The organism is Flavobacterium potami, assembly GCF_020026915.1.
Classification (GTDB): domain Bacteria; phylum Bacteroidota; class Bacteroidia; order Flavobacteriales; family Flavobacteriaceae; genus Flavobacterium; species Flavobacterium potami.
In genome coordinates, this window is the sequence record NZ_JAINUY010000004.1 from 461,371 (window position 1) to 576,713 (window position 115,343).

Genomic DNA, 115,343 nt, shown 5'->3' on the forward strand with positions numbered 1-115,343 from the left:
CCAATTGTGGTTTTGCGTTGATTGTAGCTTTGTCGCTCAATAAAATGTTGTTGCTTTTTTGGAAAGCATTTGTTTTCTGAGCTTCTTTTTCTACCAAAACTTTTCCGTTGAAAACTCCTGTCGAACGATCAGAGAAAATTCCTTTATAATCCTGGAAACTTTCGCAGTTTGGCTGTGCGTGATTTACCAAAGTATAATGGTCAACGTGTTGTTTGTCATTCAAGATAGAAATACCGTTAAGCGTACTAGTCAATCTTTCTCCGAAATGGTAAAAGTTTAAGTTGTTACGAGTTAAATTTCCTCCAAATGAGAAAGTATGAACAGAAGCGTGGCTTTCTTGCTGCTGAGAAACGTAAGTGTTGTCAATTAAGTTTGCCTCGCTGTTGTCGTTTTGAATTTTGTAATAGTCAACAATGGCGCGTTTTTGAGCGAAAATCTCAGTAACAGAATTTGTTAAAACCGGATTTTCATTCAAACTTTGGTGACGCTCGATAATTTGAACATGTGAATTTTCACCCACAATTACCAAATTTCTTGGCTGAACCATTAATGCAGCTTCATTTCCAGTTGAGAAATACATAATTTCAATAGGTTTGTCAGCTACTTTTTTCTTTGGAATATTGATAAAAGCACCTTCAATCGCAAATGCAGTATTCAATGAAGTCAAGCTGTCATCTTTACTAGCAATTTGATTAAAGTAAGTATCAATAACCATTTTATATTTTGGTTTGGTCAATGCAGAAGACATCAAACAAACATCGATTCCGTCGTGAGTTGTAGAAGACAAATGCGAACTGAAAACACCATCAATAAAAACTAATTTATAAGTGTCAATTTCGTGCAAAAAGTATTTTTTTACCTGATTGAATTCGATTGCATTTTCCTGCTTTGGAAAAACCGTAAAGTCATTTTTTAAGATGGCATTTAGGGATGTGTATTTCCAAGCTTCTTCCTTTTTGGTTGGGAAACCTTTATTTTCGAAGTTTTTTATAGCATTTGTACGGATGTCATGCAAATCTGAATGCACATCAACACGCTCTTCAAAAGCCATAAAAGACGATACTAATTTTTCTTTTAAATCCATTTCTGTTGTTTGTTTCCTTCGGAGTTTCAGGTTTCAAGTTTCACGTTTGCTCGTTGGAACTTGATTTCCTTTGGATCCTTTTGTTTCAGGTTGAATGTTTCATGTTTTTTGAAACTTATTTCCTTTGAAATCTTTTTTATTTAGATAAGTGATAAAGTTTTTTATTTTACCGCTTAAATTTTCATAATCTTTTTTTAAAGCTTCGAATTTTTCTTCTGAAATATATTCAAAATCAAAGACTCGATATAATTGAGATCTTGTCTCTCCAGCCGAACCTTTTGCAATTGATAAAAATTGTCGAAATTCTAAATTTCCATCTCTTTCAAAACCTTCCGCAATGTTATCCATTACTGAACCCGAAGAACTTTTTATTTGATTTTTAAATCTGAGATCGGATCTTAACTCTGTTTTAACTGAAATTAAATGTATTTCTTTTGCTAATCGTCTTGCCTCTTTCCAGATTTCTAAATCTTCAAACCTCGTAATTGTTGCCATTTCTTATTTTATAATTTTAAGTTTAAACTTACAAAATGTAATTCAACTTGAAACTAAAAAAACATGAAACATGAAACAAATTAATTCTCTGCTTTAATCCAGTCGTATCCTTTTTCTTCTAATTCGTAAGCCAACTCTTTTCCGCCAGATTTTACGATTCTACCGTTGTAAAGAACGTGAACGAAATCTGGAACGATATAATCTAACAAACGTTGGTAGTGTGTAATAACGATAATTGCGTTTTTGTCGCTTTTTAATTTGTTTACACCATTAGCCACAATTCTTAAAGCATCAATGTCAAGACCAGAATCGGTTTCGTCAAGAATAGCTAATTTTGGCTCTAACATTGCCATTTGGAAAATCTCGTTTCTTTTTTTCTCTCCTCCAGAAAAACCTTCATTTAAAGAACGAGATAAAAATTTACGGTCGATTTCTAACAATTCAGATTTCTCACGAATCACTTTCAGCATTTCGTTTGCAGGCATTTCTTCCTGTCCGTTTGCTTTACGAGTTTCGTTGATCGCAGTTTTCATAAAGTTAGTTACACTAACTCCAGGAATTTCTACCGGATATTGAAAAGAAAGGAAAACACCTTTGTGCGCTCTTTCTTCAGGAGCTAAATCAGCAAGATCTTCTCCGTCAAGAATTACCTCTCCGTCTGTAACTTCATAATTTTCATTTCCTGCAATAACAGCAGAAAGTGTACTTTTTCCAGAACCGTTTGGTCCCATTATCGCGTGAACTTCTCCAGCTTTAACTTCTATATTAATTCCCTTAAGGATTTCTTTATCACCAATCGCGGCGTGAAGGTTTTTTATTGATAACATTGTTCTTTATTTTATATAAATGTCAATTCTATTTTTGTTTGTTGGTTTAAGATGTTCGCATTGTAATGCGCGTGTCCTAAATATTCCATGCCTAAATAATCGGCTGATTTTTGAAACGGAATGTAAAAACTCTCTTCGATTTCATTATCGTGTGAATTTGTAATTACTCCGATTTTCTTTCCTCTTAGTTTTCTTCCGGTTTCTTTTTCAATTCGGATCAAATCTGAAATCCTATCAAAAAAGACCTTCATAATTCCGCTCATATTATACCAATAAACGGGCGTTGCAAAAATTAAAGTGTCGTACTTTTCGATAATTCCTCTTATCAGAGGCAAAAAATCATCGCCTATATTTTTGCTTTCGTAATCATAATAGGAAATAGTATAATCACTTAAATTAATTACATCTATGTTGTGTTCTTTCGAAATTTCATCCACAATTTTTGTTGTGTTTCCGTTTTTTCTGGAAGAACCTAAAATGATGACTTTTTTATTTTCCATCTTTAAATTATCCTACAGAACCTTCTAAAGAAATCTCCAATAATTTTTGAGCTTCAACAGCAAATTCCATTGGAAGTTTGTTCAATACATCTTTACTGAAACCGTTTACAATTAATGCAATCGCTTTTTCAGTAGGAATACCTCTTTGGTTACAGTAGAAAACCTGATCTTCTCCAATTTTACTTGTAGTTGCTTCATGCTCGATTTTTGCTGATGGATTTTTACTTTCGATGTATGGGAAAGTATGCGCACCACAATTGTTACCCATTAATAAAGAGTCGCATTGAGAAAAGTTTCTTGCATTCTCCGCTCTTGGCGAAATCTGCACTAAACCACGGTAGCTATTTTGTGATTTTCCAGCCGAAATACCTTTAGAAATAATAGTCGATTTAGTGTTTTTACCTAAATGGATCATTTTTGTTCCAGTATCAGCTTGTTGGAAATTATTTGTAACAGCAATAGAATAAAATTCTCCTACTGAATTATCTCCTTTTAATACACAAGAAGGATATTTCCAAGTTACAGCAGAACCTGTTTCAACTTGTGTCCAAGAAATTTTAGCGTTTGTTTCGCATAAACCTCTTTTGGTTACGAAGTTGTAAACTCCACCTTTTCCTTCTTTGTTTCCTGGGAACCAGTTTTGAACTGTAGAATATTTAATTTCAGCATCATCCAAAGCGATTAATTCAACTACAGCAGCGTGTAATTGATTTTCGTCACGGCTTGGAGCTGTACATCCTTCAAGGTAAGAAACGTAACTTCCTTCATCAGCAATAACTAAAGTTCTTTCGAATTGTCCAGTTCCTGCCTGGTTGATTCTGAAATAAGTCGAAAGTTCCATCGGGCATTTTACGCCTTTTGGAATATAACAGAAACTTCCATCAGAGAAAACAGCTGAGTTTAGCGCCGCATAGAAGTTATCTTTCTGAGGAACAACAGTACCTAAATATTTTTTTACTAATTCTGGATGTTCTTTAATAGCTTCAGAAATCGGACAGAAAATAATTCCTTTTTCTGCCAAAGTTTTCTTGAAAGTTGTAGCAACAGAAACAGAATCGACAACGATATCCATAGCGATATTGTTCATTTTTTTCTGTTCGTCTACAGAGATTCCTAACTTTTTGTACATCTCTAATAATTCAGGATCTACATCGTCTAAAGTTTTATTAGGATCTACTGCTTTTGGAGCTGAATAGTAAGAAATAGCTTGAAAATCTGGCTTTTCGTAATTTACGTTTGCCCATTCTGGCTCGATCATTTCTTTCCAAGCACGAAAAGCCTCGATGCGCCATTCGGTCATCCATTCAGGTTCTTCCTTTTTAAGAGAAATAGCTCTTACAATCTCCTCGTTTAAGCCAATAGGAAAAGTCTCAGATTCTATATTGGTATAAAATCCGTACTCATATTCTTTAGTTTCCAGTTCGATTTTTAAATCGTCTTCGGTGTATTTGCTCATTATATTTTTTAATGTGTCTTAAAGTTTTAAAGTCTAAAGTCTGAAAGTCAATCTGCAGTCTTTAAGACTTTATGACTTTCGGCTTTTGACTAAAGCGAAAATGATTCTCCACATCCGCAAGTTCTGCTTGCGTTTGGATTATTGAAAACAAATCCTTTTCCGTTTAATCCGCCTGAAAATTCTAAAATTGTTCCAGCTAAATAAAGGAATGATTTTTTTTCAACTGCAATTTGTATGTCGTTATCTACGAATATTTTATCGTCATCTCCTTTGGTTTTGTCAAATTTTAAATCATAAGACAAACCAGAGCATCCGCCACTTTTTACGCCTACTCTAACGTAGTCGTGTGCGGCATCAAAACCATCATCAGTCATCAAATCGATGATTTTCTTTTTGGCAGTATCAGAAACTTTTATCATTGTTTTTATGGTATTTATCTTTTTCAACATTCCTTTAATATTCCTTAAAAAGTAATTAAATTATTACATTTTAAAGTGCTGTCTGTCAATGTTGAAATGAAATTGTCTGCAAAGATACGACTTAAAAACCTTTTTCCATAACGGTTCACATTATTATAACAAATGTTAAAATAGATATTACTTATTTTGATAAATTTGATCTTAAAAAAGACTTCATAAATGTTAAATATGTTTATTTAATATGCTTTTTTTGAAATTATCTATTTTAAATGTTAAAAAACCAGTATTTATACTGACTTTAATCTGTAATTAATTGGTATTTTTGCGAAAAATTGTGAGTAATTATGAAAAAACAAAATAAAATCAAGTGGTTTAAACCTTTATCTGCATTAATTTTTGTTTTAGGAGTAGGCGCTACAGTATTGGTTTTTAGCAGTGAACCTGAGAATGTTGAAAAGGAGATAAAAGAAGAAGTTGTTGCTAAAAAAATGCCAGCTGTCAAGCGAGAATTAAGCGAGCAAATGAACATTTTAGATTCTTTAAATACTTTAAAGGAAGCTTATGATGTTGCTATTCTTGAAAAAAATACCTTGTCGAGAGAATTGGAATTAGAAAGAAAGAATGTCGAAAATTTGATGCAACTTATTAAAGTTTCTCAAAACCCGACGGCGGCTCAAATTAAAATTTATAGAAATCAGCTTTTAGATTTGAAAAATTCTCTGGAAACGAGAATGCAGGAAATTAAAAAACTGAAATTTCAAAATAAAAACTTATTAACCGAAATCGAAAGTCAAAATGTTGTCATGTATCAGCAGAGAGCTGAAAATGATACTTTAGTTTCAAAACAAAAAAAGTTAGAGTCAAGTTTAAAAGATGCTTCAAAACTTTCTTTGAGTAACTTTAAAGTAATTGCGCTTCGTGAAAAAAATTCAGGAAAAGAACTGGAAACTACAAAATCCAAAAGTACAGATAAACTTAAAATTAGTTTTACAATTAATGGAAATGCAGTTGCAAAAACTGGAAAGAGAGTATATTACGTTCAGGTTTTAGATCAAAAAAATACTGTTTTGGGAGACGATAAACTGATTGAATTTGGAAATAATAAGGCTTTGGTTTACAGTTTTATTGTTACAGCAGATTTTCAGGGTAAATCTCTGAATGCTTACGGAATCTTAAATGCTGATGAAAACAATTTTAAGAAAGGAACCTATTTTGTGAATTATTTTGACAAACAGGAAATAGTTGGCAGTACTTCGATTACTTTAGAATAATACTAGTTTTTTAAAGGTAATTTTTAGTAAAAAGGAATCGGATTTTCTAGCTTTATTCTTTTACAAAATTACTCTCATCAAACTTTACCCTAAGACCATTTGGAATAAAACCAATCCCGCTGATGCCAATAATTTGATTGATATTGCTGCACGCTGTTTATAACCGGACAGACTTTGCCGTTTATAGTTATAGTATTTTCAGAACTCACAGCACTGAAACCGGTAATTAGTAAAATTTGGAGTTGATTCTTTATTAACTTCATCTTTAGAACAAGAAATTAAAAAAGAAAATTAAAAAGTGCCATGATTTTTTTCATGATAAATATTTGTGTTACTTCTTAATTATTTTCTGTACGATTGTTTTATTATTTTCAAGTCCTTTTAGAATATAAATTCCATTGGGTAATGCACTTATATCTGCCGAATCAGATGTATGAGGAATGTTTTTTTTCTTTCCCATCATATCGTAAACAGCAATTTCTGTAAGTTCCTGAGAAAAATTAATTTTGCTGCTTGCCGGATTTGGATAAATGACAAAACTACTTTTATAAGATTCTGGGACATCGAGCGTTGTTGTTCCTGATAGTATTCTGGCCACGCGACCGACTGTAATGCCATTGTATAAAGTAAAAACACCAGAAATTAAAATTTTCCCGTCTGGCAGCATGATAATATTGTCAACGCTGCTGCTGATTCCCTGATTATTGGCTATTCCCGTTCCTGCAACAAATGTAGTATCGTGTGTTCCGTCTGTATTGAGGCGAGCAATATTTAAAATTGGCGTACCTCCATAAGATGTAATAGTTCCTCCTATTATAATTTTCCCATCGGATTGTATCGCCATAGAAGAAGGGTTCGTGTAAGGATTTGTTCCAGGATTGACAAATAAGAGTTGTTGAGCTACAAAACTAGGGTCTAATGATCCATCTGCATTAAGGCGTGCCAGTCCTGGTGGAGGACTATTTGCACCTGTGAAACCAATAAATGTTCCTGATATCAACAATTTTCCATCCGGCTGTATTTTAACTACATCAACATTCCATTCGATTTCAATTCCTAAATTAAATGATGTGTCAATTGTTCCGTCACTATTAAGTCGGGTAATACATTGTTTAGGTGTTCCTTTGTAGTTTTTAAAAGTCCCTGCAATTATGATTTTTCCATCAGTCTGTGTTACTATTGAATAAATAACACTATCTGGTCCGGCTTCGGGATCAAAAGAGGTATCCAATGTACCATCAGCATTAAGTCGGGCAAATCTGTTTCTTGTAGTACCGTTAAAAGAGGTAAATAATCCTGAAATCAAAATCTTACCATCGGTTTGTACTGCTATTGAATAAATACTGTTGTTTACTCCTGTTCCTATGTTGAAAGTAGTATCAACTGTTCCATCTGAATTTAAGCGTGCTATACCATTTCTTGAAACACCATTGTAATTGCCAAATCTTCCTCCGATTAAAATTTTCCCATCGGGTTGTGTTGTAATTGCATAAACAGAACTACTAGGTCCTGTTCCTGTATTAAAAGCGGTATCAAGCGTTCCATCAGCATTTAGGCGAGCTAGTCTTTTTGTTGCAATACCATTGTAAGAACTTAAAAATTCTCCTGTAATTAAAATTTTCCCATCTTGCTGTAATGCCATACGGCTAATTGACTGATTTGATCCGCTTCCAAATCCTCCCGGGTTTAAGAAAGTAGTATCAATAGTTCCGTCAGTATTCAGTTGGGTAAGTCTGCCTATTAAAGTAGTATTAAAAGAAGTGAAGTTTCCACCGGTTAAAATTTTACCATCAGTTTTTATAGTCATGGCATGAATACTTTCATTTGCACCTGTGCCAGAATCAAGAGTGGTGTCTAGTGTTCCGTCTGAATTTAGTCTTGCTAAACTGTTTTTCGCTGTACCATTATAAGATGTGAATGATCCTGCTATTATCATTTTGCCATTTGATTGCGATATAATTTTTCTAACCGAACCATCGAATCCAGTTCCAAGGTTAAAAGTAGAATCAAGTGTTCCATCGCTATTAAGTCTGGCAAAACAGCTACTTGAAGTAAAATTATAAGTTGAAAAATACCCTCCTATTAAGATTTTTCCATCTGTCTGTAGTGCGATCGTTTCGATTCCGTTAGCCCCATTTCCAGAATTAAAAGTAATATCCAGTGTTCCGTCAGCATTGAGTCGGGCTATGTTTTTTCTGGAAGTTCCATCAAAAGTCAAAAAATCACCTATAATTAAAATTTTACCATCGGGTTGTAGTACTATTTCTTTAACGGTACTGTCAAGGCCAACTGCAGAGCCAAACGATGTGTCAAGTGTTCCGTCTGAGTTTAATCTTGCGATATGCTTTCTTGCCACACCATTATAGGATGTAAAATACCCTCCAATCAAAATTTTTCCGTCTGTCTGAACTGCAATTGAATTATAAGAATTGAAACCCGATCCTGGTTCAAAAGTGGTATCTAGAGTTCCGTCAGCATTAATCCTTGCAATACGATTTTTAGCAATACCATTATAAGAAGTAAATCCTCCGATAATAACAATTTTACCATCCGCCTGCAATGCTGCGGTATTAATTGTGGCATTGGCTCCGGTTCCTACATTAAAAGAGTTGTCTGTAGTTCCGTCAGCATTCAGTCTTGCGATACGGTTTTTTGACTTATAATCATAGCTTATAAATTCGCCTGCAATTATGATTTTTCCATCTGTTTGTTCTATAATACATTTTACGGTTGCATCAGCTCCTGCACCAATAACAGGATTAAAAGTCTTATCGATCTCTCCGGATTGGGCATATATCATTCTGGTAACTAAGAATAAAAATATTTTTATGAGTAGTGTTCCTTTCATGAGTATTGTTTTTGTTAATTATTTTTAAATCAAAGGGTTATGTTGTTGATGTAAAATTGAATCAAAATGAAATGTCTTACAATACGTAATTAGGAGTATGGATAGTGTTGTATTTTATCAAAAAAGGAGGATAAAAGTTAAATAACTTAAATTTTTTAAGAGATGTGCTTGTTCGGAATAAAAAAAAATACGCTAAATGGCGTACTAATTTTTTTATTCTTTTGATGAATATTAAAAATAAATTTCGATACTGATTTTTAATCCATTATCCGATTGTATTTTTACATTGCCTTTTAAGTGGGTAATTCTTTTTTTAATATTTATTAATCCGTTTCCAAATTTATTTTCTTCCTGAATTCCTTTGCCATTATCTTTAATTGTAATGAGAACCCCTTTCTTATCAATTGAAGAAATTGTAAAAATTACTTTAGTGGCATCTGCATGTTTGACGGTATTATTTAAAGCTTCTTTAATAGAAAAAAACAAATTTTTTCTTGAATTTCCGTTTAGGATTCTGTTCGAAATGGCATCAATATCATCCGAAAAAAGCAACTTAATTTCCGTTCCGTCAAAGAATTTATAGGCATACTGTTTTACATATTCGGTAAAATTCTGAACATTGTTATTATCAGCATTCAAAGACCAGATAAAAGCATTGAGACGCTGCGAGATCTCAGAACTGGTATTACTTATTTTATCGATCAGGATTTTCTGCTTTTCATTAGGATCGTAATTTTTTAATAAATTAGCGTTGATTAAAATACTGCTTAATTCACTTCCAATATCGTCGTGAAGGTCTTTACTAATTTCATTTTTCTGGTCTAAGATTTTCTTCTGTAATCTGTTTTTTCTTCTGATTATAACAATGATGAGCATTAAAATTAATCCGAAAAAAATCGTAGCCAGGAGTTGCAGGATTTTTATGTTTTTTTCTTTGTCTAATTGATTAATTTTAGATAAGAGTAGTTTTTTTTCACTATTGATGTATTGGTCTGTAATGTTCTGAGTATGAAAATTTCCGTTTTTATTTATATTTTTTTCAATTCTCAATAACTTATCCTGAATGGAAAGCAATAAAATTGGATTATTAACAGATTGAAATTTATTGAATGACTGTTCGTAAAAAAGTTTTTGAAAAGAAGCATTTACATTGTGGCGGTTTATTATTTCTTGGCCTTTTTCGAAATAATAATGATCTGTTTTTGGGTTTCCAGAGCCAGATTCTATTAAATTTCCATAACCTAGCAAAGCAGTGTCATAAATAGCTCCGTTTAATGAAGTTATAATGCTTTTTTTGAAATAAAATTCAGCAGAGTCTTGTTGGTTTTTCTTCAAAAATAATTCTCCAAAAGTCCGTTCTACATTGGCAATGCATCTTATATCTTTCAGCTTTTTAGCAAAATTATAGGCTTGTTTGTTGTAAAAATGAGCAGAATCTAACTGTTGGATTTTAATTTTTAACTGGGCAATATTATTATAGATATACTCTTTATTAATCTGATATCTTTTATAATTTATATGATAGGTGACAGGGAAATATTTTTTTGCTTTGTGAAAAGATTTTTCAGCTTTTGGTATTTTGCCCATTTCAAACCAGTTAATCCCCTCTAAAAGAAAAGCGTTAGAAAGATGTAAACTGTCTCTGGTGAATGTTGCTAATTTAATTGCTTTTTGAGACTCATGTAAACCAAATTGAAACAATCCTGAGTAATAAAAAAGTTCTGACTGCAGACTGTTTATTAAATATTGCTGTTTATCATTGGGACATTTCAGGAGCATTTTTTTAGAATAATCCAGCCATTTTTGAGCATCTTCAATTCTGTCAAGTTCCAAATGTTTTTCAGCAATAGCTATTGAACGGGCTACTTTACAACTACCTATTTTACATTTACCAAATGCTTCTTCTTTGTCCGGAATTGTTTTCTGGGAAAAAACAAAAACAGCCGAAAACAAAAAATATAAGGAGTAATATAATTTCATTTCCCTTTTTTAGATTATCGTTTCAAATACATATTAACGGCTTCAACTCGGGTATTTACCTGCAGTTTTTCGTAAATGTGCTGAATATGTTTCCGAACTGTGCCTCCGCTGATCTGAAGATTGTCTGCGACTTCCTTATTCATTTTCCCCGTAGCTAATAATTCTAAGATTTCATTTTCGCGGGGCGTTAACAGCAATATACTTTCATTAGCAGTTTCATATTTGGAGAAACTGGTTACAACTTTTCTGGCAATACTGCTGCTCATCGGACTTCCGCCATCAAATAAATCATTCAGTGCCTCAATAATTTTTGTTGGTCCTTCGGTTTTTAAAATGTATCCGCTGGCTCCTGCTTTTAAACTTTTAAAAATGATTTCATCATCTTCATAAGAAGTGCACATTATAAACAACAGATTAGGTTTCTTAGCTTTTAAAATTGAAACACATTCATACCCGCTATATCCGGGCAGGTTCACATCCATAAGTAAAGCATCTATTGCCAGCGAAGGAACCACTTCTATCGCAGTTTCAGCATTTTCAAAAGTTCCTGCAAGTTCAAATTGTTCCGTAAACTGAATCATCATCGCTAATGCTTCCCGTAAATCGCGGTTGTCTTCTACAATGCCAATTCTTTTTTTCATTTTGATTATTCTTATCAGACAATATTAAAAATAATTAAACTCTCCTAAAATACGCAAATAAGCGTAGTAAATAAAACCTAAACCATTAAATTGCATTAGATTTTGAAATTAATATAGTATACATGAAACTTTATCCAATAGAATCAGGAAATTTTAAATTAGACGGAGGTGCCATGTTTGGCGTTGTGCCCAAAACAATCTGGAATAAGACCAATCCTGCTGATGCTAATAATTTAATTGATATTGCGGCTCGCTGCTTACTTATCGAAGATAATAATCGACTGATTTTGATAGATACCGGAATGGGAGATAAGCAATCAGAGAAATTTTTTGGTTATTATTCGCTTTGGGGCTCGCATTCTATAGATAAATCATTGGCAAAATATGGTTTTCACCGTGATGATATTACAGATGTTTTTATGACACATCTTCATTTTGATCATTGTGGAGGAAGCGTGCAATGGAATGCGAACAAAACCGGATATGAGCCTGCTTTTAAAAATGCAAAATTCTGGACGAATGAAAATCACTGGGAATGGGCAACTAAACCGAATCCGAGAGAGAAAGCTTCTTTCTTGTCTGAAAATATTCTGCCAATGCAGGAAAGTGGACAATTGAATTTTATTGAAAGACCTGAAACCGATTTTGGTTTTTCGACGGAATTAAATTTTGATATTTATTATGTTGACGGACATACTGAAAAACAGATGATTCCGTATATTAAATATCAAGATAAAACCATTGTTTTTTGTGCCGATTTATTGGCTACAGCCGGACATATTCCGTTGCCTTATGTTATGGGTTACGATACAAGACCATTGTTGACAATGCCGGAGAAATCAAAATTCTTAAATGCGGCGGCAGATTACAACCATTATTTGTTTTTAGAGCACGATGCACATAATCAAATTATAACGGTTGAACATACCGAAAAAGGAGTTCGATTAAAAGATGTTTTTACTTGCGAAGATATTTTTTAAATCAAAAAACAAAATATAAAAAAATCCCATTTTCTAATTTGAAAATGGGATTTTTTAGTTGAACTAAATTGTATTTTTCGTTTATTCCACGATTATTTTCTTCGCAGAAGCAGCGTCTCCATTAACTAGGTAAACATAATAGATACCTCTTGGTAAACCAGATAAATTGATAGTATTATTCGTTTCGCCATTATTAAAAACAAATGTTTTTACTAGTTGGCCTAAAGAGTTGTAAACAGTTGCTTTTTCTAAAGTAATATTATTGATGTTTACTTCACCTTTTGTAGGATTCGGATACACTACCGCTTTATCAAAAACAGAATCTTCAATACCTAAACTCGTACAATTTGAAGAATAAACTGCTTTGGCATCTTTTTTATCCAACCAATTTGTATTTGAATAATTTTCGTCATCTACGTTTATACAAGTAAGTAGGGCATTGTTTGTAAAATTAGAATTAGTCAGATCAAAATTTTTGTTATTCCCATTTTTTAAATTCAAATTCGTCATCTTATTATTATAACAGTTAAATGTATTGATGGCAGTATTTTTAGAAATATCTAAACCTTCTAATAAATTGTCGTTGCAATAAAAGGTGGTTAAAGAAAGATTTTTTGCTACATCCAAATTTGTCAATTTATTATTTGTACAATTGAAAGTTTGCAAAGCTGTATTTTTGGTAACATCAAAAGTAGTAAAAGAGTTTTTACTCAAATTTAAATATGTCAAAGCTCTATTTGTAGAGAGATCGAGGCGGGTTAATTCATTTGTGTTGCAATCTAAAAAAGTTAAAAATTCATTCTTAGACAGATTTAAAGTTTTTGCAGAATTTTTGGAGTAATATAAAGTGGTTAAAAGGATATTTTCTGAAAAATCGGGTGAGTTAATTTTATTTGAACCACAATCTAAGTAAGTTAGAGATGTAAAATCTTCAATTCCTTTTAAATTTGAAATATTACTAGAAGCAACATCTAAGGTTTCGACATAAACAATGTTAGAAGTAAGTACTTTTCCATTCTTACCATCGGTATCAATTCCTAATGCTATTAATTTTTCTTCAAAAGAAGGATCAGGGATAAGAGTATAAGGAATATTTTCAGAACAAACTCCATTATAGTAAGAAGCTTTTGCATCTTTAGAAGTCTCCCAAAGAGAGTTATTGACAGTTTCCTTGTCGACGCTGATGCATTTTAAATTAGGATTGTTACCAAGGTTGTGGATCTTCATTATTACGTTGTTTCCACTTCTCAAATTCAGGTTAAATAGATTGTTTTTGCTACATCTAAGAGTAGTTAATAAGTAATTTTCTGAAAGATCAAGACCAATTATTTTATTATATGAACAATCAAGATAATTGAGTTTAAAATTTTTAGAAACATCCAGATTTGATAATCGATTAAAAGAACAATCGAGATAAGTAAAACCAGGATTATTAGGAATTTCTAGAGAGGTCAAATAATTGTTGTTGCATTTGAGTTCAATCAGTTTCAAATTATTCTTTAGGTTTAAAGTTTTTAGGTTTAAATTATCACAATATAAATAGTTTAAATTAACATTGTTAGAAACATTCAGAAAACTTAATTGAGGATTATCTGAGCAACGTAATTCTGTTAAAGCAATATTTTTTGAAATATCTAACGAAGACAACTTATTACTATTACAAGATAAGGAAGTTAATGCAGTAAAATCCTCAATTCCTGTCAGATCCGAGATATTTCTTGCAAATACAGATAAAGTCTTCAGGGTAGAAATGTTTGCTGTTAGTACTTTTCCATCGAGCTTGCCTGAATCTAGTCCTAGATCTATAATATGTTGTTCAAAATTTGGATCAGGGATAGCGGTGTACTGCCCATCACAAGCTAAAGCAAATGTAGACTCATATTCTCTGTTTCCAGCCCAATTTTTACTTGAATAGACAGGATCATCTACAGTGATACATTTCAAATCTTTATTCCCATAAAAGCTTAAATGATGAATAAAATTCCAGTAAAAAGCCTTATTGTTTCCATTTTTTATGTTTACACTGGTTAGAGAGTTGTCTTGACAATATAAAGATGTCAAAGCTGTGTTTTTTGAAGCATCCAGATTTGTTAGTAAGTTCTTTGAACAATCTAAAGTGATTAATGCAGTATGTTTTGTAACATCAATACTTGTTAGTAAGTTTTTTTCACACTTTAAAGTGATTAAGGCTGTATTTTTTGAAATATCAAGACTTGTTAATTTATTATATCCACATTGTAAATTGGTCAAGCCTAATTTTTCAGAAATATCAAGATTGGTTAGGTTATTATTATTACAAATAATAGTAGTTAAAGCTGGATTTTTAGAAATATCCAAACTTGTCAGTAAGTTGTTCTGGCAATTTAAAATAACTAAAGCGGTATTTGTAGTTAGATTTAAAGTCGTCAATCGTTGATATTGACAAATTAGTAATGTTAACGCCTTGAAATCTTCAATTCCAGTTAAGTCTTTAATGAGATCATTACCATTTCCAGATATATTCAAAGAAGTTAGTGTAGAAATACTAGATGTCAAAACTTTTCCGTCTGTTGTACCTGAGTCGATACCAAGAGCTATCAAGTTTTTTTCAAAATTCAAATCAGGAATAAGGGTATATTGCTCTGTTCCTTTAGCATAAACCTGCACATGATCGATATTTGCATTAAATCCGATGTTGTCAACAGTATTTAAAGAAATACTTAAATCATAAGATAAATTTTGATCTGGCGTAAAAGTAGTTTCAACTGTTGTCCAGTTATTGTCTTTAGCAAAAATACTATTAGAAAGTGTTGTAGAACTTCCGTTTTTACTAATGTTTAAGACAATGGGATGAGAACTGTTATAATTGCTGCTTAAATATTTGTATTTGAATTTAACAACATAAGTAATTCCAGCTTTTAAAGGAACTTGTGTTGTAATTTTTGGAATCGAAGCACTGCTTGTAAAAGATAATTTTGCGCTATTAAATCCTTCCCAATACTCTGTAGTGTTTTGTGTAACATTGTTTTGAGTTGTCCAATCAGACAATACTGTGGAGCTTGTCCACTTTTCAAATTCCCCATTTGGAACTAAATTGGTTTGTGCATAAATCGAGAAATTTGCTAGTAATAGCAAGAAGAGTAGTTTTGTTTTCATTGGCTAATTTTTATCATTTGGTGAGTAGAATATTAATTTTAGGTTTTATGTAAAAAATTATAAAAAAACTTAATAATGTTTAACTGAAAAAATCCCATTTCCAATGTTTTGAAAATGGGATTTAAATAATTTTAAATATTATTCTACAATTATTTTTTTTGCAGAAGCGTCGTCGCCATTAATTAAATAAACATAATAAACACCTCTTGGCAAACCGGCTAAATCAATAATATTATTGGTTTCACCATTATCAAAAACAAATGTTTTTACTAGTTGACCTAATGAGTTATAAACAGTTGCTTTTTCTAAAGCGATATTGTTGATGCTCACTTCACCTTTTGTAGGGTTCGGATACAAAACAGCTTTGTTGAAAATAGAATCTTCAATTCCTAATGTACAGTTTGCCGAGTAGGAAGCTGTAGCATCTTTAAAAAATACACCACTCGAAGTTGCAAATGCAGGATTGTCTACAGAAATACACGTTAAAGCAGTATTTTTATTTAATAAAGCACCAGTAAAATTGATATTATTGCCATTTTTAAGGTTCAATGTTTTCAATGCATTTTCTGTTACATTTATATAAACCAGTTTGCTGTTTTTAGATAAATCTAAAGCAGTTATCTTGTTTTTATTGGCATATAAAGTGGTCAGAGCAGTATTTGTAGACAAGTCTAATGTTGTCAAATCATTTCCGTGAGTGTACAATTCAATCAATTTTGTGTTTTTCGATACATTCAAAGAAGTCAAAAGATTAAACTGACAGTTTAAATATTCAAGTGCAGCAAAATCCTCAATTCCGGTTAAATCTTTAATATCGCTTAATTGAACATTTAAGTCTTTCACAGTAGCAATTGTCGAAGTTAAAACTTTTCCATTTTTACCATCAATATCAATTTTTAATGCAATCAATTGATCTTCAAAATTCGAATCTGGAATCAAAGTATAACTACCGCAATTTTCTGTAAAGAATGAAGTTTTGTCTAATTTTCCATTCCACTCATCATTAGAATATTTCGCATTATCAACTTGAATACAACCTAAAGAAGCATTTTTAGTAAAATTCACACTAAACCAATCCATATTCACATTGAAACCATTTTTTACGTTCAAAGAACTTAAGTTGTTGTTTGAAACATTTAAGGCTGTCAATTTTTGATTTTTACTGACATCAAAAGTTGTCAATGTATTGTTAGAAACATTCAAATTAACCAATGCAGTATTTTTATCTACTTGCAGAGTTGTCAAAGTGTTGTAAGAACAATCTAATACTGTCAACGCTAAATTTTTATTAATATCAAGAGCCGTTAATTTGTTATTAGACACATTTAATTCTGTTAATAACGGATTGCTTGCAGGATTTAAAGATGTCAATTGATTTGTACTACAGTTTAATACTTTCAAAGAAGTAAAGTCTTGAATTCCGGTAAGATCTTTAATCAAACTAGAAGAAACATCTAATGAAGTAACAGATGCAATGCTTGCTGTAGCAACTTTTCCGTTTTTACCATCTTTGTCAATTTTTAAAGCAATTAATTTATCTTCAAAATTAGAATCTGGAATTAAGGTGTAAGGAGTACAATCTACATTGTAAGTAGCAGCAGCATCTTTATAAGTGCTCCATTTGCTGTTTGAATAAGCAATATCATCAACTTGAATGCATGTTAAAGCAGAATTTCCTTTAAAATTAAGATTTGTGCCAAATAAATTATTTTTGCCATTTTTTAAATTTAAACTTTTTAAGGCATTATTTTGACAAGTCAGACTAGTTAAAAACGGATTATTTGATACGTCTAACGTTGTAAGTCTTCCGTTACTGAAATCGATAGTGATGAGTTTTGTATTTGTCGAAACATCTATGGTTTCGATTCCTGTCATATATGCAGTTAGAGTTTCTAGATTTGTGTTTTTACTGAGATTAATGTTTTTGAAATTGAAATTATAACTAATATTTAATGAAGTTAATTTTGTATTGTTTTGAATGTCTAGACTTGTTAAAGATGTGCCGTTAAGATTCAGGGTTTCAAGAGCTGTATTTGAACTCAAATTAATTGTGCCCAAATTGTTGCCGCTACAGTTTAGATTAACTAAATTTTTATTATTTGCTAAATCAATACTAGTCAAATTTATGCCGTTGCAGTTTAGTGTTTTTAGTGCGGTATTTTTGGTTACATTTAGTTTCGTGATACTACTTGGTGTGTTTAGTACTTCTAAAGCAGTAAAATCTTCAATACCCGTCAAATCAGTAATTTTGCTGTAGTTAGAATAACGATAATCTATGGTTTTTTCGACAGCTATTCTTGCTGTTAAAACCTTTCCGTCTTCAATATTGTCTATGCCATTAGCAATTAATGCTTTTTCAAATTCTAAATCGGGAATCAAAGTGTATTTTTGTTCAGAACACGTTTTAGTGTACGATGCCCAGCTGTCTTTTTGTGCGGTCCAATTTGCATTTGAGTAAGTTACATCGTCAACTAAAATACATGCTAGCGTTGCATTATTAGTTAAATTTAAGTTAGAACTGCTAATTAAATTATTGTTCTGATTCTGTAAGTTTAATTCTCCTAAATATTTATTGTTCGTAAGTTCTAATTTGGTTAACGCCTTATTTTTAGAAAGATCTAAAGAAGTTATTTTAGAGTTATTAAGAGTTAGAATTTTTAAAGCAGTGTTTTGATTTAGGTTTAAAGTTTTTAAATTTTCACTGTTAACAGGAGTCAGTAGTGTTTCTATAGAAGTGAAAGCTTCAATACCAGTTAAGTCAGAAATTTTACTGTATTGTTGCAGGTCTAGATATTTGATTTCAGCCGCAAGCGCAGTTGATATTTTTCCATCCAAAATCAAATCTAAATTTCTTTCAATCAATGCTTTTTCAAATTCTTGATCAGGAATTAAGGTATAATCAGTTGCACAAACCAAACCATATTTAGTCCAGTTGTTCTTGTTTATCCAATTAGTGTTAGAATAATCAACATCATCCACAATAATACAATCTAAGTGTGTATTATTTTTTGTATTTATTGCTGTTAATAAAGTATTGTTTCCATTTTGTAAATTAACTTCTGTTAGAATGTTATTATTTGATATATACAAATCAGTTAATTTCTTGTTTAGAGATAAATCCAGAGTTGAAATTTTTGTTTCCTCTATTTTTAGTTTATCTAATAATGTGTTTTTTTTAAGATCTAATGAGGTAATGTTGCTGTTATAAGCAACAACATATGTTAATGCGGTATGAGATGATAAATCGATATTTGTAAAACTACCTCCGAAAACTAAAGTCTCTAATTTCAAATTGTTAGAAAGATCAATATTAGACAAGCTATTTCTATCCATAACCAGTTTAGTAAGGTCTTTGTTGTTGGCTAGGTTTATTTCGGTTATATTATTAGAAGAAAAATTAAGTTCTTGAAGTTGAGTATTGTTAGATAGGTCTAAGGACGCTATTTTGTTGCTCGTACAATCTACAGTTATTAGATTTTTATTGTTACTAAGATCCAAATTAGTTAAATTTTCAGCAGAACAATTCAAATATTTTAAGGCTGTATTTTTGCTGACATCTAATTTTGTCATTTTAACTCCTGGCGTTTCAAGAGTTTCTAACGAAGAAAAATCTTCGATACCGGTTAAATCTCTAATTTTTTGATAATTTGTATATCTATAATTTAAAGCTTTAACTCCTGAAATTGCGGCAGTTAAAACTTTTCCGTCAAGACGTGCGTCCAAACCTTGTAAGATTAAAACTTTTTCAAATTCAACATCAGGAATTAGGGTATATTTTGGAGTTTCACATATTGTTGAAAACTTTGTCCAATAATCTTTACTGCCTGTCCAATTTGTTTCTGCAAAAGCAACATCATCAACCAAAACACAAGAAAGGTTTGGCGATGCTTTTATATTTAGATTAGCTGATGTAATTAAAGAGTTTTTGCCATTTCTTAAATCTATTTGCTGCAAATCAAAAGCACTTCTACTGTAAAAATATGTTAATGCTGTATTTTTAGTAAGATTAATGCTTTCTAAAACACTGTATCCAATATCTAGTGTTGTTAAGTTTGTGTTTTTTGCAAGATCTATAGTTTTTAAAAACAACGCATTGTTAATGCTTAGTTTTTTTAAAGCTAAGTTTTGAGATAAATCTAAACTTTTAATGCTAGTCCCACCACAATCCAAATTTTCAAGTAATAAATTTGAACTCAAATTTAGACTCGCAATTTTATGATTTGAGCAGTTTAATATTTTTAATTTTGGATTTTTCGAAAGGTCTAAAATAGTTATTGAACCAGAACCTTCCTGTCCAGGAGTTGATCCTCCTGTAGCGAAGTTTAGATCTACAAGGTTAATATTTGAAGTTACATCTAAACTAGTTAGAGGACAACGAATGAAACTTGCCTTTTCTAAAGCAATATTTTTTGAAAGGTTAACAGATGTTATGAGTCGATTCTCACTACAATCTAGGTCTTTTAAAGCTGTAAAACCTTCAATCCCTGTTAAATTAGAGATATTACTTGATGAAATATTTAAAGTAGTTATTGTGCTAATTTTTGATGTAAGTATTTGTCCGTCAGGTGTTCCGGTGTCGATTCCTAATGAAATTAATTTTTTCTCAAAATTTAGATCGGGAATTGCAGTAGTTTGCGCATAAAGCGAAAAATTTGCCAATAATAGCAACAAGAGTAGTTTTGTTTTCATAGAATAGGTTTAGAATTAGGTCGCGCAATTCTACGCAACTTAAATGGATAATCCTTACGGGATTACGTAAAGGGCTTAAAAATTTATTGTTTTTTAATGAAAGAAAAAACGGAATTAATTCATTCTTTATTTTTTGTCAGATTATATCTAAAAAATTGATTAATAAAGGATTGTGTAAGCTTTGCAATGAGATAATTTTAGTCAAAATTTCATAACACATTGTTAACGGTTAGTTTTTTGTAACAAAAAAGCATAATTTAGACCCATCTTTTAACTTTACAATTATAATATAGATACATGAGTCATATAAAACCTCTTAAATTATCTGCCTTTGCATTGCTTGTTTTAGCAGGTTGCAATGCTAGTATGCAAGCGCAGGCTTCAGCTTCTAAAGACTTTATCAAAGCGCCTTTGGCAGTTGTAAAAAAAGCACCAGTTAGTGAAAATGAATTAAAAAGATGGAGTCACCTTGATTTGATAAAAGATTCTATCCCAGGAATGAGTGTTGACAGAGCTTACGCTGAATTACTACAAGGTAAAAAAGGTCAAAAGGTTATTGTAGGGATTGTAGATTCTGGTGTTGATATCGAACACGAAGATCTAAAAGGAATGATCTGGACCAACAAAAAAGAAATTCCAGGAAACGGAATCGACGACGATAAAAACGGATTTATCGATGACGTTAACGGATGGAATTTTCTTGGCGATGCTGTTCATGAAAACCTTGAAATGACACGTGTTGTTAAAAAAGGAGATGACGGTTCTGCAGAATACAAAGAAGCTTTAGCACAATATACTGCTAAATATCAAGATGCACAAAGAGGCAAAGAGCAAGCAGATCGTTTAATGGCTTTTCACAATACTATTAAAAAAGCGCTTAATAAAACAGATTATAAATTAGAAGATTTAGGTACAATTACTTCTGCAGATCCAAAAGTTTTGGAAAGTAAAAGGGCCATGACCCAGATTTTTACAAATGCAGGACCAACTTTTGATCCTGAAAAAGAATTAACAGAATATAGTGATTACGTAGAAGAACAGCTAAAGTACAATCTTAACAAAGATTTCGACGGAAGAAAAATCGTTGGTGATAATCCAAACGATATCAAAGACAATCACTACGGAAATAATGTAGTTTTTGGACCAGATAAAGAAAAAGCACTTCACGGAACTCACGTTGCCGGAATTATTGCTCAAATCAGAGGAAATAATTTAGGCGGAGACGGAGTAGCAACTAACGTAGAAATTTTGACAGTGAGAGCTGTGCCAGATGGAGATGAGTACGATAAAGATATTGCTTTGGCAATTCGTTACGCAGTAGACAACGGAGCAAAAGTAATCAACGGAAGTTTCGGAAAAAGCTTCTCTCCACAAAAGCAATGGGTTTACGATGCAATTAGTTACGCAGCAAAAAAAGACGTTTTAATTGTTCACGCAGCAGGTAATGACGGATATAATATTGATGAAACTAAAAACATCAATTATCCAAACGATTCTAAAGACAACATCAAAGAATTTGCTGATAACGTAATAACAATTGGAGCAATCAATAAAGAATACGGCGAAAATGTTGTAGCACCATTTTCAAACTTCGGAAAAATAAACGTAGACGTTTTTGCTCCAGGTGAAGAAATTTACGCAACAGTTCCAAACAACAAATACAAGTATTTACAAGGAACTTCAATGGCATCTCCAAATGCGGCAGGTGTAGCAGCATTGATTCGTTCCTACTATCCAAAATTAAAAGCAGCTCAGGTTAAAAAGATCTTAATGGATTCTGGAGTAGCACTTCCTGAAAAGGTTGTTTTAGGCGAAAGTGAAATTCCGGGTCAAAAACCAGCGGCAGTTTCTTCGGCAGAATCATCAAAAACTGCTAAAATGGTAAATGCTTATAATGCTTTATTAATGGCTGAAAAAATGTCAAAAAAATAAACATTCATACACTATTAATCTAATGGAAGGGCTAACGCTCTTCCATTTTCTATTACATATCTACAATGCGAAAAATTATTTTATTTTCTTTCCTAAGCCTGGGTCTCAACTCAGTTTTTGCACAAAGCGCCCCATATTGGCAACAACATGCCGACTATAAAATGGAGGTATCTATGGATGTAAAAAACTATCAGTACAAAGGGAAACAAGAATTGGTTTACACCAATAATTCTCCTGATACTTTAAAAAAAGTATTCTATCATTTATTTCCAAATGCTTTTCAGCCAGGAAGTGAAATGGATGCACGTCTTCATTTTATAAAAGATCCAGACGGAAGAATGGTAAATAAAGTAAAAAATGCTGATGGAAAAGAAGTAAAACAGAGCCGTATTGAAACTTTAAAACCAAATGAAATTGGTTTCCTGAAAATTACAAACTTCAAACAAGATGGAGTTGTGGCTCAAACCAGAGTTTCTGGAACCATTTTAGAAGTAACTTTGGCTAAACCAATTTTACCAAATTCTAAAACTACTTTCACTTTAGATTTTGACGGACAAGTTCCAGTTCAAATTCGTCGTTCAGGAAGAAATAATTCTGAAGGAATAGAACTTTCAATGTCACAATGGTATCCAAAATTAGCCGAATTTGATTTCGAAGGATGGCACGCAGATCCGTATATCGCGAGAGAATTTCACGGAGTTTGGGGTAATTTTGATGTAAAAATCACAATCGATAAAGACTACACAATTGGAGGTTCAGGATATCTTCAGGACAAAAACTCAATTGGTCACGGTTACGAAGATGAAGGTGTAACGGTTACTTATCCGAAAAAAGCGAAAACATTGACATGGCATTTTATTGCGCCAAATGTACACGATTTTACTTGGGCTGCAGATAAAGAATATGCACACGATATTGTAAAAGGACCAAACGATGTCGATTTGCATTTCTTCTACAAAAACACTCCAAAAGTGGCAGAAAACTGGAAACAATTAGAGCCTTTAATGGTTAAAGTAATGAATTATTACAACCAAAGAGTGGGCGCTTATCCGTACAAACAATATTCATTTATTCAAGGTGGAGACGGCGGAATGGAATATGCAATGTGTACTTTAATGCTAGGAAACGGAACTTTAGAAGGAATTCTTGGAACTGCAACACACGAATTAGGACACTCTTGGTTCCAACATATTTTAGCTTCAAACGAATCTAAACACCCTTGGATGGACGAAGGTTTTACAACGTACATCGAAGACAGTGCTTTGAACGAATTAAAAGGAGATAAAAAAGAAGTAAATCCGTTTAAAGGAAATTATGCTGCTTATTATAATTTAGTAAATTCGGGTAAAGAACAGCCACAAAGCACGCACGGAGATCGTTACGACGAAAACCGTCCATACAGCATTTCTTCTTACGTTAAAGGAAGTATTTTCCTTTCTCAATTAGAATATGTAATCGGAAAAGAGAATGTTGATGCAACATTGCACAGATATTTCAACGATTTCAAATTCAAACATCCAACTCCAAACGATATCAAAAGAACAGCGGAAAGAGTTTCTGGAGCTGAGTTAGATTGGTATTTAACAGATTGGACACAAACCTTAAACACAATCGATTACGGAATTAATGACGTTGCTGACAATTCAGGAAAAACAACCGTTACTTTAGAAAGAATTGGAAGAATGCCAATGCCAATCGATTTAAAAGTAGATTACACAGACGGAACTTCAGAAACATTCTACATTCCGTTAAGAATGATGAATTACATCAAACCGAACCCGAATGCAAATGTGAAAAGAACAGTTTTGGAAGACTGGGCTTGGGCACAGCAAAACTATAGTTTTACAATTGACAAAAACAAAACGTCAATCAAAAAAATCACTATTGATCCAAGCGGATTAATGGCGGATGTAAAACAAACAAACAACGTTTTTGAAGTGAAATAATCTTCAAATTAGAATACAAAAAATCCAGTTTAGAATTTCTAGACGGGATTTTTTAGTTTTAGGAGCATCACAAAAGGCATTTTAATAAAAAGGGTTTCCCGCTTTCGGCTATATCTCGCTGTGCCCGACGTCGGGCCAGCAAGGATACCGCCTCAATCGGGGCTAGATACAAACAATAGGCTTCTTTTAAAGATTTGGATTTGAGTCTTTTTCCAAGTATACTCGCCATTTTGTCATTTCGACTGAAAGGAGAAATCACATTAGAAAGGGCTTTAGCCAAACTTCGAGAGTTTGGCTAAAGCCCTTCATATTTAAAACAAAAAAACCTCCAGCTAAAGCTGGAGGCAATTCAATTTTTTCATTTTATAATGATACTAGATCGTAGGTATAAATTCAGTTGCCTCCAGCTTTAGCTGGAGGAATAAAATGACAGTAAAAAAGGCTTTAGCCAAACTTCAAAAGTTTGGCTAAAGCCTTTTTCCTATTTATAATAAAAAAAACCTCCAGCTAAAGCTAGAGGCAATTCAATTTTTTCATTTTATATTGATGTTAAATCGTGCGTAAAAGAAATTAACTCAAATGCTCGATCATATCTTTTGTCATAGATTCCAAATCAAATTTATGATTCCAGTTCCAGTCTGCTCTTGCAGCACTGTCATCAATACTTGCTGGCCAGCTGTCCGCAATTTTCTGACGGAAATCAGGATTATATGTAATCTCGAAATCCGGAATATGTTTTTTGATTTCGGCAGCAATTTCAGTTGGCGTAAAACTCATTGCAGCCAAATTGTATGAAGAATGAATTTTGATTTCCTCCACCGGTGCTTTCATGATATTGATTGTAGCATCAATTGCATCATCCATGTACATCATTGGCATTTTGGTTTCAGAAGAAAGGAAACATTCGTATTTTTTATCAGCAATAGCTTTGTAGAAAATATCAACAGCATAATCTGTAGTTCCGCCACCTGGAGGAGTAGACCAGCTAATTAAACCCGGATAACGAATACTTCGAACATCAACACCATAAATATTATGATAGTATTCGCACCATCTTTCTCCTGCTTGTTTACTAATTCCGTAAACCGTTGAAGGCTCCATTACCGTATATTGAGGTGTATTTTCTTTTGGAGTTGTTGGTCCGAAAACAGCAATACTGGACGGCCAGAAAATCTTTTTAATCTTTTTAGCTTTCGCTAAATTCAAAACATGAAAAAGAGAATTCATATTTAAATCCCAAGCAAATGCAGGATTTTTTTCGGCAGTTGCAGACAAAAGAGCCGCCATTAAATAGACATCTGTAATTTGATGCACTTCTACCAAATGTTCGATTTGGTTAAAATCTAAAGCATTGACCACTTCAAAAGGTCCTGAGTTTACAACATCAGTATTTAATTTTCGGATATCAGAGGCAATTACATTTTCTGTACCGTATATTTTGCGCAGCTTTTGGGTCAACTCTGTTCCAATCTGTCCGCAAGCACCAATGATCAATATTTTTGGATTCATTTTTTTAATGATTTTAGAGACACAAATATAACGTTTTCGCAATTACGCAAGCTTTTTAGAATCATAAATTATCAATTCATTAATAAAAAAGTTTCTTTGTTGGATTATTCTCTTTTGAGGTAATGTGTAAAGGTGTCTTTTTATTTCTACATTAAGATACAATTTAATGGGGATAAAGTGAAAAAAATAACCTTGATTTATAGAATCTTTAGCAAAAAACAGCATTCATAATTGTAAATTTACTTCGTAACTTTGCGGCCTAACATTTTAATAAATGAAATACAAAATATCTCTTTTTCTGCTTTTGACAGCCGTATTGTTTTCTTGCCAAAATCAGGATGAAAAACGCCGTGCAGAAAATGCTAAAGAAGCTAAAAAGAAAGAAGCTATTTTTAATAATATAAATAAAGGCTGGACGTTTATTGATGAACCGATCAACGAAATTTCAGAATCTCAATTAAATTCATGGACAGAATGGCGAGAATTTATGAAGGAACTGGGAGATAAGCCGAGAAAAACAATCGGAGCTTTTCAGAAAAAATCGGCAGCGATTTCCAAAAAAGCGATGGCTTTGAACAATAATATTCCGGCACAATTTAATGAACCGGCCATAAAAAGTCGTATTTCTATTTTAATTACAAAAATCAGGATGTTGGATTTGTTTATTCATTTAAATAAAATTCCTGATGATAAAGTAGTTTTTTTGGTTCAGGAAATCAACAAAGAAATGATTTCGTTGGAAAGACAAATGGATAAAATTGTAGAAAGAGCCAAAGTTCCGAAAGAAGAAGGAGAGGAAGATTTCCTTAGAATGTTAGATACTGCACGCGCAATTCCGAATGCTGTTGCGCCACGCAATCAATTAGATCAAAACGCAGCAAAAGTTGAGTAAAAACGCCTTATATACAACCTACGACAATCTGCCAAAAGCGCAGCAGATTGCAACAAGTTTACTGGAAGGGAATCAGATAAAAATGAATATTAGCGGATTGTTAGGATCTGCTGTTTCATTTATAATCCGTTCCGTTTTTAAGAAAACTGAACTTCCTTTTTTGATTGTTTTGGATAACAACGAAGAAGCCGCTTATTATCTAAACGATTTAGAGCAAATGATCGGTGAGCAGGATGTTTTGTTTTATCCTGCTTCATTTCGTCGTCCGTATCAAATTGATGAAACCGACAATGCGAACGTTTTGCTTCGCGCTGAGGTTTTAAATAGAATTAACTCTAGAAAGAAACCTGCCGTAATTGTTACGTATCCGGAAGCACTTTTTGAAAAAGTAGTTACCAGAAGAGAATTAGATAAAAACACTTTAAAAGTAGCTTTAAACGATAAAATTTCGATCGATTTTATCAACGAAGTTTTGTTTGAATACGAATTCAAAAGAGTAGATTTCATCACAGAACCTGGCGAATTTTCGGTTCGTGGAGGAATTGTTGATGTCTTTTCTTTCTCAAATGATCATCCTTATAGAATTGAATTTTTCGGAAACGAAGTAGACAGCATCAGAACTTTTGATGTTGAAACGCAATTGTCTGTAGAAACACATAAAAAAATCACGATTATCCCGAATGTAGAGAACAAATTGTTTCAGGAAAACCGTGAGAGTTTCTTAGATTATATTGCAGAGAAAACAGTTCTTTTCATTCAAAATACCGAAGGACTTTTTAGTCAGTTGGACAAACAATTTGCAAGAGCAGAAGAAGCTTTTGAGAAATTGTCGAAAGAAATAAAACACGCCACGCCAGAACAATTGTTTTTAAATCAGGCGTCATTTATAAAAAGATCTTTGGATTTTTCAGTTGTAGAATTGGCTTCAAGACCCGTTTATAAAACAACCAAAAAATTTGAGTTTCATATTCAGCCTCAGCCCTCTTTCAATAAACAATTTGATTTATTGCTAAATAATTTGAGCGATAATCATTTTAACGGATATGTGAATTATCTGTTTTGTTCGAATGATACTCAGGCAAAACGTTTTCATGATATTTTTGAAAGTTTAGATGAAGCGAATTCAGAAAACATCAGAAAACAATATCATACCATTGTATTGCCTTTATTCCAAGGTTTTATTGATGAAGAAAATCAAATAACGGCTTATACAGATCATCAGATTTTTGAGCGTTATCATAAATTCAACATTAAAAATGGATATTCGAAAAAGCAGAATATCACTTTAAAAGAATTGACTGCACTTTCCGTAGGCGATTATGTAACGCATATCGATCACGGAATCGGGAAGTTTGGCGGATTGCAGAAAATTCAGGTTGAAGGAAAAACGCAAGAAGCCATAAAATTGGTTTATGCCGATAATGATATTGTGTATGTAAGCATTCACTCGCTTCATAAAATCTCAAAATACAACGGAAAAGACGGAACGCCTCCGAAAATCTATAAACTTGGTTCGAACGCTTGGAAAGTTTTAAAACAAAAAACCAAAGCGCGCGTCAAACATATTGCGTTCAATTTGATTCAGCTGTATGCGAAACGTCGTTTAGAAAAAGGTTTTCAGTTTGCGCCAGACAGTTATCTACAAAACGAATTGGAAAGTTCGTTTATTTACGAAGATACACCAGACCAAACCAAATCGACGGCAGAAGTAAAAGCCGATATGGAAAGCGATCGCCCGATGGACCGTTTGGTTTGTGGTGATGTTGGTTTCGGAAAAACTGAGGTTGCGATTCGTGCTGCTTTTAAAGCGGTTGACAACAGCAAACAAGTTGCGGTTTTAGTTCCGACAACTATTTTGGCGTATCAGCATTATAGAACTTTCTCTGAACGTTTAAAAGATATGCCGGTTTCAATTGGTTACTTAAACCGATTCAGAACGGCAAAACAAAAAACACAAACGCTAAAAGATTTAGCCGAAGGAAAACTGGATATTGTTATTGGAACGCATCAATTGGTAAACAAAAATGTGGTTTTTAAAGACCTTGGTTTATTAATTGTTGATGAGGAACAAAAATTCGGTGTAAACGTAAAAGATAAATTAAAAACCATTGCGGCGAATGTCGATACGTTGACATTAACCGCAACGCCAATTCCGAGAACGTTGCAGTTTTCATTAATGGCGGCGCGAGATTTATCGGTAATTACAACGCCTCCGCCAAATCGTTATCCGATTGAAACGAATGTGGTTGGTTTTAATGAAGAAATTATCCGCGATGCGATTTCGTATGAAATTCAAAGAAACGGACAGGTTTTCTTTATCAATAACCGAATTGAAAATATAAAAGAAGTGGCTGGAATGATTCAGCGTTTGGTTCCAAATGCTAGAGTCGGAATTGGTCACGGACAAATGGACGGCGCAAAACTCGAAGAATTGATGTTAGGTTTTATGAACGGAGATTTTGATGTTTTGGTTGCAACCACAATCATCGAAAGCGGATTAGACGTTCCAAATGCGAACACGATTTTCATCAATAACGCCAATAATTTCGGATTATCAGATTTGCATCAAATGCGCGGTCGTGTTGGGCGAAGCAATAAAAAAGCATTCTGTTATTTCATCTGTCCGCCGTATTCATCCATGACCGAAGATGCCAGAAAACGTATTCAGGCTTTGGAGCAATTTAGCGAACTGGGAAGCGGTTTCAATATTGCCATGAAAGATTTGGAGATTCGTGGAGCAGGAGATTTATTAGGGGGAGAACAAAGCGGTTTCATTAACGAAATTGGTTTTGATACTTACCAAAAAATCATGAACGAAGCGATTGAGGAATTGAAAGAAAACGAATTCAAAGATTTATATCCTGAAGAAAACGACATCGATACAAAAGAATACGTAAAAGACATTCAAATCGATGCTGATTTCGAATTATTATTCCCAGATGAATATATCAACAACGTTTCAGAACGTTTGGTTTTATACAACGAATTGGGCGCGATAAAAGACGAAGCTGGTTTACAGGAATTTGAGAAAAAACTAATCGACCGTTTCGGGCCATTGCCAAAACCTGCTGTTGCTTTGTTAAACAGCATCAGAATTAAATGGATTGCCACTAAAGTCGGAATTGAGAAATTAGTTTTGAAACAAGGCAAAATGATTGGTTATTTTGTCTCAGATCAACAATCCGATTATTACCAATCGGTGAAATTCAGAAATGTTTTAAACTTTGTTCAAAAGCATAGCAATCTCTGCAAAATGAAAGAAAAACAAACCGTAAACGGATTACGCTTATTATTGACTTTTGAAAATGTGAAGTCGATAAAACGAGCTTTGGAGTTGATGGAATTGTTTGAGGAATAAAATAAGTTTGTCGCTAATTTCGCTAATTAACACGAATTAAAGATTTCAATATTGTGAATAAAATTTGTGCCAATTGGTGAAATTCGTAGCGAAAAATACTTTAAAAATTTAAGTTTTATTTACCGTTTATTTAAGAAAAATCTTAGTGCAAAAAAGCGTTCTTTGAGCCAAAATTTTCAAAGCCACATTTTTATGCAGAATCAATTTCTTGTCGTTCTATTATTTATCGGATTAACTTCTATATTCGCCCAAGAAAAACCTGTTATTGTAAAAGATTCTTTAAAATCTGAAACTATAGATCCGCTTCGTCCATCAAAGGCAGCTTTTTATTCTGCGGTATTGCCAGGTTTAGGTCAGATTTATAATAAAAAATACTGGAAACTTCCTTTGATTTATGGTGCAATTGGCACGAGTACTTATCTGTATATCGACAATCAGAAAAAATACAATATTTACAGAGACGAGTACAAAAGCAGATTAGAAGGTATTAAAAGTGATTCAGAATTTCTCGCAGGATTGAGTGAAAGCCAATTGATTGCTGCTCAAAAGCAATTTCAAAGAAATAGAGATTTATCTGCCCTGTTTATGGTTGGGTTTTATGTTTTAAATATCATAGATGCCAATATCGACGCGGCTTTATCTCAGTTTAATGTAAATGAAAGATTAGCTTTTAAACCTTCATTAAATAAAAATGAAATTACCTCAGAGAATAATTTTGGATTTGCTCTGAATTATACTTTTTAAAGTTTTTAACCACTAATTACGCTAATTTCCACAAATTTTTACACTGAGTCAAAAAAATAATTTGTGCAAATTGGTGCCATTCGTGCCAACAAAAAAGCGCATGATATTTCATGCGCTTTTCTACTTAAACTAAAAACCGAATTTATTTAACAATCAGTTTTTTAGTTACATTAAAATCTTTAGAAACAATATTTACAATATAAATTCCTGAAGATAAATGATGATTAACTTGTCCTGAAGAAGAAAGTCTTTGGTTCAAAAGTGTTCTTCCGTTCCAGTCGGATACAAAAATTTCGGCAGTATCTCCATTTGCTAGTTCTGGCATTAAAATATGAAATTCATTATTTGTCGCTGGATTTGGATAAATTCCAATTACAGGTTCTGCTGTAAGAGGTTCTTCTGCATTTAATGCCATTTTTGATGTTCCAACTGTTGTTGGCTCCAATTGCCATTGCGCGCTGTACCATCCGTCTTGAGAATTACCGTATTGAGCAGATCCTGTTTGGTTTTCGATATGAATGATATTTCCAGTTTGCCATCTGTTTCTTAAACGAGTCCACGTTCCGTCAATATAATCGCTTGACCATTGTGCGCTCCAGAAAGTGGTATCGGTAATATTGCATTGTATATTTCCAGTTTGACTTTCGATATTCATTAATTCGCCTGTTGCCACATTTTTAAGGACAAAATAAGTAGCGTCAATTGCTATTTTTTGCCATTTGTAATTGTTGCCTGAAATTGTTGTTCCGTAACCGACATTGGTTCCTGAATCAGATAAATAAGCTCCTGTCCATCTGTTTTTGATAGTGTAATAATTTCCTCCGCTTGGTACTGTTGTAACCGATACCAAACATGTACTTGTTTTGCTTCCATCAACAGTTGTAACGGTAATAGTCGCCGTTCCATTCGCTACAGCGGTAATTAAACCAGAAGCATTAACAGTTGCAACAGCTGTATTATTTGAACTATAAGTTACTGATTTATTAGTAGCATTTGTTGGAAGAACAGTAGGAGTAAGCTGCTGGGTTCCACCAATGTTTAATGATGCTGATGTTGGACTTAAACTTACACTTGTAACAGCAACGCCAGTTCCAGGATTCGTATCATACCAAACGTTGTTCATGTACCAACCTGTTTTATTTCGACTTAAGTCGGCAGTTTGGTTGGTTCCGTCATTAAAAATTAAATTGGTAGAAGTTACATTTGTAAAGGTATAACTGTACCAGCCGTTTCCGGTATTAGTCATGTTTACACCAGGCCAAGATGCATCTGCTAAAACCCCTGAAGGTAATGCGCTCCAATAGTAGATTTTAATTCCAGTTCCCCAATTTGACGGTTTGTAGAAATAAACTGTGAAATTCGTATTTGGATTAACCGTAATTGTTGCTGTCGCTGTTTTATTTCCGTCTTGCGTTGTTGTCGTAATTGTCGCTGTTCCCGCTGCAACTGCCGTTACTAAACCAGAACTATTTACGGTTGCGATAGCGGTATTACTAGATGACCAAGCAACATTTTTGTTTGTAGCATTTGTTGGAGAAACTGTCGCTGTAAGTTGTTGCGTATTTCCAGCGTACAAACTTGCTGTAGTTGGAGAAACGGCTACTGAAGCAACTGGAATTGTGGCAACTGTTATGGCTGAAGTCGCAGTTTTGTTTCCGTCTACTGTCTTTACCGTTATTGTTGCTGTTCCTGCTGCAACCGCAGTTACTAATCCAGAAGTATTTACAGTTGCAACCGCAGTATTGCTCGATGTCCAAGTTACGTTCTGGTTTGTTGCATTTGCTGGAGCAATCGTTGCATTTAATTGCTGTGTAGTACCTAAACCAATAGTTGCAGAAGCTGGACTAACAGAAACTCCTGTTACAGCTACAACCGGCGCATTTGTATTGGTTAAAACCAAATATTCGAAAGCTGCAAAATTGCGTGTCGATCCTGCGGTTAAAGTCACAGAAGCATTATTGTTATACGGATTTACATAAGTTCCTGCCAAAGCTGCCGGAATAACATACGATTTAGCAGCATTTCTCAAATTCGACATTACGATTACTTTTTCTGAACCTAATGTTTTGGTAAAAATACTGATGTCGTCATTCGCATATACTGTTAAATCTCCACGTCTAATTGCAGCACTTGAGGTTCTAAAATTTAGAATTTTAGCAAAATCAGCTGCAGAGGTTGGGTTTTGTGACCAGTTGAATTTGAAGTTTTGCCAAGGCCAATCGGTTTTGGGTTCGTAATCAATTTCTTGGCCGCTCATCAAGAAAGGAACTCCTCTCATATAAGCCGAAACCAGAAAATTGGCAACAATTCCGTTATGATTTTTAAATGCTACAAATGGTCTTCTTACGCCATCATCATTGGTGTAAGTGTCATGATTTCCAGTATACCTAACAATCTGCTGATTACCAGTTGCTTTAGCGTATTCATAAGTAGTTTGATCTTGAAGTCTTTGAGAAACGGGACCGCCATTTGCAATATCATACAAACCACTATGAAACCATCTGTCACCATAATTCATATCGAAACCAACCTGAAAGTTTTCTTGTCTGTCACCTTCGGCTAACATTATTAAGTTGTGAGAAGTTATGCTTCGAAGATTTGAATTCACTTCTGACCAGAAATCTAAAGGAGGATTATTGGCATAATCGCAACGATAACCATCAATATTGGCTGCGAAAATCCAGTAACGCATGGCGTCTTTTATTGCGGCTCTCGTAGCTGAATTGTTAAGATCAAGTGCTGCAATGTCTCCAAAATTTCCTAATTGCTGAATTGTGGTACCAGTTCTTTTATAATATTCAGGATGAGAAACGGTCCAACCATGATCCCAAGAAGTTCCATTGATGGCAATGTCTAAAATAACTGCCATTCCGCGGCTATGAGCACCGTCAACCAAAGTTCTTAAATCGGCCAAAGAACCATATTCAGATCCAACAGCTTTAAAATCTTTGATACAATAGGGCGAAGCCGAACTTCGGGAATCGGTTCCGTGGGGAAAAATCGGCATTAAATAAATAACATTGGTACCGAGTGCTTTTATATTGTCTAATCGGGCGGTTACTCCGGCTAAATTTCCGTTGGCACTAAACGGACGAATATGTACCTGATACATATTGATATCTCTCGTGTCAGGCACTCCTGCAAACGGCGTTCCGTATTGTGCGGGGTCTTGTGCATAAACTGAACTTGCAAATAATAACAGAAAACAAAATAGTGCTTTCGTAATATGAAATAATCTAGTGGTAATGTTGATTTTCATAATAATAGTTTTTTGCATGCTTGTCGGCATTTCTTAACTAAAATTCATTCTCACTCGCATTGTTTTTAAATTCGACAAACATTTGTGGTTAATAGTTTTCTATAGTAAGTTTTTAATTTTTTGCTCAAAAAAGAGCATAGTTTTTCTGCCACGAATTTCACGAATTAGCACAAATTTTATCTGTGTTCTTAATTCGCGGAATTCGTGAAATTGGTGGCAGAAAAACTTAGTAATCTATAATTTCTTCAATCCCTTCAATTCTGAAGCAGTTGCTTCTTTGATGCTAATAGCAACACCTCCTCCTGGTGCTAAATACTGCTTCAATTTGCTTTTTGAGTTTACGATAACTTTAGTAACAGTATATTTCTGCGGATTCTCGTTCCAATTAGCATCCTTGGCATCAGCATAAATAGTGGCAACGAAATTTTTTCCAGCAGGTAAATAATCAAATGAAATATTTGCTGTTCTTGTATTTTCATCTGTAATTCCGCCAATAAACCACTCGTTTTTGCCTTTTGCTTTTCTTGCAATTGTAATGTAATCTCCAGGTTCAGCTTCTAGAATATAAGTGTTATCCCAATCTACAGCTACATCTTTGATGAATTGAAATGCATCTGGAAAACGCTCATAATTCCCAGGAATATCAGCCGCCATTTGCAACGGACTGTACATGGTTACATAATAAGCCAATTGTTTTACTAAAGTCGTATTTACTCGTTGGGTGCTTCCAGTTCCGTAATAAGAAAGATCAGTCTGGAAAATTCCAGGTGTATAATCCATCGGACCTCCCATTAAACGGGTAAAAGGTAAAATGGTTGTGTGATCCGGAGCTAATCCTCCCATAGATTCGAACTCAGTACCGCGCGCTGATTCCTGAGCAATCCAGTTAGGAAAAGTTCGGTGTAAACCTGTCGGACGAACGGCTTCATGACTATCGATCATAATTTTGTAATCGGCGGCACGTTTTGCAACGTTAATGTAATGATTCACCATCCATTGTCCGTCATGATGTTCTCCACGCGGAATAATTTGTCCTACATAACCTGTTTTTACAGCATCATAACCATTATCATTCATAAATTGAAAAGCACGATCCAAACGACGTTCGTAATTTGTAGCCGAACCAGAAGTTTCGTGGTGCATGATAATTTTTACACCTTTTGAAGCCGCATAAGCATGAACTGCCTTTACATCAAAATCCGGATAAGCGGTTACGTAATCAAAAACTTCTTCTTTCCAGTTTCCAATCCAATCTTCCCAACCAATGTTCCAGCCTTCAATCAGAATCGAATCAAAACCATTTTTAGCAGCAAAATCAATATATTCTTTTGCACGCTCCGTTGTGGCTCCGTGTTTTCCGTTTGGAGTTAATTTTGTGAAATCATCGGTTAATTTTACGTTGTTTTCTTTTCCGAAAGCCCAAGTACTTCTTCCTGCAACAAAATATTCCCACCAAATTCCGATGTATTTTGAAGGTTTAATCCATGAAACATCTTTATAACTAGTCGGTTCATTTAGATTCAAAATTAATTTTGAAGCCAAAATATCAGTTGCTTTATCACTTACTACAATAGTTCTCCAAGGCGACTGTGCATCGGTTTGCATATAACCTTTTGCACCAACTGCGTCTGGCGCTAAATGAGATATCATTTTGTTGGTTTTAGCATCAACTTCAAGATACATTGCTGGATAATTGATTAATCCTGCTTCGTGAATATTAATGTATAAACCATCATCAGATTTCATCATTGAAGGCGTCTGAACAGACAATGCTGCGATGGGTTGCTGCGCATTAATTTCAATCGTTGCTTTTTTCATCAAAGACGGAATTTCTGAAATCTTTGAAGTGGTGTAAGCATATTCGTTGGTGTCATAATCTCCCGGAATCCAGAAAATTTTATGATTTCCTGCCAGATTAAATTCAGAACGCTCTTCTTTTATTACAAAATAACTTAAGTCGTTTTGCTTCGGAAATTCATATCGAAATCCTAATCCGTCATTAAATAAACGAAAACGAATACGGATAAATCTATTGTTGTTTTTTGCCTGAGCCAAAGTGACAACCAATTCGTTGTAATGATTGCGAATTGTTTTTTCTTCTCCTAAAACCGGATTCCAATTTTCATCAAAAGTAGATTGAGCCGTGTTTGTAACGGTAAAACCATCCATAAACGAAGCTCTGTTTTGAAGTTCTAAACCTAAAGAACTTGGTTTAATAACAGGCTTTTGTTTGTATGATAATTGGTAAGACGGAATTCCGCCTTCTTTTAATTCAAATTTTAGAGAAAGATTTTTGTCTGGCGAAGTTATTTCTTGTGCCTGAAGCCAAAGTGTACTGGCCAAGGCAAAAAATAAAAGCGCTGTTTTTTTGCTCAAACGAATTTGAAGGAGCATTTTGTGGGATTGAAAATTCATGTTATTTAGTTTTTTGCAAATTTAGGTTTTAAAGTTGCTTTTGGTATTAATTTTTCAATACTAAATATTGAAAAGGTTGCAATGTTATTTCTGAACCAACTGTTACTGCCGCTCCGGTAAAAGCATCTTTCCAGTTTCCTTTTAAAGTTGATGGAATAAGATGTTTAACAGTAGAATCGGTTAAATTAGAAAGGACAAAAACTTTTTCAGAATCCTTAATCATTGTAAAGGCACTTACCGAATTGCTACTGTAACCTGTAAATTCTCCTGTTTTAATAGCATTGCTTGTATTTCTGAAAGCAATTATTTTTTTGTATTCAGCAAGCATAGAAGTATCAGCAGTAGACCAATCGATTGGTGTTTTTGCGAAATAGTTTAATCTTTTATCGTAACCGATTTCCTGTCCGTTGTAAATCATTGGAATAGATTTCAAATAAGCAGCAACAACAAACATAGCGACAGAACCTTTTTTACCTCCAAAAAGTTCTAAGGGTGTTCCGTCAGAAAGATTCACATCATGATTGCTTGTGTATCTAACTACTTTACTTGTTGGATCGTAAACGTTTGCATATTCCGTTGTGTTAGAATCCTGAATAGTTGTAGCAGGTTTATTTTCTTTGAAAAGCTGTTCGATTGTATAAAAGAAATTGAAACCAAAAGTAAAGTCAAATCCAGAAGCAAAATGATTGTATTTTGAACCTTCAGCCATCATTAAGATAGTCTGTGTTTTTTTGATTTTTCTCAATTTAGTAATAGCATCTGCCCAGAAATTGTTTGGGACAAAATCAGCATAATCGCATCTGAAACCATCAATATTGGCATTGTAGATCCAATACGACATAGCGTCAATCATGGCATCTTTCATTTCAGTATTGTTGAAATTTAGTTGCGCCACATCATTGTAATTGGTTCCTGGAGGAATAATCACATTTCCGCTTGCATCTTGCTGATACCAATCTTTATGTTGTGTAATCCAAGCATTATCCCAAGCAGTGTGGTTGGCAACCCAGTCCAAAATAACAGCCATGTTTTTTTTGTGTGCTTCTTCGACCAAAGTTTGCAGATCTTGTAAAGTTCCAAAATCAGGATTAACCGCTTTATAATCTTTTACAGCGTAAGGAGAACCTAATTCGCCAGTTGCTCTTTCTTTTCCAACAGGATAAATAGGCATTAAATAAATAACATTTGCCCCTAATTCTTGAATTTGAGTAAGTCTGTCCTGAACACCTTTTAAATTTCCAGCCTGACTAAAAGCGCGAATATTTACCTGATAAATTATAACATCTTCTTTTTTCGGCATTTTCTCAAAAGGAGCACCATATTGCGTATACGGAGATGCTGGAGTTTTGTTGTCATCATCAGAAGAACTGCACGAAACAAATGCTAATGCAAGTAACAGTCCGTAAACGATTTTTATATTAAATTTCATGATTTTACTTTTTTATGTTTTAATGGTTGAAAAGCAACCTGCCTTTCGAAGTAAAAAGACAGGTAAACTCAAACCAAACTAAACTTAATTTTTATCTATTTTTTTGTGATCGTATACGTTAACGTCGGAGGATATCCAAGACTAGCAGGATCTACATCGTTAATTTTCATTATAATTTCGTAAGTACCACCTTCACCAATATAGTGAGCTCCTGGATCATCCAGATAGGCAATTCCGTCTGTTGTATTTTTAGAACCGTAATTGATTGTCCAGTTGTTGTTTAATCTGAATTTCACATTTCCAGGAACTAGAACCGCGGTTACTTTCCATGATTTTGTTTGATGATCGTAATCCATTGGCGTACTATTATCCCAGCCTCCGGCAGTTCCGTCACCGACAATTCCCCAAGAGTAAGGTGTTGCAGTCCATTTTAAAGTATTTAAATTCACTTTAATTTGATAAGAACCAGCAGCAGGAAGTTGGAAATCAGTATCGCTCATGTTTTTCAAGTCACTGTTTGTAGCGCCTGCACCATAAAACTGTGCCCAGTTTCTTTCGGTATTCAACTTGAATCCAAGTCCAGCTCCAGGAGTAACACTCATGTAACCCTGATAAACACCTTTTTGGATAGCAGTTAAAGCTGCAGCAGTTTCTATAGCCCAGTTTTGATAACTTCCCGGCATATAAATTTCACCAAAAACAACGCTTTTTTCATAAGGCGTAACCGTCAAAGTAATAGGATTTGAGAACACTTTGCGGTCCATAGCAGCCTCTACACGAACCACTAATTTTCCCTCAACATCAATTGGAAGACCTAAATCGACAGCAATTTTATTTAATTCTTGACCGATTAAAGTTTTACTTAAAACTTCTGCTCCGACTTCAATACGTTTTGCTTTTTGCCAAGCATTTGCTCCACTTGTATCTCCCACTAAATCAAATTGTAGGGCATAAGTAACAGGAGCTTCAATAGGAAAAGTAACTTCAGGCCATGAAACCAACAAAACCGGATCGTCTGCAGTATCTTCTGTTAATACGATTTTACTTGATGAAACCGTAATTTCTGAAGGGAAACTTACAGCTTTTAATGTTGTCAATGCGGCGTCGCTGTCGCAGGATGAACCCAAGAAAAGCAAACTGCCTAATATGAATAATTTATTGATATATTTTTTCATGATAGTTTTGTTTTTAGTAACCAGGGTTTTGTTTTAATCCACGATTAGCATCTAAAGCTGAGGTTGGAATTGGGAACAATTTTCTAAAAGCAGGAGAGGCAGGTCTGAATTCGTTTGCCAATAAAAACTTATCAAAACGGATCATGTCTTGTCTTCTGTGTCCTTCCCAGTTTAATTCAAAACCTCTTTCATTGTAGATTTCATCCAAACTCGGATTATGATCCAAAGCATTTAATCCGGCACGCTGTCTGATCTGATCAATGAAAGGTTTCGCCGCCGCTGCGTTTCCTAAACGAGCATTGCACTCCGCCATCATTAAAATTACGTCTGCATATCTGAAAATAGGGAAGTCGTTAGAAGCTCCTCCACCAGTTCTTGGTGTTGCAGGATAAAATTTCACGTTACGAACTCCCGCCTGAGGATCTGCACCTGGGTTATCTAATGAAGCAACATCAAGCGTATAATTGAAACCGCCTGGTTGTTCTCCAAACAAAAACTGTTTTCTACGAATATCATTTACATCATATTTTAAGAAAAATTCTTTAGGAACAATTGTACCATTCCATCCACTGAAGCCAAATAAAGCTTGCGCATGAGCACCGTATAAACTACGAACAGCATACACGTTACGAGATACAATATCTAGTGTTGCATAAATTGGAAGAATCGTTTCATCTTCTGGAAGCACATCTCCAAATAGTTCATAATATTTATTTCCTAACGGATTTGCAGCATCGGCAGCTCCTGAATGAAGTGTAAATCCTCCTTCGGCAACTTTGTTACAAGCTGCTAAAGCTTCGTTCCATTTTGGAGTTCCAGTGTAAACCTGAGCGTTCAAATAAACTTTTGCAAGTAAAGTATAACCAGCCCATTTATTGAATCTTCCGTAATAATTTCCGCCTCTTGTTCCTGATAATAAATCAACGTTTTCAGTCAATTCTTTTACAATAAAATCGTAAACTTCCTTACGGCTAGATTGTGGAATTTTATCAACAGTAATATTATTATCTGTAAAGAAAGGAACGTCTCCGTAATCATCAATCAATAAATAATAAAAGAAAGCCCTTAAAGTTTTAGCTTCAGCAATTTTAGCAGCATCGGCATTTGCTTTTTGCAATAAATCTACCGCCAAATTGGCATTGAAAATAGATTTATAAAGCCAGTTCCAAGTATTCCCAATAATGAAATCTGTTGGTAACCATTCGTGTTTGTGCAAACGCGCAAAATCTTGCTGCCAGTCACCTGTATTTCTGTGTGGAATAACCTGCTCGTCTGAAGACATACAGTTCATGTCGTACCAGCCATTATCTGCTCCAGCATAACCAACACCAGAAGCATTATCTCTTACAAACTCTCCAGGAACCTGAGCATAAACACTGGCAAGAGCAATATCTGCTCCTTCTGGAGTTCCGTAAAATTCTTCTGCAGGATATTTATCGTACACATTTTCTTCGATATCTGTACAGCTAAAAAGTGCCAGGAAACAAATACTTCCTGTCAATACTATATTTTTGATTTTCATTTCTTTTACTATTTAAATTTTACAGTCAAGCCAAACGCCACACTTCTTGTACGAGGATAAATTCCTCTATCACCACCAAAGTTATCAGCCGGATTACCACTTCCGCTTACATTCAATTCTGGATCAATTCCTGAGTAATCCGTAATTAGGAACAAGTTGTTTCCTGTAAGTGAAAGTCTAATAGTATCAATATATTTATCTGTAAAACGGAAAGTATATCCCGCAGTAAGATTTTCTAAACGAACAAAAGAGCCGTCTTCTAACCATAAATCTGAACCATAAGGAGTAGTATAAATTCCGGTGTCTACAGCACTTGCCAAAACATTCGATTTACCAATATTTTCCAATCTGCTCAAGTTAGAACGTAATCCGTTGTAGATTTTATTTCCTCCCGAACCTCTTAATAACATAGAAGCGTCGAAGTTTTTGTATCGGTAAGACGGATTAAAAGAGAAAGTATAAGTTGGCAAAGCAGATCCTGCATAATAGCGGTCCGGACTTTTAACTCCCTGATCGATTATACCGTTTCCATCGCGATCCAAAACCGTTTCAACATTGTTTTCGTTTTTTCCTGTATGTTCCAGAATGTAAAATGCACCAATTGGTTTTCCTTTTACTAAATAAGAGTTTGCAGCTCCCCATCCAACGTAATCCGTATTTAAAGGAACTCCGTTAATACTTCCATTTAAGTTAAGCACTTCGTTTTTCATAAAAGAAACGTTTCCTGCTAAAGTAAGCGTGCTGTTTTGCGATTTGATGACATCGTAAGCAAGCGAAACTTCAATACCTTTATTGGAAATACTTCCAACATTTGCCTTAATCGTGTTATAAGGATATGGGGGCTGAGGTACTGTATAATCGAATAATAAATCTTCTGTTTTAGAAGTATAAACATCTACAGTTCCTCTTAATCTGTTATTTAAAAGGGCAAAATCAAGACCTAAATTGGTTTGTTTTTTGGTTTCCCATTTCAAATCAGCATTTGAGTTTTGGTAAATACTGTAGTTTGTAATTGGCTGACCTCCAAAATAAGTAATTCCTGAACTTCCTACCAATGAAAGTGATTGTTGTGGATAAAGACCTTGCTGATTACCAGTTGCTCCATAACCTACACGAATTTTCAACTCGTCGATTAAACTCTGTTTTTGCATGAAAGGCTCTTTGTCGATTTGCCATGCCACAGATGCTGACGGGAAATTTCCCCATTTGTTATTAGCACCAAATACCGAAGATCCATCACGACGAATACTTGCTGTTACTAAATAACGATCTAACAAAGAGTAATTTACTCTCGCTAAAAAAGAAACTAAAGTTCTGTCATTTTTATAAGAAGAAATATCACCAGGACGAATTTTTGATAAATCGCCCAATTGCATAGCATTATAAGTTGTTTTATCATTCATAAAACCTCTTGCTTGCGCATAATTTCCCTGATAAGCCTGATTTTGCCATTCGTATAATCCTAAAACATTAATGTTATGTACACCAAATGTCTTCTTGTAATTAAGACTGAAGTTGGTTAACTTCTCATTTTGTCTTTCATTTTTGATGTTAGCAAAACCGTTTTGATCAATTGCAACAGCAGCAGTTGATTCTATCGGCTGAAAATAACCAATGGTAGTGTTTGTTTTTCTCCAGCTTCCGAACCAGTTTGCCGTTAACCCTTTTGCTAAATCTAAATCAGCTTTTAAACTTCCAAATAAATTATCGTTTTGAGCTTCATTTGTAGTAGTTTGTGCCGCAGCATACGGATTTAAATATTGAAATACATTCGGATCTGTAAAATAAGTACCATCAGTATTATAAACAGGATCTGTTGGTCTTACCAAATAAGCATTTGTAATTAGGTTTGATCTATAAGCTGCCGTTCCAATATCTTGAATACTGCTCGTAGTGTTGTTGATACCCGTGTTTAAATTAAAAGTCAATCTTAATTTATCATCCAATGCCAATTGCGTAGCCTGAATACGACCAATATATTTTTTGTTGCTAGAGTTAATGACAACTCCATCTTGTAAAATAGCGGTTAGAGAAGCTCTGTAATTGAACTTATCTGTTCCTCCACCAAAAGATAAAGTATGAGTTTGCGAAATACCTGTTTGCGTTAAAATACCGTACCAGTCTGTATTTGAACCATGATTTGCAGATGCAGGAACACCAACACTTTGTGCTGTAGCCCACCATTGATCTGCATTTAGCATATCTAATTTCTTCGGAATAAAGTCTAATGACGTAGAACCGATATATTCCATTGAAGTTTTACCTGCTTTATTCTTTTTTGTTGTAATGATAAGCACACCAGGAGCTCCACGAGAACCGTAAATTGCGGTTGCAGAAGCATCTTTTAGAATATCAAAACTTTCAATTTCGCTTGGCGGAACCTGATTCAATAAATCCATATTTCCTTGAATTCCATCTACAACTACTAAAGGGTCACTTCCGCCGATTAAAGATGAAATTCCGCGAATACGAACACTCGGTCCTTGTCCAGGCTCACTTCCTAATTGAGTGATATTAACACCGGCTGCTTTACCAGCAATCAATTGCAACGGATTTACAATTGCACCTTGATTCATATCTTTTGCAGCAATAGAAGAAACCGCTCCCGTAACATCTCTTTTCGTTGCAGTGCCATAACCAACGACTACAATTTCTTGTAAGTCAGTAGCATCTGGAAGAAGCTGAATATTAATTACAGATTGATTTGCAGTAACTTTTTTTTCTTTATATCCCACAAAAGAAACCACAATAACAGATTGAGCGCTTTCAACAGTAAGTTTGTATTTTCCGTCAAAATCGGTTACCATTCCGTTTCTTGTTCCTTCCTCAATAACAGAGGCTCCTGGTAAAGGCATTCCATTTTCGTCGGTAATGATACCCGTTACGGTTTGTTTTTGAAATTCGATAATTTGTGTTTTGAGTTCAGGTTTTTTTAGAATAATCTGTGTATCGCGAATTTTAAATTCGGTTGGGGTTCCTTTAAAAATTCGGTCTAAAACCACATATATAGACTGATCTTTTACAGAAATTGAAACCGTTCGATCTAAGTCTATGTCGTTCAATTTGTAAATGAATCTGAAATCTGTTTTTTGCTCAATGGTCTCAATAACCTTCTCGATTGTTGAATTGTTTAAATCAAGCGTAACTTTTGTTTTTTGGGCATAAGTACTTGCTTTAATATTAAACATGGCGACCAAAATAAGTAGTGTAGTTAGTTTCAATTTTAGGTCTTTTTGGAACAATGAGTATAGAAACCCATTATTCTTAGATTTTTTTTTCATAATTTTGTTAATTGATTGTAGTTAATTCGTTATATTCAATCACTTAGTTAATCGGAAATTGTTCGCAGCTCTTTCCGATTTTTTTATTTAGTACTCTTTTTTCATCATAAATTTTTTGTTGGTTTAATGGTTATTTAATTAGTATTTGATTGTTTTTTATGGTGTAATGAATGCCATGAATTTCATTAAAATAACTCATCACATTTTCTATTGATTCTTCTTTGAAACTTGCGTTGAATTTTTCGTTAGCCAGTTTTTCATTTTTGTTTACAATGGTTACATTATAGCGTCTTTCTAATTTGGTAATAATGTTTTTGAAAGTCATATTTCTAAAAGTTAATCCGCCGTCTATCCAAGAAGTATAAATATCTGTGATAACCGATTTGGTCGAAATTTTAGCATTTTCTTTATTGAAGCTTCCTTTGAATCCGGGTTTTAAAATTGTGTTTTTAGTAGCATCAAATTTTTGGCTCGATTCATACATTCCAACAGAACCTTCCACTAAAACAACATCAGTTACAGCATCTTCAGGATAATTGGAAACGTTAAAGTGCGTTCCTAAAACACGAACATTCAACTCGTCAGCATTTACTATAAAGGGATGTTTTTTGTCTTTCGCCACATCAAAAAAAGCTTCACCATCAAGAAATACTTGTCTGTTTTCGCCAGCAATAAATTTTACAGGATATTTTAAAGTAGTTCCAGAATTTAAATGAACAAATGTTCCATCAGATAACTGAAGACGGAATTTTTTGCCGTAAGGAATTTTAATCATGTTGTAAACCAGTTTTTCAGGATCAGAACTGTTTTCATAAACCAATTTATCTCCATTCTGATTTCCAATAATATTTCCTTTTGCATCTTTTACCTGAGAAGAATTATTTTCTGAGATAATTTGAGTTTCGCCATTTTCTAATTGTAAAACGATGTCAGAGCTTTTAAAATCGAATTTTTGTTCAACAGCCTTGTCTGTCATATTTTGTTTGTAGAAAAAGCCGATTCCTAATAAAACGACAATAGAAGCTGCAATCGAAATATATTTTCTATAATTTGATTTTTTAGGCTGTAATTCGATTACAGTTTCTTGTTCTTTAGCAGTAGATAAAATAGCGTCAAAAATTGAATCTGCTTTTTGTGGATCCATTTTAGGCATTTCATCCAAAAGATTTTGAACGTCTTCTACAGTCGGAAAATCATCTGTAAGCTGATTTTTTTTGTAATAAGCAATCACCTCGTTTATTTCTTCGGGTGTACATTGATTTAAAACAAACTTTTGTAAAAGACTTTTTATTTCAGGATTTGAATTCATTACGAATTGTTTTTAGTTCTGGGTTCTTGAGATAATACAGCCGAGAACAACTTGAGTACTACTCAAACGTTATAAATTTTTAAATTTTAACATTTAAGAGTGATGTAAAGTATTTTAAAATGCTGATTTTATTGGCTTTGTAAAAAAAAATATTTTTTATTTTTTTTAAAGAATAGCTTTGTCATTTCGACCGAAGGGAGAAATCTCACTAGAAACTCCGCAAATAAAGTCTCCAATTTTTATAGAATTACGAGTGAGATTTCTCCCTTGGGTCGAAATGACAAAAAGATGATTTAGATATTAAAACAGCTGAGTTTTAATCAAAAAAAAATCACCCCGAAGAGTGATTTTAATGGCATTATTGTGGTTTTGGTTAGATAATTTCATCGTGAAGTTGAAAAAAACCGCGCATCGATTCGAGCGCTTTACTCATCTGGTTCCGGACCGTATTGATTGAAATTCCGAGTTCCTGACTTATTTCTTCATAGCTCATTCCTTTCTTTCGGGACATTTTAAAAATCTGCCGTCGTTTCGGAGGAAGCTGTTTTATAGCTTGTTTTCGGAGTTTTTTGCAATCGGCTTCCCGAATAGCATAATCTCCATAATCATGTGATTTCTGACTTTCATAAAAAACAGCTTCTTTTAATAAAACTTCATTTGCTGCTTTGTTTAAAACATTAAAAGCCTGATTTCTTGCAATTGTAAAAATATAGGCCTTAAATGACTGTTCTACATTTAAACTTTCGCGGTTGAGCCAAACCTTCATAAAAACATCCTGTACATTCTCTTCTGCCGACTCTTTTGATTTTAAAAGGCTAATGCTGTAACCATAAATATCTTGATAGTACAAATCAAAAAGTTGACGAAAAGCTTTTTCGTTTCCATTTTTGAGTTCACTCACCAATAATTTTTCACTATGGTTTGCTGCTTCTAACAATTTAGTTCGCTTTATATAATTCTAATGGTATAAAACTATCAAAATAAGAGGTCTGATGTCTGACTTCTTGGCAAATATATAAAAATATTATTCGCAACAAATTATATATAAAAAAACTTAATTCTGATTTTTGGGTAGTTTTTTAAAGAAAACAGACAAAACAACTGGCAAGTGGCTTTGATACAAGTAAGTGTTATTATGACGCTTTTGCCAAATAAAATTTTATTTAGAATTTGACTTTTGAGAATATTCTTATGTGCGAAATATGAAATTAAGATTTACGTCTAGTATATTTAAAAAGAAAAATCCTTTTGTCTTCCTAAAAAGAACAAAAGGATTTACTATATATAACTCTGATTTTCGAATTAGTTTTTCAAATCTTTGATTACTTTAAAAGCAACATCAACTTGATCTTCTCCAACTAAAATGGTAAATTCGTTTGAAGTCGAAATAACTTCATTGATGATAATTCCTTCCCAAGCCAAACGCTGGAAAATAAAGTAATAAATACCAGGAACAACAATATTCTCTTTAGGTAATTTTACTGTAATTGAAGCTAAATTGTCTAGTTTCTGAATTAATTTTTCTCTCATAAAGTGTTTCTCAACTAAGTGATTTACACTACTGCTGACAACGATATTGGTTTCGTTTACACCACGAGATGAGGTATAAAAAATATCAGATAAAGCATTAATATCAGAAATCAAATCAGCTTGTTTGTTCAAAACGGTTTCAGAAGCTGCAAAAGTGTAATCTGTTAGTTCTGAGCGAACGGTAATTTCACCGATATTTTTAATTACTTTATTGATTTTGTGGTTCAATTTAAAGTCTAGTTCTTCCGTAAGTCGTTTTAAAGACATTACAACAGCGCCTTGTTTTACTTCTTTTCCAAACTCACTTTCTAATTCGGTCATAATGTTTCGCGAAAGTGAAGTCAGATTTATAATTCCGAGCGAGAGGGCATTCAATAAAAATGGTTTTGTTTTAATGTAGTTTTCTACAATAGAAGACACAGTTTTCATAATTCTTTTTTTTTTTTTGTAATTCGGTTGGTTGTTAATTTAACATTGCGATGTTATAATTCTCTGCAAATATAAATAAAAAAACAAATTGTTACAATTATAACAATGAAAAAATATGTTAAAAGTGATAAAAAGCATCGGTAAGATGTTCAATAGCAAATGATTCCCCGTTTTTATGGATGCCGACGATGTCAAAACGAATTTCTAAATCTTCACAAAAATCCTTTTCCCTATCGTTTATGTAGGCATTTACTGCTTTTATAAGTAATTGAATTTTTTTTGGCTTCACAAAATCCTGCGGAGAACCAAAATCTAAACTCGAACGAGTCTTTACTTCAACTATAGCCAAAATAGAATCTTTTTTTGCAATAATGTCTATTTCTGCTTTTTGAAAGACATAGTTTCGATGTTCAATACTATATCCGTTTTCTTCAAGATGTGCCACTGCAAGATCTTCTCCTAATTTGCCTAAATCATTATGTTCTGCCATGGTTGTTAGTTTTCAGTCTCAGTCACAGTTTTCAGTGTGAATGTTAGATTTTATTTTATTGAAATGAATTATTGCATGCAAAGACGCGAAGTCGCAAAGTTTAAATTTACTTTGCGACTTCGCGTCTTTGCGAGATTTTTTATGTGGTATTTTTAGACCTTTAAAAAAGGATTATGCTGTATTACTTTTTAAAAGTAACGGTACTTCCAGAAGCTGTAACTTCCATTGAAACGGTATTTCCCATAATTAAAGCTCTGTTATCTCTAATATGACCGGCCGGGAAATTAAAAATTACAGGAATGTTGTATTTTTTGGTTACGTCATCAATAATTTCCAGTGCGTTTTTTCCCCACGGAACTTCATTGTCTTTCATGCTTGTCATTCCGCCAATGATAATTCCTTTTAGATTTTCGATGCATCCATTTCGTTTCAAATTCATCATCATACGATCAATATGATATAGGTATTCATCTAAATCTTCAATAAATAATATTTTATCTCTGCAGTCAATTGCAGATGGAGAACCTAATAAACTATATAAGATTGATAAATTACCGCCAACTAATTCTCCAGTTGCGCTTCCAAAACGGTTCATTGGAGTTGGACTGATAGAATAAGAGACAGGCTCACCAAACAAACTGGCTTTTAGCGAACTAACGGCATCTGGAGTTGCTCTAGGAACCGTTACAGGCATGATTCCGTGAAGGGATTTATAACCCATAGTATTCAAATGATTATGAAGAACCGTTACATCGCTAAATCCGATAACCCATTTTGGGTGCTGTTTGAATTTGGTAAAATCCAATAAATCTAACATTCTTACCGTTCCGTATCCGCCACGAACACACCAAATGGCTTTAATATTTGGGTTGTCCAATTGCTTCTGAAAATCGGCAGCTCTTTGTTCATCTGTTCCAGCCAATTGATGATAATCCAAGCCAATTGTAGATCCAACGACAGCTTCTAAGCCCCAACTGTGCAATAAATCTATAGTTGGTTTTAAATTGTCGTCGATGTTTTTTCTAGCTGTTGCCAAAAGCGCTACAGTATCTCCTTTTTGTAAATACGGTGGTGTTATCATGTTTTGTTGAGATTGACAGTTGAATGATTGTAAAGCAAAAATAAGAAATGCTAATTGATAAAAAATAGTCGGTTTCTTAATGTTTAAAAGGTTTTTCATAATCGTAATTTGCTTTTTTCATTTGTATGAAAAAACAAATATAGAAATTTTAGATTTTAAATTTATTTGAATTTTCTTACAATTAAATTAAAAAGAGTAATATTGAATGGTTTTAAAACATTAAAGATATGCGCTTTTTTAGAATTTACTTTTTAATAATTGTTCTTTTTTCAATTCAACTTAAATCACAATCTAAAAGATATAAAATACATACCGTTGCTTTTTACAATTTTGAGAACCTTTACGATACTGTAGATGATGCATTTACAAATGATGATGAATGGACACCAAATGGAGCGCAACATTGGACAACAGAAAAATATCAGCAGAAATTAAAAAATCTGGCAAGAGTTATTTCAGAAATTGGAACACCAGAAAATTCAAATGCACCCACTTTAATTGGAGGTGCAGAAATAGAAAATCGAGGTGTTTTAGAAGATTTAATAAAAGAACCTAAGTTGCAGCCTTTAGATTTTGGAATCATTCATTTTGATTCGCCAGATAAACGCGGAATTGATGTGGCTTTATTGTATCAGAAAAAATATTTCAGACCAACTTCTTATTCGAATATTCCATTAATTATTTATAGAAAAAAAATTATTAAAAAAGAAGAAGAAACAGAAGTTTTGGATGATGATATTGAAGTAAAAAAGGAAAATAGAAATCGTGTTTTTACAAGAGATCAGCTTTTGGTTTCAGGATTTTTAGAAGACGAAGAAATTCATATTATCGTCAATCACTGGCCTTCAAGATCTGGTGGAGAAAAAGCGACTAGCTTATTTCGCGAAGCTGCCGGAAAATTGAACAGAAAAATTATCGATTCATTACAGCAAATTAATCCAAACGCAAAAGTTTTAACAATGGGAGATTTTAACGACGGACCTTTAAATAATAGCATCAAATTAGGATTGTCGGCAAAAGGCAAAAAATCGGAAGTAAAAGAATTCGGTGTTATTAATCCGTTTGAAGAGCTAGAAAATAAAGGACTGGGAACAATTGCTTATCGAGATTCCTGGAGTATTTTTGATCAAATTATCATGACGGAATCATTCATTAAATCTGATTTTTCAACTTTTCAGTTTTGGAAAGCAGGTATTTTCAATAAACCGTATCTCATTCAAACTTCTGGAAAATACAAAGGATATCCATTACGGAACACACTTACAGAAGCTGGTTTTAGTGATCACTTTCCAGTTTATATTTACTTGATAAAAGAATTTTAGGTGAGTTTTCAGTCGCAGTCTCAGTATTCAGTCGCAGTTTGAGTTTTCAGTCGCAGTCTCAGTTTTCAGTTTTCCTGCGACTGTACACTGCGACTGAATACTGAGACTGAGACTAAAAACTTTTCACTAACTTAGCTTTTCAAAATTTAGTACTTTAAAAAATGGCTATAGCGAAACCTTTTAACCTAACCCAATGGATTGACGAAAACCGTCATTTACTAAAACCACCTGTTGGAAATAAAAATTTATATGTAGATTCTGGAGATTATATCGTAATGATTGTAGCGGGTCCTAACGCTAGAAAGGATTATCATTATAATGAAACAGAAGAACTTTTCTACCAGTTAGAAGGAAATATTAAAGTCGTAATTCAGGAAGATGGGCAACGCAAAGAAATGGAGTTAAGCGCAGGAGATATGTATTTACATCCGGCTAAAGTACCTCATTCTCCTGTTCGTTCAGAAGGTTCTATTGGTCTTGTTATTGAAAGAAAACGTGCAGGGCAGGGTTTTACAGACGGCTTGCTTTGGCATTGCGATAATTGCAATCATAAATTGTACGAAGTCTATTTTGAACTTCATAATATCGAGAAAGATTTTCTTCCTCATTTTGAACATTTCTACAACTCAGAAGAACTAAGAACTTGTGATAATTGCGGAACTGTAATGGAAACTGATCCAAGATTTGTGGCGAAGAAATAATTTATATTTTGATATAAAAGTAAACCCGACAAGTTTTTAAAACCTGTCGGGTTTTTTAGTGTATTTTCGTTCAAAGAAGCCGTTTCTACATTCTTTTTTATATATTTGTATCATAAATGATATAAAAAAGCTTCAATTATGATACAGGAAATTATCGCTTATAAAAATATAGTTAATGATATTGAAGATTTAATAAGCAAATCACCTTTTAAAAAAAACTATATCATTGAAAAGATAGGAATTCCTAGTCCAACATTCTATCGCAAATTAAAAACTCAGACGTTTACTCCTGATGAAGTTCTTTCAATTGCTAAAATCCTTTCGCCCGAAGAAAATTATAGGTTAGAATTGAAAGCTGATATTGCGCAAGGAAAACGGGATTTAGATAATGGAGATTTTATAACGCATGAACAAATGTTGTCTGAATTAAAAAGTAAAAAGCTTATATAAAAGTTTTTATTGGCTTTTGACGATTATTAAAGAAAGTAATTAATTCGATTTGATTTTTCTTTGTTCTATAATATAAATTGATATGTTTTGAAATTAAAATTTCTCTACATATCAATTCAGAATTGTATTTACCTAGCATCGGATTTTTTTCTAAAAGTGCAGTTATATGTAAAACATCTTCTATAAATTTTTGAGCTACTGTAGGAGACCAAAAGTGTTCAAGATAATTTCGGATATTATAAAACGTATAATTTGCTCTTTTCGACCAAATAATTTCCATTAATTAAATTTAATTATTTGGTAAAAATATAAAAAATAACCTACAAATTATTATTTATAATTCAAACTTCTTCCCTTGTTCAGGATAAATAATCTGAACTCCTAAATCATTTTGCGTTTTTAGCTGCTCTTTAATTTTTGAAATATTTTTTGCAGGTGGTTTTAAGTGTGTAATGATAATTTTGAAGTTTTCTAAGGAACCTTTTCCTGCCAAATCTTCCAAAATATGAAGCTCTTTCATTAAATAATTTGGTGTTAAATGGCCAAATAGAAATTTATCTGGCTGTTCGTTCGGAAATGAAACTTCAATAAAAATTCCTTTTAATTTTTTTTCTTTAACCAAAGGCGCAACTGCTGTCCATAAATCGCGAAGATTGTTGCTTTTTTCTACTTCGTCTGGACCTGTGTCACCCAAATACAAAGCATAATCATTATCATTTTTAATTAAGAAAGCCGTGCTCTCAAACGGATTAACATGGCTTAAAGGAAATGCTTTAACCGTCATTTTGGCATTGGTTAAAAGAGTTTCTTTGGCCAAATCTAAAGTTTGAAAATGGTATTTTTTGATATGAAAACCAGGACCTTCATCTCCAAAATTAGCCCAAGTCTGATCGTTAAAATAATGCTTTTCCATCATTTCCATGCATTTGCTAGTAGCATAAACCGTTTTTGAAGAATCTGCAGGAGAATTAATTATTAAACCAGAAACATGATCTAAATGCGCGTGCGAAATCAAATATCCTTTGATGTATTTTTTTAAAACTTCGCTTGTAGAAACTTTAAAAGTTTTCTTTTCGATTGCTTTTTCAATTCCAGCATTTATAGTTCCCGCATCAAGTGCAATAAAATCATTTGTATTTGATGGAGCTATTAAATATGCCGAAAGATTTTTTTCGTCAATTCCGCCCATAACTCCTAAAGGAACTACCTGAAAAGAAGTTTTTTCTTTTTGAGAAAATACATTTAAAGAAAGCAAAAGAAAGCAAAGTAAAAATCTACTGAAATTTATCATTATCAAAAAAATTAGATTGCAAATTTCATGAATAAATTGAGAAATTAAACATTGAAATTTAAAAAACATGTTAATTAATACTAAATTTACGTTTCACCTAAAAGTTTACTCATGTTCAAAAAACTGCTTTTTGTATTGTTTTTAGCTTTAACAAGTTCAATAGGTTATTGTTGTGATTGTTCTGAAAAGCCATCAATAGAAAAAAATTGGGAATCTGCGACTGAAGTTTTTATTGGTAAAATAGTAAAAATAGATAGTCTATTATATGGTAGTTATGGGCAAAAAGTTTATGTGTTTTCTGTAAAGATAAGTAAGTCATATAAAGGAGAAATTTTCCCTGGTTATGAATTTAGAGATTTATTAGCTAATAATAGTGGATCATGTGACGCCTATTTTGATTTGGGAGAAGAGTATTTGATTTATGCAAGATCAAATAATTATACACTAAGCAGTTCAATTTGCTCAAGAACGAATCGGTTAAAAAGCATTAATTCAGAAGAGTTAGATTTATTAGATAAATTAAATAAAGCATTTCTCAATGATAAATCACTTAAAATTTCAAAATTTCAAAATAACACAGAATATCAAATAGAATTAGTAAAAAATTCATTTGAAGAGAAATTGAAGAGAAATGATGTAGTTATTTATTTTTTGTCAGCACTTAATTTTATTCTCTTTTTTATAATTGTGTTATTATTTTTTAGAGCGAAGAGAGCTTTTAAAAGCAATGATTGACTGAAATTCGATTGGAAACAATATCTTTACAATAAAAATATAACAATTTTAACTAAAAAAGTTACAATGACAACAATAGCATCACAATTTGGAATGAAGGAAGCTCTGGAAAAATTGGGCATTAAAACAATAAATGAAGGAACATCGACAGGCGTAAATAACTTTTCGTCTGGAGAGATTTTGGAAAGTTATTCACCAGTTGACGGAAAATTAATTGCTTCGGTAAAAATGACTACTGCAGAAGATTACGAAAAAACAATTCAGACAGCAGCAGAAGCTTTTAAAAAGTTCAGATTAATTCCTGCTCCTCAGCGTGGTGAAATTGTACGTCAGTTTGGAGAAAAATTGAGAGAAAACAAACAAGCCTTAGGAAAATTGGTTTCTTATGAAATGGGAAAATCATTGCAGGAAGGATTTGGAGAAGTTCAAGAAATGATTGATATCTGCGATTTTGCAGTTGGTTTATCGCGCCAGCTTCACGGATTGACGATGCATTCTGAAAGGCCAGGTCACCGTATGTATGAACAATACCATCCATTAGGAATCGTTGGAATTATTTCGGCATTTAATTTCCCAGTTGCAGTTTGGTCTTGGAACACAGCTTTGGCTTGGATTTCTGGAGATGTCTGCGTTTGGAAACCATCTGAAAAAACACCTCTTTGTGGTATTGCTTGTCAAAATATAATTGCTCAGGTTATTAAAGAAAACAATCTTCCAGAAGGAATTTCATGCTTAATAAATGGCGATTACAAAATAGGAGAAATGCTAACTGCCGACACGCGTATTCCGCTTATTTCGGCAACAGGTTCTACTAGAATGGGGAAAATTGTAGCCCAAACTGTTGCAGGAAGATTAGGTAAATCATTGTTAGAATTAGGAGGAAATAATGCCATTATTGTTACTCCAGATGCCGATATAAAAATGACGGTTATTGGAGCTGTTTTCGGAGCTGTTGGAACAGCAGGACAAAGATGTACTTCAACAAGAAGATTGATTATCCACGAAAGTATTTATGATAAAGTAAAAGATGCTTTAGTGGCGGCTTACAGACAATTAAGAATCGGAAATCCGCTTGACGAAAATAACCATGTTGGACCACTAATCGATACTCATGCGGTTGAAATGTATGCTGCTGCTTTGAATAAAGTGGTTGCTCAAGGTGGAAAAATTTTGGTTGAAGGAGGAGTACTTTCCGGCGAAGGTTACGAAAGCGGATGTTATGTAAAACCAGCAATTGCGGAGGCTGAAAATTCTTTTGAAATTGTACAACATGAAACATTTGCTCCGGTTCTGTATTTACTTAAATATTCTGGCGAAGTTGAAAATGCAATCGAAATTCAAAATGGTGTTGCTCAAGGATTATCTTCTGCAATTATGACTAATAATTTACGTGAGGCTGAGAGATTTTTGTCTGCAACGGGTTCTGATTGCGGAATCGCTAATGTAAACATTGGAACTTCTGGTGCTGAAATTGGTGGAGCTTTTGGTGGAGAAAAAGAAACCGGAGGCGGACGTGAATCTGGTTCTGATGCTTGGAAAATTTATATGAGACGCCAAACTAATACCATCAATTATACAACAAATCTTCCGCTAGCGCAGGGAATCAAATTTGATTTGTAAAACTTAAAATCTAAAATTAATTTAAACCGCTTTTTCATTTTTTGAAGAAGCGGTTTTTTTAATGCTATAATTTGTAGTATTTTTATTTTGATTTCTACTTGCCCAGATTTTAATTGATACCTAAACAAAAATGATATTAATTTTTTTAGCCGGACTTACCTCTTTTGGATACGGATTTATTGGAGTTCTTCTTTTATCTTTTCTGTTGGCTTACTTATGGATAAAATCTTCTAAAAAAGGAGAAAAAATAGGCTGCTTATCAATTGGTCTTACAGCACTTATAATTTGGTTTGTCTTACTGTTTCCAACCTTTTTTACTTTTTCAATTATCGAAAACGGAAATGAGGTCGCCCAAATAGGACTTGCTGTTTTTTGGACTTTAATTTTGGGATTGGTTATTTATTTTGCAGTTTCAAAAAATACGACAACAGGAAAAAAAGTAATTTTATCTTTCTTCAAATACTTGCTTTATCTCATTTTTACAGGATTGTTTTTAGTTCTGTTTTTTGGAATGGCTTACTATGTTTATCTAAGACTTTTTACCACAGAAAAGCAAGAAGATCCTATTTGGGTAGCCTTCATATGTATTTTCTTCACGGCATCACTTATTTTAGCAGGAATAGGCTTTTTTAACCGAAATAAAGAAGAGAAGAAAAAAGAAAAAACAACTTTTTATGAGCTAGAAAAAGCAAAATTAAAACCGGAATCTGTAGTAGAGTTGGATTTGACCGACACTAAATTAAGCGTATTTCCAGAAGAGATTTTAAGGTTTAAAAATTTGAAGTTTCTTACTTTAAGTAATAATGAGATTAGTGAAATTCCAAATGAAATCAATAAACTACAATTTCTCATCGGAATCAATTTAAGTGATAATCCAATTTCGGATCAGGAAAAAAACAGAATTAGAAAATTGCTTTCTAAAGAAGTTGAAATCGTATTTTAATTTAGAGTTATGAATGAATTTTTAGAGTTTATAAATCAAAGCAGGGCAGATGTAGCGCAGGTTATCTTTCTGATGCTCTTTAGTATGGGGATTGCTTTGTTTTTGACCATAATTTTTGCGGGACTTTACAATTTGAAATTTCCAAATTGGCTTTTCTTTGTTTTATGTCCAATATTGGTTGGTACCAGTTTTTTAATTGATGACAGATTTCCGTTGCCGGTTATGTTGCTTTTATTTATATCTGTTTTTTTCTTTGGCATAATCGGAGCAATTATTTCTGGGATTAGAAGCAGTAAAGAGGAAAAAATAGAAAGAGAAAAGTTCAATCGAAAACATAATATTCCAAAGACAACTTTGATGCAAAAAGTTCTAGGATTTTTAATTGTAGTTGGAATCTTTGGAGCTTTTATTTTGCTCGCTCAAACAGAGAATTTGAAACTTCTTTTTTTACTTATACCTGGTTTCATAATAATTAAGAATATATTTTTTCCAAGTAATAAAAGTAGATTTATGCGTTTGCAGTCTATTTTGCCAACATCAAAAGTTGATGCTATTGCAATGGGCCAGGTTGAAATTGAAGGTGATTTGGAAGAAATTGAACCTATTATTTCGCCTTATTTTAGTAAACCTTGTATAGGTTATTTTTATAAAATTGAAAAAGAAAGTCCGCGAGATGATGATGGACGAACAACTTATAGCACCGTTTTCACGGAATGCAAAACAGGAAAGTTTAAAATAAAAGACGAAACGGGATCAGTAACAGTTGATGGGGAGGGATTAGAATTTTATTTCGACCGTGTTGACCAACAAGCAGGAGGAAAGATGAGATACAGCGAAACATATTTGAAACATAATGACTATATGTTTTTGATAGGAAATGCATCTTCTGATAACGGAACCACGATTATTCAAAAAGGAAGCTCTGATGCTGTCTTTGGTATCGCAGTTCCAAGAAGTATTTCATTTAGAAATAAATACAAACCATTACTAGATTCTTTTTTAGTGACTTTATTTTTCATTTCAATTTTACTCATTTATATCATTTTAAATTAAAAAAATATGACTGCTCAAAATATTGCCATAATTGCTGGATTACTTCTGATACTTATATTTTTTAATCTATTCATCAGAATTTATAATAAACTGATTGCATTAAAAAACAACTACGAAAAAGCGTTTAGAAATATTGATGTTATTTTGATGCAGAGAGCCGATGAAGTTCCTGAATTAGTAAAAGTAGCTTCTAAATTTATGGAACATGAGACGGCTATGCTGACCAATTTAACCAAATTAAGAACCGATTTTTTGAACGCTAAAACTGTAGAAGAAAAAATTGAGAATGCAAATGAATTTTCAAAATCAATGAAAAACTTATTTGCAGTTTCAGAGAATTATCCAACACTTTCATCCAACAGTAATTTTCTTGAGCTTCAGAAAAGAGTTTCTCAGATGGAAGATAAAATTGCAGACAGGAGAGAATTTTTTAATGATAGTGTCAATCTTTACAATGTCGGAATTCAGGAGTTCCCTAATTTTATTTTAGCTAAATTAATTGGTTATAAAACACAAGGTTTATTTGATGTAACACCAGAAGAAAAGAAATACGATGGAATTCAGTTTTAATACTTTTTTGGGTTACGAACATGAAATTAATGCTTTAGATGACCAAGTGCTTGTTTATGGTTTTGCTAGTATTATTTTTGGGATTGTTGGGTTGTTGATCATTGCCATGATTGTTCGTAAAATTGGGCTGAATTCATTAAACAGCTTTGTTATCCATCCTTTATTGCTATCACTGGGATTAACATTTTTTGTTGCCATTCTGCCGACTATTATTTTTTATGTTGTCGCTTTAGATGTTTCAGGTGTAAAAATCGTATATAGTTGGATTGTTATTTTTATTGGAATGCTTTTGTTTGTATTGTTAAATCTTGAAACGATAAAAGATTTTTTCAAAGAATTTGGTAAAATGAGCGAACAACAAGAATTTAGAAACCGAAATAGGTGAGAAATTTTAATTTTAGAATAAAAGAAAAAGGCTTCCTAATTTGGAAGCCTTTTTAGTTAAGTCAGTTTTACTTTTTAATAAGTGTTTGATTAATTGATCCGTCAACAGTAATAATTTTTGCTAGATAAGTTCCAGGAATTAAACTGCTAGTATCAATGCTTTCAGAGTTTCCAGAAGTAATTACTAGATTTCCAGAAACGTTGTAAATCAATATTTTTTGTACTTTTTGTTCTGGGTTTGCCAAGTATAAAGCACTTGAAAAAGGATTAGGATATAGAACTGTTTTTGTAGCTTCTGCAGTTATTGCTGAATCGGCTACTGTAGCGGTTTTTAAAGTGCTTCCGCCATAAACGGTGCTAATATAGAATAAGTTGGCAACAGAGTTTTTAGTAATAGAATGAGAGCCTGCAGCAACAGAAACGGTTACAATACCAGCAGATGCAGTATAAGAAACATTGTCAACTTTTATACTTCCTGTAAAAGTAGAATCAAAAACTAAAGTTAAGGTCGATGCACTTGTTGTTGTATACGTTATTGATGTGCTTGATTCTATTTTTAAACGTTCAGTCAGCGTTAATCCATTATAAGTTACAGAACCTGGAGTTGAATTCATGTTTCCAGTAATAGTATAGAATGAACTTGTTTTTCCAGAAGTTGTAAAATTATGAATTTCAGATCCGCCACCAGAACCAGTCGTGACAGTTATAGTTCCCGATGCAGTTGCAGGAGATCCCGCACTTCCTGAAGTTGCTATAGAATAAGATACGTTTGCGGTTGGCGTTCCTGTAATAGTAATTGTTTTTGAAGATGTATTTTTTACAAAAGATAATCCTGAAGCTGGTAATCCAGTTACAGTAACATCTGCAGCGTCTCCGCCCCAAGTAAATACAATAGATGCAATAGCTGTTCCAGAAGAAACTGTTTGATTATTGTTGCCAGTAGAAGTTAGCGTTTGATTTCCTGCAGCTGTAACGGTTACAGTTCCTGAACCAGTGGCAGGGGAACCACTAGTTCCAGAAGTTGCAATTGAGTACGAAACGGTTGCAGTTGGTGTACCCGAAATAGTGATCGTTTTAGCTGTAGTATTTTTTACAAAAGTCAACCCAGAAGCTGGTATTCCTGTTACAGTTGCATCTGTTGCATCGCCACCCCAAGTAAATACTATTGATGAGATTGCAGTGCCACTTGCAACAGTTTGGTTGTTGTTTGAAGAAGAAGTCAAAGTTAAAGTCTGTGTTCCAGCAGGCGGGTTTCCTTCCCCTTGTACAGCAACTAAAGTTCCAGTATAGTTGGTTAGCGTTGTTTTTAATGCTGCAATAACGGTAGAAGAAGTATCATCTGTCGCATTGTTGAAAGTCCATTTTAAATCTCCTCCAGATACACGTCCTGCATATTGAGTAGTTTTTGTTTTGGCAGCAGCCGGAGTATCGATTACTAAATTTTTCACATACAAATTAGCATCAGTATCAAAGTTGTTGTATGTATTTGCTCCAGATTTAGATTTTACAGAACTGCTTACCATTTCTCCTCTTGTAGTTGCAACGTACGCGTCAAAATCTGTTGTAGAGCTGATTTTTCCTGAAATATTATACAACGGATTAGGATCATTATAAGCTACAAAACGCATATTGTTGGTTCCGTTAGAAGCGTCAAAAGTATTGTTAAAGGCTTTAATGCTTCCTCCAGCTTCACCAGAGAAAGTTCCCATTGTTCCAGCATTATTTACTTGGTTAGCTTCGTCCCAAATATCAGAACCTTGAAGAGAAGTCAACATTGGGTGTTTACTGTTTCTGTAATAGTTTCCTTCAACAAAAAGAGAAGATCCCATAGTTGATCCTGCACCATATTTACAAACTCCATCATAATAGTTATTATAAATGTGTGCGGAGTAATAACGTACACGAGGATGACGAGAATCTGAGTGGTCAAACCAGTTGTGGTGATAGGTTACATATAAACCAGCAGTTGTTCCTTCGCTTAAACCTAAAAGACTTGCTTTTCCATTATCCCAAAAGTGGTTGTAAGACATTGTGATGTAAGTCGAAGTTTTATTGTCTAATGCTCCATCTCCTTTTATCTGGTCAGCATCACTTCCTGCATTTCCGTAGAATAAATCACAGTTGTGAACCCATACGTGATCATTATCCTGTTGCATTCCTACGTTATCTCCCGCAGTACTATCGCAGTTCATAAATCCTAGATTGCTTACTTCTATGTTTGAAGCCGATTTCAATCTAACTCCCCATCCATTCGCTACAGCATCATCTCCAATTCCTTCAATTGTTACGTAGCTAGAAGCGTTGTTAGAGTTTTCAATTACAACATCGCCACCTTCCATAACTGTCATATCAGTAATATTTCCGATTAAACGAATAATAAATGGGCGAGTGTCTTTTCCTTTTTTAATCGCATAAAGAATATTCTGTAAACCAACGCAAGGATTAGCGCTAGCTCCTGTAATATTCATCGAAATGGTGTTTTTGGTATTTTGGGTGATATAAAGAATAACTGCATTATCCTTTGGAGTTCCATCTGCTTTGTATCCTCCAGGAACTCGACCTCCTTCAAACGCAAAACCATTTCTGTCTTGGGCTACTACGGTTAAGCTGCTTGTTGTAGTACCTGTTCCTTCTATGCCATTTATAACAGGCTTTATTTTTACAGTATAATTTCCAGCTTTTAGTCCTGGAATGTCGGCACGAAAATAAGATCCGTAACTTCTAATAAGCTGGTCGTCAATTTTTTTGTCTGTCAATCCGTTACCAGTGTAGTAAACGTTGTAGGTCTGGGCACCGCTGACTGGTTGCCATTTAACAAAGGCAGATTCTAACCAGCCAGAAGCTTGATTAATTGTTTGAGCCCATAACTGGACTGTCATAAGAAAGACAGCCATGAAAAGTAGGTTTTTTTTCATAAGTGTTTGTTTAAGATAGTTAATAAATAAAGTAAGTAGTTTTACTTTCGACTCCAAGTGGTTTAATTGTAATCGATTACACAAAATTATAGATTAATTTTTAATACCGTAATTTTTTTACTTAAAAAAAGAAGATGCTATAATTTTTTGGCTTTTTAAATGTTAAAAATGTAATTTATTGCATTGATTGTAATTTATTACATATTGGTAGTTGCATGAGTAAACCCGTATTTTCGGAGCTTTAAATAATTCTATAATTTAAAAGAAATAGACTACAATAGATTCGCATTTTTTTAATTACATAAGTTACATTTTATTTTTTTGTAAGAAATAAATTATTTTTATGTTTTCAACAACAGATTATTCTTAAAAGTTGTGGCTCTAAAGTTGCATTTAAGATCAAAAAAGTAATTTCTAGAAATAAAAAAGCCCTTTTGATTTTACTCAAAAGGGCTTTTAAATTATTTAAAAGAAACTTTAGTCTTTACTTGAAACTTTTGATAGAAGTCTTAAAAATTCGATATACAACCAAACCAATGTGATCATTAATCCCATTGCTCCGTACCATTCCATAAATTTTGGCATTCTTTCTTTTGCGCCTTTTTCTATTAAATCGAAATCTAAAAATAAATTAAGAGCCGCAATAATGATTACAAAAACACTGATACCAATACTCATCATCGAATTTCCATAATGAACCGGTGTCCAGTTTGAAAACATTGATATAACCCAAGAAAACAAATAATAAGTTGCAATTGCCAACGTTGCAGCAACTACTACTGATTTGAATTGTTCTGTAACTTTAACGATTTTGAACTTATATAAACCAAGGCAAACTAAAAATGTAACCAGAGTTGCTCCAACAGCATTAATTACAATTCCAGGGAATTTTAATTCAAATATTGCAGAAATTCCTCCAATAAATAAACCTTCAAATAAAGCATAAGCTGGAGCTAAATAAGGAGAAGCTTGAGGTTTAAAAGTAGAAATAATTACAATGATAAGACCAATAATTGCACCTCCAATCATTGGCAACATTGGATTCATTCCATTAAAAGCCATCCACCATGTTACCATAGCGGCGCCACATAAAATTAGAAATAAAATTGCTGTTTTGTTGATTGTTCCAGACACCGTCATTTCTTGATTGTAATCAATAATTTGAGCTTGGTGTACTTCTGTTCTTGGTTCAGCATTTGATGAAAAACGCTTACTGTTTAAGAATGGATTTTTTGAATTAAAGTTCATATTTATATCATTTAATTGAACTCAAATATATGGAGATTTTTTGAAGTGCAATTATTAGAAAGGGTTTTTTAACATGAATTTCTATTCTATGATTTGTAGGATAAAAAAAGTCCATCAAAATGAATCTGATGGACTTTCTTCTATTTTATTTTGAAAATTATTTTATTTCAATAAATCTAAAACCAATGAAGGGAACAAACCTAATGCAATGTTTAAAACAATTGAAACTACAGCAGTAGCGTAAATAAGGAAAGGTCTTCCTGTTCTTTCTTGGTTTGGTTCTTTAGAATACATTGCGATAATTAGTTTGAAGTAATATCCAACACTTATAATAGAGTTGATTACTGCAACGATTACTAAACCAATATATCCTGCTTGAATAGTTTGGTTGAATAAGAATAACTTAGCAAAGAATCCAGAGAAAATAGGAATTCCGGCCATTGATAATAATGAAGCGGTAAGAACAGCAGCCAATAGCGGATTTGTTTTTCCTAAACCGTGGAAGTTTGTAATATCTTCGTTATCTTGATCTCTGCAAACATATAGAATTACACTGAAAGCAGCGATTCCTGATAATGCATAAGCAGCTGTGTAGTATAATAAAACTCCAGCAGATGCAGAAACAGTTAATAATGTCATTAACATGAAACCTGCATGAGAGATTCCAGAGAAAGCAAGCATACGTTTTACATTTACTTGTTTTAATGCCATAATATTACCAACAGACATAGAAGCAATAGAAATAATAACTACAATAACTTCAAATGTATGTAAAAGGTCTTGGTTTTCTAGAGAAGCTATAAAGTTCATGCCAGAAACCAATTTGAATAAAGTTGCAATTGCTACTACTTTTGCCAAAGTACTCATTAAAGCAGTTGTTAAAGCAGGAGAACCTTCGTAAACATCTGGAGCCCAGAAGTGGAAAGGAACAGCAGCTACTTTAAATAGCATTCCGATTACCATTAAAACCATTCCGATTGGAAACCAGATTGGCAACTCTGCAGAAAGTGCACTTTCGTGAATTTCACTAATGTCAAAACTTCCCATAGCACCGTAAATCAAGCAGATTCCGAATAAGATAATTCCTGATGCGAAAGATCCCATTAAGAAATATTTCATACCTGCTTCGTTACTTTTGATATTCAAACGATCACTTGCAGCAAGTACATATAAAGCAATAGATAAGATTTCAATTCCCAAGAAGAACATAGCTAAGTTTCCAAAAGAAACCATTGCAACAGCTCCAGCTAATAAGAATACTTTTATGGCAACATAATCCGAGATTTTCGTTGGATGATTCTTGTAAAAATTATGGCTTAATGCTACAAGGAAAATAGTCAAAACGATAAACAATGATGAAAAAGCTGTAGAAAACTTGCTCACCGCTATCATATTGTTGTAATAACTTTGTTCTGTTCCAAATTCACAGTAATTAAGTGCCAATACACCTATTAAACCCAAAATGGTAATAGGAACAATGGCCTTTCTTAAATTAAGAATTTCAAACAATAGGCAGAAAATACCCAATCCTGTTATAGCTATTAATGTATTCATTTTTATCTTTTTGATTTAGGATTTCATTTTAAAAGGAATCCTAATTTATTTTTTGTTTAAAATATTAGTTCTTATTGATAACTTGTAAAATCGTTTCCAAGCTTGGTGTAATCAAATCTGTGATTGGTTTTGGATAGAAACCAAAGAATAATAAAACGGCAATGATTACTGCTAAAGAAATTCCTTCGTTTAGCGTAACATCAGCAAAAGTTTTAGAATTAGTTTCTCCCAACATTACATGCTGGAACATTCTTAACATATAGTAAGCTCCTAAAATAATAGTTGTTCCTCCAAGAATAGCAAACCAGATATTGATTTGAGATAAACTGTATAATACTGTAAACTCTCCAACAAAGTTAAATGTACTTGGTAATGCAACAGAAGCTAATACTAAGATTAAAAACATTGATGTAAATTTTGGAGCTTGCGTACGAATACCTCCTAATGCTTCAATTTCTCTAGTTTCGTATCTTCTGAAAATTACTTCAGCTGCAAAGAATAATCCCACAACAACAAAACCGTGAGCAATCATTTGAAGAACAGCTCCTCTTAAACCATCAAGAGTAAGAGTGTAAGATCCTGCAGCGATTAATCCAACGTGAGCAAGAGAAGAATAAGCTAATAATTTCTTTAAATCCTTTTGTCTTAAAGCTACGATAGAACCGTAGATAACTCCAGCAATTCCTAAAGCGATAAAGATATACAAGTATTCTTTTGCAGCGATTGGCGCAAGTGGCAATTGCCAACGAAGCACACTGTATAATCCCATTTTAAGCATGATACCAGATAAAAGCATTGTTCCAACAGTTGGTGCTTTTTGGTACACATTTGCTTGCCAAGTATGGAAAGGAATAATTGGAATTTTGATAGCATACGCTAAGAAGAAAGCCAAGAAAATCCAGAATTGTTCGCAAGCAGATAGGTCTAATTTATATAAATCTTCAATTAAGAAAGAACCTGCTTTTGTGTATAAGTAAATGAAAGCAGTTAACATGAATAACGAACCAGCAAGTGTGTAAATAAAGAATTTAACCACTGCTTTTCTGCGTTCTTCAGCATCGCCATTACCCCAAATTAACGCAATAAAGTAGATTGGAATAAGTGCTAACTCCCAGAAAATGTAATACAAAAGACCATCAGAAGCTAAGAAAGTTCCTGTCATAGCAAAAGCCATAAATAAGATCAAAGCATAAAAACCTTTTGCATTGTTATATTCGTTTCCGAAAGAAGAAAATATAATAATCGGAGTTAAAGCCGCAGTTAATAAAACCATTGCAAGTCCAAGCCCGTCAGCATTTAAAGCGAAAGAAATTTTAGGCTGAGTAATAATCCAGTTGCTGATTACGCTGATATTTTCACCAGCATTATAATTATTCAATAATACAATTGAACATCCTAAAGCAGCTAAACTAAATAGTAAAGCAACTTTTGAAGCTAGTTTGTCACCAGAAAAATAAGTGGCAAATGCACCAATTAAAAGTATAATTAATATAGTAGAAACGTTCATAGTTATAATATTATTGAGCTAAAAATATATAGGAAACAATTGCACAAAGTCCTAAAACAAATACAAATAGATATAATCCTATACTTCCGGTTTGTAATTTTTTTCCTTGGAAAGCAATTTCGTTTGCTATCTTACCTAATCCAAAAACAAGCGCAGATAATCCTGTCTCGATATAGTCTCTAAAGAATTTAGATAAACTATTAATTGGTGCAACAAATACTGCATCGTAAATTTCGTCTACATAATATTTGTTGTATAACACTTTACTGAAACCTGTAATGTTTTCATCAGATTCAGGAACATTATCTTGTTTGAAGTATTTAATGTAAGCAATTAAAATTCCTAATAATCCACCAAGAACAGCAACACCCATTAAAGTGTATTCCGTTGTGCCTAAATGATGCTCTCCACCTTCAACTTTTGCAAAAAGAGGAGAAAGATATTCATTTAACCAGCTATTTCCAGGTAAACTAATTAATCCGCCAAAAGTTGCTAAAATAGCTAAGATGATAAGCGGAATAGTAATTAATGAACCACTTTCGTGTAAATGGTGTTTTTGCTCTTCGGTTCCTCTAAATTCTTTAAAGAAAGTTAAGAACATCAAACGGAACATATAGAAAGCTGTCATGATTGAAGCAATAGATCCAACAACGTATAATGGAATACTGTGGTGGAAAGCTGTCAATAAGATTTCGTCTTTAGAAAAGAATCCTGAGAAGAATGGAACTCCAGAAATTGCTAATGAAGAAATCAACATCGTCCAGAAAGTGATTGGCATTGCTTTACGCAAACCTCCCATGTTACGCATGTCTTGCTCTCCGTGTAATCCGTGAATTACAGATCCAGACCCTAAGAATAAACAAGCTTTAAAGAAAGCGTGAGTGATTACGTGAAAAACAGCTACTTCATAAGCTCCAAATCCTAATGCTAAGAACATTAAACCTAATTGAGAAACTGTAGAGTAAGCTAATACTTTTTTGATATCCGTTTGTACTAATCCAATTGTAGCAGCAACTAATGAAGTGATCGCTCCAATAATCGCAATTACAGTTTGAACATCTGTTGCAAGGTTGAAAACAAAGTTTAATCTTGTTACCATAAAGATACCAGCAGTTACCATCGTAGCTGCGTGGATTAATGCAGAAACTGGAGTTGGTCCAGCCATCGCATCAGGTAACCAAGTATACAAAGGAATTTGAGCAGATTTACCACAAGCTCCAATAAATAAGCATAAAGCAGCTAAAGAAAGTAATGGTAAATTTAAATTGGTAGCTCCAGCAATTGCAGTTTGTAAAGTTGCATAATCTAATGTAGAGAACATCGAACCGATGATGAACATTCCGATTAATAAACCTAAATCTCCAATTCTGTTCATGATGAAAGCTTTTTTTGCAGCATCATTGTAATCTTGGTTTTTATGCCAGAATCCAATTAATAGGTAAGAACAAAGTCCAACACCTTCCCATCCAATGAAAAGAACTAATAAGTTGCTTCCAATTACAAGCGTAATCATAAAGAATACGAATAGATTTAAATACGCAAAGAATTTGTGCATATTTTCATCATCGTGCATGTAACTGATAGAGTATAAGTGAATCAAAGATCCAATTCCTGTTACAAAAAGTAACCAAAGAACAGATAATTGATCTAATAAAAATCCAAGATTGATTTTTAAGTTGCTAATTTGAATCCAATCAAATAAAATAACCTGAATTCCTTTTCCAGTTGAAGTTATTTGATTAAAAAGTAAAAGAGAAACTACAAAAGAAATCGCCACGGCAATAGTTCCGATTGCACCAGAAACTGTTTTTCCTAAGCTTTTTCCAAAAAAGACATTTACTAGAAAACCTAGTAAAGGAGTTAAAACTAAAATTAAAGCTAAATTGGTATCCATTTCTGATTATCCTTTTAAATTTTTTAAATTATCGATACTAATTGATCCGATATTTCTAAAGATAGAAACTAAAATGGCCAATCCTACCGCAACTTCGGCTGCAGCAACCGCCATCGAGAAGAACACGAAAACTTGTCCTTGCGCATCTTGATGATAAGTTGAAAAAGCAACAAATAAAAGGTTTACCGCATTCAACATAATTTCGATAGACATGAAAACGATAATAGCATTTCGTCTGTACAATACACCAAAAATACCAATACAGAAAAGTACAACACTCAAAAAGATGTAGTTTTCAATACCTATTTGATTTAATATATTACCCATTATTTATTTAATTTTTCTTTTTTAGACAATAGAACTGTTCCAATCATAGCAACCAAAAGTAAGATCGAAGCAAATTCGAATGGAACCATATATTCGTCCAATAAAATTTTGCCTAAAACTTTAATTGATTGGAAATCTTCTCCAGTAGAATCGTATTCACCCACGATTGGTTTCGAGTTGATAAAGATTGTAATTAAAACAATCAATATTAAACAGAAAGAAACAATAGCGCCAAGACGTGTAATTCTAGGACGGTGAACTTCTCGTTGTTCGTTCAGGTTCATCAACATGATCGTAAACAGGAACAGAATCATAATAGCTCCGGAGTAGACTATTATATGAACAACAGCTAAGAATTGAGAATTTAATAACAAATAATGACCAGCAATCGAGAAGAAACAAATTACCAAATAAATGGCACTATGAATCGGGTTTCTGCTGAAAATAGTCAAGAAAGCAGTAATAACGGTAATAAACGCTAAAAAGCAAAAGATAACTTGAACAGTTGTTGCGTGTGCAAAATCAGGAATATGTATCATTTAGTTAGCGTTTTTAAGTTGAGCGTTTTTCATAGCCATTTCTAAAGGCATTACTAATTTATCTTTCCCGAAAATGAAATCTTCTCTATTGTAGCTAGCAGGAACTAATACTTTAGATTCTGTTAAGTAAATAGCGTCTTTTGGACAAGCTTCTTCACATAAACCGCAGAAAATACAACGAAGCATATTGATTTCGTAGATTTCCGCGTATTTCTCTTCTCTATACAAGTGTTTTTCATCAGCTTTACGCTCAGCAGCTTTCATAGTGATCGCTTCAGCTGGGCAAGATAAAGCACATAATCCGCAAGCAGTACAGTTTTCACGGCCTTGCTCATCGCGTTTTAGCATGTGCTGACCACGGTAAACTGGACTCATTTCACGAACCTGCTCTGGGTAATGAATGGTAACTTTTTTTCTGAAAAGGTGTTTTACGGTAATAACCAAACCTTTTACAATCGCCACAAGATACAATCGTTCAACAAAAGACATGTCTTTATTTGACACCACCTTTTTTCTACCCGATAATGATATAGTTTCTATTGACATTTTTACTATTATAGTTTATGATTTATAATTTGACATCAATCAAATTCAAAATCTATTTTGTTTTTATTTGAAGCTAAATACGGTTCTTAGAATCCTAAAGCAGCTGCGATATCGTGTCTCAAAATAACAGCACCCGTAATCATGATATTAATGATCGAAAGCGGAATTAAAATTCTCCAACCTAAGTTCATTAATTGGTCATATCTAAATCTTGGAATCGTCCAACGTACCCACATGTAAAAGAATATGAAGAAACATATTTTTACAAATAAAACTCCAATTCCCAGTAAGTTAGCAGTATTTACACCTACATTTTCTACCATCCATTGCATGCCTGGGTAGTTGTAACCACCAAAGAATAAAACAGAAATAATAGTAGAAGAGATAAACATACTAGCATATTCAGCAAATAAATAGAATCCCATTTTCATTGAAGAATATTCTGTATGGTAACCTCCAATTAACTCGTTTTCGCATTCTGCTAAATCGAAAGGAGTTCTGTTTGTTTCTGCAAATGAACAGATTAAGAAAATTAAGAATGATAATGGCTGATAAAAAACATTCCAGTTCATTCCTTGTTGCTGTAAGGAGATTTCTTTTAAACTCATTGTTCCGGTCATCATCAACAAAGCAATCATTGATAATCCCATTGCAATCTCGTAAGAAACCATTTGAGAAGCAGCACGAATAGCCCCCATAAGAGAGAACTTATTGTTAGAAGCCCATCCACCAATCATGATACCGTAAACTCCAACAGAAAGAACTCCGAAAATGTATAATAAAGCAATATTTACATCTGTAGCTTGAAGAATAATGTCTCTGCCAAAAAGGTGTAAACGATCTCCCCACGGAATTACAGCACTAGTCATTAATGCCGTACTCATTGCAATTGCAGGTCCAACTACGAATAAAAATCTATTTGGTGTATTTGGAAAAAACTCTTCTTTAGAGAACAGTTTCATACCATCTGCAAGAGGTTGTAATAAACCTCCCCATCCAGCACGGTTTGGTCCAACACGGTCTTGCAAGAAAGCAGCAACTTTACGCTCTGCCCAAGTAGAATACATTGCCATAATCATTGTTACCGCAAAAACGACAACAATAACAACACTTTTTTCTATAATAAATGCACTTTCCATTTCTTATTATTTTTGATCTTTATCAGTTAATGGAATTGCTGCCATACTAATTTTTTTACGGTCAATATCTCTACCTAAAAGGATGTTCTTTTCTGTGTCGATGGTAACTTTCTCTAATTTTTGAGTGTAATTATTTTGGTTGATTACAGAGTCTTTTTCAAATTCTCTTGGACCTTCAATTACCCAGTCATTCACATCTTTGTGGTCAAAACGACAGCTGTTGCAGATGAACTCTTCAACTTCATGGTACTCATCTTTACGACCCGTTACACGCTGAATTTCTCCACCAAACATCCAAACTGTAGTTTTTCCGCAACATCCTGGAGTTGTACACTCTCTGTGTGCATTGTAAGGTTTGTTAAACCAAACTCTTGATTTAAAACGGAAAGTTTTATCGGTTAAAGCTCCAACAGGACAAACATCAATCATGTTTCCAGAGAACTCATTGTCAATAGCTTTAGAAATACCAGTCGAAATATTAGCGTGATCTCCACGATCTAATACTCCGTGAACTCTGTTGTCTGTTAATTGATCTGCAACTTGTACACATCTTTGGCATAAAATACAACGGTTCATGTGAAGTTGAATATTTGGACCGATATCTTCTGGTTCAAATGTTCTTTTTTCTTCAATGTAACGTGATTTCGGATTTCCGTGCTCAAAACTTAAATTCTGTAAATCACATTCTCCAGCCTGATCACAAATTGGACAGTCTAGTGGGTGATTGATTAATAAAAATTCTGTTACAGATTTACGGGCTTCAGTTACTCTTGCAGACGATTTACTGTTTACTTCCATACCATCCATACATCCTGTTACGCAAGATGCCATTAATTTTGGCATTGGTCGTGGGTCAGCTTCACTACCTTTAGAAACTTCAACTAAACAACAACGACATTTACCGCCGCTGCCTTTTAATTTTGAGTAATAGCACATGGCTGGCGGTACCAAATCTCCACCAATCATACGTGCAGCCTGCAGGATCGTTGTTCCTGGTTCTACGTCTATACTTTGACCGTCTATGGTTACTTTCATCTCTTTATTTTGTTTTTTTAGTTTCAGGTTTCAGGTTTCATGTTCTCACTTGAAACTAAAAAAACTTGAAACTTTAAACTATTTTAAACTTTTATGTTGAAAGTCGGAATATTGAAAAGAATTGCTGTCCTTTTTAACATTATGAACTTTATAACTTTCTGCTTTTTATACTTATACGATTACTTTACCGCCTACTAAATGCTTAACTTGTGAGAAAGGCTCGGCAACAAAGTGATCTCTATTTTTAATTTTTTCTGGGAAACGAACGTGATATTCGAATTCATCTCTAAAGTGACGAATCGCAGCAGCTACTGGCCAAGAAGCAGCGTCACCAAGTGGACAGATTGTGTTTCCTTCAATTTTACTCTGAATGCTCCACAATAATTCGATATCTTCTTCACGGCCTTGACCGTTTTCGATTCTCCATAAGATTTTTTCCAACCATCCAGTTCCTTCACGGCAAGGAGTACATTGTCCGCAAGATTCGTGGTGATAAAAACGAGCAAAGTTCCAAGTGTTTCTAACGATACAAGCAGTGTCGTCATAAACAATAAATCCTCCAGAACCTAACATAGATCCAGTAGCAAAACCACCATCACTAAGAGATTCGTAAGTCATTAAACGATCTTCTCCGTTTGCTGTTTTGAAAATTAATTCAGCTGGTAAAATTGGCACAGAAGAACCTCCAGGCACAAATGCTTTCAAAGGTCGGCTTGAAGACATTCCTCCTAAATATTCATCAGAATTCATGAATTCATCAACACTTAAACCTAATTCAATTTCGTAAACTCCAGGATTTTTAATGTTTCCTGAAGCAGAAATTAATTTAGTTCCAGTAGAACGTCCAATTCCAATTTTAGCATAATCATCACCAGAATTGTTTACAATCCAAGGCACAGTAGCAATTGTTTCAACATTGTTTACTACAGTTGGATTTGCCCAAAGACCAGAAACCGCTGGGAAAGGTGGTTTAATACGAGGATTTCCTCTTTTACCTTCCAAAGATTCGATTAATGCTGTTTCTTCTCCACAGATATATGCTCCAGCTCCACAGTGTACGTGAAGTTCTAAATCATAACCTGATCCTAATATATTTTTTCCTAACCATCCGGCAGCTTTTGCTTCGGCGATTGCTCTTTCTAAGATTTTGAAAACCCACATATATTCTCCACGAATGTAGATATAAGATAGGTTAGCGCCCAAAGCGTAGCTTGAAGTAATCATTCCTTCGATCAATAAGTGAGGAATATATTCCATCAAGAAACGATCTTTGAATGTTCCAGGCTCAGATTCGTCGGCGTTACAAACTAAGTGTCTTGGTCTTCCTGATTTTTTATCAATAAAGCTCCATTTCATTCCCGCAGGGAAACCTGCTCCACCACGACCACGTAATCCTGATTTTTTTACTTCTTCGGTAACTTCATCTGGAGTAAGTGTTTTTAAAGCTTTTTCTACAGAAGCATAACCACCATTTTGGCGATATACTTCGTAGGTTTTAATTCCAGGAACATTGATTTTATCTAATAATATTTTTTGTGACATCTTATTTATCGTGTAATATTATTTTATCATCTCTACAATCAGCAATGATCTGATCGATTTTCTCTTCTGTCAGTTTTTCTTTGTAGAAATCTCCCAACTGCATCATTGGAGCATATCCACAAGCACCTAAACATTCTACACCAGCAATGGTAAACATTCCGTCTGGAGTTGTTTCTCCCATTTTAATACCTAGTTTTTCAGAAGTGTAATCCATTAAATCTTCGGCACCTCTTAAACAACAACAAGAAGTTTGACAGAACTCAAACATGTACTTACCAATTGGCTTTTGGTTGAACATTGTATAGAAAGTTACCACTTCATAAACCTCGATTGGTTTGATCTGAAGAATCTCGGCAACTTTATCTTGCAATTCAATACTAAGCCAGTTGTTATGTGCATCCTGAACTTCGTGCAAAACAGGCAATAAAGCCGATTTTTGTTTGCCCTCAGGATAATGGCTGATCAATTCATTGATGCGGTTCATCAATGCCTCAGTCATGTTTATTTCTTGTTTGTAATGTTTTCTTTCCATTTTATTCTTGTTTTGCCACAAGGGCGCAAAGGCACAAATTTTTTAATTTAAATTCTATGGTCTAAAATCTAAATTTTTTAGGCGTCTAATTCTCCTGCAATTACGTTCAAACTCGAAAGGATGATAATTGCATCAGAAAGCATGGCACCTTTAATCATTTCTGGGAATGCTTGGTAATAAATAAAGCATGGTCTTCTGAAATGTAATCTATATGGAGTTCTACTTCCGTCTGTTACTAAATAAAAACCTAGTTCTCCATTTCCTCCTTCTACTGGGTGGTAGATTTCTGCAACTGGTACAGGAACTTCTCCCATTACGATCTTAAAGTGATAAATTAAAGATTCCATAGAAGTGTAAACATCTTCTTTTGGAGGAAGGTAGTAATCTGGAACTTCAGCATGATATTCGTTTCCTGGAGGCATTTTTTCTAATGCCTGACGAATAATGCTTAAACTTTCCCAAACTTCAGCGTTACGAACACAGAAACGATCGTATGTATCTCCTGATTTTCCAACAGGAACAATAAAATCGAAATCTTCGTAAGATGAGTAAGGTTGTGCTACACGTACGTCATAATCAACTCCGGCAGCACGTAAGTTTGGACCTGTAAATCCGTAAGCCATTGCTTTTTCAGCAGTGATACCACCTACGTTTACAGTTCTATCCAAGAAAATTCTATTTCTCTCGAATAAGTTTTGGAATTCTTCCCAAACTGGTGGAAATTCTTCTAGGAATTTATCTAGTTTTTTGAAAACTTCTGGAGACCAGTCTCTTTCAAAACCACCAATTCTTCCCATATTTGTAGTCAAACGAGCTCCACAAATTTCTTCGTAGATTTCGTAGATTTTTTCTCTAAATTGAAATACGTATAAGAAACCAGTATACGCTCCTGTATCTACACCTAAGATTCCGTTACAGATAATGTGGTCGGTAATACGAGCCAACTCCATAACGATAACTCTTAAGTATTGTGCTCTCTTTGGAACTTCAATACCCAATAGTTTTTCTACTGTCATCCACCATCCCATATTATTAATAGGAGACGAACAATAGTTCATACGATCTGTAAGAGGTGTAATTTGATAAAAAGGACGATTTTCGGCAATTTTTTCGAATGCTCTGTGGATGTAACCAATAGTTGGCTCAGCCTCAAGAATTTTTTCACCATCCATCAACAAGATATTTTGGAAAATACCGTGCGTAGCTGGGTGAGTCGGACCTAAATTCAGTACAGAAAGTTCGCTTCCGTCGTCATTTAGTCTCTCCTTAATTATTTTAGCATAACGATGCTCTGGTGGTAATAATAGTTCTGACATTTTATAATGTTGAATTATTTTTTAGCAATTTGTTGTTGTTCTTCCGAAGAATCTGTCATCCTTATCTGTTCTTCCGCTGTCTTCCATTGGGAATTCTTTTCTCATTGGGTGAGATTGCATTTCGTCCATATTTAAAATACGTTTCAATTGCGGATGTCCAATGAAGTCAATTCCGTAAAAATCGAAAGTTTCTCTTTCCATCCAGTTTGAAGACAAGAAAATATTTGAAACCGTTTTGATTTCTGGTTTTTCGCCGTTTAAGAAAACTTTGATTTTTAATCTTTTGTTTTCGTACCAGTTGTGTAAATGATAAACAACTGCAAACTGACGTTCTGTTTCGTTATCTGGATAATGAATGCCGCACAAATCTGTTAAGAAGTGAAAACGTAATTCTGGATCATTTTTAAGGAAAAGAATCAACGGTGTGATTTTATCAGCCGAAGCTTCTAAAGAAAAAATATCTCTTTCTTGTTGAAAGTTAAAAACATCATTATTGAATGTTTCTACAAGTTTGTCTTGAATTTGGGTATTTTCTAAGGCCATCTTATGAGATATTATATGAAGCTAATAATTCTTGGTATTCTGGTGAGCTTCTTCGTCTCACAGATTCGCTTTTTACCAAGTCCTGAAGTCTCATAACTCCATCAACAATTTGTTCTGGTCTTGGCGGGCATCCTGGCACATAAACGTCAACTGGAATTACTTTGTCAATTCCTTGAAGAACAGAGTAAGTATCAAAAACTCCTCCTGAAGAAGCGCAAGCTCCAACAGCAATTACCCAGCGAGGTTCTGCCATTTGCTCGTAAACTTGTCTTAAAATTGGAGCCATTTTTTTAGAAATAGTTCCCATAACTAATAACATATCGGCTTGTCTTGGCGAGAAACTCACACGCTCAGAACCAAATCGAGCTAAGTCATAGTGAGAAGCCATTGTTGCCATGAATTCGATACCACAGCATGAAGTCGCGAAAGGAAGCGGCCATAATGAGTTAGCTCTTGCTAAACCAACAACATCACTAAGTTTTGTAGCGAAGAAACCTTCACCAGTAACTCCTTCTGGCGGCGCAACCATATTTACTTTTGAATCGCTCATTTTATTTTAGATTTCTGATTTTAAATTTTAGATTTTGAAATCGTAAAAAGTAAAATCAATTTTTTAAATCAGTACTTTAAATTTGAATGCAAATTTTAAATCTCAGAATTAGATTAATCTAAAATCTCAGATCTAAAATCTAAAATCATTTATTCCCACTCTAAGGCTTTCTTTTTGATGATGTAAAAGAAACCAACTAAAAGCAAAGACATGAAAACTAACATTTTTAACATTCCTTCAATTCCTAAGTCTTTGAAGTTTACTGCCCAAGGATAAAGGAAAATAACCTCTACGTCGAATAATACGAACAAAATGGCAACTAAGAAGTATTTTACAGAGAATGGAATACGGGCGTTACCAACAGATTCGATACCACATTCGAAGTTTTTATCTTTAACTTCAGAGGTTCTTCTTGGTCCTAATTTTCCAGAAATAATGATTGTTCCTACCACAAAACCAACAGCTAAAATAAACTGCATTAAAATAGGAATGTAACTGTATTGATCAGATTGCATAAACTTCGGGTTTTATACTTAAAAAATGAGCCACAAAGATAACTTGGAACTCTGTAAAACACAAGCTAAAAAGGGATTTAAGTAGGGAGCGAAATGGCGTTTATGCCTAATTTTTATTGATTATAAATAACATGGTGTTATTTTAATATTTTTTTAAGAATTGGGTAAAAAAAAACGTCTCGATACTTCGAGACGTTTTCTGAGACCATTCAGAGGCAAAAAAAATAAATTGCTATATTTTTCTTAGATTACTGCTACTTTAGCAGCAACTTTCCCTTTTCTTCCTTCTTCTTCTTCATAGCTAACACGGTCACCTTCGCGTAATTCTTCCGCGTTAATTCCTGAAGCGTGAACGAAGATATCCTTTCCTGTTTCTTCGTCTGTAATGAATCCATAACCTTTAGATTCATTGAAAAATTTTACTGTACCTGTACGCATTGTAATTGTAATAATAATTTATAATAAAGCAAATGTAACATATAAAATCATACAAAAGACATGTACGTGTTAATTTTTTGTAAAAATTATTGATTTCCAGTGTTTTTACGTGGTTTATTGCATCAAATTTCATATGAAATACGATAATTTGAGAATCGTTAATTGTAAGAATCTAAAAAAGATCGATTTGTAAGAATTTAATATTTCAAAAAACGGCTGATTTACGAATATTTTGCCCTTTTTGAAATAAAAAAAGCGACTGAAAATTTTCAATCGCTTTTTTTTATTTTGTGATCAATTTTGTTAGATCATATCAATTTTAATGTGTAATTCTTTCAATTGCGCATCATCAATTGCAGCAGGAGCATCGATCATTACGTCGCGTCCAGAATTGTTTTTAGGGAACGCGATGAAATCTCTAATCGTTTCCTGACCTCCTAAAATAGCAACTAAACGGTCCAAACCAAATGCTAGACCTCCGTGTGGCGGCGCACCGAATTGGAAAGCGTCCATTAGGAATCCGAATTGGGCTTTTGCTTCTTCTTCGGTAAAACCTAAATATTTAAACATTAACTGTTGTGTTGCTTTATCGTGAATACGAATAGATCCACCTCCAATTTCATTTCCGTTTAAGACCATATCGTATGCGTTTGCACGAACTTTTCCAGGTTCTGTTTCTAGCAATGCCATATCTTCTGGTTTTGGAGAAGTAAATGGGTGGTGCATGGCGTGATAACGACCGCTTTCTTCGTCAAGTTCTAATAATGGGAAATCTACAACCCAAAGAGGTGCAAATTCCTCAGGATTACGTAATCCTAAACGAGTTGCCAATTCCATACGTAAAGCAGATAATTGTGCACGCGTTTTGTTTGCTGGTCCAGAAAGTACAAAAATCATATCTCCAGGATTTGCTTCTGTAGCTTTTGCCCAATTTGTTAAATCATCCTGATCGTAGAATTTATCTACAGATGATTTGTATGTTCCGTCTTCATTACATTTTACGTAAACCATTCCAGATGCTCCAACTTGTGGACGTTTAACCCAGTCAATTAACCCGTCGATTTCTTTTCGAGTATAATTTCCAGCTCCAGGAACAGCGATTCCGACAACTAATTCTGCTGCATTAAATACAGGGAATTCTTTATGTTGTGCATATTCGTTTAATTCTCCGAACTTCATTCCGAAACGGATATCCGGTTTATCGTTTCCGTATGTTTTCATGGCATAATCGTAGGTAATTCTTGGGAATTTATCTACTTCAATACCTTTAATTTCTTTTAGTAAATGTCTTGTCAAACCTTCAAAAATATTTAAAATATCTTCTTGTTCCACAAATGCCATTTCGCAGTCAATTTGTGTAAACTCTGGCTGACGGTCTGCACGTAAATCCTCGTCACGGAAACATTTCACGATTTGGAAATATTTATCCATTCCACCCACCATCAAAAGTTGTTTGAAAGTTTGTGGAGATTGTGGTAGCGCATAAAACTGACCTTCGTTCATACGGCTTGGTACAACGAAATCTCTTGCTCCTTCTGGAGTAGATTTGATTAAGTAAGGCGTTTCAACTTCGCAGAAATCTAAATCAGATAAATATTTACGAACTTCCATTGCCACTTTGTGACGGAATAATAAGCTGTTTTTTACCGGATTTCTTCTAATATCCAAGTAACGGTATTTCATTCTGATGTCTTCTCCACCGTCAGTTTCATCTTCTATAGTAAATGGAGGAGTAAGAGCAGTGTTTAGGATCGTTAATTCAGAAACTAAAATTTCGATTTCACCAGTCGGGATATTTTTGTTTTTAGCTTCACGCTCAATTACAGTTCCTTTTACTTGAATTACAAATTCTCTTCCTAGAGTTTTAGCCAATTCAAAAACGGTTTTATCAGTACGACTTTCGTCGAAAATAAGTTGTGTAATTCCATAGCGGTCGCGTAAATCGACCCAATTCATAAATCCTTTATCACGCGATTTTTGAACCCAGCCCGCAAGTGTAACTTCGGTATTAATATTTGAAGCGTTTAATTCGCCACAATTATGACTTCTATACATAATCAAAATTTTAGACTGCAAAAGTAAATACAAAATTCAAGATAATATAGTAAAGTGAGAAGTTGATTCAGAATAATTTCAAATAAATTGTTAATTCTGAAATTCCAAAGCGATAATTCTTTAGTTTTGATTCATTAAAAAACAAATATTAATACCTATGAAGAAACTTTTTGTTGCTGGTTTGGTCATTTTTAATGCTTTGAATAGTATAGGACAAAGCACTAATTCAATTAAGTTCACGGCTAAAATCGCAAATAGAAATAGCGATACCTTAGTAATTAGAGGAAGAAATAATTTTAAACAAGTCATTCCGATCGATCAAAAAGGCGTCTTTGCTGCAAGTTTTGATGCTCCAAAAGGATTTTACATGTTTACAGATGGAAAAGAATCTTCAAATCTTTATTTAAAACCAAATTCTGAAATCAATTTGACGATGGATGCCAAAGAATTTGATGAAACAATAGTATATAAAGGTAAAGGTGTTAACGAAAGTAACTTTTTAGCTCAACAAGCTTTAAAAGATGAAACTTTTCAGGATAATGCTTTTAAGAAAGAAGCTGCAGAATTTGCGACTTTATTAGATAATAAGTTAAAAGCAGACACGGAGAGTGTTGAAAAAGGAGATCTTGATCCTGAATTTAAAACTGCATTAAAAGGTAGTTTTGAAAGTTTTCATCAATATGCTGCAGAAAACTATGATAGGGTTTCTAAAGCCAACAAAATGGTAGGAAAGCCTTCTCCAGGTTTTGACTATGAGAATTTTAAAGGAGGAAAAACAAAACTTTCTGATTTAAAGGGGAAATATGTTTACATTGATCTTTGGGCTACTTGGTGCGCGCCTTGTAGAGCTGAAATTCCATACTTACAAAAACTTGAAGAAAAGTTTCACGGAAAAAATATTGAATTTGTAAGTATTTCTATTGACAAATTAAAAGACAACGAAAAATGGAAGAAATTTGTAACCGATAAACATCTTGGAGGGACGCAACTTTTTGCTGATAAAGATTGGGAATCTGAGTTTGTTATGAATTACGGAGTGACCGGAATTCCAAGGTTTATTTTAATAGATCCAAAAGGAAATATTGTGAAGTCAGATGCACCTAGACCTTCTGATGCAGCACTTGAAAATGAATTAAATGCATTATTGAACTAAAATATTTACGAAATTTATAACGTTATCGTAAATTTTAGTTTTTTCTAAAATCTCAGTAAAACCAGTGCTTCAGCGCTGGTTTTTTGTTTTTAAACACTTTTCCAATGTTAAGTTTTTACTTAATGTTACCAAATTGTTAAGCAAAAGTTTTTTTAATGTAAACTATTGATTATATTTGATAACAATTTGATAACATTTAATACCTAAAGATATGAAAAAGTGTGTGATTTTAGCGGCTGTGTTATTCTCTGGAATTTTAACAGCACAAGAAGGTAAACCTGAGTTAGAAGCTGTTGGAAATAAAGTAAAAGCTACTTACTATTATGAAAATGGCAAAATACAGCAGGAAGGCTTTTTTAAAGATGGGAAATTGGACGGTGTTTGGGTATCTTATGATGAAAGAGGAAATAAAACTGTAGAAGGAGAGTACACAGAAGGTTTAAAAACTGGAAAATGGATGTTTTTCAATGAAAAAAATCTTACTGAAGTAGCTTTCGATGACAGTAAAGTGAGTTCAGTTAAGAATATACAAAAAAACGCTGTTGCCAACAGAAACTAATTAAGAAGATTTCTTAGATAAGTAAAACCGCTCTTTTAGGGGCGGTTTTTTTATGCTTTAGATTTTTTGCTTTTGTAATTTCTTCCGTACCAAATTATAAATCCAGTAACAGGAAGTGCTGCGGCAAATAAACTTACTATAAAGGCAATTATTTTTCCTGGCAAATCTAAAATTTGGCCAGTATGAATTCCGTAGTTCATTTCTACAACCTGTAGGCCAAGACTTTTATTTTCGAAGGGTTGCTTCTGAATTAATTTCCCATCATTTGGATGAAAGTAATAATTGCTTTGATGATCATAACGTAAAGCATGAGGATAGGCTCCAGTGCTGATAATATCTCCTTTTTGCTGTGGAATTAGTACAAAAAGCATTTCGGCTTTGGGCTGTAATTTTGTGGTTTCAATAAAAGCACGATCAATTGCTCTAATAGAATTTGTTTTAAATTGTGTGGTGTCAATTACAGGGAGTTTGGTTTCTAAAGCTTTGTCTCGACCAAAATTAAATGACTTGTAAATTCCATCTCCAACCCACTCGTAAGTAAACGTCAGTCCAGTTATAGCAAGAATTAATGCTATTATAGAAATGTAAAAACCAGATGTATTATGCCAGTCATAATTGACACGGCGCCATTTTGCAGACCATTTTATGGTTAAACTTCTTTTTAAGTCGGTTCTTTTTTTCGGCCACCATTGGATAATTCCTGAAATTAATAAAAGAATAAAAATAATCGTTGCGCCGCCAATAATGTGTTTTCCTATATAATCGGGAAGGAGTAAATACAAATGAATGTATTCAACAATAATAAAAAAATCGGTTTCTGGATTTTCTGTTTTTAAATATTTCCCGGTATAAGGATTGAAATAAAGATATAAGGTTTCGTTGTCAGAATAAGTATAAACGATTGCCGAACGGTTTTTTCCGTAATATGAAACCATGGAGACTTTATTCTTGGGAAGAATTTCTTTTGCTTTTTCCTGTAGAACAGTAGGAAGTACAAATGGTGTATTTTGAGGCTCAACCAAACGCCATTCTTTACGAGTAATGTCTTTTATTTCATCGTGAAAACAGAAAATACAACCCGTAACACTTATGATAAAAACAATAAGCCCGGAAATTAATCCGAGCCATTTATGTAGAAAACGTATTTGCGTCTTGAATCCCATTTTTGATTAAAAGCGTAAATGTATACGCAAAATCAATAGAGGGCAAATTATTTAAGCTAATTTTTAAGAAATTGCTTTTTTAGGCTTTAAATGGTAGGCAACATATAACGAAATTGAAGCCAAGAAAATCCAGAAAACATCAATAAAGAAAATCTGAATTTTGTTTTGCATAAAAGAATTCCAAAACCAGTCTCCAGAAACAATTCCATTTGTAATCGGGATTAAGAATCCTAAAATACTTCCTGAAATCAAACAGAATTTGTTGGTAAAGCCATCGTTCTTTTTAATGATAAAGAAAATAGCAAGAATAAGCCATCCACCAAAATAAAGTGTAAATAAATTAGATTGACTTAACGGATAAAAGATTTTGCTCACGATAAATGTTAAAGCTGTAATTGGATACATGCTTAAACAAATGGCCAAATAAATGCGAACTACCGCGGCATTAAAACGTCTTTTCTTTTCGGACATATTATTTTTCTGCCTTGCTACCAGCCAAATCATAACTCCCGAAATAATGACAAAACAAGTTATAATTCCTAAAAGGAAACTTACGATTTTTAAAGCATATCCACCGTAGTCTCCAAAATGAATTCTATACAATACATTTTTTACTATATCCAAATACTTGTTTTGAGTGATTGGATCTTTTTTGGCGATTTCTTTTCCGTCAGCAATTCGATAAATCACTTTTCCGATTCCAGTGAATTTTTTGTGGCTTAATAATTCGCCTTCAACTATAACGTGCATATTAACATCGCCATAATTTTGAATAAAAATGCGAGTAATTTCAAAATCTGACCAGCTCTTTTTTGTTTTTGAGACCAGCTCATTAATAGAAAAAGGAGTAGCTAATTTTTTATTTTCAAATTTATAATCTGGATCTGAATATTCTAATTCTTTATATAATTTGTCCTGATCGCCATTGTACAATGCCATTACAGCTGGCGCGACGATTAAAAGTTTGATCATGAAAAAAGCACCGGTTACAGCATAAACAAACTGAAATGGTAATCCGATCATTCCTAAAGCAGTGTGCGCATCTGTCCAAAGTGTTTTTAGTTTTTCTTTTGGACGGAAAATGTAAAAGTTAGAAACGATTTTGTTCCAATGAAGTAAAACTCCAGTTACGATAGCAAACAAGAAGAATAAGGCAATAAAACCAGATAAATAATAACCAATTGGATATGGAATTTGAGCCAGAAAGTGCAGGCGATATAAAAGTTCTCCTAAAGAATAGGATTCTTCATAGGTTGAAGTTTTGAAGTTTTTGATATTCAAATAAAAATATTGACCTTCTTTTTGTTTGGCTGGAGCCAAAGTATCTTTGGTACCTAGCATATAAACACCAACTCTTTCTTCGATTGAAGGCTTTGAAATAGTTATGTTTCTGCCATGTAAAACATGTTTTTCATCAAGATGTTTCAGCGCTTTATCATAGTCCAATTGAATTTCTCTTGTGATTGCTGTAGATTCACCTCTTTCCCAATTGACGATTTCATCTCTAAAAAAAGAAAAAGATCCAGCAAAGAAAATTACAAAAAGAACGACACTGATAACGATTCCGCTTACAGTATGAGTATGAAAATAGATATTATAATGACGGTTGTTCATAAAAATTATTTCGCCGTGTTGTAGGTTTGACCCAAATAAATAAATAGATAAAAAAGCAAAGTCAATAGGATGTAAATTCCCCATATTTTCCAGCCACTTTTGGCTAAGAAAGCAATCACCATTAAAGCAACCCAAAGAATAAAACCACTAAAAGCCATCGTTATCAATACATCTGCACGACTAAACCAAGAAGCTAAAGCTAAATGAAAAGTAACAGAAACGAAGTATCCTCCTAAAATTGCCGCTGTAATTTTAGAAAAACGGGGCCAAAAAGCTGGATTTAAATATTTTGAATTAGCTGGCATATAGTAATTTAAAAAGATTTTTAATGATAGTAAAGTTCTAAAAGTGCGATTATAATCAGCAAAGCTAAAAGTGCTTTACTGTTTACTTTTTTTAATGGAGTAAGGATAACGATTAAGCTTCCAACTGTCATTAGCTGAATAAAAAACATTAAAGTACCACAGCCTAATGATTTTGTAAAAAGCCACATTACATAAGCAACTACCAATAATAATAGTCCGATAATCTTTGTTGGCTTTGGATTGTCTTTCATCCATTTTTCAAAACCTAAATCATACGACAAAACTGCTCTTTTAGAAGTGTAGTAAAGTGTATAAAAAGCTAAAAAAACAATAAGGCTGGCAATTGTAATCATAATTTTAGAAATTTATAAAAAACTTGTTGTTTGGAATTAATTTAGATAATGCAAATGTATAATTTGAACCTAAACAAAACAAGTTATTCATATTTATTCTAAATAAATTATATTAAAAAAAGCATCTTTTTTTGTAAAATCAAAAAGGGGGTAGATATTTTCTTAGTTTTTTGCATAAAAAAAACCTGCTCAAATAAATGAACAGGTTTTATATGTATTGAAAATTATCTTGATTACAATTCTAAAGCACGTTTAGCATCGCCATTCATCAATAATTCTACTGGATTTTCTAAAGCTTCTTTTACAGCCACTAAGAAACCAACTGACTCACGTCCGTCAATAATTCTGTGATCGTAAGAAAGAGCAACGTACATCATTGGGTGGATTTCTACTTTTCCATTTACAGCAATCGGACGCTCGATAATATTGTGCATTCCTAAGATTCCTGATTGAGGAGGGTTGATGATTGGAGTAGATAACATACTTCCGAAAACTCCACCGTTAGTGATTGTGAAAGTTCCTCCAGTCATATCGTCAACTGTAATTTGACCATCACGAGCTCTTAAAGCTAATCTTTTGATTTCAGCCTCAATTCCACGGAAAGTTAAAAGTTCAGCATTACGAACAACAGGAACCATTAAACCTTTTGGTCCAGAAACTGCGATTGAGATATCAGCAAAATCATAAGCGATTTTGTAGTCACCATCCATCATAGAGTTAACATCTGGATATAATTGTAAAGCTCTTGTAACTGCTTTTGTAAAGAATGACATAAAACCTAAACCTAAACCACCGTGTTTAGCCTTGAAAGCATCTTTGTATTCGTTACGAATTTGGTTAATTGGCGTCATGTTTACTTCGTTGAAAGTAGTCAACATAGCCGTTTCATTTTTAGCTGAAACTAGTCTTTCTGCTACTTTACGACGTAACATAGATAATTTTGTACGCTCAGTTCCACGGCTTCCACCAGTTGGAGTTCCCATAGAAGGTACTGCATTTACAGCATCTTCTTTAGTAATTCTTCCGCCTTTACCAGTTCCTGAAACAGTTGCTGGAGCAATATTTTTCTCGTCTAATATTTTTCTTGCTGCTGGAGATGGAGTTCCTGCTGCATAACTTGTAGCTGCTGGAGCTTGAACTGGTTCTGCTTTTGGAGCTTCCGCCTTTGGAGCTTCTGCTTTTGGTGCCTCAGCTTTAGGAGCTTCAGCTGCTGGAGCTGCTCCTCCTGCTGGTTTAGCAGCATCTGTATCAATTAAACAAACTACAGCACCAACTGCAACTGTATCACCTTCTTCAGCTTTTAGTGTAATTACACCGCTCATTTCAGCAGGTAATTCAAGAGTAGCTTTATCTGAATCAACTTCAGCAATAGCCTGATCTTTTTCTACATAATCTCCGTCTTTTACTAACCAAGTTGCAATTTCAACTTCTTTTATTGATTCCCCTGGTGATGGGACTTTCATTTCTAAAATCATCTTATTTTTTTGTTTAAGGTTTGTGTTGTTTAAAGTTTCACGTTACATTAAACCTGAAACTTTAAACTTGAAACTATTTTTTTATTATCTAATTTGTGTATGACATTTCAGGAAGGACTTTTGCAAATTCTTCTCCTTTTTCTTTTGATTTATTATATTTTTCAGTAGATCTTTTAATTACACTTTCAAATTCTGTTGCACCTTCTTTGAGATCTTCAGCTGTAGCAATATATTCTTTATTCTCTGTAATTGCGTCTAAAATATTTTTTTTCTTTTTCTCAAATTTTTTAGGTGTTTTGTAATGCTCCGCTTTAGGATCAAATGCTACTAATTTTACACCAGCTTTTATTGCGCCCATTTGAGCTTCAGAATCAATAATGTAAATTTTGTTTGGTTCAAGTTCTGCTTCTATAAAACTTGTATTTTCTGATCTAGACCAAAACAAATGTTTTCCAGGATCGCATTCGTAAATCAAATATTTCCCATAGTTAAATTTTCCTAAATATTTTTCTCCATCAAAATATTTAAAATTTATCAACATTCCCATTCCAGAAGACCTTACGAAGTAAACAATTGTTTTTCCCTCGGCCGGTTTCTTTAATTCTTGAGCATTAACCGTTATTGATAATAAAGTAACAATAAATAGAAATACTTTTTTCATAAATCTATCTAAATAAATTTTTATCGAATACCATTCTAATTGCATCTGCATGACGACGTTTTGCACGTGTGTAACTTCCAGATGCTGGAGCAGAATATGCTTTTAATGAAGCCAATCTCCATTTAACAAGATCAAAGTTCATTAACATAAAGCTGTAAGCTCCCATGTTTTTAGGCTCTTCTTGCGCCCAAACATAATCATCTGCATTTGGATATTTTGCAATGATTTCTTTAATCTGCTCAACTGGGAAAGGGAATAATTGCTCGATACGAACAACAGCAACGTCATTTCTTCCGTTGTTTTCTCTTTCAGCAACAATATCGTAGTAGAATTTACCAGTACAGAAAACTAAAGTTTTAACTTTCTTCTTATCTACAGTATTGTCATCAATTGTTTCTTGGAAACTTCCAGTTGCTAATTCTTCAACAGTTGATACGCATCTTGGATCACGTAGCAAACTTTTTGGAGAGAAAACAACTAAAGGTTTACGGAAATTCGTTTTCATTTGTCTTCTTAACAAGTGGAAGAAGTTAGCTGGCGTTGTACAATCTGCAACATACATATTATGTCTTGCACAAAGTTGTAAGTAACGTTCCATTCTTGCAGAAGAGTGCTCTGCACCTTGTCCTTCATATCCGTGAGGCAATAACATCACAATACCATTTTGGTTGTTCCATTTATCTTCTCCACAAGAAATATATTGGTCAATCATAATTTGAGCACCGTTAGAGAAATCTCCAAATTGTGCTTCCCAGATTGTTAAGGCATTTGGATTTGCTAGTGCATATCCGTAATCAAAACCTAAAACTCCGTACTCAGATAAAAGAGAGTTGAAAACACCGAATTTTCCTTTTTTGTTTTCGATTCCGTTTAAAAGAATTACTTCTTCTTCAGAATCTTCTACTTTTACAACAGCATGACGGTGAGAGAATGTACCACGCTCAACATCTTGTCCAGAAATACGAACATCAAATCCTTCTGTTAAAAGAGATCCGTAAGCTAATGCTTCTGCAGTTCCCCAATCAAGAGTGTTATTATCGTATCCTACTTTTCTATCTGTAACAATTTTAGTAATCTTATTGATGAACTTTTTGTCTGATGGTAAAGTTGAGATTGTATTGATGATAGAATCTAATCCTTCTTTAGCAAAAGTAGTATCTACTTTTTGAAGCATTTGCGTATCTGTTACCTGAACAAATCCGTCCCATTCGTTTTTCATGAATGGAGTAATGATAGTCAAATCTTTTTTACGAGAAGCTTCTAAGTTTTCTTCTAAAGCCGATTTGTATTCTTTTTCTAAAGCATTCACATAAGAAGCATCAATTACACCTTCAGAAAGTAATTTCTCTGCGTAAATGTCTCTTGGGTTTTTATGCTTAGCAATGATTTTGTATAAAACTGGTTGCGTGAAACGAGGTTCATCACCTTCGTTGTGTCCGTATTTTCTATAACCTAATAAGTCAATAAATACGTCACGTCCAAATTGCATTCTGTAGTCTAATGCAAAAGATACAGCGTGTACAACAGCTTCAGCATCATCAGCATTTACGTGTAATACTGGAGATAATGTTACTTTGGCAACGTCTGTACAATAAGTAGAAGAACGAGCGTCTAAGTAGTTTGTTGTAAATCCAACTTGGTTGTTGATTACGATATGGATTGTTCCTCCAGTTTTGTAACCATCAAGCTGCGCCATCTGAATGATTTCGTATAAAATACCTTGACCTGCTATTGCAGCATCTCCGTGTACTGCGATTGGCAATACTTTAGAGAAATCATCAGCAAAATGTTTGTCTTGTTTCGCTCTTGTGATACCTTCAATAACAGCTCCAACAGTTTCTAAGTGAGAAGGGTTTGGTGCTAAATTGATGTTGATACTTTTTCCAGATCTTGTTTTTCTGTCGGCAGTAAGACCTAAGTGGTATTTTACATCACCATCAAAATATTCTTGATCGTAATCTTTTCCGTCAAATTCACCAAAGATATCTTGAGTTGATTTCCCGAAGATGTTTGCCAAAACGTTCAAACGACCACGGTGAGCCATTCCCATTACGAATTGTTCAACACCTTTTTCTGCAGCTTGTTCGATTAAAGCGTCAAGAGCAGGAATGATAGATTCTCCACCTTCTAATGAGAAACGTTTTTGACCCACATATTTAGTATGAAGGAAATTTTCAAAAGATACAGCTTCGTTTAATTTATTTAAGATAGTTTTCTTTTCTGCAGGAGAGAATGTAGGTTGATTGTTAGCAACTGCTAATTTATCTTGAATCCACTTTACAACATGAGGATTTCTAATATACATATATTCAATACCGATATGCTGGCAGTAAATAGCTTTAAGGCGATTTACGATATCTTGTAAAGAAGATGGTGCCATTCCAATTGTTTGAGCAGCATCAAAAACAGTTGAAAGGTCAGCTGTTGTTAATCCGAAGTTTTCAATATCCAAAGTTGGAGATGAAGTTCTACGGTCACGAACAGGATTTGTTTTCGTGAATAAATGTCCGCGCGTACGGTATCCGTCAATTAATTTTAAAACGTTGAATTCTTTCTTTAGTTTTTCTGAAACTTGACTGTAATCTGTATTGTCGCTAGTCACGTACTCAACGATCGTTTGCACAGGGTTTTCGTCGTTATAAGTTGTTTGTCCAAAGTCAAAACCTTGAAAGAAACTTCTCCAGCTAGGCTCAACGCTGTCTGGGTTTACTAAATATTGATCGTATAATTGTGCAAAAAACTCGGTATGCGCTGCGTTTAAAAATGAAAACCTATCCATAATATGAGTGAATATACTTTTTGTTATATAGAAAGGCAAAAGTACAACAATCACATTTATTTAAATCTTTTTTTTACGTACTTTTACGTAAAAATTTGTTAAAATAAACGTTAACTATGAATAAAATTCAATTTTCAATCGATTGCAGATATTTTTTTGTGATTTTGGCTGTGTTGTTTTCAAGTTATACTATAGGACAGCAAAAATATGTCATTGACAACAGCAATAATTTTTGGGAGAAAGTACAATTTGGAGGTGGACTCGGATTAGGATTTGGTTCTGGATATACGGATATTTCTGTAATGCCTAGTGCGATCTACAATGTTAACGAAATTGTTGCTGTTGGAGTTGGATTACAGTTTGGTTATTTAAACTCAAGAAATTATTACGAGTCTTATGTTTATGGAGGAAGTTTGATTACGCTTGTAAACCCAATTCCAGAAATTCAATTGTCTGCCGAGTTAGAACAAGTAAAAGTAGATACAAGATATGAAGCGAATATAAACAGGCCCGCTTTTTCTGATAGTTATTGGAATACTGCACTTTATCTCGGAGCAGGTTACAGAACGGGAAATGTTACAATTGGCGCCCGATACGATGTTCTTTATGATCCTAATAAAAGTCTTTATGGCTCTGGATTTATGCCTTTTGTGAGAGTGTATTTTTAATTTGAGGTTCAAAGGTTCATAGCAACATAGGTTCAAAGACTTTGCCTATTGTTAAAAACTAGTCGCAAAGAGAAAAACCTTTGTTCCTTTGCAACTTTGTCCCTTTGTTCCTTACTTATAATAATTTCTGAACCAAACTTTCTGCCATTCTCTTTTTAAAATTAGAAAAGCAACTTGTTCAGCCAGAATTACCAAATCTGATCCGTCGAGTTGTTTGATTTCATTTTCTGGAACATCAATGATATAAAGTAGATTTAAGTATTCAGCAAACTTATACTGAATCATTCTGTAGATTTTTTCGTGAAGCTGAATCTTTAATTCATCTGGCGAAATACTCAACGGGAAATCAATTCCTTCATTCGCCAAATTAAAATCTTTATTAATCTGCTCAATAAGATTTAAGTATAACGTCTCCGCTTGCGCCTGAGCCAATAAAGCTTCTGTATTTACGGGTGCTACAAACATGATATTTTAGATTTTAGATTGATGATTGTAGATTTTACTGAATACTGACACTGATTACTGAAAACTAGACCTTGCGTCCCATTAAATTCTCTCCAAAAGTTCTCAAAACGTCTTTCTTTTCAGAATTGATTTCCATTTTTTCTAACGTTTCAAAGGCTTTAAAAGTATACATTTCGATAGCTTCTTGCGTTGCTTTTGAAGCGCCTGATTCGTTAAAAATCGCTTTTGCAGTTTCTATTTTTTCTGAATTGTCTTCAAGCTGAAGCGTAAATAATTGTTCTAATTCTGATGCTTTTTCGCTTGACGAAAATTCTAAAGCTTTTAAATATAAATACGTTTTTTTGTTTTCGATGATATCACCGCCAACCTGTTTTCCAAAAGTTTCTGGATCACCAAAAGCGTCTAAATAATCGTCTTGCAATTGAAAAGCCAATCCTAAATTTAATCCGAAATCATAAATTAAATCAGCTTCTTTTTCTGAAGTTTTGGCAACGATTGCACCCATTTTCATCGCGGCAGCAACTAAAACAGCTGTTTTGTATTCAATCATTTTTAAATATTCGGGAATGGTAACGTCTTTGCGAACTTCAAAATCAACATCCCATTGCTGTCCTTCACAAACTTCAAGAGCTGTTTTGCTGAATAATTTGGCTAAGTTTCTAAAAACAATTGGTTCGTATTGTTCAAAATATTGATACGCCAAGATAAGCATGGCGTCGCCCGAAAGAATTCCAGTGTTTAAATTCCATTTTTCATGAACGGTAACCTGTCCTCTTCTTAAAGGCGCGTCATCCATAATATCGTCATGAACGAGAGAGAAATTATGAAAAACTTCTACAGCCATTGCTGCAGGAAGGGCAGTTGTATAATCAGTATCAAAAACTTCTGCAGCCATCAGGGTTAAAACTGGGCGAATACGCTTTCCGCCAAGACCTAAGATATATTCAATCGGTTCATAAAGATTAACAGGCTCTTTGTGTATGTTCTGACTTTCTAAATATTCTATAAAAAAATCTTGGTACTGACTAATATTGTGCATAAAATGAAATTCTGATTTGCGTGGCTCAAAGATACAATTCAATTATTAAAAATTCCTGATAAATATCAAATGCTGGCAAACATTTAATGTTTCTTTCTAAATCAACTCAAAATTAAATTGTTAAAAAAATGAAAAAAAACACGGAAACTTTTTTGGTATTCTTAGTTTCCTGTTTATATTTGCACCGTTAAATGGAAACTAAGAACACTGTAAAAGTTTCCATTTTAGATTTGAGTAAATTATAAACTCATTAAAATCAGTTACTTATGAAAACAACATGGACTTTAGATTCTACACAATCAGATGTTTTAATTAAAATGAGACATTCGATAATTGCTTATTTAGGAGGTACAACAAATAAATTTGGCGGTTATGTAAATATTGAAGACAATGAAATTGAAGATGCATCGGTAGAATTTTCATTTGACATCAATAATAAAAATGAGAGCTTTCAATCAATCGATACTAATCTTCAACTTCAGGATTTCTTTGATGTAGATGAGCATCCAATCATCAGTTTTAAGTCGACTTCATTTCAGAAAGTAAATAAGAACATCAATTTCTTTAAAGGAGATTTAACCATAAAAGATGTGACTAGAGTTGTAGAGCTTGATGCTGAATTTCTAGGTGTTAATAATTATAATGGAGAGCAAAAAGTTGCTTTTGAAATTAAAGGCGATATCAAACGTCAGGACTTTGGTTTGGATTATAATTCTTTTCAACACAATGGAGGTTTGGCGCTAGGAAAAGATATTAAGCTAATTGCTAATTTGGAATTCAGTATATAATTCTTAGTAAATCAATAAGTTAATGTAAAATTTTTACAAATTAATTGGAAACTATTTTTTTTGATTTGAGTTTCCGAGGTATATTTGTAATACAATTTGGAGAATTTAAAATGAAAGAGAAAATAATTTCGAAAGCAAGCGAGTTGTTTTTAAAGCTTGGTTTTAAGAGCGTTACAATGGATGACATTGCAAGCGAAATGTGTATTTCTAAAAAAACGATTTACAAATATTTCTGCAATAAGGAAGTTTTGATTGAAGAAAGTACTTCAATGGTTCATAGTCAGGTTCACGAAATTATGGATACCATTATTGCAAAAAATTATAATGCTATTCATGAGAATTTTGAAATTAGAGAAATGTTTCGAGACATGTTTAAAAACAATATTGATACTTCTCCAATTTATCAGCTCAAAAAACATTATCCTGAGATTTACCAAAACATCCTCTCGTTTGAGATTGAACAATGCACGCAATGTTTTAGAGATAATATCGAAAAAGGAATTCAAGAAGGGCTTTACAGAAGTGATTTGAATGTAGAGGTTTATGTGAAATTTTATTACACACTGGTTTTCCATATCAATGAAAATACTGTTTCGGAAAGTGAAGCACAAAGAATAGAATTAGAAGCATTAGAATATCATACTCGAGCAATGGCAACTGCAAAAGGAGTAGAAGAATTGGAAAAGCAACTTAAAAGAATAATCAACTAATCATCATTCCAAAATTAATCGTCATTTTTCTAAGAGAGCGGGAAAGATAAATGACGAGACTATCTCAAAATTTAAAAATAAATATTAACTACTTATGAAAAGAATCTTTCTTATATTTTTGTGTACAATAGGCTTCTCTGCCGGCGCACAAACGACTTTAACCTTGAAGGACGCGGTAAATTATGCGCTTCAAAATAAAGCCGATGCAAAAAAAGCAAAGCTTGAGGTTGAAAACAGCGAGTATAAAATTCAGGAAATACGTTCCAGAGCTTTGCCTCAAATTAGTGCAAACGGTAATTTGACACATAATCCAATTATTCAGACTACTGTTATTGATGGTGCAGGTTTTGGACAGCCGGGAACTACGATTCAGGCTGCATTTGGTCAAAAATGGACATCAACTGCTGGACTTTCTTTAACTCAAGCAATCTTTGATCAATCTGTTTTTACAGGATTAAAAGCAGCGAAATCTACACGTGAGTTTTATCAAATAAACGATCAGTTAACAGAAGAACAGGTTATTGAGAGAGTGGCAAATAACTATTATTCAGTTTATGTACAACAAGAAAGATTGACTCTGTTGGACAGTAATTATGTTAATACGACAAAAGTTCGTGATATTGTACAAGGACAATTTGATAATGGTCTTGCTAAAAAAATTGATTTAGACCGTATCATTGTAAAAATGTCTAATATCGATACAGAGCGTCAGCAGATTAAAAATCAGATTACTTTACAGGAAAATGCATTGAAATTCTACATGGGTATGCCAATTGAAACCCAAATCATACTTCCTAAAGAAGAATTTGAAGTAGTTCCTGCAGCTTTAACACAGGAGCCTAATATTGAAAACAGAACAGAATATCTGCTTTTGAAAAAACAAGAAGAGCTATTGGTGTTCAATAAAAAAGCAATGCAAGCAGGATATTATCCAACGCTTTCTTTATCTGCAGGTTACAACTATATTGGTCAGGGACCTGAATTTCCTTGGTTTGCAAAACCAGAAAGAGGAGTGTACTGGTCAGATTTCTCTGCAATCGCTTTAAACTTACATGTGCCAATCTTTACAGGTTTCGGAACGCGTGCTAAAGTAAGACAAGCAGATGTTGAAATTAGATCGCTTCAGGAAGATATCAAAGACACTAAACTTTCTCTTGACTTAGATTACAGAAATGCCATTACTCAGATTAATAATAATTTGGTGACAATCGAAAATCAAAAAGAAAATATGCGTTTGGCCACTGAAATTCTTAGTAATACCAAAAACAATTACCTTCAGGGATTAGCATCTTTAACCGATTTGTTAGACGCAGAAAATGCCTCTCTTGAAGCTCAAAATAACTATACCAGAGCGGTTTTAAATTATAAAATTGCCGAAATATCTCTAATCAAATCAAAAGGCGAACTAAAAACTCTTACTAAATAACAAATTATTACAATGAAGAAAATAATTATCACAATCGTAATCATAGTCGTGGCGCTTGTCGGGATTAACTACATTTTAAATAAAAATAAGGCGGAAAACGAAGGTAAAACTGCAGTTGTAGCAGAGAAAAATGCAGCAGTTTCGGTAAAAGTGGCAACAGTAAAAACAGAAGATGTTAATCTTGGTTTTACTGCAAACGGAAACTTTGCGCCAATTCAGGAATTGACTTTTTCTGCTGAAAAATCTGGAAAAGTAATCAACGTTTTAGTTAAAGAAGGTGACTACGTAAGAGTAGGACAGACGCTTTTAACAGTAAGAGGTGATGTGATCAATGTAAATGCGCAACAAGCTCAGGCAGTTTATCAGAATGCAAAAGCTGATTATGCGAGATACGAAAATGCATTTAAAACTGGTGGTGTAACAAGACAACAATTAGATCAGGCAAAATTGGCTATGACAAATGCGCAATCTAATTTGACACAAGCTAACATTAACGTTGGAGATACGAAGGTAAAAGCACCAATTAACGGATATATCAACAAAAAATACATTGAGCCGGGATCTATTTTAGCAGGAATGCCTGCAACAGCTTTATTTGATATCGTAAATGTTTCTAAACTAAAATTAACAGTTACAGTAAACGAAACTCAAGTAGCAAGTTTAAAATTAGGAAACACAGTAAACATTACAGCAAGTGTTTATCCTGATAAATCTTTTTCTGGTAAAATTACTTTCATCGCTGCAAAAGCAGATGCATCATTAAATTTCCCTGTTGAAATCGAGATTACAAATAATGCAAACAATGATTTGAAAGCAGGTATGTACGGAACAGCTAATTTTGGTTCGAACAACCAAAAACAAAACTTAAAAGTAGTTCCTAGAAATGCATTTGTTGGAAGTGTGAGCAGCAACGAAATCTTTGTTGTAGAAAACAACGTTGCAAAATTGAAAAAAGTTGTAGCTGGAAGAATCTTAGGAGATAAAGTTGAAATCATTAATGGTTTGAATGACGGAGAAACAGTAATTGTGACAGGTCAAATCAACTTACAAGACGGAAATAAAGTAGAAATTATTAAATAATTGTATCGCTTTAAGTCGTAAGCAATCAGCTTTAAGCCTTTCAAAAAAGCCTAAAGCCTACAGCGTATAGCCTATAGCCTAAAACAAAATATATGAAATTAGCCGAAATATCCATAAAACGTCCGTCGTTGGTAATTGTATTGTTTACAATTCTGACTCTTGGTGGATTGTTCAGTTACAGCCAGTTGGGCTACGAGCTGATCCCAAAATTTGAAACCAACGTAATTACGGTTTCAACAGTTTATCCTGGAGCTTCTCCAAGTGAGGTTGAAAATACTGTAACCAAGAAAATCGAGGATGCGATTGCCTCTCTGGAAAATATCAAGAAAATCGACTCAAAATCTTATGAGTCTCTTTCTGTAGTATCGATTACATTACTTTCTACTGCCAATGTAGATATTTCTATGAACGATGCACAGCGTAAAATTAATGCGATTTTGAGTGATCTTCCAGACGATGCAGATCCGCCATCATTAACAAAATTCTCTTTGAGTGATTTACCAATTATGACGCTTGGTGCGAATGGTAAAATGGACGAAGCCGCTTTCTACGATTTGATCGATAAAAAGATTGCTCCAGTTTTATCTCGTGTACAAGGGGTTGCTCAGGTAAATATTATTGGTGGACAAGAACGTGAAATTCAAGTAAACCTTGATGCAGTAAAAATGCAAGGTTACGGACTTTCGGTTCCTCAAGTACAGCAGACTATTTTAACTTCGAATCTGGATTTCCCAACAGGTAACATCCAAACTCGTAACCAAAAAATCTTAATCCGTTTAGCGGGTAAATATAAAAATGTTGAAGAACTAAGAAACTTAGTGGTTTCTTCTCAAAACGGGATTCAAGTTCGTTTAGGAGAAATTGCAGACGTTCAAGATACACAAAAAATCGCGGAGAAAATTGCGCGTGTAGATCAAAAAAGTGCCATTGTACTTCAAATTGTAAAACAATCAGATGCAAATGCCGTAGCGGTAAGTGAGCAGTTGATTAAAACAATTGGAACTTTAGAGAACGATTACAAATCGGCTCAATTGAAATTAGAAGTGGCAAAAGACAGTACAGTCTTTACTCTTGAAGCAGCAGATTCTGTTGTACATGACTTATTAATTGCGGTTATTCTGGTAGCTTTCGTAATGTTGTTCTTCTTGCACAGTATTAGAAACTCGTTGATCGTAATGGTATCTATTCCAGCATCTTTGATTGCTACATTTATCGGAATCTATTTATTAGGTTATACACTTAACTTAATGTCTTTACTTGGTTTATCTCTTGTTGTTGGTATTCTTGTGGATGACGCGATTGTGGTATTAGAGAATATCTACAGGCACATGGAGATGGGTAAAAGCCGAATTCGTGCAGCATACGATGGTACTGCCGAAATTGGTGGAACTGTAACTTCGATTACATTGGTAATTGTGGTGGTGTTCTTGCCAATTGCAATGAGTACGGGATTGGTATCTAACATTATTACACAATTCTGTGTTACAGTAATTATATCAACAATGTTCTCTTTATTGGCTTCGTTTACGATCATTCCATGGTTATCTTCACGTTTCGGAAAATTAGAGCATATTGAAGGTAAAAATCTTTTTGGAAAAGTTATCCTAGGGTTTGAAAGTTACTTAACTCGTTTTACGAACTGGGTTTCTAACTTGCTTAACTGGTGTTTAGATCATTATATCAAAACAATCGGAATTGTATTAGTATTATTCTTTGGTTCAATCTTCTGGTTAATGGGAGGTGGATACATTGGAGGAGAATTCTTTGCATCATCTGATAGTGGTGAGTTTTTAGTACAAATTGAGATGCCAAAAGATGCTTCTTTGGAGCAGACTAACTTTATGACACAAAAAGCAGAAGCTTTCTTAAAAGGAGAGAAATATGTTTTCAGTCAAATTACAACGGTAGGACAAACCAGTGAAGGTTTAGGAGCTGCTCAAGCAACGGCTTACAAAGCTGAGATCGACGTTAAAATGATCGAGCAAAAAGACCGTACAGATGATGCCAACGTTTACGCTGCTAAAACAAAACGTAAACTGGAGAAAATATTAGTTGGAGCAAAAGTTAAAACAGTTCCTGTAGGTATTTTAGGTACTGCAGAAGATGCAACTTTAGGTTTGATCGTAACAGGTCCGAACGTAGAAAGCGCTATGAAATTTGCAAAAATGGCAGAAGCTGAATTGCGTACTATTCCTGGAACAACTGAGATTAAATTAACAGTTGAAGACGGAAATCCAGAGATCAACGTTCAGGTAGACAGAGATAAAATGGCAGCATTAGGATTAACACTTCAAACGGTTGGTTTAACAATGCAAACCGCTTATAGTGGTAATACTGACGGTAAATTTAGAGCTGGTGAATACGAATATGATATTAACATCAAATACAACGAATTTGATAGAAAAAACATCACAGACGTAAGTAACTTGATTTTCATAAACAATGCAGGTCAGCAAATTAAACTGAACCAATTTGCTACCATTACCGAAGGTTCTGGGCCAAGTAAATTAGAGCGTAGAGATAAAACAGCTTCTGTAACCGTACAAGGTCAGAACGTTGGGGTTCCAGCAGGAACAATCGTTACGCAATGGCAAGAAAAACTAGATAAATTGCAAAAACCAACTGGAGTTAATTACATCTGGGGTGGAGATCAAGAAAACCAATCAGAAGGTTTTGGTACTTTAGGAATTGCATTATTAGCGGCTATTATCTTGGTTTACCTTGTAATGGTTGGTTTGTATGACAGTTTTGTTCACCCGTTTGTTGTATTGTTCGCTATTCCGCTTTCGTTTATTGGAGTTTTATTTGCTCTGGCATTAACAAACAACACATTGAATATCTTTACCATTTTAGGGGTCATCATGTTGATTGGTCTGGTGTGTAAGAATGCGATCATGCTTGTCGATTATACCAATCAGCGTAGAGCTGCTGGAGAATCTATTAGACAAGCGTTAATCCAGGCAAACCACGCACGTTTACGTCCGATCTTGATGACAACAATTGCGATGGTATTCGGTATGTTCCCAATTGCATTAGCATCTGGAGCAGGAGCTGAATGGAAAAACGGATTGGCTTGGGTAATTATTGGAGGTTTGATTTCATCATTATTCCTTACTTTGATTGTGGTACCGGTTATCTATGATATTATGGAGAAAATCATTAGAAAATTCTCTAAAGGAGAAAAAATCGATTACGAAGCTGAAATGGTTGCCGATTACGAGCATACAGAATTAAGCGAAGACGGTTTTAATCCAAAACATACTCATTAATAGTTTTAATTTTTGATAGAAATTTCAAAGTCCGAATTGGAATTTCAAAACGAAAAATCCCAAGTTCCTTAAATGGAATTTGGGATTTTTTTATTGATTTTTTTAAAATATTTCACGCAGATTTAGCAGATTTAAGCAGATTGAATCAGATTATAAAATCTTTTTTTATCTGCTAGAATCTTTTTCAAATCTGCGTGAAAAAATTAGAAGTAGTTTTATTTATTTATAAAGAAACTATTAATTTCAAGAATTTTGAATTTGGAATTTTTTTATTGGAATTTAAATAAATATTAGCTTTTTCGTTTATTTGCATCTCCTTATAAAATTATTATGCTACAAAAAGATAAATCTGCAGCGATTGGTTTTATTTTCATAACCATGTTAATTGATATTACAGGATGGGGAATTATCATTCCTGTGATTCCGAAATTAATTGAAGAATTGATTCATGGAGATATCAGCGAAGCCGCAAAAATAGGAGGCTGGTTAACTTTCGCATATGCGATAACTCAATTTGTATTTGCTCCAGTTATTGGAAATTTGAGCGATAAATTCGGAAGAAGACCCATTATCCTGATTTCCCTTTTCGGATTTTCATTAGATTATCTTCTATTGGCATTTTCACCAACAATCATTTGGCTTTTCATCGGAAGAATTATTGCTGGAGTTACTGGCGCCAGTATAACAACAGCTTCAGCCTACATTGCAGATGTCAGCACGGCTGAAAACAGAGCAAAAAACTTTGGTTTAGTTGGAGCTGCTTTCGGATTAGGATTTATTATCGGACCTGTAATTGGAGGGCTTTTAGGACAATATGGTTCAAGAGTTCCTTTTTATGCGGCGGCGATTTTATGTATGGTAAACTTCCTTTACGGTTTTTTCATTCTCCCGGAATCTCTTAAAAAAGAAAACCGTAGACCTTTTGATTGGAAACGTGCCAACCCGATTGGAGCTATTTTAGGTTTAAGAAAATACCCAACCTTAATTGGTTTAATCGCCGCAATATTTCTTTTGTATGTAGGTTCGCATGCTGTACAAAGTAACTGGAGTTTTTTCACCATTTATCAATTTAACTGGGACGAAAGAATGATTGGAATTTCATTAGGAATTATCGGTTTATTAGTGGGAGTTGTACAAGGCGGATTAGTCCGTTATATCAATCCGAAAATAGGAAATGAAAAAAGTATTTACGTTGGTTTAGCTTTATACACAATCGGAATGTTGTTATTTGCTTTTGCAACCGAAAGTTGGATGATGTTTGTGTTTTTAATTCCGTATTGCCTTGGCGGAATTGCGGGGCCAGCCTTACAATCTGTTGTAGCCAGTAAAGTAGAACCAAGTGAACAAGGAGAAATTCAAGGAACTTTAACCAGTTTAATGAGCGCTTCATCAATTATTGGTCCGCCAATGATGGCGAATACTTTCTATTTTTTCACTCACGAAGAGGCACCTTTCAAATTTGCAGGAGCGCCATTTATTTTAGGGGGAATTTTGATGTTGCTGAGTACCATTGTGGCTTATTTTTCTTTAAAAAAACATACCGTGTCAAAAACCGAAATCGAGCAGTAAAATAAAAATATTAAAAAACAAAAAAGCCTTCATTCTTAAAGTGAAGGCTTTTTGTTTTTACTTGTATGAAGTATTATTTTTTAATAAACTTCATTGCTTTTTCTTTTCCGTCTGATTTTACATTTATGATATACATTCCGACAGAAAGATTTGATAAATCAATTTCAGATTCTGTACTATTTATTTTTTTGAATAAAACGGATTGTCCTGAAACAGAGAAAATTTCAATGTTATCAATTACTGTTTTATTGGCAATAGACAGCATATGTTTTACGGGATTCGGGTAAAATTTAAAGCCATTAAAATCAAAATCAGGAGTAGCCAGAGAACTATTAAATTTAGCGGTTACGGCAAGACGTTCTGTACTTTCAATTCCGTTAATAGTTTGTGACGCATAATATGTAACGCCATCAACTAAAACAGTTGATAATGGTAAACTGGTTTCTGTACTTTTGTTAGTTTTACTAGTCGAAGTGCCTTTGCTGCTATACCATTTTATATTCTCACCTTCGATAACAATATCTGCTAAAGTCTGTCCTGATTTAAATTCAAGCACAATTTCGGTTTTGCCATTTATAACAGGAGGAGAAGGATCTACAGTAACCATTAATTGAACAAAGCAGCCAGATTCGTCTTGTATTATTACTGTGTAAGTCCCAAAAGTTAAATTTGAAAATATATTATTTGCAGAATATTGATTTAAATTAGGCGAAATAGCATACATTAATTTTCCTGTTCCACCTTGAGCATCAATAGTTACCGTTTGATTTTTTACACTTGCCGAAGCGCTAATTAAATTGGGACCTTGTAATGTTATAGTGCTTGTGTTGGTACAGCCATTAGCGTCTTTAACGGAAATTACATAAGAACCTGAAACAAGATTTGTGAACGTTTTATTCGTTTGAAATAAACTTCCATTTAATGAATAAGAATACGGAGCCTTGCCTTCAATTGCATTAACCTCTATAGTTCCATTTGAAAAACAAGATATAGGAGAAACAATAGACACAGTAAAAAGAACTGGATTCACAGGAGCTACAATAATTACATTAGAAGTGTATGTCGTATTATTATAATCGCGAACATTTATCGTATAAGTGCCAGGTTGAACAGCATTAAAAATATTAGAATTACTATAGGTGATACCATTATCTATTGAGTACAAGTAAGTACCAGATCCACCTGTTGCATTTATGGTAATTGTACCGGTTTCAAAGGCACAATTCGGTTGAAGTATATCTATAGTTGCTATTAGAGTTGGAAGCGATGCTGAGATAGTCACTTTTGTAATTCCTGAAGTACAGCCTAAAGCATCTTTAACAATTACTCCATACATTCCAGAAAGGAGATTATTAAAAGTATTATTTGCTTGTGCCGGAACAAAAACGGAATTATCGTTGTTTAAAAGAGAATAGGTATATGGTTCAATTCCTCCATTTGCCATTGCTGTAATGCTTCCGTCACTGCTGTTAGCAGATGTTGTATTTGTCGCAGTTGCAATTGTGGTTAAAGGTGTTGTTGAAAGTATTGTAACTGTATTTGTCATTGCAACACAACCATTGGCATCTTTTACAAAAAAACTATATGTTCCTGGATCTAGTTTACTTGTATTGAATTGAGAATAGTTGTCTCCTCCTGAAAAAGAATAACTATATGGAACCTGACCTCCAGTTGCATCAATGGTTACAGAGTGCTTATCTCCACAAGTTTGAGGTTCAGTAATAAACATAGAAGCACTTAGCGCAACAGGAGATTGCAAAGTTATCATTGCGTTTTCCATACAACCGTTAGCATCTTTAGCGGTAATACTGTAATTTCCAGCAATTAGATTGGTGAAAATACTTGTATCGTACTGAAATGGACTTCCGTTTATAGAATAACTATACGGAGCCTGACCGTTAATAACATGAGCCATTATAGTTCCATTATTATTACATGTTACTGGAGAAATAATTGTAGCCGTCAAAGCCATCGGGTTTAGAGGCGATACTGCAACATTAAAACTAAATAGGCCATTATCTGAATCACGAACATTTACAGTATAAGTGCCAGATTGTGAAACAGTAAAAACATTAGAATAGTTAAAGGTAGTACCGTCTATCGAATATTGGTAATTTCCACTTCCTCCTGATGCGTTTACAGTTATTACTCCGATTGGATTAGAGCAATTAGGCTGGACTAAATCAGCTGTAGCAGTAAGAGACGCACTTGGATTAGGTGCAGTAATAGTAACTTGAAGGGATTGCGAAATACAATTCTTAGCATCTGTTACAATTATTTCATAATTTCCTGGAGCAAGATTATTAAAAGTAAAATTGGAAGCAGGAGAAATTATTGCTGGACTTCCACTGTTTAAAAAAGAAAAACGATAAGGTAGAATTCCACCAGTCGCATTTACGGTTATGCTTCCGTCATTGCTGTTAGCAGAGGTTACATCTGTATAAGACAAAATTGTTGTCACGGGAACATTCGCCGCTAAAACAGTAACATTTGTAGTTGCGATACAACCATTAGAATCTTTAACAAATAAGGTATAATTTCCAGGAGATAATGTACTTGTATTTATTCCAGAATATATACCACCCATAGAAAAAGAGTAAGCATAAGGAGCTTTTCCTCCTGAAGCATTGATGGTTACAGAGTTCTGATCGCCACAAAATTGAGCTTGAGTAACAACTGCAGAAGCTGTCAATGAGGTGGGCGATTCTATAAGTAAAGAATTGCTGGCAGTGCATTCGTTTGCATCTTTAACAGTAAAAGTATGTGTTCCGGCAGAGAGGTCTGAGAAAGTATTACTCTCTTGATAAATGGCAGAATTATCTATAGCATAACGATATGGTCTTGCCCCTCCGCTAGCTGTTAAGGTGATTGTTGAACTACTATTTTCAGAACAGCTGACAATTTTACTACTTTCACCAGTCACAGTTAGCTCAGCGTAAGGTTCAATAATAACATTCATACTTTCTGTAACGTTATTACTGTCCTTAACTTTTAAATTATAAATTCCAGGTGATAAATTTGGAAATATATTCGAAGCAACATAATTGTAGCCATCTAAAGAATACAAATAAGAACCAGATCCACCTGCGGCCTGAGCTGTTATTGTACCACTAAAATTAGTGCAGTTAATACCAGTGACTGCTGCAGAAACTACCAAAGGCGAAGAAGATATTGGGTCAGAAGAAACGGTAATTGGATTTATAGTTAAGCAGCCTTTCGAATCTCTTACTTCAACATAATAATTACCAGCAGCTACAGCAGTAAACCTATTGGAAGATTGGAAAGGTCTGACTATTCCAAAATCGTTTCTTAAGAGATAGGAATAGTATGGTGTTCCTCCTGAAGCCATTACTGTTATTTCTCCATCGTTACCACCAGGAGTTGTGACATTTCTAGCTGTTGTTGGAGTTAGTAAAATATTGGGTTGCTCTATTTGTAAAGTATAAATCTCAAGACAATTATTCGAGTCTGTTACTTTCACGGTGTAAGTACCAGCTGCTAAATTTGGAAATATATTAGATGTTTGAGCACTATTATTGTTGATAGAATAGCGATAAGGTAACTTTCCTCCGTTAGCAGTAACTTCAATTCTTCCATCTTTAAATCCAAAGCAAGTATTGTCTATTTTTAAAAAAGTAGCTGTAAATGGGGTTAATGAAGGTACAACTAATGTAGAATCTTTTGTACAGCCATAATCATCTTTAATATGTATGTTGTAAGATCCGGGAGCTACATTATTAAAACTGCTTGCGGTTTGATAATGAACTCCATCTAAAGAATATTGATGAGGACTTCTACCGTATCTAGCAGCAAGATAGACTCTCGTGTTTCCGCATTCTGGATAAGAAACACTGGCATTAGCAAATTCTAAACGAGAATTCACAATAATCATAAATGAATAAGATGTACGAGTTCCTCCTTCTCCTTCTACATTTGCAAAAATCTCTTGGTGAGTATCCGTACAAACATAATTTTGAGGATTTAGAATTTCATGACCTTTTGCAGGATCAGAATATTTTAAAAAATAACGGATAGTATAAGTTTGAGAAGGATCTCGATCTTTTGTCAATTCCGCCGTTTTGCTAGTCAAATCAAAAACGTTATCTCCAGCGCAATGAATGATGCTGCTAATCTGAGCAAAAATTAAAGTAGGCAATAAAAAAAGAAAACAAAGTAGAGTTTTTTTCATACGTATAGATTTGTTAAAATGGCTCAACAAATATATCAAAAAAACTAAATTGTCTTATTTTAAATACAAATAATGGTTAAAATAGTCAATAATTGCTTTTCCTTCCAATAAGACATCTGCGCCAATAATGCCATGAACAGGTTTTGCTTTAAAAGATTCTAAAGCCTCATTTACGTGCGAAAGATCAAAAATCACAATGCTAAAATCTTTGCTTTTCCAGCTTCCAATTTTTAATTTGTTTTGAGAAGAAATCTGAGTTTCCATTCCGGTTCCGCCAGCGCCAGAAGCTTTGGTTTTGGAGTTTTTTGCGGCAAGTTCAAAACGTTCGATACATTCAAAACCCACACAAGTATTGGATGCGCCCGTGTCTAAAATGAAATTTCCAGAAATACCATTGATTTTAGCTTTAATCTGTAAATGCTGGGTTTTAGTTATTTTGAATTTTATTTTTTTATAATTCCCTTCTTTTTTGAGAATCTCGTGAAGATTTTCCATTCCTATATTGATTGAAACCCAAAAATAAGCCAATTACAATCAATAAACTAACGATATAAAAGATATAATTTGCTGATTTTTCTTCAACGGAAATCGAACCATAATACACAAAAGAACTCCAGTAATAGGGAGATTTCTTCGCATTTGAAATGGATTTGTCATTTAAATAATCTCGTTTTGCATTAGCATTTGCTTCAAAATAAGAAGCATTGTTTTTGATGTTTTTATAGAAATCTGCCATAAAAACCGAAGTCGTAAAATCATTTACTTTCCATAAAGAAAACATTAAATTCTGAGCACCGGCAAACTGAAAACCTCTCGCAATACTCATTGCGCCTTCTGCTTTATACAATTTTCCAATTCCAGTTTCGCAGGCACTCAAAACCACTAAATCTGGATTGATATGGAGATTATACAATTCAGAATACAAGATTTCCTGATCGTAAAATTTGATACTTGCAGGAATTTCAATATCACCTGAAGAAGCATGCGTACTCAAATGCAAAACAGAATAATTGTTGGCTTCTTTTTTGAAATTTGAAAAACTCGCATGAGCATTTTCTAAATATTTACCGTCAAAATTATTTTGAATCGATTTCATTTCTTTCTTCGAATAACGCAGTTCAAAAGCCGTTTTATCAAAAACAGGAAAAATGCCTAAAACTGTTTTTTTTGCTTTAGAAACGGGTTTAGAATTCAAGTAAATATTTGCCGAAGTATTATAAGCGATTTTAAAATCGTTCATTAAATAATTCATTTTGGCAAAATTTGTCGTATTCGATTCTCGGGTGATCAAAGCTTCAAAAGGCAAGAAATTTAAAATACCGTCGGGAACAATGATGAGGTTTTTATAGTTTAAGTTTGAAGGCAATTTTAATAAATCATAGACCCTTTTTCCATAATAATTGTATCCAACAATATCATTTGTAATAACATCTGCGGTTCTATAATAATCGAGAAATTTTAAAATTTTAGGAATTGCGGCGTCTGTAACGTCAAAATGATTTAAGCTAATTCGGTTATTTTGAAGAGTAAAATAATATAGGTTTTCAACCCCCATAAAATAATAGATCATTATTGCTTTGTCTTTTTCCAACTTTGAAAATAAAGCGTTTAAATCTAAATTCTCCGAAATTGAATTTGGTTTTTCAGATTGAATTTTCTTTAACGAAAGCATCGATTCGTTTTGCTTTTTTATAAGCTGATTTAGTATTGAAATATCCGCTGAATCTGCTTTTTGCTGTTCTTTTAAAATAGAATTGTTTAAATTCTGAAGTTCTTGCGAAAGTTGTTTTTCTTTCGCCGAAGCATTTTTAATATTCGAACGATAACTTTTTAAAATTCCAGATTTTGTTTTTTCGGACAACTGAAAGGCTTCTGCTAAATATTCCGTTTTGCCTTCTTTTCTAAATAATTGATTATAAATGGAAATGCATTTTTCGGTACGATTTCGAGAGCGTAATTGCATTAAGATTTTCGAATTTTCATAAACCAAACCATTCATGAATAAATCTTCGATGTAAAAAGAAAGATCGAAAGCTTGAAGCGCTTTTTTTGGGTTTTTTATCTTAAAAATTTCTCCCTGTAAATCGAGCGCATCAACTAAAACAGTTTCTGCATACAATTGATTTTGATTCGGAAGTATATTTGTAGAATTATAATTCGGAAGCAACGTTTTAAAAATAACCGTAATTTCTTTCGAACTTTCATCATGCTTTCTTTCATCAAAAAGCAATAAAGCTTTTTCGTAATACAAACTTGCCATTTTTCTTGCTTCCTGATTTGGGAGCTCAAGAAAGATTTCAGTTGCTTTTGCTAAATAAGAATCGGCAATTTTAAATCGATGTGTTTGCCGACTGACTGTTGCAAGATTTCGATAAGAATTGGATAAATTTTCCAAATAATTTTTGTCGTTTTCCAAATATTTAACAGCTGATTTAAACGTGTTTTCAGCTTTTTTATACAGATCCTGCGTCATCAAACTCCCTTTAAAACCCAACAGATAATTAGTTCCTAAATTATTCAGTAAAATCCCTTTCTGCGGATTTGATAATTGTTCTGTTTTTAAAGTTTTTTCCAAAAGCTCAATCGCCAAAGAAATCTTTCCAGAACTCTGATAAACATTAGATAAATTGAGAATAGCCGCGAATTTTTGTTTCTGAGCGTCAGGATAATTTTTGGAAGTATTGACAATAAAAAAATACTGTTTTATGGTGTTTTCTGCATTGTCATAATCGCCTAAAACGGTATATAAATTCCCTAAAGGTTTTAAACAAAATTCAATAATATCATAATCAGAAAGTTTCTTTTTTTGATAAAGTTGCCAGGCTTTTTCATAACTCGAAATGGCGTTTTGTGTCTGCCCAAATTGGTTTTCATAATAAGCTTTGTTGCAATTTAAAACCACAATTGCCAACAATTCGTCTTTAGTTTTTGGTTTTGAGTTTTTCCAAAAATCACTTTCAACAGTTCGTAAATTTTGTAACGCTTTCGCGGAAGGACGAGCCACAAAAACATCAATCGCATTATAGATTTGATCTTCCTGTGCAGAAACATTTAAGCTTAGGAAAAAGAAAAAAATTAAACCATATAAGTGATATAAGTTCATATTAAAGTTGTTTATTCTATTAATGTCAGTCTGAGCGAAGTCGAAGACCTTTTTCGTTAAAGCCTTCGACTTTGCTCAGGGTGACAGTTGTATTTTATGAGACAATGGAGGTAATATGAACTTATATCACTTATATGGTGAAAAAATCAAAACTTCCAAATTCCATACAACTGAATATAATTAAAATTCTGTTCAAAATTTATCACATAGCGCGCACCCAAACTTGGTCCGATTCTGGCAAAACCAGCCGTTAAATCAAATAAAAGGCCTGTTTTTACATCTGTAAAACTGTTTTTTACTTTATTAGAAGTTGTAGTCGAACTGATTAGGAAATTTTCTTTATCACCTTCAAACAAATCTGTTTTTATACTTTGATTTTGCTCCGAAGAAACATTAATATTCGCCTGAATTCCCGCACCAATTCCGATATAATTATTAATGTTGTATCGAATTAAAACAGGAACTTCCCAATTGATGTTTTTGTTTTCAACATTTGTCGTTGTTCTTTGGAGCTGTCTGGTTCCGTTAGCATTCGTTAAAAATTCTTCTGAAATTGTCGTTTCGTTATTGTATTGATTTAAAGCATTTACCCATTCTATCTGCCAATAAAAACGATACGATTTGAACGGAGAAAGCGTCGCGCCCACAAAATAACTCGTTGATTTATCTAAATCAGGATAAAAATTGTAACCCGCTTTTGCTCCAATAGAAATTCCGGGCATAAATCGAGTAGTGGCGTAATTGGTAATTATAGGTTCGTTTTTATCAAAAATAATTGCGGTTCGGCTTTTGGTGGTTACTTTATGAAAATCTTCTCCAAACTTCATCGAGTATTTTACAAAACCTTTTGTAGAATCCTTTTCATGGACATTTTTCTGTTCGCTTCCTGGCAAGTAAATATTTTTGAAAGTAAAAATGATTTGTTTCTGTTTGATAATCGTGTCAAGGCAACTCACGGTTGGTTCTTCGCCTTTTGGACAAATTGGACATTCTGGATACATACTTTCTATCTGGAAAGTCTTTTTATCGAACATATCGGGAACATCGGTTTCTAAACGAATTTTTCGCGCCGGACCTTCACCATTATTCTGAAAACGGGTTTTAAAATTGACTCTTTTAAAACGGACTAATCTATAATTCATAAAACGTCCATTCGATCCCATTTTATTTGGATCGTGAGACGTTACAATTTCCATTTCCAGATTTTTTATTTTATGGTTTTTATAACTTCGATTCGGAACAAAAATTCCTCGCATCGTAACCGTTGCACTGGTATCTTTTATCATTTCAGGAGTAGTTTTGAAAGTATAAAAAATATTTCGTGTTTCTCCTGGATTGGCATCGTCGAATTCTAAAACAGAAAGATTATGATAGGTTTTATGGGCATCTAAAAGCGAGGCATCCAAATCTTCTTCTGTTGTGGTATTTCGGTATTTTTTGGTTTTGAAATTCCCTTCGGCGGAAGCCAAAAAACTATTCGAATCGTTTAAATCATCAACCGAAGCAATTAAATTTTCTTTTACTTCACGTTCGCCTGCATAGGTTCTAAAATCGCTTAATTCAAAATTATTGTGTTTGAATTGCTTTTCATTATAAAATAAATAAAGCTTTCCACTCGAAACATAATTCTCTAAATTTTGATAACTTACTACGACTACCATTTCCTGTTCCGGAATAGGATCGCAATTCTTTATAATCGCAAAACCGTTTTGATCGGCGATAGAAGCAATGTCTTTAAAATTAGTATCCGTAATATCATTTACAGCCACTTTTTTCGGACGGGTTGCAGGCGGTTTTCCGTTGTCATAGTTATTGGTTACCGCAAGTCGTGTGGTGTAAGTACCTTTCTTTTTATACACATGTTTAGGTTCTGCTTCTTTGCTGTAATGACCGTCGCCCAATTCCCATAAATAAGAATAACTAGGTTTTGGCGCACCCGCAATCGGAATCAAAGGCGGCGTTTCTGGTTTATAAGAAACCTGATTACCGTTTTGAGTAAAACCAATATTGGCTCTTCGTGTTATGGTGTCTTTAACTTTGGTTTGCCCTATTGAGAGAAAAGAGAATAGAATAAAGAAAATAGACAGGTTTGGTTTCATAACGAGATAGTTTTGGGTTCTAAAATCTTAAAAATCAATTTCAAAACAAGATTAAATGTAAAAAAAAGTGATGAGCAAATCATCACTTCTTCTTAAAAAAGCATTTCTAAGTTACTGAATGGCATTAATTGCAGCAACCAATTGAGCTTCTGTACCGACTGTTGTTTCGGCAAGAGTAAAGGTGTAAACCGCATTTGCTGTTGTTGTCACTCCTTTTATAGCATATCGCCAGTTTCCATTGTCTTCGGTTGCGAAAATGATGTGACAAGCTAATCCAACAGGAATTTGTCCGTAGTGCTCGCTAAATAATCCTTCGGCAGTATAAGTATCTAATTTTGCCAGCGCATTGGTTCCTTCGCCATCATAAGAAAGGTAAACAGCGCTGTTTGTATTATCGTAACCTTCTGGAACATCTACTAAAATAGTTGTTTTTGTTCTTGGATCGCTGTAAAAACGGTCAACATTAGTCCATCCGAAGTTTCCAAAAGTTACATAATAATTGTTTCCTTCGCCTTGTACACCGCCTTTTCCATCAGCGCCTCTTGCATCTTTCCAAGCCAATTCACCATCTTCATCAATAACTCCAGTCCATAAAGTCATTAAATTATCGTAACCATTTGTTAGCGCAGTTGGAACAATCATGCTCAAACTGCAAGAAGTTTGTAATTCGACTCCCCCCTGAGTTGCTTTGATGAAGAATTCACCACCTGAAATCAATAAGTTTTTCTTTCCGTCTGATGTAATTCCCATTGTTGGTTTATTGGTTACCAACATATTTCCTTTGTCAAAAAGTTCGATATATTCAATATCTACCTGACCTGTAACTGCCGCGCCATTTTTGGTCAAACAATCTCCGTTAATGTAAAGCTTTACACCCTTTGCTGATGTTAGAGTTACGACGCCATTTCCCGCGGTCATGGTAAAATTTTGTGTATTTCTTTTTACACCTTTTTCGCTGATGCTTTTAAAAGCGGCTGAAGTTGGAGGCGAAAGTTTGATGTCATCTCCGTCACTATTATCGCAGCTTGCGAAAATTGTAATAGCTAATATTAAAAGTCCGATTTTTTTAAAATTTGTTTTCATAATTTCTAGTTTTTATAAATCTGGCTTGATCGTTTCAAGTGGTTTTCAGATTTGGTTATTAATGATATGGTTAAATCAATTTGGGTTTTGTTTTGTTACCCTTGTTTTTATGTAAAAATTATACAGAGTTTAATTTTAACACATAGAGACATAGTTTTTATATCAAAAAAAGACTTTCAAAAGAGAAATTTATTTCTTTCACATAGTTTGCTATGTGCATTGAGACAAGTGAAACGCCTTTTTAAAGATTCTTAAAACTATGTCTCTATGTGTTTAAATATTTTCAACGAACGGATTTATTTAAAGGCTTTTATGTCGTTATATCAATTGGCTTTAAAATTTGTTACCCTTGTTTTTTGATTTTTTTTATTTAAGCCGAGAGACATTTGTCTTCAAATAGATTTCCGTCTTCGTCAACGGCAACCAAAATGTCTTTTTTGCGGGAGAATTTCAGAATCATATAAATCCACACCATCAGCCAGAATCCGAAAGTGATGATGCTGAGAAACAAATGAAGGTTATGATTGATGATTTTCTTTTCTTTAGATAAAACCACATAAGGCAGTTTTTCATTGTGTTCTGTAATCACGAAACCGTTGCGTGTTTTGGCAGCAATGATTTCGTAAAAACGATCTAAATTTTTTTCGTCTGATAAAGCGTAACTTTTCATTTCTTTTAATTTTTTAAGAGTTTTTAAAAGACTTTTGTTTTGTTACATACAATTGATTGTAATATTGTTACCCCTTGTTTTTGAAATTTTTTAAGATTCTTTTTTTAAATTAGCTGTAAAATGTCTTTTTATGAGTCAAAATAAAATTCATCCTGATCAAAAATATATCGACGGATTAGCTTCTAATGATTCTGTGGTTATTGAAATGATCTATAAAAAGTTTGCACCAAAAGTGGTTCAGTTTGTTCATAATAATTCTGGCGATAAAGATCAGGCGCAAGATGTGATTCAGGAAGTTCTGATTTTGCTTTTTAATCAGGCGAAAGCCAATACATTGCAATTGACTTGCCCGTTTGATGCCTACTTTTTTCTTTTGTGCAAAAGGCGCTGGTTAAACGAATTGAAAAAATCGTCTAATAAAGGGGTAACAATTTATGAGAATGTAGTATCTATCAATGAATCTGCACACGAACTGATTGGACAAGCAGAAGAATTTGACGAAAAACAAAAGCTTTTTGATGCCATGTTTCTAAAACTCGGAGAAAAATGCCAAGAAGTTTTAAAACTCAGTTTTTCTTTAAAATCAATGGAAGAAGTAGCAGCAAAACTCAATGTGACTTACGGTTATGTGCGCAAAAAGAAATCATTGTGCGTAGGCCAGTTGACAGAATGGATTCAGGAAGCGAAAAATTTTAACTCTTTAAAAAACAATTAATCATGAACGAAGAACGCTATATATTATTCGATCAATATCTTCAAGGCGAACTGACCGTTGATGAAAAAAACAATTTTGAGAAACAATTGGCTGAAAATCCAGAATTGGCATCGGCTTTTGAAAGTTTCAAAGAAATGCATTTTCAACTAGAAAATAAATTCGGACAAGAAGCAGAACGAGCAATTTTTACTCAAAACCTGACTCGAATTTCAGATAAATATTTCAATAAAAAGAAAACCAAAGTGGTTTCGCTTAAACCTTGGTATCTGGCGGTCGCGGCTTCAGCGGCCATTATGTTCGGATTGTTTTTCTTTGATTACAATCATTATCCAAATTTCGAAGATTACAATCATCCAGAAAGTGCTTACTTTACAGAAAGAAGTGTCTCTGAAGAAACTTTGAAAAAAGCAGAAAATGATTTTAATGGTAAAAGATATGAAAAGGCAATTCCGCTTTTTGAAGCTATTTTAAAAGAAAATAACTCACCAGAAATTCAATATTTCTATGCCGTTTCTTTATTGCAGGTTGATAAATATGTAAAAGCAGAAGCTATTTTTAAAAAATTAGAAACGGGAAATTCTGTTTATAAAGAAAAAGCAAAATGGAATCTGGCTTTATCGAAACTAAAACAAGGAAAATATAAAGAATGCAAGGAAATTTTACAGACCATTTCTCAGGATTTTGAAGATTATGATGAAGTCGAACGCCTGCAAGAAGAACTGGAGTAAATCTTAAAATTTAAAAAATATTTACTCCATTGTGGAAAACCTCAATCGAATTTAGAATTTTAGTTCTAAATTCGATTTTTATTTTATAAGAAATTACCCAAGAACAAGTAAACTTAACCACAAGCGGAAATGCAAAAGATTATATTATTAATTATTATTTTACTTTCTGAAGCTATTTTTAGTGCTCCTAAAATCACTGAAAATGAAAAACTTGTTGCAACCTGCAAGGTATGGGGGTTCTTAAAATACTATCATCCAAAGGTGGCCAATGGAGAATTGAATTGGGACAATCAACTTTTGGAGAAATTACCTAAAATAGAAAAAGCGCAAACCCAAGAAGAATTTTCCTTAATCTTAGAAAATTGGATTGATGAAATTGGTCCAGTAAAAGAAATAGCGCCAATTATTATTCCGAAAGAGGTTGAACTTTTTGACAAGAACTTCGATTTGAGTTGGTTTAATAATAAACTGTTTTCTAAAAGACTTTCGAAGAAATTAAAATTTATTGAAGAAAATAGATTTCAAAGCCAAGAGGAATTTAGTCCAGAGTTTGATGCTTTTAAAAAGCAGCGAAACTATAATGATTTGGATTATATGGATAAAGAATCCAGAATCCTGATGTTGTTTGCTTATTGGAATGTAATCGAATATTATTTTCCATATAAATATATAATGGATCAAAAATGGAACAAGATTTTAGAAGAAGTAGTTCCTGTCGTTCTGGCTGCAAAAGACAATAAGGAATATTTGGATACAATGAAAAAAATGACCAGAAAACTAAATGATGGACATGTAATGTTTATCTCATATCGATTTCATTGGTCTGGAAAGACGCCGACTTATTTTCCCGCAACAGGAAAAATAATTGATGAAAAATTGATTGTTACTGAAATTTTAGGCGATAGCTTGGCTGCAGCTTACGATATTAAAATTGGTGATGTTATTACTAAAATAAACAACAAAACAATTAAAGACTATATCGCAGAAAAGAGAGATGTGATAAGCGCATCAAATGAAGCTAATTATTTGCAAAGAGTTGTAAATCCTATTTTGACCTCAGATACTGAAAATGTAAAAGTTGAGTTTTTAAAAGATGGAAAGCTTCTAACAAAAGATATGAAATGGTTTGATTACCATGATTCTCATAGAAATGAGTTTAAAAAAGGAGCTCTTAAAAAGAAAGACAATTTTAAACTTTTGGAGAATAATATTGGATATGTTAATATGGAAGTCATAAAACAAAAGCACATTCCTGCTATGATTTCGGCTTTGGAATCTACAAAAGCAATTGTTTTTGATTTGAGAAATTATCCACAAGGTACCTATAAGGAGATTTCAGATTTTATAAGTCCTAGCGAACAAAAATTTGCAATCTATACACAACCTTATTTAAATTATCCGGGGCGTTACAAATGGATGGAGGGCACGACAGCTGGTTTTGAAAACAAAAACAATTATAAAGGTAAAGTTATAGTGTTGGTTAATGAAAATTCATTTAGTCAATCAGAATGGACCGCAATGTGCTTTAAAACTGCAGGAAACACTACAATTATTGGAAGTCAGACAGCAGGAACCGACGGAAATGTATTTGAATTTGAGTTTAAAGAATTTCATACTGGATTTACTGGAATTGGCGTTTACTATCCAGATGGAAGAGAAACCCAAAGAATTGGCATTATTCCTGATATAGAAATAAAACCAACCATAAAAGGAATTCAGGAAGGCAGAGATGAAGTTTTGGAACGCGCTTTGCTATTTATTGAAACAGGAAAATAAAACGAAATTATCATCCTGAAGAACGAAGGATCACACTAGTTAATTTGCGGAAAAAATGGGGGTTTTCTTTGCGAAGCTACTTGTGAGGTTCTTCGTTCCTTAAGAGGATAAAAGATTAGTTTTAATTTGTAAACCTTTGCCAAAGTGTAATACTTAGGTAAAGGTTTTTTTCTTTTTTAAGATATTCAATAAAAAAAAATCCGTTCAAATCGGCGTTTTCACAAAGTGAATCTGTGTTATCCGCGTCCCATTTTATCTGGAATTGCTATTCTTTTATTATTGTCGTAATTTTGATGACTTTAAAATGATAGCCTTGAATTCAACACCCATAATTACCGATACACACACACATTTATATTCTGAAGAATTTGATCAGGATCGTGACGAAATGATTCAGCGCGCCATTGCTGCCGGAGTTACCCGCTTTTTTATTCCAGCCATTGATGCGGCTGCCACGCAGTCCATGTACGATTTAGAAAAAAAATATCCTGAAAATGTATTCCTGATGATGGGTTTGCATCCCACTTACGTGAAAGATAATTATCTGGAAGAATTACAGCATGTTGAAACAGAATTATCCAAAAGAAAATTCTATGCTGTTGGCGAAATAGGAATCGATTTATATTGGGATAAAACCCATTTAAAAGAACAGCAAATTGCTTTTAAAAGGCAAATCCAGCTTGCAAAACAATACAAATTACCCATTGTAATTCATTGCAGAGAAGCTTTTGACGAAATCTTCGAAGTCTTAGAAGAAGAAAAATCTGAAGATTTGTTTGGGATTTTTCATTGTTTTTCCGGAACTTTATTACAAGCGCAACAGGCCATTTCTTACAATATGAAATTAGGAATCGGTGGTGTTGTAACATTCAAGAACGGAAAAATAGATCAGTTTTTAAATGAAATCGATTTGAAACATATCGTTCTAGAAACAGATTCACCTTATTTAGCGCCAATTCCTTACCGAGGAAAACGAAATGAAAGTAGTTATTTAGTCAATGTTATAGCGAAACTAAGCGATATTTACGGTGTTTCTACAGAAGAAATAGCAGCAATAACAACACAAAATTCAAAAGACGTGTTCGGGATTTAACCCAAGCCTTACAAAACTTTAATTTTTTTTTTGTTCTTTTGCCCACTTAAACCCAAATAAATAATGCAGAGATTTGATGCCATTCGACCGTTTTATGATTCCGAAATAAATGAAGCCCTTCATAATGTTGTCAATCATCCTATGATGAAAACTATGATGAACTTTACTTTTCCGGAAGTAGAAGATGAGGTTTGGAAGGAACAATTGAAGAAAACACATTCTATTCGTGATTTTCAATGCAACTTTATTTACAACACTATTCAAAAAGTTTTAGAAAAAAGCTCTGAAGGATTAACCACTTCAGGTTTTGAAAAACTGGAACCTAATACTTCTTATTTGTTTATCTCGAATCACAGAGATATTCTTTTAGATACGACTTTATTAAATGTTTGTTTGTTCGAACATGGTTTAGTAATGACCGCATCGGCAATTGGAGACAATTTGGTTAAAAAAGCTTTCTTGGCGACTTTAGCTAAATTAAACCGAAACTTTTTGGTTCTAAGAGGATTAACGCCTCGTGAAATGCTTCAAAGTTCGAAGTTATTGTCTGAATATATGGGACAATTATTGCTTCGCGAAAACCGTTCGGTTTGGATTGCCCAAAGAGAAGGAAGAACAAAAGACGGAAACGACGAAACCAATCCTGGCGTTCTAAAAATGATCGGAATGGGTTCTGATGAAGAAAATTTAATGGATTATTTTAAGAAATTAAAAATCGTTCCTGTTTCGATTTCTTACGAATATGATCCGACAGATGTTTTGAAAATGCCGCAATTAATGGCAGAAGCAAACAACGAAGTTTACGTAAAAGATAAAAACGAAGATTTCATGACCATTTTGAGTGGTATCATGGGAACTAAAAAAAGAATACATATTTCTGTTGGCGATGTTTTAGATACTCAAATCGATCAAATTGTAGCA

88 protein-coding genes (2 of these 88 only partly in view) are annotated in these 115,343 nt (G+C 33.6%); 30 read left to right on the top strand and 58 right to left on the bottom strand.

Annotated features, from left to right (window positions below):
• The 6 genes from sufD to K6T82_RS14355 form a co-directional block, all read right to left on the bottom strand.
• Nucleotides 1–1,084, bottom strand: partial view of a Fe-S cluster assembly protein SufD gene (gene sufD / locus K6T82_RS14330; RefSeq protein WP_223706863.1) — the 5' portion only. 233 nt of this gene lie to the left of the window's left edge; 1,084 of the gene's 1,317 nt are visible here — the first part of the coding sequence; its start codon is at nucleotides 1,082–1,084; the stop codon falls past the left edge of the window.
• Between the two features lie 99 nt (nucleotides 1,085–1,183).
• Nucleotides 1,184–1,579 carry a four helix bundle protein gene (locus K6T82_RS14335; protein ID WP_223706865.1) on the bottom strand — a complete coding sequence of 132 codons (396 nt, stop codon included), beginning with the start codon at nucleotides 1,577–1,579 and terminating at the stop codon, nucleotides 1,184–1,186.
• An 80-nt stretch (nucleotides 1,580–1,659) separates the two neighbouring features.
• Nucleotides 1,660–2,406 (bottom strand): Fe-S cluster assembly ATPase SufC, encoded by a 747-nt coding sequence (gene sufC, locus K6T82_RS14340; protein ID WP_008466070.1) that lies wholly within the window; start codon nucleotides 2,404–2,406, stop codon nucleotides 1,660–1,662.
• 11 nt (nucleotides 2,407–2,417) lie between these two features.
• Entirely contained in the window at nucleotides 2,418–2,906 is a 489-nt protein-coding gene (locus K6T82_RS14345) for a flavodoxin family protein (RefSeq protein ID WP_223706868.1), read from the bottom strand.
• A 7-nt stretch (nucleotides 2,907–2,913) separates the two neighbouring features.
• Nucleotides 2,914–4,362, bottom strand: coding sequence for a Fe-S cluster assembly protein SufB (gene sufB, locus K6T82_RS14350; protein WP_223706870.1), 1,449 nt, complete (start codon nucleotides 4,360–4,362; stop codon nucleotides 2,914–2,916).
• 89 nt (nucleotides 4,363–4,451) lie between these two features.
• A complete protein-coding gene (locus tag K6T82_RS14355; RefSeq protein WP_026727150.1) occupies nucleotides 4,452–4,781 on the bottom strand; it encodes a HesB/IscA family protein in 330 nt (109 codons plus the stop codon).
• 344 nt (nucleotides 4,782–5,125) lie between these two features.
• Here K6T82_RS14355 and K6T82_RS14360 point away from each other — a divergent pair, with 344 nt between their 5' ends.
• The gene (locus tag K6T82_RS14360; RefSeq protein WP_223706872.1) at nucleotides 5,126–6,052 is read left to right on the top strand and encodes a hypothetical protein; all 927 of its coding nucleotides are present in this window, start codon (nucleotides 5,126–5,128) and stop codon (nucleotides 6,050–6,052) included.
• A gap of 331 nt (nucleotides 6,053–6,383) precedes the next feature.
• Here the strand turns inward: K6T82_RS14360 and K6T82_RS14365 are convergent, their stop codons facing one another.
• The 3 genes from K6T82_RS14365 to K6T82_RS14375 form a co-directional block, all read right to left on the bottom strand.
• Nucleotides 6,384–8,900 (bottom strand): T9SS type A sorting domain-containing protein, encoded by a 2,517-nt coding sequence (locus tag K6T82_RS14365; RefSeq protein WP_223706874.1) that lies wholly within the window; start codon nucleotides 8,898–8,900, stop codon nucleotides 6,384–6,386.
• A gap of 231 nt (nucleotides 8,901–9,131) precedes the next feature.
• Nucleotides 9,132–10,880 (bottom strand): sensor histidine kinase, encoded by a 1,749-nt coding sequence (locus K6T82_RS14370; protein ID WP_223706876.1) that lies wholly within the window; start codon nucleotides 10,878–10,880, stop codon nucleotides 9,132–9,134.
• A 14-nt stretch (nucleotides 10,881–10,894) separates the two neighbouring features.
• Nucleotides 10,895–11,521: a response regulator gene (locus tag K6T82_RS14375; protein ID WP_223706879.1), complete on the bottom strand. Its 627-nt coding sequence runs from the start codon at nucleotides 11,519–11,521 to the stop codon at nucleotides 10,895–10,897.
• Nucleotides 11,522–11,643: 122 nt separating this feature from the next.
• On the opposite strand from K6T82_RS14375, the gene K6T82_RS14380 reads away from it, so the two are divergent.
• Nucleotides 11,644–12,501, top strand: a complete 858-nt coding sequence (locus tag K6T82_RS14380; protein WP_223706881.1) for an MBL fold metallo-hydrolase — start codon at nucleotides 11,644–11,646, stop codon at nucleotides 12,499–12,501.
• A gap of 81 nt (nucleotides 12,502–12,582) precedes the next feature.
• Here K6T82_RS14380 and K6T82_RS14385 read toward each other — a convergent pair whose 3' ends face one another.
• Complete coding sequence (locus K6T82_RS14385) at nucleotides 12,583–15,636, bottom strand: T9SS type A sorting domain-containing protein (RefSeq protein ID WP_223706883.1); 3,054 nt, start codon at nucleotides 15,634–15,636, stop codon at nucleotides 12,583–12,585.
• Nucleotides 15,637–15,774: 138 nt separating this feature from the next.
• A complete protein-coding gene (locus K6T82_RS14390; protein ID WP_223706885.1) occupies nucleotides 15,775–20,325 on the bottom strand; it encodes a T9SS type A sorting domain-containing protein in 4,551 nt (1,516 codons plus the stop codon).
• Nucleotides 20,326–20,622: 297 nt separating this feature from the next.
• On the opposite strand from K6T82_RS14390, the gene K6T82_RS14395 reads away from it, so the two are divergent.
• Nucleotides 20,623–22,257, top strand: a complete 1,635-nt coding sequence (locus K6T82_RS14395) for a S8 family peptidase (RefSeq protein ID WP_223706887.1) — start codon at nucleotides 20,623–20,625, stop codon at nucleotides 22,255–22,257.
• 65 nt (nucleotides 22,258–22,322) lie between these two features.
• Nucleotides 22,323–24,203, top strand: coding sequence for a M1 family metallopeptidase (locus K6T82_RS14400; RefSeq protein WP_223706890.1), 1,881 nt, complete (start codon nucleotides 22,323–22,325; stop codon nucleotides 24,201–24,203).
• Nucleotides 24,204–24,773: 570 nt separating this feature from the next.
• Here K6T82_RS14400 and K6T82_RS14405 read toward each other — a convergent pair.
• Nucleotides 24,774–25,712, bottom strand: a complete 939-nt coding sequence (locus K6T82_RS14405) for an L-threonine 3-dehydrogenase (protein WP_223706892.1) — start codon at nucleotides 25,710–25,712, stop codon at nucleotides 24,774–24,776.
• Between the two features lie 274 nt (nucleotides 25,713–25,986).
• On the opposite strand from K6T82_RS14405, the gene K6T82_RS14410 reads away from it, so the two are divergent.
• The 3 genes from K6T82_RS14410 (at nucleotide 25,987) to K6T82_RS14420 (ending at nucleotide 30,706) form a co-directional block, all read left to right on the top strand.
• On the top strand, nucleotides 25,987–26,604 hold the full coding sequence (locus K6T82_RS14410) for a hypothetical protein (protein ID WP_223706894.1): 618 nt from the start codon (nucleotides 25,987–25,989) through the stop codon (nucleotides 26,602–26,604).
• On the top strand, nucleotides 26,597–29,962 hold the full coding sequence (gene mfd / locus K6T82_RS14415) for a transcription-repair coupling factor (protein ID WP_223706896.1): 3,366 nt from the start codon (nucleotides 26,597–26,599) through the stop codon (nucleotides 29,960–29,962). Before K6T82_RS14410 ends, mfd begins: the two co-directional genes overlap by 8 nt.
• A gap of 192 nt (nucleotides 29,963–30,154) precedes the next feature.
• Nucleotides 30,155–30,706: a DUF5683 domain-containing protein gene (locus tag K6T82_RS14420; RefSeq protein ID WP_223706899.1), complete on the top strand. Its 552-nt coding sequence runs from the start codon at nucleotides 30,155–30,157 to the stop codon at nucleotides 30,704–30,706.
• A 142-nt stretch (nucleotides 30,707–30,848) separates the two neighbouring features.
• On the opposite strand, the gene K6T82_RS14425 is transcribed toward K6T82_RS14420, so the two are convergent.
• The 11 genes from K6T82_RS14425 to K6T82_RS14475 all read right to left on the bottom strand — a co-directional run bounded on the left by K6T82_RS14425 (nucleotide 30,849) and on the right by K6T82_RS14475 (nucleotide 48,626).
• Nucleotides 30,849–33,965: an Ig-like domain-containing protein gene (locus K6T82_RS14425; protein WP_223706901.1), complete on the bottom strand. Its 3,117-nt coding sequence runs from the start codon at nucleotides 33,963–33,965 to the stop codon at nucleotides 30,849–30,851.
• A 234-nt stretch (nucleotides 33,966–34,199) separates the two neighbouring features.
• Complete coding sequence (locus tag K6T82_RS14430) at nucleotides 34,200–36,380, bottom strand: glycoside hydrolase family 97 protein (protein WP_223706903.1); 2,181 nt, start codon at nucleotides 36,378–36,380, stop codon at nucleotides 34,200–34,202.
• A 46-nt stretch (nucleotides 36,381–36,426) separates the two neighbouring features.
• Entirely contained in the window at nucleotides 36,427–37,809 is a 1,383-nt protein-coding gene (locus tag K6T82_RS14435) for an alpha-amylase family glycosyl hydrolase (RefSeq protein ID WP_223706905.1), read from the bottom strand.
• A 95-nt stretch (nucleotides 37,810–37,904) separates the two neighbouring features.
• Entirely contained in the window at nucleotides 37,905–38,984 is a 1,080-nt protein-coding gene (locus K6T82_RS14440) for a SusE domain-containing protein (RefSeq protein WP_223706907.1), read from the bottom strand.
• Nucleotides 38,985–38,997: 13 nt separating this feature from the next.
• On the bottom strand, nucleotides 38,998–40,506 hold the full coding sequence (locus K6T82_RS14445) for a RagB/SusD family nutrient uptake outer membrane protein (RefSeq protein ID WP_223706910.1): 1,509 nt from the start codon (nucleotides 40,504–40,506) through the stop codon (nucleotides 38,998–39,000).
• 8 nt (nucleotides 40,507–40,514) lie between these two features.
• Entirely contained in the window at nucleotides 40,515–43,727 is a 3,213-nt protein-coding gene (locus K6T82_RS14450; RefSeq protein ID WP_223706912.1) for a TonB-dependent receptor, read from the bottom strand.
• A gap of 190 nt (nucleotides 43,728–43,917) precedes the next feature.
• Complete coding sequence (locus tag K6T82_RS14455) at nucleotides 43,918–45,096, bottom strand: FecR family protein (RefSeq protein ID WP_223706914.1); 1,179 nt, start codon at nucleotides 45,094–45,096, stop codon at nucleotides 43,918–43,920.
• A 373-nt stretch (nucleotides 45,097–45,469) separates the two neighbouring features.
• Nucleotides 45,470–46,033: an RNA polymerase sigma factor gene (locus K6T82_RS14460; protein WP_223706917.1), complete on the bottom strand. Its 564-nt coding sequence runs from the start codon at nucleotides 46,031–46,033 to the stop codon at nucleotides 45,470–45,472.
• A gap of 365 nt (nucleotides 46,034–46,398) precedes the next feature.
• Complete coding sequence (locus K6T82_RS14465; protein WP_008466087.1) at nucleotides 46,399–47,055, bottom strand: hypothetical protein; 657 nt, start codon at nucleotides 47,053–47,055, stop codon at nucleotides 46,399–46,401.
• Between the two features lie 118 nt (nucleotides 47,056–47,173).
• Nucleotides 47,174–47,545: a YraN family protein gene (locus K6T82_RS14470; RefSeq protein ID WP_223706919.1), complete on the bottom strand. Its 372-nt coding sequence runs from the start codon at nucleotides 47,543–47,545 to the stop codon at nucleotides 47,174–47,176.
• 181 nt (nucleotides 47,546–47,726) lie between these two features.
• Nucleotides 47,727–48,626, bottom strand: coding sequence for a S66 peptidase family protein (locus K6T82_RS14475; RefSeq protein WP_223707105.1), 900 nt, complete (start codon nucleotides 48,624–48,626; stop codon nucleotides 47,727–47,729).
• 227 nt (nucleotides 48,627–48,853) lie between these two features.
• Here K6T82_RS14475 and K6T82_RS14480 point away from each other — a divergent pair, with 227 nt between their 5' ends.
• The 3 genes from K6T82_RS14480 (at nucleotide 48,854) to K6T82_RS14490 (ending at nucleotide 51,099) form a co-directional block, all read left to right on the top strand.
• On the top strand, nucleotides 48,854–49,948 hold the full coding sequence (locus K6T82_RS14480) for an endonuclease/exonuclease/phosphatase family protein (protein ID WP_223706921.1): 1,095 nt from the start codon (nucleotides 48,854–48,856) through the stop codon (nucleotides 49,946–49,948).
• A gap of 161 nt (nucleotides 49,949–50,109) precedes the next feature.
• Nucleotides 50,110–50,649 (top strand): 3-hydroxyanthranilate 3,4-dioxygenase, encoded by a 540-nt coding sequence (locus K6T82_RS14485; RefSeq protein WP_223706923.1) that lies wholly within the window; start codon nucleotides 50,110–50,112, stop codon nucleotides 50,647–50,649.
• Between the two features lie 138 nt (nucleotides 50,650–50,787).
• Nucleotides 50,788–51,099 carry a hypothetical protein gene (locus K6T82_RS14490; protein WP_223706925.1) on the top strand — a complete coding sequence of 104 codons (312 nt, stop codon included), beginning with the start codon at nucleotides 50,788–50,790 and terminating at the stop codon, nucleotides 51,097–51,099.
• Here the strand turns inward: K6T82_RS14490 and K6T82_RS14495 are convergent.
• Both K6T82_RS14495 and K6T82_RS14500 read right to left on the bottom strand, forming a co-directional pair.
• Nucleotides 51,092–51,379, bottom strand: a complete 288-nt coding sequence (locus K6T82_RS14495) for a type II toxin-antitoxin system RelE/ParE family toxin (protein ID WP_223706927.1) — start codon at nucleotides 51,377–51,379, stop codon at nucleotides 51,092–51,094. The genes K6T82_RS14490 and K6T82_RS14495 overlap by 8 nt on opposite strands.
• Nucleotides 51,380–51,433: 54 nt before the next feature.
• Nucleotides 51,434–52,390 carry an MBL fold metallo-hydrolase gene (locus K6T82_RS14500; RefSeq protein WP_223706930.1) on the bottom strand — a complete coding sequence of 319 codons (957 nt, stop codon included), beginning with the start codon at nucleotides 52,388–52,390 and terminating at the stop codon, nucleotides 51,434–51,436.
• Between the two features lie 111 nt (nucleotides 52,391–52,501).
• Between K6T82_RS14500 and K6T82_RS14505 the strand changes: the two genes are divergently transcribed.
• The 6 genes from K6T82_RS14505 (at nucleotide 52,502) to K6T82_RS14530 (ending at nucleotide 57,696) form a co-directional block, all read left to right on the top strand.
• Nucleotides 52,502–53,125 carry a hypothetical protein gene (locus K6T82_RS14505; RefSeq protein ID WP_223706932.1) on the top strand — a complete coding sequence of 208 codons (624 nt, stop codon included), beginning with the start codon at nucleotides 52,502–52,504 and terminating at the stop codon, nucleotides 53,123–53,125.
• A 66-nt stretch (nucleotides 53,126–53,191) separates the two neighbouring features.
• Nucleotides 53,192–54,745, top strand: a complete 1,554-nt coding sequence (amaB, locus tag K6T82_RS14510) for an L-piperidine-6-carboxylate dehydrogenase (RefSeq protein WP_223706934.1) — start codon at nucleotides 53,192–53,194, stop codon at nucleotides 54,743–54,745.
• A gap of 130 nt (nucleotides 54,746–54,875) precedes the next feature.
• On the top strand, nucleotides 54,876–55,688 hold the full coding sequence (locus K6T82_RS14515) for a hypothetical protein (protein ID WP_223706936.1): 813 nt from the start codon (nucleotides 54,876–54,878) through the stop codon (nucleotides 55,686–55,688).
• A 9-nt stretch (nucleotides 55,689–55,697) separates the two neighbouring features.
• Nucleotides 55,698–56,741: a hypothetical protein gene (locus K6T82_RS14520; RefSeq protein WP_223706938.1), complete on the top strand. Its 1,044-nt coding sequence runs from the start codon at nucleotides 55,698–55,700 to the stop codon at nucleotides 56,739–56,741.
• 6 nt (nucleotides 56,742–56,747) lie between these two features.
• Nucleotides 56,748–57,311, top strand: a complete 564-nt coding sequence (locus tag K6T82_RS14525; RefSeq protein WP_223706940.1) for a LemA family protein — start codon at nucleotides 56,748–56,750, stop codon at nucleotides 57,309–57,311.
• Nucleotides 57,295–57,696: a hypothetical protein gene (locus K6T82_RS14530; protein WP_223706942.1), complete on the top strand. Its 402-nt coding sequence runs from the start codon at nucleotides 57,295–57,297 to the stop codon at nucleotides 57,694–57,696. The genes K6T82_RS14525 and K6T82_RS14530 overlap by 17 nt, the downstream gene beginning before the upstream one ends.
• Nucleotides 57,697–57,763: 67 nt before the next feature.
• Here K6T82_RS14530 and K6T82_RS14535 read toward each other — a convergent pair whose 3' ends face one another.
• From K6T82_RS14535 to aspS, 18 genes are all read right to left on the bottom strand, one after another.
• The gene (locus K6T82_RS14535) at nucleotides 57,764–60,610 is read right to left on the bottom strand and encodes a pectate lyase family protein (protein WP_223706945.1); all 2,847 of its coding nucleotides are present in this window, start codon (nucleotides 60,608–60,610) and stop codon (nucleotides 57,764–57,766) included.
• Nucleotides 60,611–61,087: 477 nt separating this feature from the next.
• A complete protein-coding gene (locus tag K6T82_RS14540) occupies nucleotides 61,088–61,858 on the bottom strand; it encodes a Bax inhibitor-1/YccA family protein (protein WP_223706947.1) in 771 nt (256 codons plus the stop codon).
• Nucleotides 61,859–62,020: 162 nt separating this feature from the next.
• The gene (locus K6T82_RS14545; RefSeq protein WP_223706949.1) at nucleotides 62,021–63,412 is read right to left on the bottom strand and encodes an NADH-quinone oxidoreductase subunit N; all 1,392 of its coding nucleotides are present in this window, start codon (nucleotides 63,410–63,412) and stop codon (nucleotides 62,021–62,023) included.
• A gap of 64 nt (nucleotides 63,413–63,476) precedes the next feature.
• Nucleotides 63,477–64,919, bottom strand: coding sequence for a complex I subunit 4 family protein (locus K6T82_RS14550; RefSeq protein WP_223706951.1), 1,443 nt, complete (start codon nucleotides 64,917–64,919; stop codon nucleotides 63,477–63,479).
• Between the two features lie 10 nt (nucleotides 64,920–64,929).
• Nucleotides 64,930–66,813 (bottom strand): NADH-quinone oxidoreductase subunit L, encoded by a 1,884-nt coding sequence (nuoL, locus tag K6T82_RS14555; protein ID WP_223706954.1) that lies wholly within the window; start codon nucleotides 66,811–66,813, stop codon nucleotides 64,930–64,932.
• Between the two features lie 6 nt (nucleotides 66,814–66,819).
• Complete coding sequence (gene nuoK / locus K6T82_RS14560) at nucleotides 66,820–67,140, bottom strand: NADH-quinone oxidoreductase subunit NuoK (RefSeq protein WP_008466103.1); 321 nt, start codon at nucleotides 67,138–67,140, stop codon at nucleotides 66,820–66,822.
• On the bottom strand, nucleotides 67,140–67,679 hold the full coding sequence (locus K6T82_RS14565) for an NADH-quinone oxidoreductase subunit J family protein (RefSeq protein ID WP_125718840.1): 540 nt from the start codon (nucleotides 67,677–67,679) through the stop codon (nucleotides 67,140–67,142). The genes nuoK and K6T82_RS14565 overlap by 1 nt, the downstream gene beginning before the upstream one ends.
• A complete protein-coding gene (locus tag K6T82_RS14570; protein WP_223706956.1) occupies nucleotides 67,680–68,225 on the bottom strand; it encodes a NuoI/complex I 23 kDa subunit family protein in 546 nt (181 codons plus the stop codon).
• Between the two features lie 86 nt (nucleotides 68,226–68,311).
• Nucleotides 68,312–69,364, bottom strand: a complete 1,053-nt coding sequence (nuoH, locus tag K6T82_RS14575) for an NADH-quinone oxidoreductase subunit NuoH (RefSeq protein ID WP_223706958.1) — start codon at nucleotides 69,362–69,364, stop codon at nucleotides 68,312–68,314.
• 6 nt (nucleotides 69,365–69,370) lie between these two features.
• A complete protein-coding gene (locus K6T82_RS14580) occupies nucleotides 69,371–70,399 on the bottom strand; it encodes an NADH-quinone oxidoreductase subunit G (protein WP_091490522.1) in 1,029 nt (342 codons plus the stop codon).
• A gap of 171 nt (nucleotides 70,400–70,570) precedes the next feature.
• Nucleotides 70,571–71,941: an NADH-quinone oxidoreductase subunit NuoF gene (nuoF, locus tag K6T82_RS14585; RefSeq protein ID WP_223706960.1), complete on the bottom strand. Its 1,371-nt coding sequence runs from the start codon at nucleotides 71,939–71,941 to the stop codon at nucleotides 70,571–70,573.
• Nucleotide 71,942: 1 nt separating this feature from the next.
• Nucleotides 71,943–72,473 carry a complex I 24 kDa subunit family protein gene (locus tag K6T82_RS14590; RefSeq protein WP_057115709.1) on the bottom strand — a complete coding sequence of 177 codons (531 nt, stop codon included), beginning with the start codon at nucleotides 72,471–72,473 and terminating at the stop codon, nucleotides 71,943–71,945.
• Between the two features lie 77 nt (nucleotides 72,474–72,550).
• Entirely contained in the window at nucleotides 72,551–73,789 is a 1,239-nt protein-coding gene (locus K6T82_RS14595) for an NADH-quinone oxidoreductase subunit D (RefSeq protein WP_223706963.1), read from the bottom strand.
• A 21-nt stretch (nucleotides 73,790–73,810) separates the two neighbouring features.
• Entirely contained in the window at nucleotides 73,811–74,332 is a 522-nt protein-coding gene (locus tag K6T82_RS14600; RefSeq protein WP_223706965.1) for an NADH-quinone oxidoreductase subunit C, read from the bottom strand.
• A 1-nt stretch (nucleotide 74,333) separates the two neighbouring features.
• Nucleotides 74,334–74,882, bottom strand: coding sequence for an NADH-quinone oxidoreductase subunit B (locus tag K6T82_RS14605; RefSeq protein ID WP_095929653.1), 549 nt, complete (start codon nucleotides 74,880–74,882; stop codon nucleotides 74,334–74,336).
• 149 nt (nucleotides 74,883–75,031) lie between these two features.
• The gene (locus tag K6T82_RS14610; protein WP_095929654.1) at nucleotides 75,032–75,397 is read right to left on the bottom strand and encodes an NADH-quinone oxidoreductase subunit A; all 366 of its coding nucleotides are present in this window, start codon (nucleotides 75,395–75,397) and stop codon (nucleotides 75,032–75,034) included.
• Nucleotides 75,398–75,640: 243 nt separating this feature from the next.
• Nucleotides 75,641–75,835: a cold-shock protein gene (locus K6T82_RS14615; protein WP_007137066.1), complete on the bottom strand. Its 195-nt coding sequence runs from the start codon at nucleotides 75,833–75,835 to the stop codon at nucleotides 75,641–75,643.
• A gap of 303 nt (nucleotides 75,836–76,138) precedes the next feature.
• Entirely contained in the window at nucleotides 76,139–77,890 is a 1,752-nt protein-coding gene (aspS, locus tag K6T82_RS14620; protein WP_223706967.1) for an aspartate--tRNA ligase, read from the bottom strand.
• A 157-nt stretch (nucleotides 77,891–78,047) separates the two neighbouring features.
• Between aspS and K6T82_RS14625 the strand changes: the two genes are divergently transcribed.
• Nucleotides 78,048–79,043 (top strand): TlpA family protein disulfide reductase, encoded by a 996-nt coding sequence (locus tag K6T82_RS14625; protein ID WP_223706969.1) that lies wholly within the window; start codon nucleotides 78,048–78,050, stop codon nucleotides 79,041–79,043.
• A 211-nt stretch (nucleotides 79,044–79,254) separates the two neighbouring features.
• Nucleotides 79,255–79,602: a toxin-antitoxin system YwqK family antitoxin gene (locus K6T82_RS14630; RefSeq protein WP_223706971.1), complete on the top strand. Its 348-nt coding sequence runs from the start codon at nucleotides 79,255–79,257 to the stop codon at nucleotides 79,600–79,602.
• Nucleotides 79,603–79,652: 50 nt separating this feature from the next.
• On the opposite strand, the gene K6T82_RS14635 is transcribed toward K6T82_RS14630, so the two are convergent.
• The 7 genes from K6T82_RS14635 to K6T82_RS14665 form a co-directional block, all read right to left on the bottom strand.
• Nucleotides 79,653–80,765 carry a PepSY-associated TM helix domain-containing protein gene (locus K6T82_RS14635; RefSeq protein WP_223706973.1) on the bottom strand — a complete coding sequence of 371 codons (1,113 nt, stop codon included), beginning with the start codon at nucleotides 80,763–80,765 and terminating at the stop codon, nucleotides 79,653–79,655.
• Between the two features lie 63 nt (nucleotides 80,766–80,828).
• A complete protein-coding gene (locus tag K6T82_RS14640) occupies nucleotides 80,829–82,379 on the bottom strand; it encodes a PepSY-associated TM helix domain-containing protein (RefSeq protein WP_223706975.1) in 1,551 nt (516 codons plus the stop codon).
• 5 nt (nucleotides 82,380–82,384) lie between these two features.
• Entirely contained in the window at nucleotides 82,385–82,684 is a 300-nt protein-coding gene (locus tag K6T82_RS14645) for a hypothetical protein (protein ID WP_223706977.1), read from the bottom strand.
• A 20-nt stretch (nucleotides 82,685–82,704) separates the two neighbouring features.
• On the bottom strand, nucleotides 82,705–83,037 hold the full coding sequence (locus tag K6T82_RS14650; protein WP_223706979.1) for a hypothetical protein: 333 nt from the start codon (nucleotides 83,035–83,037) through the stop codon (nucleotides 82,705–82,707).
• A 233-nt stretch (nucleotides 83,038–83,270) separates the two neighbouring features.
• On the bottom strand, nucleotides 83,271–84,512 hold the full coding sequence (odhB, locus tag K6T82_RS14655) for a 2-oxoglutarate dehydrogenase complex dihydrolipoyllysine-residue succinyltransferase (protein WP_223706981.1): 1,242 nt from the start codon (nucleotides 84,510–84,512) through the stop codon (nucleotides 83,271–83,273).
• 88 nt (nucleotides 84,513–84,600) lie between these two features.
• Entirely contained in the window at nucleotides 84,601–85,173 is a 573-nt protein-coding gene (locus K6T82_RS14660) for a hypothetical protein (protein WP_223706983.1), read from the bottom strand.
• A gap of 4 nt (nucleotides 85,174–85,177) precedes the next feature.
• On the bottom strand, nucleotides 85,178–87,952 hold the full coding sequence (locus tag K6T82_RS14665) for a 2-oxoglutarate dehydrogenase E1 component (protein WP_223706985.1): 2,775 nt from the start codon (nucleotides 87,950–87,952) through the stop codon (nucleotides 85,178–85,180).
• A 116-nt stretch (nucleotides 87,953–88,068) separates the two neighbouring features.
• Here K6T82_RS14665 and K6T82_RS14670 point away from each other — a divergent pair, with 116 nt between their 5' ends.
• The gene (locus K6T82_RS14670) at nucleotides 88,069–88,620 is read left to right on the top strand and encodes a hypothetical protein (RefSeq protein ID WP_223706988.1); all 552 of its coding nucleotides are present in this window, start codon (nucleotides 88,069–88,071) and stop codon (nucleotides 88,618–88,620) included.
• A gap of 111 nt (nucleotides 88,621–88,731) precedes the next feature.
• Here K6T82_RS14670 and K6T82_RS14675 read toward each other — a convergent pair whose 3' ends face one another.
• Nucleotides 88,732–89,085, bottom strand: coding sequence for a hypothetical protein (locus K6T82_RS14675; protein ID WP_223706991.1), 354 nt, complete (start codon nucleotides 89,083–89,085; stop codon nucleotides 88,732–88,734).
• Nucleotides 89,086–89,149: 64 nt separating this feature from the next.
• Complete coding sequence (locus K6T82_RS14680; protein ID WP_223706993.1) at nucleotides 89,150–90,124, bottom strand: polyprenyl synthetase family protein; 975 nt, start codon at nucleotides 90,122–90,124, stop codon at nucleotides 89,150–89,152.
• 266 nt (nucleotides 90,125–90,390) lie between these two features.
• Between K6T82_RS14680 and K6T82_RS14685 the strand changes: the two genes are divergently transcribed.
• The 6 genes from K6T82_RS14685 (at nucleotide 90,391) to K6T82_RS14710 (ending at nucleotide 98,966) form a co-directional block, all read left to right on the top strand.
• Nucleotides 90,391–90,912, top strand: a complete 522-nt coding sequence (locus tag K6T82_RS14685; RefSeq protein WP_223706995.1) for a YceI family protein — start codon at nucleotides 90,391–90,393, stop codon at nucleotides 90,910–90,912.
• Nucleotides 90,913–91,022: 110 nt separating this feature from the next.
• The gene (locus tag K6T82_RS14690; protein WP_223706998.1) at nucleotides 91,023–91,622 is read left to right on the top strand and encodes a TetR/AcrR family transcriptional regulator; all 600 of its coding nucleotides are present in this window, start codon (nucleotides 91,023–91,025) and stop codon (nucleotides 91,620–91,622) included.
• A gap of 94 nt (nucleotides 91,623–91,716) precedes the next feature.
• Nucleotides 91,717–93,048, top strand: coding sequence for a TolC family protein (locus K6T82_RS14695; RefSeq protein ID WP_223707000.1), 1,332 nt, complete (start codon nucleotides 91,717–91,719; stop codon nucleotides 93,046–93,048).
• Nucleotides 93,049–93,060: 12 nt separating this feature from the next.
• On the top strand, nucleotides 93,061–94,128 hold the full coding sequence (locus K6T82_RS14700; RefSeq protein ID WP_223707002.1) for an efflux RND transporter periplasmic adaptor subunit: 1,068 nt from the start codon (nucleotides 93,061–93,063) through the stop codon (nucleotides 94,126–94,128).
• 92 nt (nucleotides 94,129–94,220) lie between these two features.
• Nucleotides 94,221–97,397, top strand: a complete 3,177-nt coding sequence (locus K6T82_RS14705; RefSeq protein ID WP_223707005.1) for an efflux RND transporter permease subunit — start codon at nucleotides 94,221–94,223, stop codon at nucleotides 97,395–97,397.
• 330 nt (nucleotides 97,398–97,727) lie between these two features.
• A complete protein-coding gene (locus K6T82_RS14710) occupies nucleotides 97,728–98,966 on the top strand; it encodes a TCR/Tet family MFS transporter (RefSeq protein ID WP_223707007.1) in 1,239 nt (412 codons plus the stop codon).
• 73 nt (nucleotides 98,967–99,039) lie between these two features.
• Here K6T82_RS14710 and K6T82_RS14715 read toward each other — a convergent pair whose 3' ends face one another.
• The 6 genes from K6T82_RS14715 to K6T82_RS14740 all read right to left on the bottom strand — a co-directional run bounded on the left by K6T82_RS14715 (nucleotide 99,040) and on the right by K6T82_RS14740 (nucleotide 110,110).
• Nucleotides 99,040–103,155 carry a T9SS type A sorting domain-containing protein gene (locus K6T82_RS14715; protein ID WP_223707009.1) on the bottom strand — a complete coding sequence of 1,372 codons (4,116 nt, stop codon included), beginning with the start codon at nucleotides 103,153–103,155 and terminating at the stop codon, nucleotides 99,040–99,042.
• 54 nt (nucleotides 103,156–103,209) lie between these two features.
• Nucleotides 103,210–103,650, bottom strand: coding sequence for a retropepsin-like aspartic protease (locus K6T82_RS14720; protein WP_223707011.1), 441 nt, complete (start codon nucleotides 103,648–103,650; stop codon nucleotides 103,210–103,212).
• On the bottom strand, nucleotides 103,607–106,258 hold the full coding sequence (locus K6T82_RS14725; protein WP_223707014.1) for a CHAT domain-containing protein: 2,652 nt from the start codon (nucleotides 106,256–106,258) through the stop codon (nucleotides 103,607–103,609). The genes K6T82_RS14720 and K6T82_RS14725 overlap by 44 nt, the downstream gene beginning before the upstream one ends.
• A 146-nt stretch (nucleotides 106,259–106,404) precedes the next feature.
• Nucleotides 106,405–108,357: a PKD domain-containing protein gene (locus tag K6T82_RS14730; RefSeq protein WP_223707016.1), complete on the bottom strand. Its 1,953-nt coding sequence runs from the start codon at nucleotides 108,355–108,357 to the stop codon at nucleotides 106,405–106,407.
• 111 nt (nucleotides 108,358–108,468) lie between these two features.
• The gene (locus K6T82_RS14735; protein ID WP_223707018.1) at nucleotides 108,469–109,440 is read right to left on the bottom strand and encodes a hypothetical protein; all 972 of its coding nucleotides are present in this window, start codon (nucleotides 109,438–109,440) and stop codon (nucleotides 108,469–108,471) included.
• Nucleotides 109,441–109,810: 370 nt separating this feature from the next.
• The gene (locus K6T82_RS14740; protein WP_223707021.1) at nucleotides 109,811–110,110 is read right to left on the bottom strand and encodes a hypothetical protein; all 300 of its coding nucleotides are present in this window, start codon (nucleotides 110,108–110,110) and stop codon (nucleotides 109,811–109,813) included.
• A gap of 130 nt (nucleotides 110,111–110,240) precedes the next feature.
• On the opposite strand from K6T82_RS14740, the gene K6T82_RS14745 reads away from it, so the two are divergent.
• The 5 genes from K6T82_RS14745 to K6T82_RS14765 form a co-directional block, all read left to right on the top strand.
• Nucleotides 110,241–110,825, top strand: a complete 585-nt coding sequence (locus K6T82_RS14745; protein ID WP_223707023.1) for an RNA polymerase sigma factor — start codon at nucleotides 110,241–110,243, stop codon at nucleotides 110,823–110,825.
• 2 nt (nucleotides 110,826–110,827) lie between these two features.
• Nucleotides 110,828–111,553 (top strand): CDC27 family protein, encoded by a 726-nt coding sequence (locus K6T82_RS14750; protein WP_223707025.1) that lies wholly within the window; start codon nucleotides 110,828–110,830, stop codon nucleotides 111,551–111,553.
• A gap of 129 nt (nucleotides 111,554–111,682) precedes the next feature.
• On the top strand, nucleotides 111,683–113,329 hold the full coding sequence (locus K6T82_RS14755; protein ID WP_223707027.1) for a S41 family peptidase: 1,647 nt from the start codon (nucleotides 111,683–111,685) through the stop codon (nucleotides 113,327–113,329).
• A gap of 304 nt (nucleotides 113,330–113,633) precedes the next feature.
• Complete coding sequence (locus K6T82_RS14760) at nucleotides 113,634–114,422, top strand: TatD family hydrolase (protein WP_223707029.1); 789 nt, start codon at nucleotides 113,634–113,636, stop codon at nucleotides 114,420–114,422.
• Between the two features lie 63 nt (nucleotides 114,423–114,485).
• Nucleotides 114,486–115,343, top strand: the 5' portion of a protein-coding gene (locus K6T82_RS14765; RefSeq protein ID WP_223707031.1) for a 1-acyl-sn-glycerol-3-phosphate acyltransferase. It continues 279 nt past the right edge of the window; only the first 858 of its 1,137 coding nucleotides appear in the window; the start codon lies at nucleotides 114,486–114,488; its stop codon lies off the right edge, out of view.

Bases quoted from the DNA above. Each gene is read 5' to 3' on its own strand.
- K6T82_RS14335 (WP_223706865.1), bottom strand. From the start codon at position 1,579: ATGGCAACAATTACGAGGTTTGAAGATTTAGAAATCTGGAAAGAGGCA.
- sufC (WP_008466070.1), bottom strand. From the start codon at position 2,406: ATGTTATCAATAAAAAACCTTCACGCCGCGATTGGTGATAAAGAAATC.
- K6T82_RS14345 (WP_223706868.1), bottom strand. From the start codon at position 2,906: ATGGAAAATAAAAAAGTCATCATTTTAGGTTCTTCCAGAAAAAACGGA.
- sufB (WP_223706870.1), bottom strand. From the start codon at position 4,362: ATGAGCAAATACACCGAAGACGATTTAAAAATCGAACTGGAAACTAAA.
- K6T82_RS14355 (WP_026727150.1), bottom strand. From the start codon at position 4,781: ATGATAAAAGTTTCTGATACTGCCAAAAAGAAAATCATCGATTTGATG.
- K6T82_RS14360 (WP_223706872.1), top strand. From the start codon at position 5,126: ATGAAAAAACAAAATAAAATCAAGTGGTTTAAACCTTTATCTGCATTA.
- K6T82_RS14365 (WP_223706874.1), bottom strand. From the start codon at position 8,900: ATGAAAGGAACACTACTCATAAAAATATTTTTATTCTTAGTTACCAGA.
- K6T82_RS14370 (WP_223706876.1), bottom strand. From the start codon at position 10,880: ATGAAATTATATTACTCCTTATATTTTTTGTTTTCGGCTGTTTTTGTT.
- K6T82_RS14375 (WP_223706879.1), bottom strand. From the start codon at position 11,521: ATGAAAAAAAGAATTGGCATTGTAGAAGACAACCGCGATTTACGGGAA.
- K6T82_RS14380 (WP_223706881.1), top strand. From the start codon at position 11,644: ATGAAACTTTATCCAATAGAATCAGGAAATTTTAAATTAGACGGAGGT.
- K6T82_RS14385 (WP_223706883.1), bottom strand. From the start codon at position 15,636: ATGAAAACAAAACTACTCTTCTTGCTATTACTAGCAAATTTCTCGATT.
- K6T82_RS14390 (WP_223706885.1), bottom strand. From the start codon at position 20,325: ATGAAAACAAAACTACTCTTGTTGCTATTATTGGCAAATTTTTCGCTT.
- K6T82_RS14395 (WP_223706887.1), top strand. From the start codon at position 20,623: ATGAGTCATATAAAACCTCTTAAATTATCTGCCTTTGCATTGCTTGTT.
- K6T82_RS14400 (WP_223706890.1), top strand. From the start codon at position 22,323: ATGCGAAAAATTATTTTATTTTCTTTCCTAAGCCTGGGTCTCAACTCA.
- K6T82_RS14405 (WP_223706892.1), bottom strand. From the start codon at position 25,712: ATGAATCCAAAAATATTGATCATTGGTGCTTGCGGACAGATTGGAACA.
- K6T82_RS14410 (WP_223706894.1), top strand. From the start codon at position 25,987: ATGAAATACAAAATATCTCTTTTTCTGCTTTTGACAGCCGTATTGTTT.
- K6T82_RS14420 (WP_223706899.1), top strand. From the start codon at position 30,155: ATGCAGAATCAATTTCTTGTCGTTCTATTATTTATCGGATTAACTTCT.
- K6T82_RS14425 (WP_223706901.1), bottom strand. From the start codon at position 33,965: ATGAAAATCAACATTACCACTAGATTATTTCATATTACGAAAGCACTA.
- K6T82_RS14430 (WP_223706903.1), bottom strand. From the start codon at position 36,380: ATGAATTTTCAATCCCACAAAATGCTCCTTCAAATTCGTTTGAGCAAA.
- K6T82_RS14435 (WP_223706905.1), bottom strand. From the start codon at position 37,809: ATGAAATTTAATATAAAAATCGTTTACGGACTGTTACTTGCATTAGCA.
- K6T82_RS14440 (WP_223706907.1), bottom strand. From the start codon at position 38,984: ATGAAAAAATATATCAATAAATTATTCATATTAGGCAGTTTGCTTTTC.
- K6T82_RS14445 (WP_223706910.1), bottom strand. From the start codon at position 40,506: ATGAAAATCAAAAATATAGTATTGACAGGAAGTATTTGTTTCCTGGCA.
- K6T82_RS14455 (WP_223706914.1), bottom strand. From the start codon at position 45,096: ATGAATTCAAATCCTGAAATAAAAAGTCTTTTACAAAAGTTTGTTTTA.
- K6T82_RS14465 (WP_008466087.1), bottom strand. From the start codon at position 47,055: ATGAAAACTGTGTCTTCTATTGTAGAAAACTACATTAAAACAAAACCA.
- K6T82_RS14470 (WP_223706919.1), bottom strand. From the start codon at position 47,545: ATGGCAGAACATAATGATTTAGGCAAATTAGGAGAAGATCTTGCAGTG.
- K6T82_RS14475 (WP_223707105.1), bottom strand. From the start codon at position 48,626: ATGATAACACCACCGTATTTACAAAAAGGAGATACTGTAGCGCTTTTG.
- K6T82_RS14480 (WP_223706921.1), top strand. From the start codon at position 48,854: ATGCGCTTTTTTAGAATTTACTTTTTAATAATTGTTCTTTTTTCAATT.
- K6T82_RS14485 (WP_223706923.1), top strand. From the start codon at position 50,110: ATGGCTATAGCGAAACCTTTTAACCTAACCCAATGGATTGACGAAAAC.
- K6T82_RS14490 (WP_223706925.1), top strand. From the start codon at position 50,788: ATGATACAGGAAATTATCGCTTATAAAAATATAGTTAATGATATTGAA.
- K6T82_RS14495 (WP_223706927.1), bottom strand. From the start codon at position 51,379: ATGGAAATTATTTGGTCGAAAAGAGCAAATTATACGTTTTATAATATC.
- K6T82_RS14500 (WP_223706930.1), bottom strand. From the start codon at position 52,390: ATGATAAATTTCAGTAGATTTTTACTTTGCTTTCTTTTGCTTTCTTTA.
- K6T82_RS14505 (WP_223706932.1), top strand. From the start codon at position 52,502: ATGTTCAAAAAACTGCTTTTTGTATTGTTTTTAGCTTTAACAAGTTCA.
- amaB (WP_223706934.1), top strand. From the start codon at position 53,192: ATGACAACAATAGCATCACAATTTGGAATGAAGGAAGCTCTGGAAAAA.
- K6T82_RS14515 (WP_223706936.1), top strand. From the start codon at position 54,876: ATGATATTAATTTTTTTAGCCGGACTTACCTCTTTTGGATACGGATTT.
- K6T82_RS14520 (WP_223706938.1), top strand. From the start codon at position 55,698: ATGAATGAATTTTTAGAGTTTATAAATCAAAGCAGGGCAGATGTAGCG.
- K6T82_RS14525 (WP_223706940.1), top strand. From the start codon at position 56,748: ATGACTGCTCAAAATATTGCCATAATTGCTGGATTACTTCTGATACTT.
- K6T82_RS14530 (WP_223706942.1), top strand. From the start codon at position 57,295: ATGGAATTCAGTTTTAATACTTTTTTGGGTTACGAACATGAAATTAAT.
- K6T82_RS14535 (WP_223706945.1), bottom strand. From the start codon at position 60,610: ATGAAAAAAAACCTACTTTTCATGGCTGTCTTTCTTATGACAGTCCAG.
- K6T82_RS14540 (WP_223706947.1), bottom strand. From the start codon at position 61,858: ATGAACTTTAATTCAAAAAATCCATTCTTAAACAGTAAGCGTTTTTCA.
- K6T82_RS14545 (WP_223706949.1), bottom strand. From the start codon at position 63,412: ATGAATACATTAATAGCTATAACAGGATTGGGTATTTTCTGCCTATTG.
- K6T82_RS14550 (WP_223706951.1), bottom strand. From the start codon at position 64,919: ATGAACGTTTCTACTATATTAATTATACTTTTAATTGGTGCATTTGCC.
- nuoL (WP_223706954.1), bottom strand. From the start codon at position 66,813: ATGGATACCAATTTAGCTTTAATTTTAGTTTTAACTCCTTTACTAGGT.
- nuoK (WP_008466103.1), bottom strand. From the start codon at position 67,140: ATGGGTAATATATTAAATCAAATAGGTATTGAAAACTACATCTTTTTG.
- K6T82_RS14565 (WP_125718840.1), bottom strand. From the start codon at position 67,679: ATGATACATATTCCTGATTTTGCACACGCAACAACTGTTCAAGTTATC.
- K6T82_RS14570 (WP_223706956.1), bottom strand. From the start codon at position 68,225: ATGTCAATAGAAACTATATCATTATCGGGTAGAAAAAAGGTGGTGTCA.
- nuoH (WP_223706958.1), bottom strand. From the start codon at position 69,364: ATGGAAAGTGCATTTATTATAGAAAAAAGTGTTGTTATTGTTGTCGTT.
- K6T82_RS14580 (WP_091490522.1), bottom strand. From the start codon at position 70,399: ATGAAAGTAACCATAGACGGTCAAAGTATAGACGTAGAACCAGGAACA.
- nuoF (WP_223706960.1), bottom strand. From the start codon at position 71,941: ATGTCACAAAAAATATTATTAGATAAAATCAATGTTCCTGGAATTAAA.
- K6T82_RS14590 (WP_057115709.1), bottom strand. From the start codon at position 72,473: ATGGAAAGAAAACATTACAAACAAGAAATAAACATGACTGAGGCATTG.
- K6T82_RS14595 (WP_223706963.1), bottom strand. From the start codon at position 73,789: ATGTCAGAACTATTATTACCACCAGAGCATCGTTATGCTAAAATAATT.
- K6T82_RS14600 (WP_223706965.1), bottom strand. From the start codon at position 74,332: ATGGCCTTAGAAAATACCCAAATTCAAGACAAACTTGTAGAAACATTC.
- K6T82_RS14605 (WP_095929653.1), bottom strand. From the start codon at position 74,882: ATGAGCGATTCAAAAGTAAATATGGTTGCGCCGCCAGAAGGAGTTACT.
- K6T82_RS14610 (WP_095929654.1), bottom strand. From the start codon at position 75,397: ATGCAATCTGATCAATACAGTTACATTCCTATTTTAATGCAGTTTATT.
- K6T82_RS14615 (WP_007137066.1), bottom strand. From the start codon at position 75,835: ATGCGTACAGGTACAGTAAAATTTTTCAATGAATCTAAAGGTTATGGA.
- aspS (WP_223706967.1), bottom strand. From the start codon at position 77,890: ATGTATAGAAGTCATAATTGTGGCGAATTAAACGCTTCAAATATTAAT.
- K6T82_RS14625 (WP_223706969.1), top strand. From the start codon at position 78,048: ATGAAGAAACTTTTTGTTGCTGGTTTGGTCATTTTTAATGCTTTGAAT.
- K6T82_RS14630 (WP_223706971.1), top strand. From the start codon at position 79,255: ATGAAAAAGTGTGTGATTTTAGCGGCTGTGTTATTCTCTGGAATTTTA.
- K6T82_RS14635 (WP_223706973.1), bottom strand. From the start codon at position 80,765: ATGGGATTCAAGACGCAAATACGTTTTCTACATAAATGGCTCGGATTA.
- K6T82_RS14640 (WP_223706975.1), bottom strand. From the start codon at position 82,379: ATGAACAACCGTCATTATAATATCTATTTTCATACTCATACTGTAAGC.
- K6T82_RS14645 (WP_223706977.1), bottom strand. From the start codon at position 82,684: ATGCCAGCTAATTCAAAATATTTAAATCCAGCTTTTTGGCCCCGTTTT.
- K6T82_RS14650 (WP_223706979.1), bottom strand. From the start codon at position 83,037: ATGATTACAATTGCCAGCCTTATTGTTTTTTTAGCTTTTTATACACTT.
- odhB (WP_223706981.1), bottom strand. From the start codon at position 84,512: ATGATTTTAGAAATGAAAGTCCCATCACCAGGGGAATCAATAAAAGAA.
- K6T82_RS14660 (WP_223706983.1), bottom strand. From the start codon at position 85,173: ATGAAAAAAGTATTTCTATTTATTGTTACTTTATTATCAATAACGGTT.
- K6T82_RS14665 (WP_223706985.1), bottom strand. From the start codon at position 87,952: ATGGATAGGTTTTCATTTTTAAACGCAGCGCATACCGAGTTTTTTGCA.
- K6T82_RS14670 (WP_223706988.1), top strand. From the start codon at position 88,069: ATGAATAAAATTCAATTTTCAATCGATTGCAGATATTTTTTTGTGATT.
- K6T82_RS14675 (WP_223706991.1), bottom strand. From the start codon at position 89,085: ATGTTTGTAGCACCCGTAAATACAGAAGCTTTATTGGCTCAGGCGCAA.
- K6T82_RS14680 (WP_223706993.1), bottom strand. From the start codon at position 90,124: ATGCACAATATTAGTCAGTACCAAGATTTTTTTATAGAATATTTAGAA.
- K6T82_RS14685 (WP_223706995.1), top strand. From the start codon at position 90,391: ATGAAAACAACATGGACTTTAGATTCTACACAATCAGATGTTTTAATT.
- K6T82_RS14690 (WP_223706998.1), top strand. From the start codon at position 91,023: ATGAAAGAGAAAATAATTTCGAAAGCAAGCGAGTTGTTTTTAAAGCTT.
- K6T82_RS14695 (WP_223707000.1), top strand. From the start codon at position 91,717: ATGAAAAGAATCTTTCTTATATTTTTGTGTACAATAGGCTTCTCTGCC.
- K6T82_RS14700 (WP_223707002.1), top strand. From the start codon at position 93,061: ATGAAGAAAATAATTATCACAATCGTAATCATAGTCGTGGCGCTTGTC.
- K6T82_RS14705 (WP_223707005.1), top strand. From the start codon at position 94,221: ATGAAATTAGCCGAAATATCCATAAAACGTCCGTCGTTGGTAATTGTA.
- K6T82_RS14710 (WP_223707007.1), top strand. From the start codon at position 97,728: ATGCTACAAAAAGATAAATCTGCAGCGATTGGTTTTATTTTCATAACC.
- K6T82_RS14715 (WP_223707009.1), bottom strand. From the start codon at position 103,155: ATGAAAAAAACTCTACTTTGTTTTCTTTTTTTATTGCCTACTTTAATT.
- K6T82_RS14720 (WP_223707011.1), bottom strand. From the start codon at position 103,650: ATGGAAAATCTTCACGAGATTCTCAAAAAAGAAGGGAATTATAAAAAA.
- K6T82_RS14725 (WP_223707014.1), bottom strand. From the start codon at position 106,258: ATGAACTTATATCACTTATATGGTTTAATTTTTTTCTTTTTCCTAAGC.
- K6T82_RS14730 (WP_223707016.1), bottom strand. From the start codon at position 108,357: ATGAAACCAAACCTGTCTATTTTCTTTATTCTATTCTCTTTTCTCTCA.
- K6T82_RS14735 (WP_223707018.1), bottom strand. From the start codon at position 109,440: ATGAAAACAAATTTTAAAAAAATCGGACTTTTAATATTAGCTATTACA.
- K6T82_RS14740 (WP_223707021.1), bottom strand. From the start codon at position 110,110: ATGAAAAGTTACGCTTTATCAGACGAAAAAAATTTAGATCGTTTTTAC.
- K6T82_RS14745 (WP_223707023.1), top strand. From the start codon at position 110,241: ATGAGTCAAAATAAAATTCATCCTGATCAAAAATATATCGACGGATTA.
- K6T82_RS14750 (WP_223707025.1), top strand. From the start codon at position 110,828: ATGAACGAAGAACGCTATATATTATTCGATCAATATCTTCAAGGCGAA.
- K6T82_RS14755 (WP_223707027.1), top strand. From the start codon at position 111,683: ATGCAAAAGATTATATTATTAATTATTATTTTACTTTCTGAAGCTATT.
- K6T82_RS14760 (WP_223707029.1), top strand. From the start codon at position 113,634: ATGATAGCCTTGAATTCAACACCCATAATTACCGATACACACACACAT.